Annotated in this window: 92 protein-coding genes, 2 tRNA genes and 1 other RNA gene; 43 read left to right on the top strand and 52 right to left on the bottom strand. The window is 61.5% G+C overall.

Going from position 1 to position 115136, the window contains the following annotated elements:
* Positions 1–177: 177 nt before the first annotated feature.
* From AC3EA7_RS01980 to efp, 7 genes are all read right to left on the bottom strand, one after another.
* Positions 178–789 carry a Uma2 family endonuclease gene (locus tag AC3EA7_RS01980; RefSeq protein WP_488612347.1) on the bottom strand — a complete coding sequence of 204 codons (612 nt, stop codon included), beginning with the start codon at positions 787–789 and terminating at the stop codon, positions 178–180.
* Positions 790–803: 14 nt separating this feature from the next.
* Positions 804–1742, bottom strand: coding sequence for an acetamidase/formamidase family protein (locus AC3EA7_RS01975; protein WP_488612346.1), 939 nt, complete (start codon positions 1740–1742; stop codon positions 804–806).
* A gap of 495 nt (positions 1743–2237) precedes the next feature.
* Positions 2238–2777: a hypothetical protein gene (locus AC3EA7_RS01970; protein ID WP_488612345.1), complete on the bottom strand. Its 540-nt coding sequence runs from the start codon at positions 2775–2777 to the stop codon at positions 2238–2240.
* 14 nt (positions 2778–2791) lie between these two features.
* Positions 2792–3217: an FmdB family zinc ribbon protein gene (locus AC3EA7_RS01965; protein WP_488612344.1), complete on the bottom strand. Its 426-nt coding sequence runs from the start codon at positions 3215–3217 to the stop codon at positions 2792–2794.
* 2 nt (positions 3218–3219) lie between these two features.
* Positions 3220–4026, bottom strand: coding sequence for a Uma2 family endonuclease (locus tag AC3EA7_RS01960; protein WP_488612343.1), 807 nt, complete (start codon positions 4024–4026; stop codon positions 3220–3222).
* Between the two features lie 14 nt (positions 4027–4040).
* Positions 4041–5729 carry an NAD(P)H-hydrate epimerase gene (locus AC3EA7_RS01955; RefSeq protein ID WP_488612342.1) on the bottom strand — a complete coding sequence of 563 codons (1689 nt, stop codon included), beginning with the start codon at positions 5727–5729 and terminating at the stop codon, positions 4041–4043.
* A 2-nt stretch (positions 5730–5731) separates the two neighbouring features.
* Positions 5732–6295 (bottom strand): elongation factor P, encoded by a 564-nt coding sequence (gene efp, locus AC3EA7_RS01950; protein WP_488612341.1) that lies wholly within the window; start codon positions 6293–6295, stop codon positions 5732–5734.
* Between the two features lie 426 nt (positions 6296–6721).
* On the opposite strand from efp, the gene AC3EA7_RS01945 reads away from it, so the two are divergent.
* The 4 genes from AC3EA7_RS01945 to AC3EA7_RS01930 all read left to right on the top strand — a co-directional run bounded on the left by AC3EA7_RS01945 (position 6722) and on the right by AC3EA7_RS01930 (position 8573).
* Positions 6722–6991 (top strand): DUF4160 domain-containing protein, encoded by a 270-nt coding sequence (locus tag AC3EA7_RS01945; RefSeq protein ID WP_488612340.1) that lies wholly within the window; start codon positions 6722–6724, stop codon positions 6989–6991.
* A gap of 20 nt (positions 6992–7011) precedes the next feature.
* Entirely contained in the window at positions 7012–7314 is a 303-nt protein-coding gene (locus tag AC3EA7_RS01940) for a DUF2442 domain-containing protein (RefSeq protein WP_488612339.1), read from the top strand.
* A 192-nt stretch (positions 7315–7506) separates the two neighbouring features.
* On the top strand, positions 7507–7791 hold the full coding sequence (gene lplB / locus AC3EA7_RS01935) for a lipoate-protein ligase small subunit (protein ID WP_488612338.1): 285 nt from the start codon (positions 7507–7509) through the stop codon (positions 7789–7791).
* The gene (locus tag AC3EA7_RS01930) at positions 7788–8573 is read left to right on the top strand and encodes a lipoate--protein ligase family protein (protein WP_488612337.1); all 786 of its coding nucleotides are present in this window, start codon (positions 7788–7790) and stop codon (positions 8571–8573) included. Before lplB ends, AC3EA7_RS01930 begins: the two co-directional genes overlap by 4 nt.
* A gap of 20 nt (positions 8574–8593) precedes the next feature.
* On the opposite strand, the gene AC3EA7_RS01925 is transcribed toward AC3EA7_RS01930, so the two are convergent.
* The 3 genes from AC3EA7_RS01925 to purF all read right to left on the bottom strand — a co-directional run bounded on the left by AC3EA7_RS01925 (position 8594) and on the right by purF (position 15089).
* Positions 8594–9586 (bottom strand): glycosyltransferase family 2 protein, encoded by a 993-nt coding sequence (locus AC3EA7_RS01925; protein ID WP_488612336.1) that lies wholly within the window; start codon positions 9584–9586, stop codon positions 8594–8596.
* Between the two features lie 409 nt (positions 9587–9995).
* On the bottom strand, positions 9996–12932 hold the full coding sequence (gene polA, locus AC3EA7_RS01920) for a DNA polymerase I (RefSeq protein WP_488612335.1): 2937 nt from the start codon (positions 12930–12932) through the stop codon (positions 9996–9998).
* Positions 12933–13688: 756 nt separating this feature from the next.
* The gene (gene purF / locus AC3EA7_RS01915; RefSeq protein ID WP_488612334.1) at positions 13689–15089 is read right to left on the bottom strand and encodes an amidophosphoribosyltransferase; all 1401 of its coding nucleotides are present in this window, start codon (positions 15087–15089) and stop codon (positions 13689–13691) included.
* Positions 15090–15702: 613 nt separating this feature from the next.
* On the opposite strand from purF, the gene AC3EA7_RS01910 reads away from it, so the two are divergent.
* Genes AC3EA7_RS01910 through AC3EA7_RS01900 form a run of 3 tightly spaced genes read left to right on the top strand, consistent with a single transcriptional unit; the run spans position 15703 to position 19031 of the window.
* A complete protein-coding gene (locus AC3EA7_RS01910) occupies positions 15703–16779 on the top strand; it encodes an ABC transporter ATP-binding protein (protein ID WP_488612333.1) in 1077 nt (358 codons plus the stop codon).
* Positions 16715–18286 carry an ABC transporter permease gene (locus tag AC3EA7_RS01905; protein ID WP_488612332.1) on the top strand — a complete coding sequence of 524 codons (1572 nt, stop codon included), beginning with the start codon at positions 16715–16717 and terminating at the stop codon, positions 18284–18286. The genes AC3EA7_RS01910 and AC3EA7_RS01905 overlap by 65 nt, the downstream gene beginning before the upstream one ends.
* 49 nt (positions 18287–18335) lie before the next feature.
* Positions 18336–19031, top strand: coding sequence for a zinc metallopeptidase (locus AC3EA7_RS01900; RefSeq protein ID WP_488612331.1), 696 nt, complete (start codon positions 18336–18338; stop codon positions 19029–19031).
* 186 nt (positions 19032–19217) lie between these two features.
* Here AC3EA7_RS01900 and AC3EA7_RS01895 read toward each other — a convergent pair whose 3' ends face one another.
* Entirely contained in the window at positions 19218–21620 is a 2403-nt protein-coding gene (locus AC3EA7_RS01895; protein ID WP_488612330.1) for a putative bifunctional diguanylate cyclase/phosphodiesterase, read from the bottom strand.
* A 207-nt stretch (positions 21621–21827) separates the two neighbouring features.
* Positions 21828–21903, bottom strand: a tRNA-Arg gene (locus tag AC3EA7_RS01890).
* 198 nt (positions 21904–22101) lie between these two features.
* On the opposite strand from AC3EA7_RS01890, the gene AC3EA7_RS01885 reads away from it, so the two are divergent.
* The 4 genes from AC3EA7_RS01885 (at position 22102) to AC3EA7_RS01870 (ending at position 25299) form a co-directional block, all read left to right on the top strand.
* Complete coding sequence (locus AC3EA7_RS01885) at positions 22102–22653, top strand: hypothetical protein (protein ID WP_488612329.1); 552 nt, start codon at positions 22102–22104, stop codon at positions 22651–22653.
* Between the two features lie 129 nt (positions 22654–22782).
* A complete protein-coding gene (locus AC3EA7_RS01880; RefSeq protein WP_488612328.1) occupies positions 22783–23478 on the top strand; it encodes a response regulator transcription factor in 696 nt (231 codons plus the stop codon).
* Positions 23475–24926 (top strand): sensor histidine kinase, encoded by a 1452-nt coding sequence (locus tag AC3EA7_RS01875; protein WP_488612327.1) that lies wholly within the window; start codon positions 23475–23477, stop codon positions 24924–24926. The genes AC3EA7_RS01880 and AC3EA7_RS01875 overlap by 4 nt, the downstream gene beginning before the upstream one ends.
* Before the next feature lie 31 nt (positions 24927–24957).
* On the top strand, positions 24958–25299 hold the full coding sequence (locus tag AC3EA7_RS01870) for a rhodanese-like domain-containing protein (protein ID WP_488612326.1): 342 nt from the start codon (positions 24958–24960) through the stop codon (positions 25297–25299).
* A gap of 104 nt (positions 25300–25403) precedes the next feature.
* On the opposite strand, the gene AC3EA7_RS01865 is transcribed toward AC3EA7_RS01870, so the two are convergent.
* From AC3EA7_RS01865 to AC3EA7_RS01850, 4 genes are read right to left on the bottom strand one after another with little or no spacing between them, the layout of a single operon-like run.
* Positions 25404–26978, bottom strand: coding sequence for a 1,4-alpha-glucan branching protein domain-containing protein (locus AC3EA7_RS01865; RefSeq protein WP_488612325.1), 1575 nt, complete (start codon positions 26976–26978; stop codon positions 25404–25406).
* Complete coding sequence (locus AC3EA7_RS01860) at positions 26975–27937, bottom strand: phosphotransferase (protein WP_488612324.1); 963 nt, start codon at positions 27935–27937, stop codon at positions 26975–26977. The genes AC3EA7_RS01865 and AC3EA7_RS01860 overlap by 4 nt, the downstream gene beginning before the upstream one ends.
* Before the next feature lie 24 nt (positions 27938–27961).
* Positions 27962–28828 carry an amidohydrolase family protein gene (locus AC3EA7_RS01855; RefSeq protein ID WP_488612323.1) on the bottom strand — a complete coding sequence of 289 codons (867 nt, stop codon included), beginning with the start codon at positions 28826–28828 and terminating at the stop codon, positions 27962–27964.
* A 9-nt stretch (positions 28829–28837) separates the two neighbouring features.
* On the bottom strand, positions 28838–29344 hold the full coding sequence (locus tag AC3EA7_RS01850) for a hypothetical protein (protein WP_488612322.1): 507 nt from the start codon (positions 29342–29344) through the stop codon (positions 28838–28840).
* Between the two features lie 150 nt (positions 29345–29494).
* Between AC3EA7_RS01850 and ggt (AC3EA7_RS01845) the strand changes: the two genes are divergently transcribed.
* The 5 genes from ggt (AC3EA7_RS01845) to AC3EA7_RS01825 all read left to right on the top strand — a co-directional run bounded on the left by ggt (AC3EA7_RS01845) (position 29495) and on the right by AC3EA7_RS01825 (position 34909).
* Complete coding sequence (gene ggt, locus AC3EA7_RS01845; RefSeq protein ID WP_488612321.1) at positions 29495–31123, top strand: gamma-glutamyltransferase; 1629 nt, start codon at positions 29495–29497, stop codon at positions 31121–31123.
* 454 nt (positions 31124–31577) lie between these two features.
* On the top strand, positions 31578–32063 hold the full coding sequence (locus AC3EA7_RS01840) for an NUDIX domain-containing protein (RefSeq protein WP_488612320.1): 486 nt from the start codon (positions 31578–31580) through the stop codon (positions 32061–32063).
* Positions 32064–32094: 31 nt separating this feature from the next.
* Positions 32095–32586, top strand: a complete 492-nt coding sequence (locus AC3EA7_RS01835; RefSeq protein WP_488612319.1) for an NUDIX hydrolase — start codon at positions 32095–32097, stop codon at positions 32584–32586.
* A gap of 12 nt (positions 32587–32598) precedes the next feature.
* A complete protein-coding gene (serS, locus tag AC3EA7_RS01830) occupies positions 32599–33873 on the top strand; it encodes a serine--tRNA ligase (protein ID WP_488612318.1) in 1275 nt (424 codons plus the stop codon).
* Positions 33874–33976: 103 nt separating this feature from the next.
* Positions 33977–34909 carry an SH3 domain-containing protein gene (locus tag AC3EA7_RS01825; RefSeq protein WP_488612317.1) on the top strand — a complete coding sequence of 311 codons (933 nt, stop codon included), beginning with the start codon at positions 33977–33979 and terminating at the stop codon, positions 34907–34909.
* Between the two features lie 11 nt (positions 34910–34920).
* On the opposite strand, the gene fabF is transcribed toward AC3EA7_RS01825, so the two are convergent.
* Positions 34921–36165, bottom strand: coding sequence for a beta-ketoacyl-ACP synthase II (gene fabF / locus AC3EA7_RS01820; protein ID WP_488612316.1), 1245 nt, complete (start codon positions 36163–36165; stop codon positions 34921–34923).
* Positions 36166–36672: 507 nt separating this feature from the next.
* On the bottom strand, positions 36673–37665 hold the full coding sequence (fabD, locus tag AC3EA7_RS01815; protein ID WP_488612315.1) for an ACP S-malonyltransferase: 993 nt from the start codon (positions 37663–37665) through the stop codon (positions 36673–36675).
* 236 nt (positions 37666–37901) lie between these two features.
* Between fabD and AC3EA7_RS01810 the strand changes: the two genes are divergently transcribed.
* From AC3EA7_RS01810 to AC3EA7_RS01795, 4 genes are all read left to right on the top strand, one after another.
* Complete coding sequence (locus AC3EA7_RS01810) at positions 37902–38144, top strand: cyclic-di-AMP receptor (RefSeq protein WP_488612314.1); 243 nt, start codon at positions 37902–37904, stop codon at positions 38142–38144.
* A complete protein-coding gene (locus AC3EA7_RS01805) occupies positions 38141–39325 on the top strand; it encodes a glycosyltransferase family 4 protein (RefSeq protein ID WP_488612313.1) in 1185 nt (394 codons plus the stop codon). Before AC3EA7_RS01810 ends, AC3EA7_RS01805 begins: the two co-directional genes overlap by 4 nt.
* A gap of 393 nt (positions 39326–39718) precedes the next feature.
* Entirely contained in the window at positions 39719–40987 is a 1269-nt protein-coding gene (locus AC3EA7_RS01800; RefSeq protein ID WP_488612312.1) for a glycosyltransferase family 4 protein, read from the top strand.
* Between the two features lie 415 nt (positions 40988–41402).
* Positions 41403–42659, top strand: a complete 1257-nt coding sequence (locus tag AC3EA7_RS01795) for an STAS domain-containing protein (protein ID WP_488612311.1) — start codon at positions 41403–41405, stop codon at positions 42657–42659.
* A gap of 75 nt (positions 42660–42734) precedes the next feature.
* Here AC3EA7_RS01795 and AC3EA7_RS01790 read toward each other — a convergent pair whose 3' ends face one another.
* Together AC3EA7_RS01790 and AC3EA7_RS01785 are read right to left on the bottom strand one after the other, a co-directional pair.
* Positions 42735–43136, bottom strand: coding sequence for a hypothetical protein (locus AC3EA7_RS01790; protein ID WP_488612310.1), 402 nt, complete (start codon positions 43134–43136; stop codon positions 42735–42737).
* A 1121-nt stretch (positions 43137–44257) separates the two neighbouring features.
* Positions 44258–45922, bottom strand: coding sequence for a phytoene desaturase family protein (locus AC3EA7_RS01785; protein WP_488612309.1), 1665 nt, complete (start codon positions 45920–45922; stop codon positions 44258–44260).
* A 329-nt stretch (positions 45923–46251) separates the two neighbouring features.
* Here AC3EA7_RS01785 and AC3EA7_RS01780 point away from each other — a divergent pair, with 329 nt between their 5' ends.
* The gene (locus AC3EA7_RS01780) at positions 46252–46524 is read left to right on the top strand and encodes a hypothetical protein (RefSeq protein WP_488612308.1); all 273 of its coding nucleotides are present in this window, start codon (positions 46252–46254) and stop codon (positions 46522–46524) included.
* 20 nt (positions 46525–46544) lie between these two features.
* Entirely contained in the window at positions 46545–47378 is an 834-nt protein-coding gene (locus AC3EA7_RS01775) for an STAS domain-containing protein (RefSeq protein ID WP_488612307.1), read from the top strand.
* 97 nt (positions 47379–47475) lie between these two features.
* Here the strand turns inward: AC3EA7_RS01775 and AC3EA7_RS01770 are convergent, their stop codons facing one another.
* The gene (locus tag AC3EA7_RS01770; protein ID WP_488612306.1) at positions 47476–48231 is read right to left on the bottom strand and encodes a type 1 glutamine amidotransferase; all 756 of its coding nucleotides are present in this window, start codon (positions 48229–48231) and stop codon (positions 47476–47478) included.
* A gap of 250 nt (positions 48232–48481) precedes the next feature.
* On the opposite strand from AC3EA7_RS01770, the gene AC3EA7_RS01765 reads away from it, so the two are divergent.
* A complete protein-coding gene (locus tag AC3EA7_RS01765) occupies positions 48482–49300 on the top strand; it encodes an alpha/beta fold hydrolase (RefSeq protein ID WP_488612305.1) in 819 nt (272 codons plus the stop codon).
* Positions 49301–49460: 160 nt separating this feature from the next.
* Here AC3EA7_RS01765 and AC3EA7_RS01760 read toward each other — a convergent pair whose 3' ends face one another.
* From AC3EA7_RS01760 to AC3EA7_RS01750, 3 genes are all read right to left on the bottom strand, one after another.
* Positions 49461–50075 (bottom strand): hypothetical protein, encoded by a 615-nt coding sequence (locus tag AC3EA7_RS01760; protein WP_488612304.1) that lies wholly within the window; start codon positions 50073–50075, stop codon positions 49461–49463.
* Between the two features lie 354 nt (positions 50076–50429).
* Positions 50430–51725 (bottom strand): 3-phosphoshikimate 1-carboxyvinyltransferase, encoded by a 1296-nt coding sequence (gene aroA, locus AC3EA7_RS01755; RefSeq protein ID WP_488612303.1) that lies wholly within the window; start codon positions 51723–51725, stop codon positions 50430–50432.
* Between the two features lie 74 nt (positions 51726–51799).
* Positions 51800–52465: a winged helix-turn-helix domain-containing protein gene (locus AC3EA7_RS01750; protein ID WP_488612302.1), complete on the bottom strand. Its 666-nt coding sequence runs from the start codon at positions 52463–52465 to the stop codon at positions 51800–51802.
* Between the two features lie 163 nt (positions 52466–52628).
* Here AC3EA7_RS01750 and AC3EA7_RS01745 point away from each other — a divergent pair, with 163 nt between their 5' ends.
* Positions 52629–54362, top strand: a complete 1734-nt coding sequence (locus tag AC3EA7_RS01745; protein WP_488612301.1) for a serine/threonine-protein kinase — start codon at positions 52629–52631, stop codon at positions 54360–54362.
* A 276-nt stretch (positions 54363–54638) separates the two neighbouring features.
* Here AC3EA7_RS01745 and mfd read toward each other — a convergent pair whose 3' ends face one another.
* Entirely contained in the window at positions 54639–58460 is a 3822-nt protein-coding gene (gene mfd, locus AC3EA7_RS01740; protein WP_488612300.1) for a transcription-repair coupling factor, read from the bottom strand.
* Between the two features lie 1157 nt (positions 58461–59617).
* Between mfd and tig the strand changes: the two genes are divergently transcribed.
* The 8 genes from tig to ssrA all read left to right on the top strand — a co-directional run bounded on the left by tig (position 59618) and on the right by ssrA (position 68721).
* On the top strand, positions 59618–61198 hold the full coding sequence (gene tig / locus AC3EA7_RS01735; protein WP_488612299.1) for a trigger factor: 1581 nt from the start codon (positions 59618–59620) through the stop codon (positions 61196–61198).
* Between the two features lie 5 nt (positions 61199–61203).
* Positions 61204–61863, top strand: coding sequence for an ATP-dependent Clp protease proteolytic subunit (locus AC3EA7_RS01730; protein WP_488612298.1), 660 nt, complete (start codon positions 61204–61206; stop codon positions 61861–61863).
* An 18-nt stretch (positions 61864–61881) separates the two neighbouring features.
* On the top strand, positions 61882–63192 hold the full coding sequence (gene clpX / locus AC3EA7_RS01725; RefSeq protein WP_488612297.1) for an ATP-dependent Clp protease ATP-binding subunit ClpX: 1311 nt from the start codon (positions 61882–61884) through the stop codon (positions 63190–63192).
* A 17-nt stretch (positions 63193–63209) separates the two neighbouring features.
* Entirely contained in the window at positions 63210–64106 is an 897-nt protein-coding gene (mtnP, locus tag AC3EA7_RS01720) for an S-methyl-5'-thioadenosine phosphorylase (protein WP_488612296.1), read from the top strand.
* 363 nt (positions 64107–64469) lie between these two features.
* Positions 64470–65255: a DUF1828 domain-containing protein gene (locus AC3EA7_RS01715; protein ID WP_488612295.1), complete on the top strand. Its 786-nt coding sequence runs from the start codon at positions 64470–64472 to the stop codon at positions 65253–65255.
* A gap of 857 nt (positions 65256–66112) precedes the next feature.
* Positions 66113–67717 carry an ABC transporter substrate-binding protein gene (locus AC3EA7_RS01710; protein ID WP_488612294.1) on the top strand — a complete coding sequence of 535 codons (1605 nt, stop codon included), beginning with the start codon at positions 66113–66115 and terminating at the stop codon, positions 67715–67717.
* A gap of 18 nt (positions 67718–67735) precedes the next feature.
* Positions 67736–68050 carry an ABC transporter substrate-binding protein gene (locus tag AC3EA7_RS01705; protein ID WP_488612293.1) on the top strand — a complete coding sequence of 105 codons (315 nt, stop codon included), beginning with the start codon at positions 67736–67738 and terminating at the stop codon, positions 68048–68050.
* A 303-nt stretch (positions 68051–68353) separates the two neighbouring features.
* Positions 68354–68721: a transfer-messenger RNA gene (gene ssrA / locus AC3EA7_RS01700) on the top strand.
* A 64-nt stretch (positions 68722–68785) separates the two neighbouring features.
* Here ssrA and AC3EA7_RS01695 read toward each other — a convergent pair.
* Positions 68786–69880 (bottom strand): HigA family addiction module antitoxin, encoded by a 1095-nt coding sequence (locus AC3EA7_RS01695; RefSeq protein WP_488612292.1) that lies wholly within the window; start codon positions 69878–69880, stop codon positions 68786–68788.
* A 23-nt stretch (positions 69881–69903) separates the two neighbouring features.
* Between AC3EA7_RS01695 and AC3EA7_RS01690 the strand changes: the two genes are divergently transcribed.
* The gene (locus AC3EA7_RS01690) at positions 69904–70050 is read left to right on the top strand and encodes a hypothetical protein (protein ID WP_488612291.1); all 147 of its coding nucleotides are present in this window, start codon (positions 69904–69906) and stop codon (positions 70048–70050) included.
* A 297-nt stretch (positions 70051–70347) separates the two neighbouring features.
* Positions 70348–72759 (top strand): penicillin acylase family protein, encoded by a 2412-nt coding sequence (locus AC3EA7_RS01685; RefSeq protein ID WP_488612290.1) that lies wholly within the window; start codon positions 70348–70350, stop codon positions 72757–72759.
* Positions 72760–73095: 336 nt separating this feature from the next.
* Here the strand turns inward: AC3EA7_RS01685 and AC3EA7_RS01680 are convergent, their stop codons facing one another.
* From AC3EA7_RS01680 to rocF, 7 genes are all read right to left on the bottom strand, one after another.
* Positions 73096–74340, bottom strand: a complete 1245-nt coding sequence (locus AC3EA7_RS01680) for a hypothetical protein (protein WP_488612289.1) — start codon at positions 74338–74340, stop codon at positions 73096–73098.
* 63 nt (positions 74341–74403) lie between these two features.
* Positions 74404–74985, bottom strand: coding sequence for a c-type cytochrome (locus AC3EA7_RS01675; protein WP_488612288.1), 582 nt, complete (start codon positions 74983–74985; stop codon positions 74404–74406).
* 10 nt (positions 74986–74995) lie between these two features.
* Positions 74996–75574 carry a DUF3341 domain-containing protein gene (locus tag AC3EA7_RS01670; protein ID WP_488612287.1) on the bottom strand — a complete coding sequence of 193 codons (579 nt, stop codon included), beginning with the start codon at positions 75572–75574 and terminating at the stop codon, positions 74996–74998.
* The gene (gene nrfD / locus AC3EA7_RS01665; protein WP_488612286.1) at positions 75574–77004 is read right to left on the bottom strand and encodes an NrfD/PsrC family molybdoenzyme membrane anchor subunit; all 1431 of its coding nucleotides are present in this window, start codon (positions 77002–77004) and stop codon (positions 75574–75576) included. The genes AC3EA7_RS01670 and nrfD overlap by 1 nt, the downstream gene beginning before the upstream one ends.
* Before the next feature lie 69 nt (positions 77005–77073).
* Positions 77074–80100: a TAT-variant-translocated molybdopterin oxidoreductase gene (locus AC3EA7_RS01660; protein WP_488612285.1), complete on the bottom strand. Its 3027-nt coding sequence runs from the start codon at positions 80098–80100 to the stop codon at positions 77074–77076.
* Positions 80101–80115: 15 nt separating this feature from the next.
* Entirely contained in the window at positions 80116–80778 is a 663-nt protein-coding gene (locus AC3EA7_RS01655) for a cytochrome c3 family protein (protein ID WP_488612284.1), read from the bottom strand.
* A gap of 581 nt (positions 80779–81359) precedes the next feature.
* Entirely contained in the window at positions 81360–82259 is a 900-nt protein-coding gene (rocF, locus tag AC3EA7_RS01650) for an arginase (RefSeq protein ID WP_488612283.1), read from the bottom strand.
* Between the two features lie 21 nt (positions 82260–82280).
* Between rocF and AC3EA7_RS01645 the strand changes: the two genes are divergently transcribed.
* Positions 82281–82715, top strand: a complete 435-nt coding sequence (locus AC3EA7_RS01645) for an ABA4-like family protein (RefSeq protein ID WP_488612282.1) — start codon at positions 82281–82283, stop codon at positions 82713–82715.
* Here the strand turns inward: AC3EA7_RS01645 and AC3EA7_RS01640 are convergent.
* Positions 82705–83667, bottom strand: a complete 963-nt coding sequence (locus AC3EA7_RS01640; protein WP_488612281.1) for a COX15/CtaA family protein — start codon at positions 83665–83667, stop codon at positions 82705–82707. The genes AC3EA7_RS01645 and AC3EA7_RS01640 overlap by 11 nt on opposite strands.
* Positions 83668–84149: 482 nt before the next feature.
* On the opposite strand from AC3EA7_RS01640, the gene AC3EA7_RS01635 reads away from it, so the two are divergent.
* Positions 84150–84530, top strand: coding sequence for a hypothetical protein (locus AC3EA7_RS01635; protein ID WP_488612280.1), 381 nt, complete (start codon positions 84150–84152; stop codon positions 84528–84530).
* Between the two features lie 79 nt (positions 84531–84609).
* Here the strand turns inward: AC3EA7_RS01635 and AC3EA7_RS01630 are convergent, their stop codons facing one another.
* The 6 genes from AC3EA7_RS01630 to AC3EA7_RS01605 form a co-directional block, all read right to left on the bottom strand.
* Entirely contained in the window at positions 84610–85371 is a 762-nt protein-coding gene (locus tag AC3EA7_RS01630; RefSeq protein WP_488612279.1) for an amino acid ABC transporter ATP-binding protein, read from the bottom strand.
* A gap of 7 nt (positions 85372–85378) precedes the next feature.
* Entirely contained in the window at positions 85379–86590 is a 1212-nt protein-coding gene (locus tag AC3EA7_RS01625) for an amino acid ABC transporter permease (RefSeq protein WP_488612278.1), read from the bottom strand.
* 2 nt (positions 86591–86592) lie between these two features.
* On the bottom strand, positions 86593–87783 hold the full coding sequence (locus AC3EA7_RS01620; protein ID WP_488612277.1) for an amino acid ABC transporter permease: 1191 nt from the start codon (positions 87781–87783) through the stop codon (positions 86593–86595).
* 71 nt (positions 87784–87854) lie between these two features.
* A complete protein-coding gene (locus tag AC3EA7_RS01615) occupies positions 87855–89027 on the bottom strand; it encodes an amino acid ABC transporter substrate-binding protein (RefSeq protein WP_488612276.1) in 1173 nt (390 codons plus the stop codon).
* A gap of 239 nt (positions 89028–89266) precedes the next feature.
* Positions 89267–90490 carry a vWA domain-containing protein gene (locus tag AC3EA7_RS01610; RefSeq protein WP_488612275.1) on the bottom strand — a complete coding sequence of 408 codons (1224 nt, stop codon included), beginning with the start codon at positions 90488–90490 and terminating at the stop codon, positions 89267–89269.
* 16 nt (positions 90491–90506) lie between these two features.
* The gene (locus AC3EA7_RS01605) at positions 90507–91397 is read right to left on the bottom strand and encodes an AAA family ATPase (RefSeq protein ID WP_488612274.1); all 891 of its coding nucleotides are present in this window, start codon (positions 91395–91397) and stop codon (positions 90507–90509) included.
* Positions 91398–91583: 186 nt separating this feature from the next.
* Between AC3EA7_RS01605 and AC3EA7_RS01600 the strand changes: the two genes are divergently transcribed.
* A complete protein-coding gene (locus AC3EA7_RS01600) occupies positions 91584–92513 on the top strand; it encodes a DUF4870 domain-containing protein (RefSeq protein WP_488612273.1) in 930 nt (309 codons plus the stop codon).
* Here the strand turns inward: AC3EA7_RS01600 and AC3EA7_RS01595 are convergent.
* The 3 genes from AC3EA7_RS01595 to ggt (AC3EA7_RS01585) all read right to left on the bottom strand — a co-directional run bounded on the left by AC3EA7_RS01595 (position 92492) and on the right by ggt (AC3EA7_RS01585) (position 95787).
* Positions 92492–93013, bottom strand: a complete 522-nt coding sequence (locus tag AC3EA7_RS01595; RefSeq protein ID WP_488612272.1) for a gamma carbonic anhydrase family protein — start codon at positions 93011–93013, stop codon at positions 92492–92494. The two genes, AC3EA7_RS01600 and AC3EA7_RS01595, sit on opposite strands and share 22 nt — an antisense overlap.
* Positions 93014–93296: 283 nt before the next feature.
* The gene (locus AC3EA7_RS01590) at positions 93297–93956 is read right to left on the bottom strand and encodes a hypothetical protein (RefSeq protein WP_488612271.1); all 660 of its coding nucleotides are present in this window, start codon (positions 93954–93956) and stop codon (positions 93297–93299) included.
* A 214-nt stretch (positions 93957–94170) separates the two neighbouring features.
* Positions 94171–95787, bottom strand: coding sequence for a gamma-glutamyltransferase (gene ggt, locus AC3EA7_RS01585; RefSeq protein ID WP_488612270.1), 1617 nt, complete (start codon positions 95785–95787; stop codon positions 94171–94173).
* Between the two features lie 444 nt (positions 95788–96231).
* Here ggt (AC3EA7_RS01585) and AC3EA7_RS01580 point away from each other — a divergent pair, with 444 nt between their 5' ends.
* A complete protein-coding gene (locus AC3EA7_RS01580; RefSeq protein WP_488612269.1) occupies positions 96232–97188 on the top strand; it encodes an alpha/beta hydrolase family protein in 957 nt (318 codons plus the stop codon).
* 167 nt (positions 97189–97355) lie between these two features.
* On the top strand, positions 97356–98276 hold the full coding sequence (locus tag AC3EA7_RS01575) for a CHAT domain-containing protein (protein WP_488612268.1): 921 nt from the start codon (positions 97356–97358) through the stop codon (positions 98274–98276).
* A 272-nt stretch (positions 98277–98548) separates the two neighbouring features.
* On the opposite strand, the gene AC3EA7_RS01570 is transcribed toward AC3EA7_RS01575, so the two are convergent.
* Positions 98549–98623 (bottom strand) — tRNA-Asn (locus AC3EA7_RS01570).
* Between the two features lie 133 nt (positions 98624–98756).
* On the opposite strand from AC3EA7_RS01570, the gene AC3EA7_RS01565 reads away from it, so the two are divergent.
* The 3 genes from AC3EA7_RS01565 to AC3EA7_RS01555 all read left to right on the top strand — a co-directional run bounded on the left by AC3EA7_RS01565 (position 98757) and on the right by AC3EA7_RS01555 (position 105156).
* On the top strand, positions 98757–100658 hold the full coding sequence (locus AC3EA7_RS01565; protein WP_488612267.1) for an N-acetylmuramoyl-L-alanine amidase: 1902 nt from the start codon (positions 98757–98759) through the stop codon (positions 100656–100658).
* Positions 100659–100850: 192 nt separating this feature from the next.
* Entirely contained in the window at positions 100851–103283 is a 2433-nt protein-coding gene (locus tag AC3EA7_RS01560) for a CHAT domain-containing protein (RefSeq protein WP_488612266.1), read from the top strand.
* Between the two features lie 301 nt (positions 103284–103584).
* Complete coding sequence (locus AC3EA7_RS01555) at positions 103585–105156, top strand: helix-turn-helix domain-containing protein (RefSeq protein ID WP_488612265.1); 1572 nt, start codon at positions 103585–103587, stop codon at positions 105154–105156.
* A gap of 3 nt (positions 105157–105159) precedes the next feature.
* Here the strand turns inward: AC3EA7_RS01555 and AC3EA7_RS01550 are convergent, their stop codons facing one another.
* The 8 genes from AC3EA7_RS01550 to infC all read right to left on the bottom strand — a co-directional run bounded on the left by AC3EA7_RS01550 (position 105160) and on the right by infC (position 114550).
* Positions 105160–106116 (bottom strand): Uma2 family endonuclease, encoded by a 957-nt coding sequence (locus tag AC3EA7_RS01550; protein ID WP_488612264.1) that lies wholly within the window; start codon positions 106114–106116, stop codon positions 105160–105162.
* Positions 106117–106878: 762 nt separating this feature from the next.
* On the bottom strand, positions 106879–109380 hold the full coding sequence (gene pheT / locus AC3EA7_RS01545) for a phenylalanine--tRNA ligase subunit beta (RefSeq protein ID WP_488612263.1): 2502 nt from the start codon (positions 109378–109380) through the stop codon (positions 106879–106881).
* A 9-nt stretch (positions 109381–109389) separates the two neighbouring features.
* The gene (locus tag AC3EA7_RS01540) at positions 109390–111216 is read right to left on the bottom strand and encodes a hypothetical protein (RefSeq protein ID WP_488612262.1); all 1827 of its coding nucleotides are present in this window, start codon (positions 111214–111216) and stop codon (positions 109390–109392) included.
* The gene (pheS, locus tag AC3EA7_RS01535; RefSeq protein WP_488612261.1) at positions 111216–112259 is read right to left on the bottom strand and encodes a phenylalanine--tRNA ligase subunit alpha; all 1044 of its coding nucleotides are present in this window, start codon (positions 112257–112259) and stop codon (positions 111216–111218) included. Before pheS ends, AC3EA7_RS01540 begins: the two co-directional genes overlap by 1 nt.
* Before the next feature lie 309 nt (positions 112260–112568).
* On the bottom strand, positions 112569–113357 hold the full coding sequence (locus AC3EA7_RS01530; RefSeq protein WP_488612260.1) for a TrmH family RNA methyltransferase: 789 nt from the start codon (positions 113355–113357) through the stop codon (positions 112569–112571).
* On the bottom strand, positions 113354–113707 hold the full coding sequence (rplT, locus tag AC3EA7_RS01525; RefSeq protein ID WP_488612259.1) for a 50S ribosomal protein L20: 354 nt from the start codon (positions 113705–113707) through the stop codon (positions 113354–113356). The genes AC3EA7_RS01530 and rplT overlap by 4 nt, the downstream gene beginning before the upstream one ends.
* Positions 113708–113742: 35 nt before the next feature.
* On the bottom strand, positions 113743–113955 hold the full coding sequence (locus AC3EA7_RS01520; protein ID WP_488612258.1) for a large ribosomal subunit protein bL35: 213 nt from the start codon (positions 113953–113955) through the stop codon (positions 113743–113745).
* Between the two features lie 4 nt (positions 113956–113959).
* Positions 113960–114550 (bottom strand): translation initiation factor IF-3, encoded by a 591-nt coding sequence (gene infC / locus AC3EA7_RS01515; protein WP_488612257.1) that lies wholly within the window; start codon positions 114548–114550, stop codon positions 113960–113962.
* 195 nt (positions 114551–114745) lie between these two features.
* On the opposite strand from infC, the gene AC3EA7_RS01510 reads away from it, so the two are divergent.
* Positions 114746–115136 (top strand): DUF4058 family protein (locus tag AC3EA7_RS01510; RefSeq protein WP_488612256.1); only part of this gene is annotated, 391 nt, incomplete at its 3' end.

Raw genomic sequence — 115136 nt, 5'->3', positions numbered from 1 at the left:
GTTCTCCGGGTAGACGAAGGCAAGTTCTCCGGGTAGACGAAGGCAAGTTCTCCGGGTAGACGAAGGCAAGTTCTCCGGGTAGACGAAGGCAAGTTCTCCGGGTAGACGAAGGCAAGTTCTCCGGGTAGACGAAGGCAATGCCTTCGTCTACCCAAGCGGCGATGCTTTGGATAGGCTCTACATCGTCGTATCCGGCGCACCAGCAAACAGATCGGCGACGCGGAAGGCGATGTCGGGCAGACAGGCGAACGTAACCTGCGCCGTCGCCTCCGCGACCTGCGGCGCGGCGTAGCGACCGGGGGCTTCGAGCAGGTAACGCCGCATCTGGCGTTCTTCCGGGTCCACAATCGCATACTCCGGGACGCCAGCCGCCGCATACGCCGCCAGTTTCACCCGTTCATCATAGGCGCGCGTCCCCGGCGACAGCACCTCGACAATCAGATCGGGGACGCCGTAGATCCGTCCATTGCGGAACAGATCGGCGCGCGATTGCAGCACCACCACATAGTCGGGCTGCACCGGGTCGCAACCCGGCATAATCACGCCGATCGGCGCCGGGAAACAGTATGCCAGCCCCGCATCTTCCGCCGGAATGCCGATGAAGCGCTCGAGACGACGGATAATCCACTGATGGAAACTGTGCGGCGCAGTGGTCATGTAGAGCACTCCATCGATGATCTCATAGCGGTTGCCGTCATTGGGGAGCGCCTCCCAATCCGCCAGCGTCCAGCGCCCCTGGAGCGGGCCAGCGACGACCGGCGAGTCGGTTTTTATCACGAGCGTGGTCATGGTTCCTCCCCGCCTCAGCGAAAGACGCTCAGCGCCATGTAAAACGACACGCACCAGTTGGGCGCGTCCACAATCTGGCTGATGCGCAGATCGCCCGCCAGACTGCACAGGATGTACGCGTCTTCGCGGCTCAACCCCTTCTCGCGCTCCAGCCATGCGATCATGTCGCGCACCGCATTCTGCGCATTCGTCATCAGGTCGGGTCCGATAGCGGTAGTGACAAAATATCCCTTCTCGTCATACGCGGGCTGGATCGGTCCTGGCGGCGTGAAGAACTGGTAGCTCCAGGGGCGCAGGCTCCGCCCTTTGAGCACGTTGAAGCGCAGGCTGAACTGCATCGGGCATTCGATGCCGGTGACGCACACCTCGCCGTCTCCCTGCGCCGCGTGGCAGTCGCCAGCCGAGAAGAGCGCCCCTGGCACGAAGACCGGCAGATACAGTTTTGCACCAACATTCAGATGGCGCGTGTCGATGTTGCCGCCGGCCTTGCCGCACGGCAGCACGTCGAACGCTCCCGGCTCATCGAGCGCCACTCCCATCGTGCCACAGAACGGCTGAATCGGAATGTGGATATCGTCGCGCAGCGGCGCAGCGACGCTATTGCTCAGGTCGAAGTGGCGAATGTACGGCGTGGTAAAATCGTTCGCCAGCAGCCCCAAGCCAGGAATGATCCCTGTCCATCCCCAATCGAGCGTCTGCATGCGCAGGACCTCGACTTCGAGAATATCGCCGGGTTCGGCGCCTTTCACAAAAATCGGTCCTGCCAGCGGGTAGAGCTGATCGAAATCGAGGTTCGTCAGCACTGACGCATCGCAACCGGGGGTCACCTGATTGTTCGTGACCTCGGCGGTCTCGCAGTGAACGATGTCGCCTGGCTCGATCTCGATGACCGGCGGCAGGCTGTTGTCCCATTTGTGGTGGACCTGATCGGGGCGGAGTGCGTGTTCTGCCATGGAAGCCTCCTCCTGCGCATTGATCTGGCGGATTGTGGGAGTTCCATTATACTATCACCTGCCGCATCCCGTTGGGTGGGCGAAGGCACTGCCTTCGCCCACCCAATCGACTTGTTCATACTAAATTGCAGTGGTTTGGACAATACTGCCGTTGCGCGCGGGACGCCGGGGCGCTGCAGGCGAAAGCCCTCGCTGAGCACGCGGTTCGACTGCGCTCACCGCAAGTGCAAGCCCCGCCGGGGCTGCTGATGCCAATGGGCGGTCAGGCGTCCATGACCGGGGCGTGTTGACCGTTGCGCCTTGCGAACCAGATGCTCGAACATCTTGTTTTGACTGACCGCAATGTGGCATCAGCCACCCTCTCGCCTCCCCCCTCTCGCCTCTCCCCTCTCATCTCTCCCCTCTCGCCTCTCCCCTCTCATCTCTCGCCTCTCATCTCTCCCCTCTCGCCTCTCCTCTCTCCCCTCTCACCTTTCCCCTCTCCCCTCTCCCCTCTCACCTCTTCCCTCTCGCCTCGCGCGCGCACTCTGCACACCAGAGCGCGCAGTTCTGCGCAGACCAGCGCCTGCCGCCACGACGCGGATCGACCAGGTAGTAGACTTCGAGCGGAACGCCGGCGATGCCGCACCGTTCGCACCTGCCCCGCGCCCGACGATACACGCGCCAGTTGTAGCGCGGCAGATGCAAATCGAGCGCCAGATGAACCGTCAATCCAACGGCAAGCGGGCGCAACGGGGACCAGAGGAGCGCCGCGAGCCAGACCAGCGGCAACGTGACCTGCGGCTCATGCGCGACGGAGCGGAGCGACCCGTAGCGCGGTCGTGTGTCGCCATACCGGGGTGAACGGTGACGCCGACGGTCGTAGCGCAGCGCGCCGACCGGGTTCCAATCGCCGCTGCGCAGTGCATACAGCAAAAAATGATCCGCATCCAGCGCCACGCCGCCGAGGGTGGTCAGCGCGGCGCGTAACGGCGAGCGCGGATAGAGCGCCAGACCGGTCGCCGCAGCCGCCAGAAAATGGACACGAAAATGCATGGCACGCTCGCCGCCTACGCCCACCCCAGATCATCCGGTCCTGCCGAACTCTTTTTCGATGAAGCGGACGATTCTTCCCCGTCCTCATCGGCGCCGTCTTCCTCGCCCTTTTCTTTGCGCTGCAATTCCTCTTCCAGCATTTCGTCCACCATCTCGTCCCAGTCGTCGCCGACTTCTTCGCCAAGTTCCCTTCCCAGTTTCTTCGCCCAACGCGCAATCGAGCGCGGGTCATTCTCATCGAGACCGGCGAGCATCGAAGGATCGGCAAGCGCCTCAACGCGTGATTCTTCGGACTTGAGCACCGCCACACGCGAAATCGCACGGCGCACGTCCGTGGCGCCGCAACGCGGGCAGGCCAGACCCTCGGGATCGCGGAATCCGTACACCAGTTTCTGGAAATGTCCATTGCAATGCGGGCAGAGATACTCGTAGATCGGCATGGCTACGCCTCCTCTGGCGCCTGTGGTTCGGTTGACGATTTCGTGCGCTTCGCCAGTGCAGCGCGCAAACGGGCAACTTCCGCCTCCAATTTTGCGGCGCGGGCTTCCAGTTTTGCGGCATGCGCCTCCGCCGCCAGACGCGCCGCCTCCGCCGCCAGGCGCGCCTGCGTTTCTGCGAGCAACTCGCGTTCGGCAGCCAGACGCGCCGCTTCCGCTGCACGCCGCGCCAGCACTTCTTCGTCCGATGTTGGCAACCGCTCACCGGTTTGCGAGTTATAGAGCCGCAGGATCGAGTCTTCCTGGCGCAGTTCCAGGTTCAGGGCGTCGCTCCTCAACGGAAACGTCTGCATACGTTCATACATCCCATTGACCAGCCGGAAACCCTGAAGCTGTGGATCGAGATAGTCGCCGTTGGGATCGAAGATAAAATACTCCGGCACTCCCAGCGCAGCGTAGATCGCCGGTTTGCGTTCACGATCATCCTTCTGCGTGCGTTTTGAGGTAATCTCGATGACCACATCCGGCACACGCCCGCCTTCCTTCCAGGTTTGGAAGATCCGACGACGGCGCTGCGGCACACCCATGATGACGAACACATCAGGCGCAACAACGGCGCGCGGGTTGCCTTCTTCGTAGTAAATGAACAGATTGCCCGCCACGTAGGCGATGGTCGAACTCAGGAACCACTTCAGAGCAAAGATGAGATCGGTCATCAAGTCGCGGTGCAGATCGGTCTCACCCATGGGTTTGCCGTCGCTCTCCGGATAGTGGACGCGCCGGGGGCGAGCGGGTCGTTCCAGCGTCGTCATGGCAGCGCCTTCCTTCACGATTGTTTCAGGGCGCGGATCGCCAATGGCAGACGCGGCAGCAGGTCACCGGCGAGCGCTCCTGTATCGCCAAGTTCATCACGCACCATACGGCCTGCGGCGCTGTGGAGGTAGACGCCGAGCGTGGCGGCGTCGAACGGCTTCAGCCCTTGCGCCAGCAGCCCCGCGATAGCGCCTGCCAGCACATCGCCGGTTCCGGCAGTCGCCAGCGCCGGGTTGCCGCCGTCGTTCACGCGCACTCGACCTTCCGGGTCGGCAATGACGGTGGTTGCGCCTTTGAACACCACGATCTGCTTCCAGCGCGCAGCGGCGTCCTTCGCCACATCAAGCGGAACGTCGGCAATCTGTTCGACGCCGAGCAGGCGGCGCATCTCGCCGGGGTGCGGCGTCAGCACGCACCTGCCATGAGGCAGGCGATTCCAGGCCGTGCTGGGAGCGACATCTGTCGTCTCAGGATGATGGATCAGGTCCGCCAGGATATTCAACCCATCGGCATCGATAACCGTGAATGGCAGTTCCGGTCGTTGTTTCACGGCGGCTTTCTCACTTCCTGCCGTTGCGATGCGAAACCCGATCTGCCCGCGATGGCGCGGCGATTGCAGCCCAAGCAACCGCTCGAAGAAAGCGCGCGTCGCCTTTTCGCGCCCCAGACCCGGACCGACCAGCAACACCTGATAATCGCCGAGGATGGTGAGCAGTTCGTCGGCTGCGGCATCGCCGAGCACTCCCCATTCGGCTTCGGGCAACGGGTGGAGCGTGACTTCGGGGATACGACCCGGACCGAACACCTGGCTGCGCCCGACCGCGAGGGTCACCAGCCCGGCGCCGACACGCGCCGCGCCAGCGCTCGCCAGCGATGCCGCACCGGGATAATTGACCGATCCGGCGACCACGAGCACTTTGCCGTATGTGCCCTTATGCGAGTCCGGCGGACGAGGCGGCAGGAGCGAACGCGCCAGTTTCCCGTCGATCAGTTCGGACATGATACCCTCCAGGTCGTCTGGCGAAAGTCCGATATCGACGCTGCGCAGTTCGCCAGCATACGCGCGCGCCGGGTAGAAGAGCAACCCGCGTTTGAGCAGACCGGTCGAAACGGTCAGATCGGCGCACACCGCATCGCCGAGCAACACGCCGCTATCGGCGTGAACGCCGGTAGGAACGTCCACCGCAAGCACAAAGGGCCGATTTGCCCGCTCCCGCTGCGCGGTCACTGCATTCAGCGTTGCAATAATCGTCGCCAGTTCGCCTTCGACCGGGCGGTTGGCGCCATACCCGAGGAGCGCATCGATCACCAGGTCACTTTCGGCAAGCGTGGCGCGCAGCGTCTCACCGTGCAGATCATCGGCGAAGCGCACCTCGAGAATGGCGCGTTTGCGGCATAATTGCCAGTTTTCGTCACCAGCAGCACTGCTCCGCCGCCAGAGGTAGAGTGTGACCTGCACGCCGGCATCGTGGAGCAGGCGCGCTGCTACAAGCCCATCGCCGCCATTGTTGCCGGGACCGACCAGCACCAGCGCGCGGCGACCCGTGGGGTTGCCGAGTACGTCAAGTGCAACCCGCGCCACCCCAGCGCCGGCGTGCTCCATCAAGCCCGACCACGTCGCGCCGCGGGCAACCGCCGCTTCTTCGATGGCGCGCATTTCTCCCGCAGTGACGATCTTGCCCATGGTCGTCAGACAGGACATGCCTACTTGATTCGTTCGATATACTCGCCGGTGCGTGTATCGATCCGCACATAATCACCCTGATTGACGAAGGCGGGAACCGAAACGACCGCGCCGGTCTCGAGCGTGACCTGTTTGTTGACGTTGGTCGCTGTATCGCCGCGCACCGCGACGCTTGCTTCCGTCACCTGCAACGTCACGAACAGCGGCGGTTCGACTCCCAGGATTTTATTGTCATCGTAGAACAGGATGTCGGCCATCTCGTTTTCTTTGAGGAACTTCGCCGGTGCGCCGATCATGTCTTCCGCCACTTCGATCTGCTCGAACGTTTCCGTATCCATGAAGTGGTAGACATCGCCCTCGCGGTAGAGGAACTGCATCGGGCGCTTTTCGACGCGCACAATCTCGATTTCGGAACCGGCGCGCACTCGCTCTTCAATCGTTTTGCCGGTCTCGATGTTCTTCAGTTTCATGATCACCATCGCGCGCCAGTTGCCGGGGGCGTGGTGGTAGAACTCCATCACGCGGTGCAGCTGGCCGTTGTAGCGGATGATCATATTCGTGCGCAGATCTGATGTTGTCGCCATACTCCTGATCTCCACAGAAAGCGCCGCTCGCCTGTGAGCGGCGCCGCATGAATCGGCTGGTACACGATATATGTCAATTATAGCACAGGACGTATGCGGGTGAGTCGGTCTGATCGACGTGTCCTTCGCTGGCGTGTGCGGGATACAGGGCGGCTGGCGTTGGCTGCGACAGGCTCAGCCAACGCCGTCGGATATAATGTTGCATTCACCGTTTGTCGCGCCTGTGCGCCTATGCTATAATACCCTCGCAGCACACAGCACGGAAAGGATCGTACTGAACCCTGATCGCTTTTACCATCCACAAAAATTAAGACCATGCCACAACAAACATCATCAGGAACATATAAATACGTGTAGCGAACGTAATCAAATCCCGGACGCGCTGATCGATCCTTTCTTTACAACCTGACATCTGGGGAGCATATCTTGCCTGAACTCGCACGCTTCTTTGGAGTTATTATCCGCATGTATGTAGAACCTGGCACACCACACCATCAGCCGCATTTTCACGTCTACTACCAGAACTATGCAGCGATTTATGGAATTGACCCTATCGAGTACATCAGCGGCGATTTACCGCAACGCCAGAAACGTCTCGTGGAGGCATGGGCGGAGTTACATCACCAAGAATTGCTTGAAAACTGGGCGCGACTACAGTCTGGACAACTTCCCCACAAGATAGCGCCACTCAAGTGATTGGAAAGGCAGGAAAAGGCATGAATCACGCAATTTGCCGCGTCATCGGATTAGAAATCGTCCGCCCCTATACTCTGCGCGTAAAATTCGATGATGGAACAGAACGCGAGATTAATTTTCAGCCTGTACTGGCAGGGGAAATATACGGCGCCTTACAGGACGAAACATTGTTCAATCAGGTAGCGATCGATCCTGAAGTCCACACGCTTGTGTGGCCCAATGGAGCGGATTTCGATCCTGAGACCCTCTACAATTGGAAGAAATATGAAGATGCGCTGAAAAGTATGGCGCGTCAGTGGGCAATAGATCAGGTCAAAGCCTAGAGCGAACACCTACTAGACACCTGCGCCTGACTCTGCTCTGTCACGCTGTGCAAAGCGGTTCGTCTCCATTGCTATCTGGCGCGCACGTTGACCCTACGTTGAGATGTTGAGCATGCTCGCCCGACGTATGATTGGTCTGGTCGTGAGAGACACTACAGCAGGCAATGGTCATACGGAAGAAAGGGAAGCGCCATGCATGGCGAATACAAAATCCCCGGCGGGAAATTGGTGGTCGTTGATCTGAATGTGGCTGATGGTGCGCTGCGTGATGTAGTGTTGAGCGGCGATTTCTTTCTCGAACCGGCGGAAGCGCTGGAATGGATGACAGCCGCGCTCGAAGGTCTCCCGGCGGATACGCCAGTTGAGACGATTGCCGCACGGGTGCACGACGCAGCCGCGCACGCCGAATTACTCGGCATTACGCCGGAAGGAGTTGCCGAAGCGGTACGCCGCGCTCTTCAGGGAGGTGCGCAATGAGCACACATCCATCATCTTCCTGGCGCATGTATGACTGGCAGTTGATCCAGGACGCGCCAACCTCCCCGGTGAAGCACATGGCGCTCGACGAAGCGCTACTCGAAGAAGTCGCCGCCGGACGTCGCCCGCCGACGCTGCGCATTTGGGAATGGGCTGCCGGCGCCATCGTGATCGGTCGCTTCCAGTCGCTGCGCAACGAAGTCGATCTAGACGGCGCGCAACGCCACGGGATACAGGTCGTCCGGCGGATCACCGGCGGCGGCGCGATGTTCATCGAACCGGGAAATACAATCACCTACTCCATCTACGCCCCGGTCGAACTGGTCGCGCGCATGAGCATGGTCGACTCCTACGCCTTTTTCGACCGCTGGGTGCTCGATGCGCTGGCATCGCTCGGCGTCGAGGCATGGTACCAGCCGATCAACGACATCACCTCGGCGGCGGGGAAGATCGGCGGGGCGGCGCAAACGCGGCGCAACGGCGCAGTGCTCCACCACGTCACCATGGCGTATGACATCGACAGCGCGAAGATGACGGAAGTGTTGCGGATCGGGCGCGAGAAACTCAGCGACAAAGGGATTGCCAGCGCCGCCAAACGGGTCGATCCGCTGCGCCGTCAGACCGGTCTGCCGCGTGAGGCGATCATCGCGCGGATGATCGACACCTTCCGCGCGCAGCATGGATTGACCGATTCTGCAATCAAACCAGAGGAGTGGCAGGCTGCCGAACGATTAGCCGAAACCAAATTCGGCACAGAAGAATGGCTGCGGGCTGTGCCATAATCTCAGGACGCCGAAGGGGATCACTCCTCGAACCCGATGGCATCGGCAACGATGTAGAGGGGGCGTTGCTTGACCTCATCGTAAATGCGGCCCAGGTACTCGCCGAGGATGCCGAGGAAAACCAGCTGCACGCCCCCCATGAACAGCACCGCCACCAGCGTCGTCGCCTGACCCAGCAGTTCATTGCCGAGCAGACGCAGAATAATCACCGCAATAATGCCGAGTAGACCGAGCGCCGCCACGCCGAACCCCACATAGGTCGCCAGTTGCAGCGGCAGGTATGAGAAGGCGGTAATGCCATCCATCGCAAACTTCAGCATCTTGCGCAGCGGATATTTGGTAACTCCCGCCTTGCGCGCATCGCGCTTGTAGGTGACGCCGGTCTGCTTGAAGCCGACCCACACCGACAACCCGCGCATGAAGCGGTGATGTTCGCGCATCGATTTGAGCGCATCGACCACCTTGCGATCCATCAGGCGGAAGTCGCCGGTGTCGGCAGGGATGTCGACACTGGTGATTTTGCGAATGAGGCGGTAGAAGAGGGACGCAGTGGCGAGTTTGAACGCCGTTTCGCCCTCGCGCTCAGAGCGCACGCCGTAGATGAGTTGATACCCCTCGCGCCAGCGGGCGATCATGTCCACAATCACCTCCGGCGGGTCCTGAAGATCGGAGTCGATCACGGCGACTGCCTTGCCGCGCGCGTAGTCGGTGCCAGCGGTAATGGCGATCTGGTGCCCGAAGTTGCGTGAAAAGTTGATCACTTTGACGCGCGGATCGCGTTCGTGCAGTTCCAGCATAATCTGGAGCGACCGGTCACGCGACCCATCATTCACCAGAACAATCTCGAACGGCTCTCCCTGCGGCTCGATGGCTGCCACAACACGACTGTAGAATTCCGGCAGCAGCACCTCTTCGTTATATACCGGCGCTACAATCGAAAACGTGGGGCGCTCTGCATCGGTCACGCGCTGGTCACGGGGATGCGCCTGCGTCACAGGTTCAACGAGGGTCATATGGGGATGATCTCCTGAAAAGATGTCCTTTCCGGTCAGCACGCCCATGCTCATCGTCGCGCCCTTTCATTGTAGCATATGCCTGTGCTGATTGTGGCACGCAAGCGTGACATGAGGATGATGCAGGGCAATGCACTGGATATGACGTTTGTCATTTTTGTAGCCCAGCGGTTGGTGAGGATTGAGAAGGGACGCCTCTACGATGCCCGCTGCCTGTTGCTTCCCTCCAAGACCCTTGAGGTCGGGACATGTGCAAGCGCAGAGCAAGGATCCTTTCGCTGGCAAGGTTCCACAGCAGACACCAATACATTGGAGAAGACCTCAAGGGTCGGGTACGTCTTTGACCTTCGGCAGGCGCGGCGCAACGCCCCTACTTTCCCACCTTCAACCTTCAACCTTCGCACCGGAATCACACCGGCGTCAATTCTTCCCAATTCGGTCCCTTTTCAATCTCGACGCGCAGCGGGACGGCAAACGGCGGGTGCATGTCGCTCAACACCCCTTCCATCCGGTCGCGCACCAGCGCCACCACCTCGTCCACTTCTGCTTCCGGCGCTTCGAAGATCAGTTCGTCGTGGACCTGGAGCAGCATACGGGTGCGCAACTCGCGGCGGTGCAGTTCAGCATCGACCGCGATCATCGCCAGTTTCATGATATCCGCTGCTGTGGACTGAATGGGATGGTTGATCGCCTCGCGCTCGGCGGCCTGACGCCGTGGACCGGAGGTGCGCAGGTCGAACATGGGTCGGCGGCGCCCGAAGAGCGACTGCACATACCCTTCGTTCCGTCCAGTTTCCAGCGTGCGGTCAATGTAGTCGCGGATGCGGGGGAACTCATTGAACAGGCTGTCGATCAAGGCGCGCGCCTGTTCACGCGAAATGCCGAGGCGCTGCGCCAGGCCGAACGGGCTGATGCCGTAGATAACGCCAAAAACGACGGTTTTGGCGATTCGCCGCTGATTCTTGTCCACGGCGCTGAAACCGACGCCGAACAGACGGGCGGCAGTGGCGGCATGGATGTCGCGCCCTTCGATGAAGGTCTGGATCAGGTTCGGATCGCCGGTGATGTGCGCCAGCACGCGCAACTCGATCTGCGAATAGTCGGCGGCGATCAACACGTGGCCCGGCGCCGCGATGAAACCGCGCCGCACCTCGCGCCCCTCGTCGGTGCGGGTCGGGATGTTTTGCAGGTTGGGCGAATTGCTGCTCAACCGCCCGGTCGCCGCGCCGAGCTGATTGTAGTCGGTGTGGACTCTGCCGGTCTCCGGGTTGACCAGCGCGGGCAACTCATCGACATAGGTCGATTTGAGTTTGCTCAGGCGACGGTGGTGCAGGATCAACTCGATGATGCCGGTGGTGTCGCTTGCCTGCAATTCCTCGAGCGCCTGCGCCGTCAGCGAGTAGCGCCCTGTCCGCGTGCGTTCGAGACCGGCGGTGGGCAGGTTGATCTTGGGACCGAACAACACCTCGCTCAACTGATCGCCGGAGTTGATGTTGAAAGGCTGCCCGGCGATGGCGAAGATCTGCCGCTCAATCTCTGCAAGTTCCCGCCCCATGCGCTCGCCAAGCGCCCGCATATACGGAACATCGAGCAGAATGCCCGCCTGTTCCATGCGCACCAGCACTGGGACGAGCGGCATTTCCAGGCGATAGAAGATATCGGCGACGCTGCCGGCGGCACGCAATTTCGCTTCGAGCGCCGGTTTGAGGCGCAGCGTCATATCGGCGTCGGCGGCGGCATACGGCGTGGCGCGCGCAATCGGCACCTCGGCGAAGGTGACCTGGTTCTTTCCCTTGCCGATCAGTTCGCCAATCGCATCGAGCGGCTCGGCGAGTTCCAGTTCGTAGAACGCCAGGTCTTTCAGGTTGCGGCGTTTGTCGAGCAACCCGGCTGCTAGCATCGTATCGAACGACAGACCGGCAACCGGGACTCCGGCGCGCTCCAGCACTTCGATGTCGAACTTGGCGTGGTGGGCGATTTTGGGGCGCGCCGGATCGGCAAAGAACGGACGCAGCGCCGCGATCACCCGCTCGCGCGGCAGTTGCGCCTCGCCAGTGGCATGCCCGACGGGAATGTACCACGCCCGACCGGGAACTGTCGCCAGCGACAGACCGACGAGGTCATCGCGCAACGGATTCATCCCGCACGTTTCGGTATCGAACGCAATCAGCGGCGCAACGGTCAGTTCGGCAAGTACCGCGTCCAGGTCCTCATCGCTACACGCAGCGCGGTATTCACCCGGCGCCGCGCGCAGCGGCGCTTCGATGTGCACTACAGGCGGCGGCGCTTCCACATCGCCGAACAGAGTCAACTGCTGCGGTTCGGCGGAAGGCTCGGATGTGGCAGGCGCTTCTGACGCGAACATATCAACCTGGCGCGGCTCTGGCGATTCCGCCAGCGGCACAGACGGCAACGGCTGCGGCGCTGGCGGCAACGGCTGAGCAGCGGTTGTGTTGCCGGAAGGAGGAAGGCGTTTGACGAGCGACGCGCCAAACTCGAGTTCCTGGAAGACTGCAATCACCCGGCTGCGGTCGTAGTCGGCGAGCGTCGCCGCCGCGAGATTAAGCGTCACCGGCGCATCACACACAATCGTCGCCAGTTTTTTGCTGAAGAGCGCAATGTCGCGCTGCCCTTCGAGATGTTTCTGATAGCGCTTCGGCGCTTCGTGCAGATGGTCGTACAGGTTCTCAATCGTATCGAACTGATTGAGGAGCGCAATCGCACCCGCCTCGCCGATGCCTTTGACGCCAGGGATGTTGTCGGACGGATCACCCTTCAAGCCACGCAGGTCAGCGAGTTGATCGGGGCGCAGCCCTTTGTAGCGTTCCGCCACCTCTGCGATACTGTAGCGCGTGGTATTTTTCGGTCCGCGAAGGTACGGATTATTGAGGAGCACGGTCACATGCTCATTGACTAACTGGAGCGTGTCGGTATCACCGGTGAGGATCAGCGTCTCGACGCCGCGTTCGGTCGCCTGGCGCGCCAGCGTGCCGATCACATCATCGGCTTCGTACCCTTCGGCGGTGTAGATCGGGATATCGAACGCCGCCAGCACCTGCTTGATACGTGCGAGTTGCTGCTCGAACTCCGCCGGGGTCTCGGCGCGGTTCGCCTTGTATTCGGCGTACAGATCGTCGCGGAAGGTTTTGCCGACATCGAACGCCACTGCGGCATACTCCGGGTGATACTCCTCGATAGCATTGAGCATGGCCGAGGTGAAGCCATAGACCGCATAGGTCGGCTCACCGGTCGATGAGCGCAGCCCGGCTTCCGCCAGCGCGTGGAAGGCGCGATACGCCAGCGCGTGACCATCGATCAACAACAGCAGCGGACGATTCGATCCCACAGAACGCTCACTTCGCCATCTGGCGCTTCAGCGAGTAACACGGATATTCTAACGCATTCTGCGGGGCGAGACAAACGATCCGACAAAAAACGCGCGCTACGGTGTGCGGTGCACGAGCGCACGATTCCATATGTGAGCGGTTTCCCGATGGCCTTCACGCTCGATACTGTTCGAAGCAACTCACACAAAGGCACGAAGACGCGAAGGTTTCGGAACGCACCTGAGCAGGAGGACGGCAACCGCATAGAGCCAGACCTCGTATGGGCGGGTCTCAGACCCGCTCATACGGGATTGCAGCGCCGCCTCGCTCCAACGCCCCCTTCTCCCTGCTTTGGCGCCGCGCTTCGGCATGCTCAGCGCATCGCTCAGCGCACTGCTTGTGGGAGAAGGGGATTGGGAGATGAGGGAAAAACAGGCATCGTGGTTGGCAGCGTCACCGGTCACAAGATGGAACCAGGCGCGCAACGTCGGGGATGAAATGTTCGCGTGTTCGTTGGGCAAAGCGCAACGGTCAACGCACACCGGCAGGCGTGTCGTGGACGCAGACTGCGCCCCGGCAGCAGCAGCCCCAGCGGGGCTTTCACGTGCGGTGAGCACGGTCGAACCGCGTGCAGTGAGCATGGTCGAACTGCGTCCTCAGCGAGGGCTTTCGCCCGCAGCGTCCCGGCAGTATGGTACGAATAACCGCACGTTCGTATTAGTCCTGGGCAGCGCAGCAGGTGAGCCGCCAGCCGTTGGGCTACGTTGCCGTCTTCCTCACCCCTCGAACGCCTCCTTTTCCAGCAGCTGCACATCCACCGGATACCTGCCGGTGAAACAGCCGTTGCAGAACCCCTTGCTCGCACTGCCGGTTGCGCGAATGAGACCCTCCAGGCTGAGGTATGCCAGGCTATCGACTCCCAGGTGATCGCGGATTTCCGGCAGCGTCAAGCGGTGCGCAATCAGCTCCGGGTAGGTGGCCATATCAACGCCGAGGAAGCAGGGGTGTTTGATTGGCGGCGACGAGACGCGCATATGCACCTCGACAGCCCCGGCATCACGCAACAGCCGCACGATTGGACCCGACGTATTCCCGCGCACGATGCTGTCGTCCACCAGCACGACGCGCTTGCCTGCCAGACTATCGCTGAGCGGGTTGAACTTCAACTGCACGCCCAGTTTGCGCAGGCGGTCGTCGGGTTGAATGAAGGTGCGCCCGATATACCGGTTTTTGATCAGCCCTTCCTGATAGGGAATACCCGACTGCTGCGCATAGCCGATGGCGGCAGGCACGGCGCTATCCGGCACCGGAATAACAATGTCGGCGTCTGCTGGCGCCTCGCACGCCAGTTCGCGTCCGGCGGCCACTCGCGCCGCGTGGAGGGTCTGCCCGTCCACGATGCTGTCGGGCCGGGCGAAGTAGATATACTCGAAGAGGCACATTGCGCGCTGCGGCGCGGGAGAGTGTGCAATAGTGCGTGGACCGCGCTCATCGAACGCCACGATCTCGCCCGGCGCCAGTTCACGCTCCAGCGTTGCGCCGATCGTCGCCAGCGCACAACTCTCTGATGCCACCACCCAGCCACCATTACCGAGATGCCCGTAGCAGAGCGGGTGCAACCCCCACGGATCGCGGAGAGCGTAGAGCGTATCGCGCGTCAGCACCGCCAGGCAATACGCACCTTCGGCGCGGATCATGAAGACGCGCAGTTTTTCCTCCCAGGTGCGTCCTTCGCCGCCCGCCAGCATCTGCGTGATCACTTCACTATCGCTCGACGACATTAATCCGACGCCGCGCATCAACAACTCGCGCCGCAGTTGCGGCGCGTTCGTCAGATTGCCATTATGACTGATCGCCAGCGGACCAAGGACGCTTTCGACCATAAAAGGCTGCGCGTTTTGCAGTTTCGAGGAGCCGGTGGTGGAGTAGCGCGTATGACCGATAGCAATGTAACCTTTGAGCGGGCGCAATTTTTCCTCATTAAACACCTGAGCGACCAACCCCATCTCTTTATGGAGATGAATGCGCCGCCCATCGGAGACTGCAATGCCTGCGCTTTCCTGTCCGCGATGTTGCAATGCATAGAGACCGAAAAACGTCAAGCGCGCCACGTCCTCGTGCGGCGCGTAGATGCCAAAAATGCCGCACTCATGCCCTGGCTTGTCGCCCCCTGCCATGTAATTGCTCCCTGATGAAGGAAAGGATGCCCCGGCAGCGTAGTCGAGCCATAAGGGCGCAGACGCAGGTGAGTCTCTTTACCGGGGCTATGTACTGCCACGATCTGCGCATGGGTATTATACCGCAATGTCCCCGATCAATGGCTTTGCATTGAAGCGATATCGCCGGACAACAGCCTGCCTCACGCTTCAGCTGCATCCTGTACAATGAAGATACGCCAAAGCGTGCAGGAGGGAACCTGATACCAGGCAGCGGTTCGCGCGCCCGGTTCGCAAGGCGCAACGATGCACACCATACGCCGGCAGCCGTACGCTCACCGCGCCTGGGACTCAGCAGCCCCAACGGGGCTTCCACGTGCGGTGAGCGTAGTCGAACCGCGTGCTCAGCGAGGGCTTTCGCCCGCAGCGGTCCGACGTTTCGCCGCGCGCCCTGGCAATTATGACTTCACTGCAAAAAGCTAACCACGAAGGTCACAAATGGACACAAAGGAAATGCGCTTCATGTTTATTCGCCTTCGTGTCGTGTCCTTTGTGGTTAAGTCTTTGTGCAGTGGATTCAATATTGTCCAAATGACCGCGTATTCGTATCAGTTCTTCGCGCAGGAGCGCACCCATGACATCGACGCGCGCCAACGCCATTGAGTCGCACAACGTCAGCCTGATATTCGGCGAAAACGCCGGCGTCTTTGATCAAACCTATACTGTGTCCGAAGGAACGATCCTCGGGCTGATCGGACCGAGCGGGTGCGGTAAAACCACCACCGTGCGCCTGGCGCTCGGTCTCTACCGCCCGCACAAAGGAACCATCCGCGTGCTTGGCGCCAATCCGGCGACATTTCGCGCCGAACAGCAGGCGCGCATCGGGTATATTCCGCAGCAGTTCGTGCTTTACCCGAACCTGAGCGTTGCGGAAAACGCCGAGTTTCTGGCATCACTCTATGGCATGCGTCGCCATCAGATCCGCCGGCGCCTCGACGAACTGCTCGAATTCGTCGATCTCGCCAGTGCGCGCAATCGGCTGGGGCGGCAACTCTCCGGCGGCATGCAGCGCCGTCTCATGCTGGTTGGCGCACTGATGCACGACCCGGATCTGATCTTCGCCGATGAGCCGACGGCGGGCATCGATCCGGTGCTGCGCGGACGATTCTGGGACTACTTTCGCACCCTGCGCGACCAGGGACGCACCCTGCTGATCACGACTCAGATCGTGAGTGAAGCAATGTACTGCGACTATGTCGCCGTGATGCGGCAGGGGCGCCTGCTGGCGATGGATACGCCGCAGAACCTGAAGCGTCGCGCCCTCGGTGGCGAGATTATCCACCTGACGCTGGCGAACCCGGCGAATCTGGCGAAAGCGGTCGGCGCGCTGCGCCGCTGCCCGCACGTCAAAGAGGTGCGCTACGTCCCCGAATCGGACCGTGAACTGTACGTCACCGTCGATGATGCCGGGGACTGGATTCCAGAAGTGCTCAACGTCCTGGAAGACCCGAATGGTCCGAACATCGTTGTTGAGAGCGCCGAAGAACTGGCGCTCACCTTCGATGATGTCTTCATCCGTATCATCCGGCAGTGGGAAGACCAGCCGATCGAACAAACCGCCGATGCGATGATGGGGAGAGAGTCCTATGGCCAGCACAGCGCCAACACGTCCCACACAGCGCACCCTGACAACCCCGCATCCCGCCGATGAAGCGGTGCGCTGGCTGATCCGCATCCGCGCCTACTTCCTCAAAGAAGTGCGCGAGATCCGTCGCCAACCGCTGCTCCTGATCAGTCTGGTCGCCGGTCCGCTCCTGGTACTCGTGCTTTTCGGCGCCGGGTTTGTGAACAGCAACCCGGTGCTGCGCACCGCGCTCATTCTGCCCGACGATCTGCCGGCTGAGATGCGCACACAGATCACGAGTCTGGTGGGTCTCAACTTCAGGTTGGTCAACCGCGCCTACACTCCTGCCGAAGCGCGCGCGGCGCTGGCAAACGGCGATCTCGACGTCATTCAGATCGTGCCGGACGATGTGTTCGGCAAACTGCAACGCGGCGAAAATGCGACAATTCTGATCTACTCGAACGCGATCAACCCGCTGGTCGAAGGATGGATCCAGTACCTGGCGTATGCTCAGGTCAATGAGATCAACAAGGCGTTGCTGACGGAACAAACTCGTCTGGCACAGCAGCAGGCGCGCACGGTTGGCGTGCGGATCACGGCCGGCGCCAATCGTCTGACCGAACTCGAACGCGAGGTGAGCCGCGCCGAGCAGGAAGCCATTCGCCAGGAACTGCGCACCCTGCGCGCGCTGATCGTGCAGTTCCGCGACGCCATTCCACCGGACAATCTGTTCGCCGGTCGCGGCGATGATGTCGAAAACTTGCGGGCGCGCGCCGATGACGCCATCCAATCTCTCGATGCGGTGGACGCTATCCTGGCTTCCGGCGACCTCGAGCGCGGGTTGGAAGAACTGCGCGACTCGAAGGAACTGCTGATGCTCCTCGATCAGCAGATCGCCATTTTTGTCAACATCGCGCCGGAAACGATCGTCTCGCCGGTACAGCAACGCTACCAGAACATCCGCACCGAATCAATCGGGCAGGCAAGCGGCGCTTATCCGGCAGTGGTATACTATGCACCAGGCGTTCTGGCATTGTTGGTGCAGCATACGGCAGTGTCGCTCGGCGCGCTGGCGCTGGTGCGTGAACGCATGATGGGCGCATTCGAATTGTTCCGGGTGTCGCCCGCCAATATGGTGCAACTGCTCATCGGCAAGTATCTCGGCTACACGATGATTATCGCGGTTGCATCGGCGGCGCTCACAGCGGCGATGCGTCTGTTTGGCGTGCCGCTTCAGAGTAGCTGGCTTCTCTTTGCGTTGTTGTTGCTGCTGCTGACGATTGCATCGCTGGGAGTGGGATTTCTCATCTCGACTGTTGCAGGATCGGACAGTCAGGCCATTCAATTTGCAATGATCAGTCTCTTGCTCTCGATCTTCTTTAGCGGCTTTTTTATCAGCCGTGACAGTTTCGCAGCCTGGATCGAGCCGATCATTGCACTCATCCCGATGAGTCATGGAGTTGCAGGGTTTCACGACCTGATGCTGCGCGGCGTCATACCCGATGCGGAGGTCTGGATCGACCTGGGGATCATAGCGATTATCACATTTGTGTTAGTAACCTTCCTGACACAGCGCCAGTTCCGTCGCGCATAGGGCATGGAGGCGCACCGTCAGGACACGAGGCGTTCAGAAGGAAACGACTATGTTCTTTAGCCCTCTCTATCTGATTGTGATGCTGCTTGGCGCAGGCATCACGCTATGGGCGCAGTGGAAGGTGCAATCCACCTACAAGAAGTACGCCCAGGTGCGGAATGCACGCAATATGACCGGTCTTGACGTGGCGCGCGTTCTGATGCGCAACGAAGGTCTCGATTATGTGCGTGTCGAGCAGATCAGCGGTGAGCTGACCGATCACTACGACCCACGGGCGAAAGCAATGCGCCTCTCCGCCGGTTCGATTGCCCATCCATCGGTGGCAGCCATGGCGATCGTGGCTCATGAGTTGGGGCATGCCTTGCAGGATCGGCAGGGATACGCCTGGCTGCGCCTGCGATCGGGGATCGTCGGCATTGTCAACGTTGGTTCACAACTCGGCGGTATTCTGTTGATGGTCGGGCTGGTGCTCGGCGCCTTTTCACGGGCGGGGCTGGCGCTTGCCTGGATCGGCGTCCTTCTGATGAGCGGCGGCGCCATTTTCAGCCTGGTAACGCTACCGGTCGAGTTCGACGCCAGCGCGCGCGCCCGCGCTATGCTCGAACGGTACGGTCTGGTGACGCGCCAGGAAGCCGAGGGGGTTAAGGCGGTGCTCGATGCCGCAGCGCTGACCTACGTCGCCGCTGCAGCGACTGCCATTCTCCAGATGTTGTACTATGTGTCGCTCCTGATGCGGCGACGGTAGCAGACCTTGCCGACCTGAGGCTCACGAACAGGAGTTGCGCGGTTGCTCACGGACAAGCCGCGTAACGACGTTTTGCCTTCAGCAGAGCCGTCCTTATCTTCTTTTGCAGTGCGGTGCGGCGGCAATACCGCCCACCGCACCACCCTCATCGAAAGTGCCATAGTGCCGCAGGCTCTGGCAGAACTCCTAAGCCGCAGTTCTTGGTTCTGGGTTCTCGGTGCTCAATCCCACGCGCTGCTCAATCAAGCTCGCCGAATCCGCATCAACCGCTCGCCCAAACAGCCACCCCTGAGCGCAGGTGCAGCCAAGGCGCAACAGCACCATGCGTTGCTCTTCCGTCTCGACGCCTTCCGCCACCACATGCAACCCCAACTCCCTGGCAAGTGTAATAATCGCGCGCACAATCGTGGTAGACAGCGGATCGTGCATCATCGACTGGATGAACGTCCGGTCGATCTTCACACCATCGACCGGCAGACGCGCAAGATACGTGAGTGATGAGTACCCCGTGCCAAAATCGTCCAGCACCACCTGCACACCCAATGCCTTGAGTTGTTGCAACTGCGACACGACCAGATCAAGGTCTGTCAGCGCCACTTTTTCGGTAATTTCGACGGTCAACGCGGAACCGGGCAGATTGAACTCATAGAGCGCCTGTTTCACCAAGCGCGGCAGATCCGCCTGTTCGAGCTGCCGGCTATGAATATTGATGCTAATGGAGAGGTCGGCGGCGGCGCCGAACTGATCGCGCCAGCGCCGCGCCTGACGGCAGACTTCACCAATGCTCCAGGCGCCCAGTGACGGAATCAAGCCCGCTTCCTCGGCCACCGGCAAAAAACTATCAGGGAGCATTAAGCCGTTGAGCGGACGATGCCAGCGCATCAACGCCTCAAAGCCATGGATTGCGCCACTGGAGAGATCGACGATTGGCTGATAGTGCATCACTAACATCTGATGCTGCAATGCCTGGCGCAACTCGATTTCGAGTTGCAGTTGCGTTGCCGCTGCCGTATGCATCGCCTCCTCGAACAGCACAATCCGCGATCGTCCGCGCACCTTCGCCTGATGGAGCGCCGTATCGGCATCGCGCAACAGCGCTGCCGCATCCCTCGTGCGCCCATCGTCCACCGCGATGCCAAGGCTGACGCCGACCGTCAATGAATGCTCCTGCACGGCGATGGGATGACTGAGCGACTGCTGGATGCGCAACGCAATCCGCCAGATATCCTCCAGTGAACCGACCGAATCGACAACGATAGCAAACTCATCGCCGCCGAGACGCGCCACCGTGTCACCAGGACGGGTGATATGCTTCAAACGACCGGCGACTGCCACCAATACCTCATCACCGACCGTATGCCCAAGGCTGTCATTGATCTGTTTGAAACGATCCAGATCGAGCAACAGCACACCGCACGGCGCTGATCCGCGCCGATTGCGCCGTTCCAGCGCGAGTTGCAACCGGTCGAGCATGAGTGTTCGATTTGCCAGACCGGTGAGCGGATCGTGCGATGAAAGGTACGCCAGGCGATCCTCGGTCAATTTGCGTTGCGTCACATCAGTATGCACCGCAACCAATGCGATGACCTGATCCGACGCATCCAGCACAGGGTCGATATGCAACAACACGCTGATTGCGTGACCCTGACGGTCGATCAGGCGCATTTCGCCGCGATAGGACTGCCCGCCGCGCACTGCGGCCAGCGCCGCGCGCGCCGTGCCGACATCGCGATACAGACGCAACAAACCGCCAGCCACCCGGAGATCATCGAGCGTCAAACCGGTCATTTTCTGAAACGCCGGGTTCTGGTAATGCGGAACGCCGTCGAGATCGGCAATCACAACACCATCGCTGGTGCTGGCAATGGCAGCCATCATCAGGCGGAGATCGACATCGAGGCGGTGATGGCGCGAGATGCTGCGCAGAATCGCCAGGTATGCGGTATCGGACTGATCGCTGAGCACGCGAAGCGAGAACAACTCTGCCGTGATCGGCTCACTATTGCGTCGCGGAATGTCAATCGTCGTCGCCAGGTTCGAGACGATAGGGGTGCCAAACGGTTCACCGATCAGTCGCTCGGTCAGCACGCCAAACAATGCGGCTGCGGCAGCGTTCGCCTGATTGACCCGCCCGTCACGACCAATCAGGAGCACCGCATCGTTGCTGCGCAGGATGAGATCCTTCAGTGCAGCCGGTTGGCCTTTCTTCTCAGCCAGACGATGCACCGCAGCGCTGCGCAACCGGGCCACGATCGCGCTTGCCGCCGCTTCGGAACTGACGAAATCGTGTGCGCCCGCCGCCAGCGCCGCCAGTGCGCGCGGGTCGGCATCGTTCACCACCAGCGCCAGGATGGGCACATGCGGCGCAACCGTCACAATCGAGGCGATCAATTCCAGCGGAACATCGGGGAATGGGCTGACATCAAGCAGCACCACATCCACATGAGTGACCGACAATGTGTACAGCACCTGATCAGGGGATACGTGATCGAGAGTAATCGCCAGATCGCCGAATGCTGCGCGGAGCCTGCCTGCAACTTCATCACTCCGGGCAACCAGTAACACGCTGAGGGGTGTCTCGTCATTCATAGCGCCTCGTACTCGCTGGTAATACACATGACTCGGACGACACTGTTTCTCTGGAAACCTGGAAGCAAGCCGTCTCCTGATCGAGCGGCGCGCGCTGTGGCAGGCGAAAGAACAGGCTACATTGTGCAAGAACGACTGATGCAACGTACTGATCTGATTGGTGAGCGCCCTGGATTATCAGTGATCAGGCAATGACAAGGGGGAAATTGGCGGTCCAGGAGGGACTCGAACCCCCAACACCCAGTTCCGAAGACTGGCGCTCTATCCATTGAGCTACTGGACCTCTAACCATTACTTAGTGTAGCACAGGAAGTTACATAATGCAACGCTTCATTAAGTGACACAGAATAGCGCAGGTCGCCACGACCAATGAGCACTTCCCCACAATCTGCGCGTCATCTCCATCAGTTCTCCATCTTCCCCTGCTACACTTCAGGCGCAATCACAAAGACCATCGCGCTGATACGAAAGGAGCCCATCAATGAAATCGCGTATACTGGCATGGGTTATTGGAGCGCTGACGGTCGCGGCGCTCGTCTTCACCGTCTCGAACGTCGCTGCACAAACCGCGCCAGGCGCCTGCCCGTTCGGCGGGGTCTGTCCCACAGGCACGCCCCAGGCGCTACGCGCAGGCGGCGGTGCGCAGATGCAGGGACGCGACGGCGGATTGATTGGCGTTGCTGCCGATACGCTGGGCATGACGCGCCAGGCGCTGCTGAACGAACTGTCCAACGGCAAAACGATTGCGGATGTGGCGCTAGCAAAGGGGGTTGATCCGCTGAAGATCGTCAATGCGTTCGTTACGCCGCAGTTCGCCCGCATCGACGCGCTGGTCAGCAACGGCGTGATCACGCCGGCACAGGCGGAAGACGCCAAACAGCGGATGCGCACGCACATCACCGTCCTGGTCAGTTCGCCGATGGACCGTTGGGTGCGGCAGGCGCACGATCCGCTGATCGGACAGCGCCCGGACAACGCCGGGCAGGGAGCGACCGCGCAACCCGGCGGGCGTGGTCCCCGGCGCAATCGCTGACAATGCCCGGCGCGCTGCGTCAGAGCAGGCGCGCAGGAGGTTCCGGTTTCGCGGAACAGAAGCAGGTCTCACAACGTCGTGAGGCCTGCTTCTGGTACAATGATGGAAGTTCGATGACGAGGATACGATATGCCTCAGCGCATTCTGGTCGTTGATGATGATCGACAGATCACACGGCTGGTCGGTGCGTACCTGGAACACAGCGGGTTTCAGACCTTGACTGCGCACGATGGCGCTACTGCCCTTCGCCTGGCGCGCAGTGAGCGCCCTGATCTGATGGTGCTCGATCTGATGCTGCCCGATGTCGATGGCGCCGATCTGACGCGCACGATTCGCGCCGATCCGCATCTCGCCTCCTTGCCGATTATTATGCTGACCGCGCGCGTCGAAGACACCGATAGGATTGTGGGACTCGAACTCGGCGCCGATGATTACATCACCAAACCGTTCAATCCGCGTGAGGTGGTTGCGCGCGTGCGCGCCGTTCTGCGGCGTACCGGCGGCGGCGCACCGCTGCCGACAGCCATGCTCGAAGCAGGACGGGTGCGGCTCGATCCCGACCGGCACGAGGTGTCCGTGGCGGGACAACCGCTCAATCTGACGCCCACCGAGTTTCATCTGCTGCGCACGTTTCTGAGTCTTCCCGGCCATGCCTTTACACGCCAGGAGTTGATCGAAGCAGGTCCTGGCTATGAGTACGAGGGAATGGAACGAACCATCGACAGCCATATCAAAAATCTGCGCCGCAAACTCGAAGCAGTCGATGCAGGCGTCAAGATCGAAACCGTGTATGGCGTGGGCTATCGCCTGAAGGTCGTCGTATGATCCGGCGATTGTGGGTTCAACTGGCACTGGCATTCGCCCTGGTGACAATGCTGAGCGTGGCGTCGGTCGCGTGGCTGGCGAACACCCGCGCCAGCGCCGATTTCCGCACGTTTCTGGCGCAGAGCCAGGTGCAGCAATTCGATCTCATCCCGCGCCTCGCCGCATACTACACCGCTCATCACGACTGGGAAAACGTCGAGACTGTCTTCGCCGACATTCGGGGGATGGGACCACGCGGCATGGGACCGGGAGGTCCCGGAATGATGCGTGGTCCGCTCGACCTGGCGCTTGCCGATGCCGCGGGAAGGGTTGTGTACCCCAGCGCCTCCGGGAATGCGCCGGCGTCCTACCTCAGCCGCGACGATATGCGCCAGGCGCTCCCGATAGTCGTCGATGGCGCTCCGGTCGGGTACCTGGTAGTGCGCGTGCAGCGCGATACCGCGCTTTCTACCGCAGCACAGCGCTTTCTGGATCAACTGAACCAGACATTGATCCAGGCAGGCTTCATCGCCGGTGCGCTTGGACTGATCCTGGGAGTCATTATTGCGCGTGGCCTGACCGCGCCGCTTGATCGGCTGGCGCATGCCGCTCATCGCCTTGCCGCCGGCGATCTGACGCAGCGCGCGCCCGTTGCCGGACCGGTCGAGGTCGCCGGCGCTGCTGAAGCCTTCAATACCATGGCCGCCAGTCTCGAAGAAGCGGAGCAGACACGCCGTCGGTTGCTCGCCGACATCGCTCACGAACTACGCACGCCGCTTACCGTCATTCAGGGCAATCTGCGCGCTCTGCTCGACGATGTGTTCCCGCTCGAAAAAGATGAGATTGCTACGATCTACGATGAAACGCTGCTGCTCAGTCGCCTGGTCGCCGATCTGCGCGAACTGACGCTCGCCGAAGCCGGTCAGTTGCGTCTGAACCGGGCAGCCGTCGATATGGCGGCTATCATTGCGCAGAGTGTGGCGCTGTTCAACGCACAGGCCATCGAGAAAGGAATAACGCTGCATACCGATTGTGAACCGCACCTGCCGCCGGTGCTGGCAGATGCCGATCGCGTCGCACAGGCGCTCAACAATCTGCTGTCGAATGCGTTACGCTACACGCCTGAAGGAAAGACAGTGCGCATTGTGGCTGCGCGAGCGCATCGGGCGCCCTGCGCCGCGCCAGACGCCGATATGGTCTGCATCCGCGTCATTGATACCGGTCCTGGCATCGCCCCCGCCGACCTGCCGCACGTTTTCGAACGCTTCTGGCGCGCTGACCGCGGGCGTGCGCGAGCGCAAGGCGGCACAGGTCTTGGGCTTGCCATTGCTCGCCAACTCGTGCTGGCGCACGGCGGCGCAATCGGCGTCGAAAGCGAACCGGGCAAAGGAGCATGCTTCTGGTTTACCCTTCCTGTGGCAGATATGCCTGTAACGTCTCAGCCGCTCGATGCATCATATTCCTGGTGACAACTGGAACAAAGAATCGTAGAGGAGCGCCATGTTCAGTTTTTTCCGCCCGCAACCCCGACACGACGAAATTACGCCAGTCGAGGTGCAGCAACGCCTTGCCCGCGGTGATCGATTGTACCTGCTCGATGTGCGCGAGCGCGAAGAATACGTCGAGGCGCACATTCCCGACAGCGTGCTCATCCCGCTCGGTCAGTTATCGCGCAAACTGAGCAGCATTCCGAAGGATGCCACGATCATCGCCATCTGTCGTTCGGGCAATCGCAGCGGCGTCGCTGCCGACATGCTCCGGCGCGCCGGATATGGCAATGTGCTCAACCTGCGCGGCGGCATCATCGCATGGGCGCGCGCCGGGCTGCCGATTGTCACGTAACTATCAACCACGGAGACACAGAGGACACAGAGAGCATTTTTGCTCTGGAGTCAGAACGCCTTCTACCACGCGCTGCTCCCTCCGCGCCTCTGTGGTTCCAGGCATCAATCCGTAGGCTCCGCCGCCAGAACGCGGTAGTTCAGATGAGGGAAGGGATTGTCGATCTCCTCGATGGAAGCAAGTATCGTCCGATCTGCTTCATCGAGCGAGGCGCGCTCCGCCAGCGCACACATCTGCTGGCAGCGCGCCAGGTGATCCCACGGACGATGCGACTCACTGGCATCGTTCCGGTTGAGCAGCAACAACCAATCGCTCGACTGTGCCAGCAACAATTCGCGCACGGCCTGATTGAGCGCGCGTTCCTGGTCGCCGTGGGCATTGGGGAAGCGTCGCGCCATCCCAACAACCCGATCTTCCGCTTCGCCAACCGCACGACGGAGCAGAGCGCCTGCCGGGGAGTTCCAGGCGGAATGATCACCCCCAGGACCCCATGATCCATCCTGCAGCGCCACGCTCTGGCGCGGTCGGAAGGTGCGCAGATACGGCGAAGGTGTCGTCAGGGCAAACGGTCGATGGTTCAGAACCGTTTCCAGGAGTGCGCGCAACCAGGCGACGCCTTCGAACCAGCGCCGCCCCAACACATCTGCGTCGAGCGGAATAACCGCAATCCCCGGACGATCATGGCGGTCGGCAAACGCGCGCAATTCGATCGCCGCCCATTCGGCAAAGTGGGCGGCATGCTCCTGAGCGCGTCGAAATGCGTGATACGGGTCGTAAGGTTCGACAACCGTATCGCTGTCACCGTTGCGCCAGATCGGCAGATGGGTGATACGATCCCGGCGGGGCGCCAGATAGAGCGGATCACCAACATAGCCGATGCCAGGCGAAACGATCTGAAGCGACGCATCAACCGCGCGCAGCAACGCGATTATCCGGCGCGGCGCCACCCACCGGGGGCGCAGGTGGGTGATATGGGCATCCGAGGCAACACTTGCCGGATCGATAATGAAATAGCGGGTGCCATTCAGGCGCAGCGCCTGATCCAACCCTGTGCGAAAACCGCACTCAGGCAGCCAGACACCGCGCGGACGGCGACCGAGCAGACGGGTGATCGTCAGGGTTCCGACATCGAGCTGTGCACGCACTGACTCCTGGCGCGATAGCAGCGGCAGATACGCATGCGTTGCAGCCCCTCCCAGCGGTTCGACCGTTCCATGTCCATGCGCACACAACTCGCGCAGCGCTGCGACCACATTACGCCCATAGCGCCCGATAAAACTGCGAAGAATGCCCTGCCCCCAGTCGAGGTAAAAACGCGCCAGATACGCCTGATGCCGTTGCCGTTGACGCTGCCAGCGCCGCAAAGCCGCCTCGCAGCGCGCCAGCCACCGTTCCATCCAGACGACAAAATGTTTCTGCACAACAATATCCGCCAGTTGTTCGAGCAACACCGGTGAATACGCCAGCGACACATAAGGACGCATGCCACGTTCGTGCAGATCATACAGGACGTTCAACGTGGGAATGATCGAGAAGGCAATCATCTCGTGCAACGGATCCTCGCCGTCGGGACGACGACCGGCAGCGCGCAGGTATGGCATATGGCCGGTGAGGATGAGCGCTAGCGCGCCAGGAAACAAACGATGTACGTTCTCGCCGGTCTGTCCATCGTTGCTCACAGGAGCGCCTCCAGACGAGCCATCACCGCCACCGGCAAACCCGCAAGCACGACCGGGTCGGCCAACTCGAACGCATGCACGACATCAATCAGCAACCGCAGACGATCCAGGCGCGCATGATGTTCGGCGGTCAACGCTCCTCCCATTTCGTACCCTTCTAACACACTCTGGCGAAAGACAGGCGACTGGCACGATGAGAGCGCATATGCCAGATCAAACAACGGATCACCCCCCACCGGCGCTTCAGGTCGCACCAGACCTTCGAGTTGCACCGATTCGCCAATGGTGACAATCGCGCGCGAAGGCTCAATCGCGCCGTGCAGCACACGTGGTTGGGCACAGGCAAGCGCCGGGTGATTGAGTGTCGCAGCATAGAGCGCCGCAGTCACATCTGAACCCAACACGGTTTCTGCACGCGCAGCAACGCCCTGTTCATCGAGCCAGCGCGCCAGCGCGTCACGCCACGTCCGCGCCGTCCAGCGACCAGCGGGCGTCGGCGCGCCAAACCCTGGCGCCTCGATCCGATGCACCCGTCGCAGGACACGCCCGATCCGCCTGCCGGCAACCCGCGCCAGCGCCGTATCATTGAGCGCAGCAAGCGTCAGGCTGCCCGGATATGTTTCGAGGGCATAGGTGAACGGAACCGTGGCGCAGCTCAGGTCATAGGTCATCAGGCGCGGCGCAGGCAGATCGCGCGTCGCCAGCATACGCAGGAAGAAAACCTCATGCGCCAGATTCCCATCCGGTGCGATCACCAGCAGCAGATGGTTTGTCGCCATCGTCATGCGCACCTCGATGCGCTGATTCGTTGCACATACGAGGGTGGCGCCGGTCGGACGCACCTTGACAGGCTCGACAATTGCCGCTACGTAGTCGCCAAGGCGCGCCAGAATGCGTCGCAGCGCCTCCGACGAGGCAGGATCGTTCGGGTGGAGATTTTGATTGAGATGCGCCCACACAGGCGCAAGATACCATGGAGTGCGCTATCGTGCAACTGTGGGGAGGCGATAGATACGGCGAGCATTCTCAGACCAGAGTTTCCGCTGCGCCTCTGGCGAGAAGTCCACCGTCAGCGTCGCAAGCGTCTCAACCCAGCGCCGATAACTGGTCGCCAGCAACGCCACAGGCCAGTCGCCGCCGAACATCACGCGATCCTCACCGAACACCGTGAGCGCATGCCGGATATAGGGCGCCAGATCATCGACGGTCCAGCGTGCATGATCGGCCTCAGTGGCCACGCCGCTGATTTTGCACGCCACATTCGGCAAACGCGCCAGAGCAGCGATGTGCTCGCGCCACGGTTCAAGCGCGCCGCTGCGAATATCCGGTTTGGCGATATGGTCGAGAATGAACGTGACGCCGGGACACTGACGCACCAGTTCAATGACCGCGGGCAACTGGTAATGATAGATGCAGATATCGAACGACAACCCGTAGTCCGCCAGCATCTCGACGCCGCGAACGAACGAGGGTTGCAGACAGTACGCCGGGTCTGGCTCCCCCTGGAGAATGCGTCGCACGCCTTTGACGAGCGGACCGGCGGCGACCAGCGCCTCGAGGAACGACCGCGCACACTCGCCATCTTCCAGCGGCGCCCACGCGACAATTCCTTGAAGGCGCGGTTCCTGCTCCGCCAAACGGACGATATGCTGCGCCTCAAGCAGGGCATAGGCAGGCGCTACTTCCACCTGCACATAGACCATGGCGGCAATATTCAACCCGCCAGTGTGCTCATAGAACGCCTGCATATCGTAGGCGCGGTTGAGCAGGTCATTGCCATCGAGCCATGGAATGCGAAAATGCGCCGGGTCCCACAGATGAAGATGTGTATCGACAATTTCGTGATCCATATTCAGTCATCACAAACGCAGCCGCTCCCACAACGGTTTCGGCGCTCCAATGCCAAAGGTTTTCCATGCAGTCAGCAGATACATCACCGTCAGCAACTCGAGGATCAGGATGATCCAAACCGACCACACAAACCCGGTCTCGACCCACTGATGCACAGCAACCGGAAGCCCCCGCACCAGCAGCCCAATGATCGAACTGCGCCAGACAAACGCCGCACCCAGCCCCGCTGCCGCCAGCGGTCCCCCGATCACGTGCGACCACCAGGCGCTCTGCATCACTTCCCACAAGCCCCAGAAGAACCAGACAATCGTAAACGGCACAATAATTGCGAGTGCAATATCGATTATCTGCATTGCCAGCGAAACCCCCAGCGCGGCTTTGTATGCGATCAGCGCCACAGCAAGCAACGCCAGGGCAATGCCTGCAGCAACCCCTATGCCTGCAAGAATTGCCAATCCCACCGGACGCTGCACACGCATCGATGAGCTGACGACGCGAATGCCGGTACGGCTCATTCCACATCCTCCCTTGATGCTGACGGGGCAGAACCGATGGAATGAAGCGAGAACACAACGTATTGTTGTTTTGGATTCTACGAGGTATTATAGCAGAGGTCAGGTTTTGGTTGTCAAGTTTCGGTTTTGTCATCCTTTGAGAGAACATCCATGTCACACACCGATTTCGCACCTGTGACCGGTGAGCGTTTTCGTTCACGACGCTCCGTTGTTATGACCAGGCGTGGCGTCGTTGCCACCAGTCAACCACTGGCGGCTCAGGCGGGTCTGCGTATGTTGCTGGACGGCGGGAGCGCCACTGATGCGGTTATTGCCGCTGCTGCTGCGCTCAATGTCGTCGAACCGATGAGCACCGGCATTGGCGGGGACGCCTTTGCCCTGGTGTATGACGCTCAATCGCGCACTGTTCGTGCGTTGAATGGGAGTGGACGCGCACCGGCCGCATTATCGCGTGAAACGTTCGCAGCGCGAGGATTGACCGGCATCCCGCTAACTGGAATGCTGCCTGTGACCGTTCCCGGCGCTGTGGATGCCTGGATCGAACTGCTGACGGCGTATGGTCGCCTGCCCCTTGCGCAGGTGCTTGCACCCGCCATCGAGTACGCCGAAAACGGCTTCCCGGTCAGTGAGATCATTGCACGCGGCTGGCAACTGGCGGAACCGAAACTCGCCGCCCACCCCGATACAGCCCGCACCTACCTGCCGCACGGTCGCGCCCCGCGCGCCGGCGAACTGTTTCGCCAGCCGGGCCTGGCGCGCTCACTGCGGCTGATCGCCGAAGGCGGGCGCGATGCGTTCTACCGCGGCGCGATCGCGGCGGCGATTGCTGAAACCAGCGCGCGCGACGGCGGCGTGCTGACCCTTGACGACCTGGCGGCGCACCGTTCGACATGGGAAACGCCGATCAGCGTCGCCTATCGCGGGTATACGGTCTATGAGTGTCCGCCGAACGGGCAAGGGATTACAGCGCTGATGGCGTTGAACATCCTCGAAGGATTCGACGTGGCGGCGCTGGCGCCTGCTTCACCAGAAGCGCTGCACCTTCAGATCGAAGCGTTGCGACTGGCATTCGCCGATGCAGCGGCATATGTCGCCGATCCGGCGCATGTGCGCGTTCCGACTGACTGGCTCCTCTCTGCTGCGCATGCCGACGAACGTCGCGCGCAGATCGATCCGCAGCGCGCAATGCCATCCGTCCACGCCAACCCGCTCCCTGGCGGGCACGATACTGTGTATGTCACGGCAGTCGATGCCGACGGCAATGCAGTCTCATTCATCAACAGCCTGTATATGGGATTCGGTTCAGGCGTGGTGGCGGGCGATACTGGCATCTGCCTGCAGAACCGCGGCGCCGGTTTTGTGCTCGATCCGGACCACCCGAACTGTGTGGCGCCTGGCAAACGTCCGTACCACACCATCATTCCGTGCATGGTCACGCGCGGCGACCGGCTGTGGGCCAGTTTTGGCGTCATGGGAGGGTTCATGCAGCCCCAGGGGCACGTGCAAATGCTGATCAATATGATCGACTTCGGCATGAACCCGCAGGAAGCGCTCGACGCGCCGCGCTTCGAGTTGATCGACCCCTACCTCAGCCAGGATGCGGTGGCGCTGGAACACGACTCAGACGTTGCGGCTGCACTCACGGCGCGCGGTCATCGCGTTGTGGATCGCCAGGGCATGTTCGGCTTCGGCGGCGGGCAAATTATTGTCGTCGATGACGCTGGCGTGCGCCACGCCGGTTCCGATCCGCGCAAGGACGGATGTGCTGTGGCGTATTAGCGCCTATCCTGAAAATCGCTGCGTGACGTGTGGCCGGCAGGTGAAGATGGGGCCTTCGCCTGAGAGAGCGATCAGCCGAAACCTGGACCATCAAGGACGGGGAGCGGCGGACGTTGGCTTCGACAGGCTCAGCCAACGTCCGCACTGCGCACCCAGGACATTGCACGCTGTTTACAAGGCTGATATAATACCGGCAACGACAGTGACGGAGACGACGTAGGCGCTCATCAGCACCCAGAGAACCGCCGGTTGGTGCGAGGCGGCTGCCGGATGACTGCCGAATCCCCTCCTGAGTCGCCTGGGAAAAGCGCGGCATCGTTCGCCCGCTCGAACCAACGCCGGGAGCGCCCGTTACCGCGCAGAGGAATGAGGTCGCGTCCGCCGGACGCGGCGAATGAAGGTGGCAACACGGGGGAGCAAACTCCTCGTCCTTCGCGGACGTGGAGGTTTTTTTATGAATCAGATCGTCAATGGCACACTGGCGCTGATCTACCGCCTGGCGGACACGGCGCGCGGCGCGCTCTGGCATATCGCCCGTCCAGCGCTCCTTGGCGTGCGCGCGCTGGTGGTGCGCGACGATCAGGTGCTGCTGGTGCGTCATCGCGGCGGCGCAACGCCGTGGGGGTTGCCCGGCGGCGCGGTCGATCCCCACGAACGGCTCGAAGAAGCCGCGCGCCGCGAGGTCTACGAAGAGTCCGGCGTCGTGGCGGAGGTTCAGCGCGTGCTCGGCGTCTATGATGCCTTTCATTTCAATTATGTCAATTACATTGTCGTCTTTGTGTTCACGACGCGGAGCGCGCCGGTTGCATCGCGTTCGATTGAAATTGCCGAAGCGCACTTCTTCCCGTTCAGCGACCTGCCCGATGGCATCGATCCCGGATCACGCCGCCGGATCGAAGAATATCTGGCGGGCGCTGCGGGAGTTTCAGCATGGTGGTAGCACCCTTTTCTTGAGAACAAATGGAGCATCTATGCCTGCATATACGCCGATCCTGGCAACGCTTGGATACGTCATGTCGCCTGATGGCGCCTCGGTGCTGATGGTGCATCGCAATGCACGCCCCGACGACGTGCACTACGGAAAATACAACGGGCTGGGGGGCAAACTCGACTCGCACGAAGATGTCGTCAGCGGTATGAAGCGCGAGATCCGCGAGGAAGCCGGCATCGAGGTGGAAGAGATGGTGTTGCGTGGCACGCTCAACTGGCCCGGCTTCGGCAAGAATGAAGAGGACTGGTTTGCCTTCGTCTTCCGCATCGATCGCTGGAGCGGCACGCCATTCACCAGCAACCTGGAAGGAGACCTGGAATGGGTGCCGTTGACGCGTCTGCACGACCTCAACCTGTGGGACAGCGACCGCCTCTGGATCGATATGGTCTTCGCGCGTGACCACCGGACCTTCTTCGGCGTTGCGCCGTACAAGAACGGGAAGATGGTTTCATGGCACTACGTGCTGCTCTGAAAGGAATCGCCCATGCTGGACATCCGATTGATCCGTGAGCAACCCGACATGGTCAAGGCAGCGCTTGGCCGGGCAGGCGTCGATCCGGCGCAGATCGACGCCGTGCTGGCATACGACGAGCGCCGCCGCGCTTTGCTGCGTGACGTGGAGCAACTGAAAGCGTTGCGCAACGCCGTCTCGAAAGAGATCGGCAAAATGAGCGATGCCGCCGGGCGTGACGCGAAGATCGCCGAGATGCGCGCCGTCGGTGATCGCATCGCTGCGCTCGACCGCGACCTCGCGGCGGTTGAGGAGCAGCAGCAGGCGGCGCTAATGGAACTGCGCAACCTGCCGCATCCTGCGGTTCCCGACGGGCCGGACGAAACGTACAATGTGGTCGTTGCGCAGGAAGGCGAACCGCGCACCTTCGATTTTACGCCAAAACCGCACTGGGACCTCGGCGAAGCGCTCGACATCATCGATTTCGAGCGCGGCGTCAAACTCTCCGGCTCGCGTTTCTACGTTCTCAAAGGGCAGGGAGCGCGCCTGCAACGCGCCCTCATTCAGTGGATGCTCGACCTCCACATTCAACAGGGATACTACGAGGTCTACACGCCGTTCGTGGTAAAAGAGCAGTGTATGTGGGGTGCGCGCCAGTTGCCCAAGTTCCGCGACAACCTCTACCGCGACGTGGAAGATGACCTGTGGCTGGTGCCAACTGCCGAGGTGCCGGTGACGAATCTGCACCGCGATGAGATTCTGGAGGCGGATCAGTTGCCGCTGCGCTATTGCGCCTACACCCCCTGCTTCCGCCGTGAAAAGATGAGCGCCGGGCGCGACGTGCGCGGCATCAAGCGCGGGCATCAGTTCGACAAAGTCGAAATGTATATGTTCGTCCGCCCGGAAACGAGCTACGACGAACTCGAAAAACTACGCGCCGACGCCGAGGAGACCTGCCGACGGTTGGGATTGACGTTCCGCACCAAAGAACTCTGCACCGGTGACCTGGGATTCGCTGCCACCCGCACCTACGACATCGAGGTGTGGGCGCCGGGGCAAGGTGAATGGCTCGAAGTCAGTTCGTGCTCGAATGTTGAAGCCTTTCAGGCGCGGGCAGCGAACATCCGCTACCGTCCAACGCCGGGAGCGCGTCCGGAGTACGTCCACACACTGAACGGATCGGGCTTGGGCTTGCCGCGCACGCTGATCGCCATCATGGAGAACTACCAGCAGGCTGACGGCAGCATTGTCGTCCCTGAAGCGCTGCGCCCCTACATGGGCGGCATCGATGTCATTCAACGGTCATGAAACTGCATTGATTGAAACGAACATCTGTGCTACGATTAAGATGACACAAGGCAGGAGGCGAGAGGCGAGAGGGGTGCAGGTTGAAGGTGGCAGGAGGATCGCAGTGACACGTATCGAAGAGAAAGTGCGACGCGGCTTTGACCTGGTGCAACGCGCTGGCGAGGACAGCGACCTGCTTGGTGCGGCGTTGCTGGCGTTCCACAGCGCGCTGTCGGACTATCTGGACGCCGAACTGCGCCGCAGTCCGTTGTTGAGCGATGCAGAACGCCAGGGGATCGACGAAGGAACGATGACCTGGCCCGTGCGCGCAACACTGGCGCAACGCATCGGATTGCTCACCGAAAAGCAGCGTGACCGTGTGCTCGAGATCAATCGGGTGCGCACCGGTTTCGCTCATGGTGAGGGCTTTGCCGGCAGTGCGCGCAGTGTTGCCGCCTACGGCGAATTCGTCGCCGAACTCTGCGGCCTGGCAGCATCCCCCTCCACGCGCGAGACTGCGCCACACCGCGCACCGACCGCCGCCCACCGCACTGCGGCTAGTTCGGCCACCACCACAGCCGCCTCTCCCTCGGCAGCCAGAGCCTCCGGGTTGCGCGCCCGCGCCGAAGAGCGGAAGGCGCGGCGGGCAGGGCTGATCCCGGAGAGCGGATCGTTGCGCGTGGCGCTGGCGGCAGTCGCCGTATTGTTTCTGATCGTTCTAGCGGTTATCGGCATGCAGCAACTGACGCCTGCGCCTCCTTCGATTGCCGGAGCGCCGCCAACAACGCTTTCTGCAGCGATTGCAGCGCCGCCAACCAATACCCCCACGCCCCAGAAAGCGCGGATTGTCAACCTGCCGCCCGGCGGGCCGGGGTGGCTGCGCACGACACCGAGTTTCCGCGCACCGACCCAACCGGTCCCGCTCAGCGAAGGGCTGGAAGTGACGCTTCTCGAGCGCGATCCCGTCGATGCCGAGGGGACGCGCTGGCGCTTTGTGAGCGTCGGCGGCTACGACGGCTGGTGCCCGGAACACAACCTGGCATTGGGGAATGGTTGAACGTTGCGGATTTACCCCTCGAAGCGACGCATCAACAGCGCGGAGTTGTGCCCGCCCAATCCAATCGAATTCGAGAGCGCCACACGCACATCGGCGGAGCGCGCCGTATTCGGCACATAATCCAGGTCGCAGTCGGGGTCAGGCTCTTCAAGATTGATCGTCGGCGGAATACGTCCATCGCGGATGGCAAGAGCGCAGATCAGCGCCTCAACCGCGCCGGCTGCGCCCATCATATGCCCGAGCATCGATTTGGTGGAACTGATCGCCAGGCGATAGGCATGATCGCCAAACACCGCCTTGATCGCGCGTGTTTCGGCAAGATCATTGAGCGGCGTGCCGGTGCCATGCGCATTGATATAATCCACCGCTTCCGGCGGCAGACCGGATTTGCGCAACGCCATCGCCATCGCGCGCGCCGCGCCGCGCCCCTGATCATCGGCGGCGATCATATCGCCCGCATCACAACTATTGCCATAGCCGACGATCTCCGCCACAATCGGCGCGCCGCGCGCCAGGGCATGATCGAGGCTTTCCAGCACCAGTGCGCCCGCGCCTTCCGAAAGAATGAACCCGTCGCGGCGGGCATCGAACGGCTTGCAGGCGCGTTCGGGATTGAGGTTATCCTCTGCCAGACCACGCATATTCGAGAATGACGCCACAATCGTTGGGTGGATCGGCGCTTCACTCCCGCCGGCAATCACCACGGTGGCATCGCCCCGACGGATCAGTTCATACGCCTCGCCGACATTGTGCCCGCCGGTCGAGCAAGCGGCGACGACAGCCATGTTCGGACCCTGCGCCCCCAACTGGATGGCAATGTAACCACTCGCCGAGTCGGGGATCATATTGGCGATCAGAGTTGGAGAAACGCGCCGGGGACCACGTTCGCGCAGCACATCGTGGTTATCGAAGATCAGATCAAGGCCGCCGGCGCCACTGCCAAAGACGACACCGACCTGTTCCGGGTTTTCGTGCGCCATATCGAGGCGCGCATCGCGCACCGCCTCGAGCACGGCATTGAGCGCGTATCGAACGTACAGCGGCATTCGACGCGCTTCACGCGCATCGACCGTCGGATCGAGCATAAAACCGCGCACCTCGCCGGCAATCCGGATCGTAAAATGGGAAGCGTCAAAACGGGTGATCGCACCAATCCCACTGCGTCCGGCCAGGAGCGCTTCCCACGTCAACCGAACTGTGTTGCCACACGGCGTCACAGCGCCCAGACCAGTAATGACGACTCGCTGCCCACTCATGGCAGAGCCTTTCCAGTCACGTAGCAGCAATCCGGCAGCCAGCGCGACACTTACTCGAGCCTCTGCTCTCCACCCACATCATCGCGTAATCAATGCAAACCTTATAGAGCGATCAACCGGATGTTACACAATAATTGCCTGTGTTAACAGGCGAACGTTGGCTGAGCCTGTCGAAGCCGACGTTCGCCGCTCCACGTCTTTGCAGGGTTTCGTTGATCGCTCTATTAGTCGGGTCAAGCCGGCAAGAACTTGCAAATTGAGCATCTATCCCGGTCGTGATGGCGCAGCGTTCAAGCAACGAAGCAATCTTCCACAAGGCGGAAAGATTGCTTCGCTGCACCTGGCGGCTATCCGAAAAATCGCCGCGTAACGCGCCGCCGGGCAGACGAAGGTATTGCCTGTACCTGCCCGGCGCGATTTTCCAGATAAGCCCTTTCTGCAACGCCCGCCTCTCACATATTCGGACAGGCGCTGACATCTTGATGTTTCAATGTCTGACTGATTATATCAGATGCCAGAGCCTTCCTCTTCGCTTTCCGCTTGCGTCACCAACCGAGCCACCTCGGCGTCGGTGAGCGGAACCGGTTTGGCATGGGGCGTAATGCGCTTGATCAGCCCCGAGAGCACCTGGCGCGGACCGACCTCGACAATCGTATCGACACCCTGGGACACTATCTCCTGCACCGAGCGCGTCCACTGCACCGGGCGCGTCAACTGCTGCGAGAGTTCATGCCGCAGTTCTTCGACGGTTGTCAGCGCGCGCCCGCTGATATTGGCGATCAGCGGCACTTCCGGCGGGCGCAACTGGAACCGATCCAGCAGTTCATCGAACCGCGCCGAGGCGCTCTGCATCAATGGCGAGTGCGCTGCGATGCTCACCTGCAGGCGCTGCACGAGTTTTGCGCCACGCGCCTTTGCCAGTTCCATCGCGCGCTGCAACGCCCGATGTTCGCCAGAGATCACCGTCTGCCCCGGAGAGTTCGCATTGGCGACCGAGACCACCCCTTCCGCCTGCGCCTCCTGCACAACCTCTTCCAGGGTCTTGTCATCGAGACCGACCACTGCCGCCATCCCACCGGGGCGCTGCTCACCGCTCTCCTTCATTAACCGCCCCCGTTCGCGCACCAGTTTGAGCGCGTCTTCGAAATCGAGCACCCCAGCCGCGACGAGCGCGGTAAATTCACCAAGGCTGTGACCGGCGACGAGGGAGGGTGCGCCCAGATATCCGAAGGGACCAAAACGCTCCTTGAGCGCCTCGAGACATGCAACGCTCACCGTCAGAATCGCAGGCTGCGCATTGATGGTATCATCGAGTTCTTCCTGCGGACCTTCGAAGCACAGTTTGGAGAGTTCGAAGCCCAGCACCTGATCCGCCTGCTCGAAGACCCGGCGCGCAGCCGGCGACGCCTCGCACAACTCCCTGCCCATGCCCACGTATTGCGAACCCTGCCCTGGAAACACCAGCGCGATTCGCTTTCTCATATCATCGAGGGTATTCAAGTGATCCTCCTGACGAAGGGGTTTGCTCAAGCGGCTGGCTGCCATGCGTCGTCTTTGACGTTACGGCAGACAATAACCAACGAGCGAGCTTCTTCGACGCTCGCTCAAAAACAACTCAGGAGTATAGCAACGAGCGCCATGATTGTCAAATATTTGTGCATTTTGCCACAATGATGCAGCGGCAGATCAATCTGGTATAATGCGCGTTACGCTGGTATTCAGCCCAAGGAGCGCCCATGAAGTTGCTGATCTTCGTAACCGATGATAGTGTCGCGGATGCGACAGTCGATGCGCTGGTCGAACAGAGGTTTCGTGTGACCCGGCTGGCATCGACCGGCGGCTTCCTCCGCAAAGGGAGAACGACGCTGCTGGTTGGCGTGGAAGACGCTGCTGTCGATCGCGCGCTCGATCTGGTGCGCAGTACAGCGCCTGGCACGCTCTCGATCACGCTGGACCTCGAACGCTACGAGCGCCTGTGAAGATCCTCTATGTCGCCAGCGGTATTCCTGTTCCGGGCACGCTTGGCGGCTCGATCCATACGCTGGAAGTCGCACGCGGGCTTGCACGGCGTGGTCATGGGGTCGATGTCATTGCTTGTTCCCGCTCCAGCACATTTGAAATCGCCTCGCTGGCGCGCCCGGTTTCATCCCGCTTCGGTGACGTGCGCCTGCACCACATTGATATTCCCAAAACCCTGAGTCTGCTCACGATTCCCCTGATCATGCGCCTGGCGCGCGCCTTGAGACCCGACATCATTATGGAGCGGTACTATAACTTCGCTGGCGCGGGCATCCTGGCCGCCCGACGGTTCGGCATCCCCTCAATCCTCGAAGTCAACGCGCTGATCATCGATCCGCCGGTGGTGCTAAAACGACGCCTCGACGATACGCTGGGTGCTCCGCTGCGCCGCTGGGCGACAGCGCAGTGCCGCATGGCAGATCGAATTGTAACGCCACTGCATACGACGGTCCCTTCCGACATTCCCCGCACACATATTGTTGAACTGCCATGGGGCGCCAATGTGGAACATTTTCGTGTTGATCGACCTGTCATCAGCCCCACACAGCCGATAGTCGTGTTCCTTGGTTCATTTCGCGCCTGGCATGGCGTGCTCGACGCAGTACGCGCCGGCGGCATTCTCGTCGAGCAGGGGCGCGTGTGCCGCTTCCTGTTTATCGGCGATGGTCCGCAACGCACTGCCGCAGAACGTCTGGCATCGCGCTGGCGTGAACAGTTCACCTTTACCGGCGCTGTTCCATACGATAATGTGCCTGCGCTGCTGGCACAGGCCTCGGTGGCGGTCGCGCCATTCGACACTGCGGCACATCCTGCGCTCCGCGCCGCCGGCTTCTTCTGGTCGCCGTTGAAAGTGTTCGAATACATGGCTGCGGCATTGCCCGTCGTGACAATCAACATTCCGCCGCTCAATCAGATTGTGCGCCATGGCATCGAAGGGTTGCTCTACCCCGAAGGCGACACCGATGCGCTGGCAGCAGCGATTGCCTATCTGCTCGACCACCCGGACGAGGCGCGCGCTATGGGGGAGCACGGTCGCGAGCGCGTTGCGACGCATTTCTCGTGGGCGCGACATTGCGAGGAACTGGAACGAGTCATGAGCGAGATTGCAGGGAGACGGTGCACGTTGAACGTCGCACGTTGAACGTTGCCCGAGGGAAGGATACAGGTGCGAAGGTGGCAGGTTGAAGGTTGCAGGTTGAAAGCGGGGACGTATCCGAACTCCTGGATATTGACAGGAACGTACCCGACCCTTGAGGTCTTTGCCGGGGATCGGGCGCTGCGATGGAACCTCTTGGCGAAATGATTTCTGTCTCCTGTTCAGACGTGCATTAACCTCAAGAGTCTTGAGGAGAACGCGGCATATTGAACACAGGAAGGCGGAAAGCGGAAGGTGACAAGGCGGGAAGAGCACGGGCAGGAGGGTTACAGGTTACAGGAGGGAAGGGTGAGGGTTACAAGACGGGAAGCCAGCAAGGAATTCCTAACCCCTAACCCCTAACCGGTTTCTCAGTTCTCGGTTCTCAGTTCTCACACCATGCACGTCTTGCTCCCAACCGATGTCTTTCCCCCTCGCTGCGGCGGCGCTGGCTGGAGCGCACATGCGCTGGCGCTGGCGTTGATCGCGCGCGGGCATCAGGTGACGGCCATTGTCCCCCGTGAAGGGCAACGCGGTTGCGCCGCCGGCGACACGCTCGGCGTGCCAACGGTGGCCTTCGGCTACCATGCGCCACGCATTCCTTTCGTGCGCAACTATGTCCGCAATGAGCGGTTATGGCCCCGCCTGGCGCAGGTGATTGTCGCGGCAGGTGCAACGCCTCCCTGTCATCCTCGGGACACGATCATCCATGCCCAACACGTTCAGGTTGCGCCAGCCGCTGTGATAGCCGGGCAACGCCTTGGCGCACCGGTGGTCATCAGCATGCGCGACCACTGGCCCTGGGATTATTTCGCCACCGGATTGCACGGCGACCGCATCCCCTACCCGCGTCAGACGTGGGCATCGCTGGCGACCGACCTGCCTGCCCGGCTGGGACCATTGCGCGGCGCAGCGGCGCTGCCTGCCATTCCGTACATCTTGGCGCACCTTGCGCGCCGTCGCGCCACATTGCGCCGGGCAGACGCCGTGATCGCCGGCAGTCGCTACATCGCCGGAAGACTGGCGGACCTGGTTGAGCCGCAACGCCTGCACATCATTCCGAACATCGTCGATCTTGCCGGAATCGACGCCCTGATCGCCACACCATCGCGCCTCATCCCGCCCGACGAGCGATTCGTCCTCTATGTTGGCAAGCTTGAACGGAACAAAGGCGCGCATCTCCTGGCTGACATTGTGCGACGGGCAGGCGCCACGCTCCATCGCTGCACGCTCGTGGTTGCGGGCAGTGGTCCGTTACGGGCGGAGCTGGAAGACGCGGCACGTGCCGCTCAGGTACGCGCCCGCTTCCTCGACTGGATCGACCACGACGACGTGTTGCGGTTGATGGCGCGCTGCGATCTGTTGCTCTTCCCATCGGCGTGGGGCGAACCATTGAGCCGCGTGTTGCTCGAAGCATGCGCCTGTGGCGCGCCCATCCTGGCAATGCCCACCGGTGGCACACCCGACATCATTATCGACGGTGAAAGCGGCGCCCTGGCGGCAACTGTCTCTGATTTCGCGCGTCGCCTGGCAGAACTGCTCGAACGACCCGACGAGCGCCGCGCGCTTGGCGTCGGAGCGCGCCGCCTGGCAGAGCGTCGCTTCGCGCCCAATGTTGTTGCCAGGCAGGTGGAGAGTCTCTATCAGTCGTTGATAGAACCGGCGTAGTAGTGCGTTTCGGCTGAAGCGATCATCTCAAGGAAACGCACACAAAGGCGCAAAGGCACAAGGATTTTGCATGCAACGTCCCCAATGTGCTGCACTCCCACAGGTACCACCCCTTAATGACCTTAATGTCTCATTTACCTTTTCCATTTCGTGTACTAGCATAGACCATGTGCTGCGCTCCACGATGAGTGCGTCTGCAACCACGTTGTACTATTGACCGGACATATGTGGCGGACTAATAGGGCGAAAAGAGACGCAAAGCCAATTCGCGTCTTCAGCGAGCCATCGCCGAATGACAGGTTCACGCGAACAATCGTCCTGAGGCGCTGAACTGTCAAGGAACCCGGAAAACGCTACGGTCCTCGCGCGATGGGCGCCATCCCCACATTGTTCCGGTCCTCCAGAGGAGAAGGAAATGATCCGTTCTTCACTGACCGGCAAGGTCATGCTTGCAGCGCTGATCATCGTAACCCTGATCATCGGTGCGGTCGCAGGAACCTCGCGCGTCATCAAGGACATCCACCAGTCTATCGAACATCTCACCAATCACACGATCAAACGAATCACCCACGCCGATGCAGCCAGCAGCTCCATCTCGCGAGCGCTCGCCGAAGCGCATGCCGCTGCGACATCCGGTTCTCGCGCCAAACTCGCTGTTGCGCGCGTCTATCTTGCCATGGCGCGCAATGAACTGGCGCTCATGACTGATGATGAGACGCACACTATAGCAGCCGAAACCCTCGCCGATCAGGAAATGTTGCAGCAACGCTACATGCGTCTGATCAACGAAGCGGAAATGGTGTTCCTCCCTCTCGAAACTGCCATCACCGAGAACGATCAGGAGGCGATCGCCAGTCATACGACGACCCTGATCACACTGGCGGGCTATAGCGGGCAACTATCGGAAACCATGTCCTCGGTTGCGCTGAAAGAATTCCGCGCAACCGAAACCGTGTTGCGCTCCGAAATCAGCATGGCAAATCTGGTGTTGGGAAGCGCCAATGTTGTCCTGATCCTTGCCGCTGTCATCGCGCTCTGGCTGCTGCGCCGGCATGTGGTGCAGCCGCTCGAAGCGCTGGCGGCGGCGGCGCAGGCAATGAGCGAACGGCGCAGCATGGCGCCGCTGCAAATCACCAGTCGTGACGAAATCGGGCGCCTGCAACGCGCGTTCAATGAGATGACCGAGGCGCTCGCGCAGCAAACCCGGCGCCTGGAAGAGCAGATCGTCGTGGCCGAGGCGGCGCGTGCTGAAGCCGAGATTGCCCGCATGCACCTTCAGGAGAAACTCGCCACCATTGAAGAGCAACGCGAAGTCATTCGCGCCATGAGCATTCCACTGCTGCCGCTCACTCGCACGTCGGCGGTCGTGCCGTTGATCGGCGCGATCGACAGCGCACGGCTCGCCATGCTTGCCGACCGCGTCCTGCGATCAGTCGCTGACAGACGTTTTCAGCGCGTGCTGTTCGACATCACCGGCGTACCGGTGGTGGACGAAGAGGTAGCGCGCGGATTGAACAAGGTTATCCACGCGCTCCGATTACTTGGCGCTAATGCAGTGCTGGTCGGCATTCGCCCCGAGGTTGCGCAGGCGCTCGCGCCACTCGGCGATGCGCTCGCCAGTGTAACCACCTACAGCACGCTCGAACAGGGGATTGAGAGCGTACTGCAATGACGCGCCTGATCCGCTCCAGCCCGCATACTGATACAACCATCGCAAAACGGACACAACCGGCGTTCCGACGTTTGCTTACGTGAGATACGTCGAAATGCCCGGCGCCTGCTTGAGGCGTTCGAAGTCCATCTCCCACAGGCTCACGAAGCGCGCAAAATCGACCTGCCGGTAGTCGCCGGAGTACCAGGCTTCCAGAAAGAAATTGTCGTTCGATCCAGCGTAGTAACGAGATACGGTTGCATTGCTGTTGGCTACATTGATGAACTCAAGAAAACCGGCGCGGTCGAGCGTTGCGGCTTCTCCGCAGCCGTAGATCGAGGTAAACAGGACCCCTTCGTTGAACGTCTGAATAATGATGTTCGGCTTGGTTGGGTGGCGCGCCAGAACTGTCTTCTCGTCTGCACTGACTTCGTACCCCAGAAATTGCAGATGATGACCGATCTGTGCCCGCGTCTGCTCGCGATCCGGTGCAGTCATTCGACACCTCACACATACACGCCTGAGTTTTGAGAATGAACGATCCCATAGCGTCCGATCGCGCGGCGATGAACGCTGATCGAACAGGCGCAGCGCAAATCGTATCGGATGGCGGGGCGCCGACAATCGAGGACAGGCTGCTACAAAAGACAGGCTGCCACAAAAGAAGAGTACGCCAATCAGAAACGAACCGGGCTGACGTCGTTCCATCAGAGTATACCGCCGGGCATCATGGAATGTCAATCGCTTGGAAGAAGCGAGAGTGCAGGCGTGATGTGACCGGAACCCCTGTAGCGCTACGGGCGGAAGCCCTTGCTCATACTCATGCGCAGTCATTTGTGCAATACTGCCAGTGCGCACAGGACGCCGTGTCGTTGCGGGCGAAAGCCCTCGCTGAGGCAAGTGCAAGCCCCACCGGGGTTACTAACGCTGATGCGCGGTCATGCCATTCCCGACCGCCGGTGCGCGTTGACTGTTGCGCCTTGCGAACCGAACCCTCGAACATCTTGTCTGACGGACTGCGACGTGCTATGACTTTTTCGGACACACTCTAAGTGGAACAGACAGGCAAACACCGCCTATTCTGCGAATCAACGGACATCGGTTGTTCTTCTCTGCAAACCAATCCACATTCACGCACGGATCGCTCGGAATCCGAGGAAAACCAACAGTATGTCAATACGTTGCGGGATAAACGGGACAAGCGGAGGTGAGATGTGTACGTGTTATACTAGCATAATAGCATGATAGCATGGCATGATGGGGTACACGAAACCCTCCCATGACGTTAGAAGCGGCATACACATATCCGTATGTATTGTTGATGGGAAGGTAAAGTCCTGTATGCACGGAACGACCGAACACGGATCCGTCAAGCGGATAGCGGCCCCGCTGACGCGGGGCTGATTCCGATCATCCTGATCCGCCAGGGTGAGGGCGCGTGCGCACCCTTCGCGTGATCAGCCCGACGCTCATGAACATGTGCAAAATAATCCGGCATTCGCGCTGCGCCCGGCGGTTAAAGCCGCGGGCTACGGTGGCGAAGCCCGCCTGCGCGGGCTATACCGGATTTGAATTCTCAATATGCATAAGCGTCGGGCGGAACAGCGGGTTGCCTGCGATCACGCCTGCGCCGATGAGCGCCGTCGGCGCGCCACCAGCCAGCCAATGCCCCCGGCAGCAAGCGCCGCACCAGCCCACACCATCCGTTCACGGCGCAGATCGCCGAGGACCACACGCGCGGTGTTGTATCCGCTTGCCGCAAAGACGCCGCCACCGGGGTGCGTGCTCGCGCCGGTAAGGTACAACCCGCGGATCGGCGTGCGATACCTGGCCAGTTCCGGCAACGGGCGAAAAAAGAACATCTGGTCGAATGACATCTCGACGTGCATCACATTCCCGCGCAACAGCCCCAAACGGCGCTCAATATCGAGCGGCGACTGAATGAAGCGGTCGATAATCTTGCCGCGCATGTTCGGCGCGTGACGATAGAGCACTTCGAGAATACTGTCCGCCGCCTCCTCGCGTATATCGTCCCAGTGACGACCATCGGCGAGTTCGTAGGGAAAGTATTGCGACCAGAGAAAGACCGTGTGCTTCCCCTCTGGCGCAACCGTCGGATCGATAGCGGAGAATGTCATGCTGATCACCGCCGGCTCACGCGATGGCAGCCCGCGTTGATAATCGGCGAAGGCGTTGCGCAGGTATTGTAGCGACGGGCAGAGCATCTGCAACCCGTGGTGGCTCCAGTGCGGTCTGCCGCCTGATGGCGCGCCGGGGTAGTCGGGCAACTCTTCGGCGGCGCAGCGCACCGTCATGCCAAAGCCGTTGCCAATGCGAATGTTCCGCACCCGTTCCGCCAGACCCGGCGGCAGATGGTCGGCGCCTACCAGATCGAGCATGGTGGTGACGACGTGGGCGTTCGATACCACCAGCGGCGCGCTGATGCGATCACCGCTCTGCAACTCGACCCCCTGCACCCGTCTGCCCTGCACCAGAATGCGTTTCACCGGCGCATCGAGACGCACCTCGCCGCCAGCCGCCGTCAGCGAGCGCGCCATCGCCTGCGTCAGCATCCCGCTGCCCCCCTTCGGATGCTTGGCGCCGCTCAGGTGCATCATCGCGTACCACCCAAAATGGTCGCCGGAACCGATCTCGTCTGGGGGCGGACCAGATTGTGCGCCAAGCCATGCCATAAATGCGCGCATTGGTTCGCTTTCAAATTGCTCAACAATCAGTTGCCCATACGAAGTGAGCAGACGACGCACCGTTTCGAGCGAACCGTCCCATTGACCGACTCTCAATTGCGCCTTGATCATACTGCCGAACAGACCGGTCACTGTCGGCGGGTTGAGGAATGTCTCGAACACCGCTTCATTGATCGGGCGCCAGAAAGCGATGAAGCGCCGGTACGCCTCGGCATCGCGCGGCGATACACGCGCAATCGACTCGCAGGTTTTGTCAATATCGCGGTAGAGCGCAATCGCGCCAGAACCATCGGGAACAGGATAGAACGCATATGGGTCCATGTCGCAGTATTCGAGACCGTAGCGTTCGAGTTCAAGATCGCGGATCACGGGGGTCAGGTGGATCATGATATGCGCCGACGAGCCAACATCAATCCGGTAGCCGGGGATCACCTCTTCGGTGCAGACGGCGCCGCCGACGATCGGGCGTCGTTCGAGCACGAGCGTGCGCAACCCGGCGCGCTGTAGATACCCGGCGCATGCCAGGCCATTGTGCCCGCCGCCGACGATGATGGCATCGTAATCGTACTTTTGAGGCATGGTTCGCTCCCTCTGGTGCTAGAACAGCAGCCGCATGGTAGCGCGCCGCAAGGGAAACGTCAAACGTGTGTCGAGCGACGAAAGTCTATCCGAAAACTCGCCGCGTGAAGTGCGGCTGAGCACGCGGGCACTACCTTCGATCACTCAACGAGCCTTTCGGGGTCGGCGCTCAGTGACAGGCGACAAGTAGTTATGGGTGAAGGATTAATTGCGATATTGCCCGTATTTTGATCGAGAAAATCATCACTTTGATTGATATACTCTTGATCACATCACGAATGATGCCAGGGTGGCATCGACCACAGATGGTCATTGCAAGGAGCACGCCAATGACTGCCGGTTTTCAGCAATGGCTTGATCGCCTTCCCTATACCTCGTCGCTCACCTTCCGTCAGGCGCGTCTGTTGCAAACGATGCTGTTCTTGATCATGGGCGGCGTTCTCATAGGAATCGCACTCAGCCCGATCGCCAACCCGACGACCGAAAGCCTGATCGTTGCTCTGACGGTGTACAGCATTGTTCTCCTTGGCACGCTGGCAGGACTGGCCTTGCTGCGACGGGGTTCCTTTCAGGCGGCAGGAGCACGATTGTCGCCGTCCTGATCATTGTCCTCATCCTGGCAATGGCCGCATATGGACGGCAACACACAGAGTACACCCTTCCGGGTCTGGTAGCGCCAATCGTGCTGGCAGGATTGGTCATCGGGCGTCGCGCGCTCTGGATTGCATGCGGCGCTGCCATTGTCGGCGTTGCGCTGACCACACTGGGAACGTTCTACCTGCCTCAATGGTTTGGCATCATCCGCATGCCCGATCCTGGACCCTTTGCCTTCATCACAGGCTATACCCTCGTCGTTGTTGTTATCAGCCTGTTCCTCGACCGATTCGGCGGCGCGTTGCGCGAGGCGCTCAATCAGGCGCACGAGCGAGAATGCGAACTGGAGACCCTGCGCGACTCGCTCGAGCAGATGGTTGCCGAACGCACTGCCTCGCTCCAGCAAATGATCGAGGAGTTGCGCACATCGCAAGAAACCGTGCGCGCCCTGAGCGCCCCTGCCTTGCCGGTGCTGCCCGGCGTGCTGGTGTTGCCGCTGATCGGCGCCTTCGACACTCGCCGTATGGAAGACCTGAACCGCGTTGTGCTCAATGCAGTCGAGCAGTACCGCGCAAAGACGGTCATCTTCGATGTGACCGGCGTTCCACTCCTCGACACCTCCACCACGCAGGCGCTCTTGCAGACTGCGGCAGCCGCGCGGTTGCTCGGCGCCGAGTCGTGGCTGGTCGGTCTGCGGGCTGAAGTGGCACAGACAATGGTGATGCTTGGCGCCGAACTGCGCCTGTTTCGCATTTCCGCAAGTCTGGCTGATGCTATCAGCATCCTTGCCGGGGGCAATCAGCGTTCCGTGCGTGCAATGCCTGGCGCGGGCGCTGCGCTGAATGGCAATGGGCAACCGTGACGCTCTGCCACACTGACAATCGTGACAGTACCGCGCAGACCTGGAGGAATACCGGCGCTGTCCCTCTTCTTCCACCTATCAGCAGGACGGCAACTCGTTACCGCCTCACACGCAGCATTCGCTCGACCATCACCTGTTGCGCCCTCAGTTCGAGCGTATCATCGAGCGGCGCAAAGTCCCCGACATCGCCGTATCGTCGCTGCAGCGCCATCCTGATCAGGTGATCGGCGAGTTGCGGGTTCTTCGGCAACAATGAACCGTGCAGATAACAGCCAATGGTGTTGTGGTAGACGGCGCCTTCGGTTCCGTCCTCGCCGTTGTTGCCGCGCCCAACGAGCACGCGCCCGAGCGGGCGAACGCCTGCACCCAGATACGTGCGTCCGGAATGATTCTCGAACCCGACAAGCCGGAACGCTTCACCGAATACAGCAGCATCCGTTTCAACCACAATGTTGCCGATCAATCGTTCCTTCCCGCCGACTGTGTACACATCGAGCGCGCCGATCCCCGGCAGTCGTTGCCCGGTATGCGTCAGGAAGTAATGCCCCAGCAATTGATACCCGCCGCAGATCGCCAGCATCACCAGACCGTCGTCGATCGCCGCGCGCAGCGCCGGTCCCTGGCGCTCCAGGAAATCTTCGGCGATTAATGCCTGCCCACTGTCCTGCCCGCCGCCAAAGAAGGCGATATCCATGGCGGACCAGTCAACTCTCGCACCAGGACCGACTGAAACGACCTCGCAGGCAATCCCGCGCCAGCGACATCGCTGCTGGAGCGCGATCATATTGCCGCGGTCGCCATAGATGTTCATGTGGTCGGGGTAGAGATGCGCAAGGCGCAGCTGCCACGTCATGCGATTGCTCTCGAATTTACACACGCTATCCCAAATATATCCCACATTATCCCACATTATCCCACGCGTTTTTCCCACACCAGCGCACAAACCCATGCACGCAGCGTCAGGTGAAGCGTCAAGGCTTTCGCGCTGTGGATGGCAAATATTTTCAGTACATATGTTCGCATATGCTTCAACCAGGCGCTTATGGTATCATTGAACGCATGCGGCGATGTCGCCGCATGCAACTCAACGGAGAAACAGACCAATGAAACCCTGGCACACCGGCGATGTTCGAGTCAACGGGCTGATGATCCACTACACACGCACCGGGGGTGCGAAACCGCCGCTCGTCCTGGCGCACGGCTTTTCCGACGATGGTTTGTGCTGGACGCCAGTAGCGCGAGCGCTGGAAGCGCGGTTTGATGTCATTATGGTCGATGCGCGCGGGCACGGTCGCTCCGATGCGCCGGAGAACGGGTACGGACCCCTCGAGCACGCCAGCGATCTCGCGGACGTGATCACCGCGCTTGGTCTGGACCGTCCCCCCATTCTGGGGCATTCGATGGGTGCAATAACGGCGCTGACGCTGGCAGGAACGCATCCCGATCTGGCAGGCGCACTTCTGCTGGAAGACCCGCCGCCGTGGTGGGATAGCGCCGCTCTGAGCGCCGCTGCTGCCGACGAGGATCGTTGGGCGGGGATGCGCGCCTGGGTCTTTCAGTTGAAGCGCCAGACGCGCGACGAATTGATCGCCGCACAACGCACAGCAACACCCACGTGGTCCGACGATGAACTCGGTCCATGGGCGGATGCCAAGCATCGCCTGAGCCTCAATGTCATCAACCGCAGCGCACCGACCGAGGTCGACTGGCAGACCATCCTGCGACGTATAACCTGCCCGACGCTCCTGATCACCGGCGATCCGGCATGCGGCGCGATAGTGACACCCGAAAACGTGAAGACGCTGCAGCAACTCATTCCGCACCTCCGGGTCGCGCACATCCCTGGCGCCGGGCATAGCATTCGCCGTGAGCAGTTTGAGCGATATCTGGCGGTTGTACGAGATTTTCTGGCGGTATGTTGAACGTATTGTTTCAGCAGGTTGGCGCACCTACTGAGCGGTGCAACGCGCCCGGCATACTGATGGGTGCGCTAACCTGGTGAAGCGCAACCTCTAACCTCTAACCTCTAACCTCTAACCTCTAACCTCTAACCTCTAACCTCCAACCTCCAACCTCTAACCCCTAACCTCTAACCCCTAACCCCTCCTCTGGCGCAGATGCGGGTTCCGTGGGTTCAGGGAGAGTGGACGGCACGGATGCCGGCGGTTCTACAACCTGTGCTACCTGTGCTACCTGGTAGAGCGCAACGATTCTGGAGTGCGCTAACGCAGCAAAGTCACGCACGATCGGCGCGCCGCCGGCGATCGGGAAGATCTGAACGCTGCGGAGCGGCAGGAAATCTTCGGTGTTTCGCTCGAGCGCCTCGACCAGGGTCAAGCCCGGACGCACGTAATACGTACCGCGGACGACAAAAGCCGTGGTGAAGAACATAGCCATGAGCGGCACAACCTCGCGGCGCTGCTCTTCGAGTGGATAGTCGGGCGGCGGCGCGGCTTCAGACAGTGTTGCGACGAGAACAGCCTCTGATCGGTCGCAGAGCAAATTCGGCAGGCGTTGCGTCGAATGGCTATGCCCCAGCGGCGCAATTGTAGCGGCGCGCAGTGTTATATAGCGGCGCTGCTCGCCATTAATCGCATCGCTCACACGCCGGTAGATGACGAGATCATAGGCGCCGGCAATAACCAGGCTCGTGGTGTAGATCTCGATATGGTGGGTGTAAACAGGCGTCAGACGCAACCTCTCATCTGCTTGATCCGCGAAGGACACAAAGGTCCACGAAGAATGCCGTCACCCTTTGGACCGGCGACGTTGCGATACAATCTCTGCCTGCAACTTTCGACCCTGATCGATTCACCACAGAGACACAGAGGACAGAGAGAAGAACCTTCTCCCACTCCAACCTGCAGCTTTCCCGCCTTCAACCTGCAACCTTCAACTTGTAACCTTACTCACGTTCAACGTTCAACATTCAACGTGCAACGACCACCTGCAACCTTCAACCCCTCTTCCCTCCCGCCGACAGCCGTTGCGGTGCAACGGCTCTACCTGCAATCCCTCTCGCCTCTTGCCTCTTGCCTCTCGCCGCTTCCCTCACTCACATATCCGCCCCAACACGCTCCAGAACTCCGGGTATGATACATCCACCGCCTCTGCGCCGTGCACCACGGTTTCACCCGCTGCCACGAGACCGGCGATCGCCCACGTCATCGCCAGACGATGGTCGCCATGGCTGTCGAGCGTAGCGCCGCGCAGGTTGCCGCCGCCTGCGATGATCATGCCGTCGTCCGCCGGCTCCACGGCAGCGCCGAGGGCTGTCAGCCCGGAGGCAACCGTTGCGATACGGTCGGTTTCTTTGACGCGCAATTCGTGCGCGTCGCGGATGGTCGTTTCACCCTCAGCGCAGGCGGCTGCAAGCGCCAGAACCGGCAGTTCATCGATCAGGCGCGGAATGAGCGCGCCTTCAATCACGATGCCATGCAATTGTGACGAGCGCACCGCCACATCACCCACCGGTTCGCCGCCTTCAACGCGCTGATTCGTCACCGCAATCTGCGCACCCATATCGCGGAGCGCATCAAGTGCGCCGGTGCGCGTCGGATTCAGGCAGACCCCCGTCGTAGTGATTTCGGCGTCGGGGTGGATCGCGGCTGCCACCCACCAGAATGCTGCCGACGACGGATCGCCCGGAACCTGCAAGGACAACGGCTGCAACGCATCAGGACGATCCGGCGGCGTCAGATGGATGGCCGGTCCATCAACCATGATCGTCGCTCCCATTGCCGCCAGCATGCGCTCAGTATGGTCACGCCCGTCGGTGCGCCCGGTCAGCGTAAGCGTTCCATCGCCGAACAGCGCCGCCAGAAGCAGAGCGCTCTTGACCTGCGCCGAAGCGATCGGCAACTCGTAGACGCCGCCGTGGAGGTGCGCCCCACGGACTGCCAGCGGCGCGTGATTCCCCTGATCCCGCCCGTCGAGGCTGGCGCCGAGCGCGCGCAGCGGGGCAACAATCCGTTGCTGCGGTCGCGAGCGGAGCGAGGCATCACCGGTCAACACCGAAAACATCCCCTCCTGACCGGCAAGCATACCTGCCAGCAGGCGCAGCGTCGTGCCAGAGTTGCCGCAGTTCAGCACATCGACCGGCTCGCGCAGGCCATGCAACCCTGCACCATACACACGGACCGCATCTTCGTGACGTTCGACGCGCACACCAAGCGCCTGAACGCACGCAATCGTCGACAAACAATCGGCGCCGGCGAGGAAGTTCGTTATTTCAGCAGTACCGGTTGCTACGGCATTCAACAGCACCGCGCGATGCGAGATCGATTTATCGCCGGGGAGAGAGATGTCGCCGCGTAACCGGCGTGGTGGAGCAATGGTGTGGATCATGCGCGTCTTCTTGTGCGGATGCATAGCGCGTGCTACGGCCCGTAAACCGCACCACGCCGCTATCCACCCCCCCTTCATCCGTGTTCCGGTTGCGTCACCAGTTTATACCCAAATCCCCGCACAGTCACAACAAAGCGCGGGTTGCCCGGATCCGCTTCGATCCGCTGGCGCAGGCGGTAGACGAGGGCGTCGATAGCGTTGTAATCATACACCTCGTAATCCCACACATTCCTGGCAATCTCGTCTTTACTCAACACCTGCCCCTTGTGGGTGTACAACAACTCGAGCAGTTGAAACTCTTTCACGGTCAGCGGCGGATCAAGCAGTTTCCCGGAGATGTAGACTTCTTTGGCGCGACTATCGACGCGCAACACCTCCTCGTGAGCGCGCACGCGCTTGAGAATCTCGAGTGGCAATGGTCCTTTCTGAGTGGCCTCAGGGTCGTTGAACACAATCTCGGCATCAGCCACCCAGATGCGATCCTGATTGTGCAACGCATGCACCCCCTCGATCCGCTCCCCATTAACGTAGGTTCCATTGGTGCTCTCGAGGTCACGAATCGCATACCCGTTCTCGTCGCGTTCGAAGCGTGCATGGCGGCGTGATGCGAGCGGGTGTTCGATCACAATATCATTCGCGGGGTCGCGACCCACGGTCAGGATCGGACGATCCCACTCGACCTGAATTGCTTCGGCGTCCTGACGCCGAACAATCAGGATTGGTACGGGGCCCGACTGCATGGAACTCCTCCAAATTTCCTTCGCCCTGGCGCTATCGGCATCGCTGACGCGATGTGGTACAATCGTTGGGTACTGCAGGCGATTATACCATCTGCGGCTATCTGATGACAAGACGAGTGAACAGCAGGTCGCAACGCAGCGCTGGCGCGATGCAGGAGCAGGAATGACCCGCCTCATTGGTCAGCGCCTTGGGCGTTATCTGGTACAGGAAGAGATCGGGCGCGGCGGGATGGCGCGGGTGTACCGCGCATTCGACACCTCGCTCAAGCGCACCGTCGCACTCAAGGTTATGGCGCCGCACCTGGCGCTCGATCCGGAGTTCGAACGACGCTTCGAACGTGAAGCGGTGACCGTCGCCAACCTCCGCCACCCCAATATTGTCCCGGTGTACGACATTGGCGAAGCCAACGGCCTGCGCTACATCGCCATGGAATATGTTCGCGGGCGGACGCTGCACGCTATCATTCGCGAACGCGGCGCGCTCGGCCTGGCGATAGCGATCAGCATTGTCGCACCCATCGCAGACGCGCTCGACCACGCCCATGCGCAGGGCGCCGTTCACCGCGATGTCAAGCCGCATAACATTCTGATCGATATCGAAGGGCGCGTTCTGCTGACCGACTTCGGCATTGCGCAGGCGCCGGACGGTGAGCGCCTCACCCGTACCGGCATTTTCATGGGAACGCCGGAGTACATTTCGCCAGAACAGGCATCGGCGCAGCGCGTTGATGGACGCAGCGACCTCTATTCGCTGGCGATTGTCACCTACGAAATCATCACCGGCGTTGTGCCCTTTTCCGGCGCAACGCCGCAGTTGATCATGGCGCATGTGCAGTCGCCGCCGCCGCCGCCATCGTCGCTGGCGCCACGTGAGCCGCCGGAACTCGACCTGGTGCTGGCGCGCGCGCTTGCCAAACGCCCCGAACAGCGCTTCGGCAGCGGCGCCGCTTTTGTCGAAGCATTGCGCATCGTCGCGCGGCGCAACGATATACTCCCTGCCTCGCAGCAAGATGTTGCCGACCTCGCGCTGCCACGCCTTGCGTCGCCGCAGACGACCGTCCCGCACGCAGCCAGCGCGGCCCCTCCTGCCCCGTCGCCCGGCAACAACGTGGTGCGCACCGCGCCGCCAACGCCGGTCGGCGCCCCGCCGATCCGTGCGAAGGAGTCATCCCCATCGGAAGCCATTTCGTCGCCAGCCGCAACGCCCCGGCGCACTTCCACATCGCGCGGCGTGCGCTGGGCAATCGTTGGTCCTGTCGGCGCCGGTATTCTGATTGTAGCGCTGATCGCGGCGCTCTTCGGAGCAGGAGTATTCGGCGCATCCGGGCAGGTGCAGCCGACGCGCCCGCAGGCGACGGTGCTGCTGACGGAAACGCCGCCCCTCCCGCCGACCTGGACGCCGGTGCCGTCACCGACGTTTACGGCAACGCCGCGCCCAACCGAGACGCCGACTCCCGAACCGCCCACGCCGCTCCCGACGACGCAGGCGCCGGTGTTTATCCCACCGCCCCCACCGCCCCCAACGACGCCGCCAACAGAGACGCCGACCGAAGCGCCGACCGAGATGCCGACCGAAACACCAACGCTTCTGCCGACTGAGACGCCGACGGCAACACCTGCGCCGCCTTCGCCCTCCGTCACTGCCACGCCGGTCGTGTCACCGACGGTCGTGACGGGCACTGCAACGATTACTCCCTCAGTCGTGACGGCGACTCCTGGAACAGCGACTCCCGGAACAGTCACTCCTGAAACAACGCCAACCGCCACCACCGGTTCGGCGGATGCCGGAACGCCATCGCCAACGGCCACGCCCTCCTCCGCCACCTCCGAACCCACACTCACGGCGTCTCCGACGCCATCCGCCACACCCAATGCCTCGCCGACTCCCACGCCCTGAAGGTGACGGTCACGTGGGATGCGCCGGATGCACGAGCGCCGCCAGCAGACCTGCAACACTCAACGTTCTCAACGGTGCACTGACATGCACCGGGGCGCGCCGCTGGCGCGCCCCTACCTGCCGCCTTCCCACGTTCAACGTCCCCCAAGACCCTTGAGGTCAGAATGGGCGCAAACAGAGGGCGCAGACCGTTCCGCTGGCGTCGTTCTCGTGCAGAGCCAGGTTATTGGCAAAGACCTCAAGGGTCGGGCACGTTCCACTTTCAACCTGGAACCTTCAACCTGGAACCCCCAACACCCCCAACACCTCGCACAACGCCTCGATCCATGCCGGGTCGCCGCCGGCATTATGCACCCGCCGATCGATGCGCACGAACTGCGGACCAATGCGAATACCTCTGGAACGGGCAAAACGGCGCTCCAGACGCGCTCGCTGTCCGTCGGCGCCTTCTGGCAGTCGCACAATAAACTCCTCGTCGGTCGTGACTACCGAGGTGACGCCTGCGGCCAGCGCAAGCGCCTTAATCCGCAGCCAGATGAGCAACTGTTCCGCCGGTTCCGGGAGTTCGCCGAACCGATCGCGCAACTCCTGACGCAGGTCGTTCACCGCTTCCAGCGTCTGCACCGCCGCCATGTGCTGATACACCGCTAGCCGCACCTGATCGTCGCCAACATAATCGATGGGCAGGTAGGCGTCGAGCGGCAGATCGAGCGTGACCAGCGGCGAGATGAGCACTTTTTCGTCAACTTTGACCGGTGGTTGCCTGGGCGCCGACGATGGTCGATGTGGTCGAGCGATTGACTCTGCCGCACCGGTCGGCGCGGGTGTTCGCCGGGCATCGGCGCCGGTGAGCAGGTTCGTCGCAATCAACCGTTGTTTCAGGGTGCGCACAGCCTGTTCAAGCAGACGCGAGTAGAGGTCGAACCCCACTGCGGCAATGTGCCCACTCTGCTCAGCGCCGAGCAGGTTTCCCGCGCCTCGGATTTCGAGGTCGCGCATGGCAATGCGAAATCCGGCGCCGAGTTCGGTCGCCTCCTGAATCGCCTGGAGTCGCTCCTGCGCTTCCGGCGTCGAAGGACGTTCCGACCGGTAGAACAGATACGCATAAGCGCGCTGCGTACTGCGCCCTACCCGCCCGCGCAACTGGTACAACTGCGCCAGCCCAAAATGCGTCGCATCGTCGATAATGATCGTGTTGGCATTCGGCACGTCCAGCCCGCTCTCGATAATCGTCGTGCAGACCAACACATCATCCTTGCCGGTGAAGAAATCGAGCATCACCCGCTCGAGTTGACGCTCATCGAGCTGCCCGTGCCCGACGGCGATCCTGGCTTCCGGCACAAGCTGACGCAGCCGGTCGGCGATGTAGTAGATGCTCTGCACCCGATTGTGGACGAAGTAGACCTGCCCGCCACGGTCGAGTTCGCGCAGAATGGCTTCACGAATCATGTGCTCGTCATACGGGAGCACGTAGGTCTTGATCGGAATACGATCCTCAGGCGGCGTGTCGATCACGCTCAGGTCGCGGATGCCAGCCAGCGCCATATGGAGCGTGCGCGGAATCGGGGTTGCCGTCAGGGTAATGACATCCACATTAGTGCGCAACTGCTTGATGCGCTCCTTGTGGCGCACGCCAAACCGCTGCTCTTCATCGACCACCAGCAACCCGAGGTCCTTGAAGATCACATCCTTCGAGAGCAGGCGATGAGTGCCGATGATAACGTCGATCTCGCCGCGCGCCAGGCGCTGCACGATATCGCTCTGTTCCTTCGCCGAGCGAAAGCGCGAAATCATCTCGACCTGCACCGGGAACGCCGCCATACGCCGGCTGAAGGTGTCGTAGTGCTGCTGCGCGAGCACTGTGGTTGGCGCCAGCACCGCCACCTGTTTGCCATCCTGCACGGCTTTGAACGCCGCCCGCAGCGCCACTTCCGTCTTGCCGAACCCGACATCGCCGCAGATCAGGCGATCCATCGGCTGCGGCTGTTCCATATCGCGCTTGACATCAATGATCGCTTTGAGCTGGTCAGGGGTTTCGACATACGGGAAACTGGTTTCGAGTTCGCGTTGCCAGTCGGTATCAGGGCTGAATGCGTGCCCCTCCGCCAGCTGGCGCTGCGCATAGAGACCGATCAGATCGTCCGCCAGGTCCTGCACAGCGGCGCGCGCTTTGCGCTTGGCGCGCTCCCAATCCTGCGTACCGAGGCGGGTGAGATGCGGTTCGGCATCGCCTGCGCCGATGTAGCGTGAGACGCGGTCGATCTGATCGACCGGAACGTAGAGCCGGTCGCCTTCGGCATACCGCAGGTTCAGGTAATCGCGCTCGATGCCGCCGACGCTCCGCCGCACCAATCCTTCATAGACCGCAATGCCGTGCTCGATATGCACCACATAATCGCCAGGTTTCAGCCCGCGCAGAAACGCTGCGCGATCCTCGGCGCTGCGTTCACGGCGCCGGCGGCGCTCGGTCGTGATCCGGCGCTGCCGCCAGCCGAAGATTTCGCTATCGCTGTAGAGTGTCAGGCGCAATGCGGGCAAACGGAACCCTGCGTCGAGCGAGCCATGGATGGCGGTAAACAATGACGAATCGACTGCTGAGTCATCGGACGCTTCGCGCTGCACGCCTTCTGCAACCAGCTCCTGCAAGCGCGCCGCCTGCGGCGTCACCACGACAACCCGCTCACCTTTGTGCAACCGTTCAACACTATCCTCGATCAGACGCCGGATCTGCCCGCCAAACAGTTCGGCAGGCACAACCAGATGCTCCGGCAAAAGATACACACGGAAACGTTCGTCAGGCGGATCGGCGCTCGTTGATGTATGCGTCTCAGAAGGATCGGCGCCATTGCCCGACAGGGGCGCGACGGGCGATGCGGAGTCGGGCAGTAACACATCCCACACCGGTCGCTCGTTATTGCTGAAATCCGCCAGGGTCAGCGTCTCCGCCTGCGCCATCAGTTCGCGCCAGCGCAGATAGGGGCGCGGAAATGCCGCCGGAAGTTCACCGGCGTCGACCTGCTGGCGGCGGCGCGTTTCCGCCTGATAATCGAGTTCTGCGGCATGCTGCGCCAGCAGTAACGCATCATTGAATGCAACGATTGCGCCCGGCGGCAGATGGCGCAGCAGCGTGGCCGGATCGCCCGCCTCATCGCGGAAGAACGGCGCGAACAATGCGCGCCCCTCGAACCGCTCGCCGCCACGGATGTGCTCGAACGCCTGCAGCCATTCATCGAGCGCCTCGCGCCGCAGCGCCGACGTATCAATATCGCGCATACGCGCCAGTGCTGCGTCGCGTCGCCACAACGGAACCTCATGCGGCGGACCGACGATCGCTGCGCCGATCTGCGCCTCACTACGCTGCGTCAGCGGGTCGAAGCGCCGTAGGCTGTCGATTTCATCGCCAAAAAACTCGATCCGCAGCGGCAGATCGTCTCCCGGCGGAAACACGTCGATAATGCCGCCGCGCCGGTTGACCTCGCCTGGCTCTTCAACCGTCGGCGCATAGCGATACCCCCGATCGATCAACCGTTCCATCAGAACGTCCAGCACGCATGGTGCGCCACGCTCCAGAGGAATACTGCCGGCGCGCAGTTCAGCCGGCGTCAGCGTTGGCTGCATCAACGCCCTGACCGGCGCCACCACAACCGGCGGCGGCGCGCCATCGCCGGCGTCGTGCGCCGCCAGGCGATGCAGAACGCGCATGCGCGCAGCGAGGATGTCGCCACCGGTAGACATATGCTCATACGGCAGCGCGTCGCTTGCCGGAAAGATCAACACGCGATCATCGCCGAGCCATTGGCGCAGATCGTCACAGGCACGCAGCGCCGCATCGGTTGTACTCACCACATACAATACCGGCGCAGCCATTGCGCCAGCCATCGCAGCAACCAGCGGCGCGCGCGCCGCTCCCGGCGCGGGCGCAACATGCAGGCGCGCACCAGCGCAGGTGCGCAGCGTTGCGATCAACTCCTGAACCGGCGCCAGCGCCGTTATTTCATCGAGGAGAGTCGTCAGCGAAAGAATCGTCGTTGTCACATCGGTCACCAACACCGAAAGGGAGCCTGGTCGCCCGACCGGCTCCTTATTCAACCTCGTCATTCCCATTGCTATCAGAGTACCATGAAGCGCAGCCCTGCGCAAAGATCGCATGCGGGTCCAGGCATGAATGGTCAGGCGGCAACCCGCCGCACCGCCCGACGCGGCGCCCTGAGCGTGTCGAAGGGTCGAAGGGCTGAACCGTCGAGCTGCGCGCACGAAGGGCGCTGCCGCGCACTCGCTCCGGCGCATGCGCCCGCACCGCGCTAGCCGCGCGTCAGCGGGGCTTCGTCCACGCAGCACGGGCGTTTACGTCCGCGCGAGCGCCGTCTGCCAGAACCGCAGTGGTTCCTGTCCCATCATGCCTGCACCCATGCAGGTCCGCGCATGCGTGGTCAGGCGGCAACCCGCCGCACCGCCCGCCGCGGCGTCCTGAGCCCTGAGATTGTCGAAAGGTTGAAGGGTCGAAGGGTCGAAGGGCTCAACTGTCGGGCTGCGCACACGAAGGGCGCGGTCGCGCCCGTGCTCCGGCGCATGCGCCTGCACCGCTCCAGCCCCGCTGACGCGGTGCGGGCGCGGTGCGGGCGTTATTAGTCAGTACACGAAGTTTTCTTACTTTTTTAGCTCTGAGCGCAACGAAGGGTATCCTGCATCAGGACACGGCGGATTCTTCGCCACACGCAACCGATGAATCATCGGAAGGGCGCCGGCATAATGGGTCAGGACACGACGCTCCGGCGGCCAGCGATTGACATCGCCCCTGACAGGCCTGCGGCCGCCCGTCCGCCTGCGCGGACGAGACCGGCGGCGTCCACGCAGGTGGACGCCCGGCGGAACGCCTGCCCGGCGCGACTTCAGTCGCCAGCCCAAGCGTAGCGCCACAGAGACGCGCTTGCTTGCCGCCTGACCATGCATGCCTGGACCATCACCGGAAAACGTGCTTTACAGACCAGTTATGGTTTTTGAGCAATTAATCCGGTATCGCCACGTCCAGCCCGCGCAGGCGGGCTACAAGGCGGATAGCGGGATAATTATTCAAAGTCCATCAGCCGCCGGGCGATCAGGCGCATAGCGGGATCGCGCGGGTGCAGTCTGCAAGAAACGAGGCGATTCCTGTCATGCTATGACCCTGCCCCGTCCCGCGCCGTTGCGCCCACGTTTCTTCGTGCTATAATACTCAAGAATTGCTTTACTTTTTCTAGCCCTCTGGAGTGGTGTCGGTGAAGGTTACAACCGAAAAGAAGCCTCGCAGTATTCTCGAACTGACCGTCGAACTCGATAAAGAACAGATCGAGAAGGCGCTGGATCGCGCGGCGCGCCGGATGTCGCAGAAGTACAACATCCCTGGATTTCGCAAAGGAAAAGTGCCTCGTTTCATTGTCGAAAACTATTTCGGGCGCGAAGCCCTGCTCGAAGAAGCGTCCGACGACCTGATCAACAAGGCGTTCCAGGATGCCATCAAGCAGGAAAACATCGAGCCGTATGCGCAGTCGCACATCATTGCCGTCAATCTCGACACGCCGCCGTTCACGTTTACGGTCGAAGTTCCGGTGGCGCCGACCGTTGAGTTGCCCGACTATCGCGCCTTCCATGTGCCGTTCGAGCCGGACGAGGTGACGGACGAAACGCTCAACCGCGCGATGGAAGCGCGACGGGACCGGCACGTTGTGTTGCGTGCGCTCGAAGAGCCGCGCCCGGCGCAACACGGCGATCAACTGACAGTGCAGCTCGAAACGTATGTCGATGGCGAACCGCTCGACCCACGCCCTGAGGATGAGGAGATCCCCCAATCCACGCTGGTGCTCGACCCTGAGCGGATCGTGGCCGGATTGTACGAGGCGCTGCTTGGTGTGATGCCCAACACGATGGTCGATGTGACGGTTCGCATGGCGGACGATCACGAGAATGAGCAGGTGCGCGGCAAGGACGTGCGCTTCGTCGTCAACGTTCTGGAGATCCAGGAGCGTCTTCTGCCGGAATGGGACGAACTGCCGGCGCTGGAGAACTTCGAGGGGACGCTCGACGAACTACGCGAGCAGACGCGCCAGGAACTCATCGAAGCGGCGCGCAGGAACGCTGAGGACGAAGTCTTCGGCGAGTATGTGCGCCAGGTCGTCGCGGGCACGACCTTCGACCTGCCTGATGCGCTGATCGAACGGGAAGCGGACAGCATGCTGCGCGAGCGCGAGGCGGAGTATGAGCGCTATGGCATTCGCCCTGAACAGATTTATGAGATTCAGGGCAAGAAGCGCGAAGACTGGATCGAGGAGTTGAAACCGGCGGCGGAAGAGCGCGCCAAACGCGGTCTCGTGCTGCGTGAAATTGCGAAAGCCGAAGGGCTGGCGCCGAACAAGGCGGAGATCACGCAGGAGATCGAAGACATTGTGGCGGGTATGGAGGAGGAGCGGCGCGACAGCGCTCGCATGATCCTGGGTTCCGAGTTGCTTCCGCTCGTCGCTGCCGGGGTTGTGGATCGCAAACTGCGCCGCCGTATCCTCACGATTGCGACCGGCGACCCGTCGTTTGAACAGCGCGCTGCGCCTGACGCTGCCGATGAGTCGCAGGAAGCCGCCGCAGACGAAGCGCTGTCTGCTGAACAGAGCGCCACACCTGTTGTTGTCGATGAACCGCACGAAGCCGCCGATAAAGCACCGTCTGCCGAGGCTGGCGAGTTGCCTGCGGACGAAGCCGATTCCATCCCCGATGCAACGCCTGCCGTATCAGAGGAAAATGAGCGTGTTGCGTCTGCAGAAGATGGCGCTGCCGTCGAGGCGGCAGCCCACCAAACAAGAACGGAGTAAAAAGTATGGGTATCTGGCAATCAAACTATCGCGTGGACTGGACTGCGCCGCGCATTGAGTCGCTCATCCCGATGGTGGTCGAGAGCACCAATCGTGGCGAGCGCGCCTACGATATCTATTCGCGCTTGCTGAAAGAGCGCGTCATTCTGCTGGGAACGCCGATCGAGGATCAGATCGCCAACCTGATCGTCGCTCAGTTGCTGTTCCTCGAACATGAAGACCCGGACCGCGACATCTGGCTCTATATCAACAGCCCTGGCGGTTCGATCACGGCGGGGCTGGCGATCTATGACACCATGCAGGTCATTCGTCCCGACGTGGCGACGGTCTGCGTCGGTATGGCGGGGAGCATGGCGACGCCGATCCTGGCTGGCGGCGCGAAAGGCAAGCGCTACAGCCTGCCACACTCGACTATTCACATGCACCCGGCTGGCGGCGGCGCACGCGGCTATGCGCCCGACGTCGAGATCATGGCGCGTGAATTGCTGCGCGAACAGCAACTGATCCGTGAACTGCTGGCGAAGGATACCGGCCAGCCGCTCGAGCGCATTGCGCGCGACTTCGACCGCGACCTGTTCATGGATCCGCAGCAGGCGAAAGAGTATGGCATCATCGACGAAATCCTGACTCGTGAAGATCTGCAAGCGGCTGGCGAACGCCGCTGAGTGGCTACAGGAGCGCCTATGTCTCGCACACGCGGCGGCAACCCCAATTCGCCGAATAGTCGCGGCGCATACTTCTGTTCCTTCTGTGGACGCGGACAGGAAGAGGTGCAGCGCCTGATCGCCGGTCCCGGCACGGTTTTCATCTGTGATGAGTGTGTGGCGCTGTGCAGCGCCATCATTGCCGAAGAAACCGGATCGCGTCCATCACCCCGACGTTCATCGGCTCACCTGCCGGCTCGCCTGCCGACGCCGCGCCGGTTGCGCGAATGGCTCGATCAGTATGTCATCGGGCAGGATCGCGCGAAAGTGGTATTGTCGGTTGCGGTCTACAATCACTACAAACGGCTGCGTGCCGGGCAGAACGCCGATGACATCGAGATCGGCAAGAGCAACATTCTGCTGATCGGTCCGACCGGCAGCGGCAAAACCTTGCTGGCGCAAACGCTGGCGCGTGTGCTCGACGTGCCTTTCGCGATTGCCGATGCTACCGCATTGACCGAAGCCGGGTACGTCGGCGAGGATGTCGAGAATATTCTGCTGCGGTTGATCCAGGCGGCGGACGGCGACATCGAGCGCGCGCAGACCGGCATCATCTACATTGACGAGATTGACAAGATCGCGCGCAAGAGCGATAACCCATCGATCACGCGCGATGTGTCCGGCGAGGGCGTGCAACAGGCGTTGCTGAAGATCCTCGAGGGGTGCGTGGCGCACGTTCCGCCCGTCCCCGGTCGCAAACATCCGCAGCAGGAGTACATTTCGTTCGATACCACGCACGTGCTGTTCATCTGCGGCGGCGCCTTCGAGGGTCTCGACAAAATCATCAGCCAGCGCATTGGCGGCAAGCGCAGCATTGGCTTTCACGCAGGCGAACCATCCGACGCTCCTGCATCGCTGCTGTCGCAGGTCACGCCGGACGACCTGCTGCGTTATGGCTTCATTCCCGAATTCATCGGGCGGCTGCCGGTCGTCGCCGCGCTCGACCCGCTCGACAAGCAGGCAATGATCCGAATATTGACCGAACCGCGCAACGCGATTATCAAACAGTATCAGAAAATGCTGGCCCTCGACCACGTTGAACTCGAAGTCACTCCCGATGCGCTCGAAGCGATTGCCGAACGGGCGCTTCAGTCGAAGACCGGTGCGCGCGCGCTGCGCACGATTGTTGAAGAAATCCTGCTCGATGTGATGTACGAGATACCGTCGCAGGAACACATCGGGCGGTGTATCATCAACGCCGAAGTGGTCGAAGGGCGCGGGCACCCTATCCTGGTGCCGCGCTCCGCCGAACGGCAGGAGTACCGCCGCCGTATGGACGAGGCGGTGTAACTTTCCCGGAGCAACGTATGACCGCAGCGCAACAGACGGAACAGCGCGCCACAATTGGCGTCATTGGCGGGAGCGGTCTGTACGCAATGGACGATCTCACAGACGTTGAGCGCGTGACGTTGCAGACCCCCTTCGGCGCGCCGAGCGACGCCTATGTGATTGGCACGATTGAAGGGTATCGTGTCGCCTTTCTGCCGCGCCACGGCGTCGGTCACCGTCTTTCACCGAGCGAAGTGCCGGGTCGCGCCAATATCTACGGCTTCCGCATGCTCGGCGTGCGCTCCCTGATCGCGGTGAGCGCCGTCGGCAGCCTGCGTGAAGAGTACGCCCCTGGGCACATCGTCATTCCCGATCAGTTGTACGACCGCACCAAAGGGCATCGTCCCGACACCTTCTTCGGCGGCGGGTTGGTCGTGCATGTGCAGTTCGACCGCCCCTTCGACGCCGGGCTTTCCGACCGCCTGGAGCAGGCGGCGCGCGCCGCCGGCGCCACCGTCCATCGCGGCGGCACGCTGGTGGTGATGGAAGGTCCACAGTTCAGCACGCTTGCCGAAAGCGAAGAAAATCGGCGGCGCGGGCACCACCTGATCGGCATGACCGCGCTTCCCGAAGCCAAACTGGCGCGCGAAGCGGAGATCGCCTACGCCATGCTGGCAATGGTGACCGACTACGACTGCTGGCATCCGGGGCACGACGCGGTCACGGTCGAAATGGTCGTGCAGGTGCTCCAGGCAAACGCGCGGCTTGCCCAGGATGTCGTGCGGCGCGCCATTCCCCTGATCGGCGACGGCTTCGACAGCCCGGCGCATCGCGCCCTGGCGACCGCCATTATCACCGACCCCGCCGTCATCCCGCCCGAAAAACGCGCGCAGGTTGATCTGCTCGTGGGAAAGTACCTGCGCAAAGAAGCATAGCGACGTTTGGGAGCGTGTCTGCAAACCCGCATCATAAAATGCAATGTTGGGTGGGCGAAGACCTTCGCCCGCTCAATTCGCCTTTTCAGACACGCTCTTATAGGGCGATCAATCGGAAGCTGCACAATGATTGCCCGTGTTGACCATCTTGCGGCTGACGTTGGCTTCGACAGGCTCAGCCAATGTCAGCCGCGCTACGTCCGTGATTGTCCAGGTTGCGTTTTTTACACTACGGCGCGCGCTCAGCCAACGTCAGCCGTGCTACGTCCATGATTGTCCAGGTTTTGGGAAATCACTCTATTAGATTCTGATCCGCAATGGCGGATTAATGAACCCTCCGCCTGTGCAGAAAAGATTGCTCCTATGAGTCGTGAGCGTATTTGCCGACAACTGATCGAGAGCCTCCCGCTCCTTTTCACATGTGAGGAAAAAGGAGAGTATGTCCGCATCAGGACCCCCTACCTCTACCCTGATGGTGATAGTATCGATCTGTTTTGTAAGGAAGAGGATAGCGTCATCGTTGTCTCGGATTTGGGCGAAACGGGCCGCTGGTTGCAGATGCAGAGCGTCTCTTCAAAGCGCACGCCAAAGCAACAAGCGTTCATCGACGATATTTGCCTGAACCATGGGGTAGAGTTCTACAGAGGTATGTTGCTGGCGCGCTGCCATCCCGGAGACGATCTATCCCGTGTTGTCACACGTGTATCCCAGGCAGCGCTGCGGATGTCGGATCTCTGGTTCATGCTGCGCACACAAGCGGTCGTATCGTTTGCAGATGAAGTATCAGACTTTCTTGTGGAACGGGCATTTCGCTTCGACCGGGATGTGCCGCATAGGGGAAAATCAGGGCGCATCTGGAAGGTCGATTTCCACGTGCGCGCAGAAGAACGAAGTTCGCTGGTGTATGTTTTGAGCACCGGCAGTCGATCGGCAGCTTCACGGGCGGTCAATAGCGTTCACACCGCTTTTTTTGATTTGATGTATCTGAATGCAGGTCTAGAGTCGCTCCAGTTCGTTTCACTATTCAATGATAGTGTCGATATCTGGACTGAAGAGGATTTCCGGTTGGCGGAGCAGGTGTCCATCCCTGCGCGCTGGTCGCAGCCGGAAGAGTTTGCGTCTCTTCTACGAGGAGCGTCGTGGCGCTGAAACTCTAACAATGTTCTAACACACATTCCTTTACACTCCTCTTCCAATCTGCTACAGTACCGAATACTTGGGGATGACTGGTCTCGACAGGGAAGGATGTCTCAGGTTGCACGCCGAGCCGCCCAGTCTCGTTAATTATACAAATGACTGCGCATTAGTATTAGATGCAGCACAATACGCTCCAGAGAACACGTTCTTCGCCACACCCACATTCCAGGACATGTTCGTGCCGCCCTCGCCAGAGAGATGATGTTCGTCGGGCATAGCGCGGGCGATGACAGACGGCAATCGTCAGTTCCTGTTCGGCTGTCTACGTAGACCTCCATCCGCTAACGCCAATGTGCGGTCATTCGTACCATCTGCCGATACACATTACCCGGTTCACCCCGCAGACTGAGCGCCCGAACATCTTGTATGACTGACCGCCAATTGGTATAAGAACCCTGCCGTCAGCTCTACATTTTCCAGTTGCATGATGGCTACTGATATGCAACGGGGTCTTATTAGGGCAATAGCGGTCAACACGAGCAATGCACTGCCAGGATCGCCTGCCCCGATCCCACAAGCGCCAGCCTGCCCCGCTTGTTCAGTTCCGTGCGACTCGCGTCTGGTTTGCAGGCAGTATGCCATTCACTACGAACCTTGCAGTAATACCCGCGATTGTGGCGGAAGAGCAGATTATCGAGAAAAGCACAGATGCTCGAGATGTTGCTGGCCCAATACCTGCTCGTGCGCGGGCTGGAGTCAGACATCGCTTGGATGCGTCTATGATCTGGGTTGTGAATTGCGCGATAGCTGCCAGAGTTGCAGCGGCCATGGCGGTTGCCCGGCTGCGGTAAGTGGCGATGAGTGACGGTATGGCCAATCAGAGTCGAAGCCCGTTCAGGAACAAATCTCGTCAGCAAAGAACAGTCAGACTGACGGGTTCGCTTCTCATCGGTCTGATAGTCGTTGCAACAATCGTCCTGTTGAGCAGATCATCGCTATCGCCAACAGAGAGTCTGCCTGTACCGCACCCTTCTTCCGCCTTAGCTGTGCCTCATCCCATTACAGGCGACCTGCGCGTCCGGCAAGGGATCGCTCACTGCCTCAATCGAGCAGAGTTGATCCATGCGGTGTATCCCTGGCTCGAAGACACAAGTCCCTTTGCGATGACGTCGTTTGTTCCTGTGGGGCACTGGGCCTATCCCCACGATGCCTCAGGTCTGACAAGTCACACCTTCGACCCGGTAAGGGGCAGGGCTTTGTTCGAAGAGGCTGGTTGGAGGCTCATTGCGGGCGCTGTCTATCGCACCAATGCGAAGGGCCAGACGATGCGCCTCACCCTGACTGCCAGTGAAGCCGATTTTCGCACAGCCTGGATCGCCATCTTCAAGGAGCAAATGAAGAACTGCGGGCTGCTCATAGAGCACCGGCGCATTCCAGGCGACTGGCGCTCCGAGGAGGCTCTCAAGCGCCGTGATTTCGAGTTGGTTGCGCATACCTGGCTCAGCCCAACCGATTCCAACAGGCTCACATTCTTCGAGTGCGACCAGATCCCTTCGCCAGAAAATAACTGGCAGGGCGACAACTTCACGGGTTGGTGCAACCCGCGGGCCAATGAGGCCATCCGCCTTGTCACCGGCGTCCGCAGCAGACGGGAAACCCGGCGAACCGCCTATCGCATCATGCAGAAAGAATACACCCGCGATCTCCCAAGCCTGCCGCTTTTCAGCCATGTCCTTGTGTATGCCAGTAACACTGCGCTGCAGAACCTTAATCCATCTCCAAATGAGATGTTGTATACATGGAACATAGCCCAATGGGTCATTCCTGGAAAGGATACTATCGTGATCGCCCAGCGGTCGGAGCCGACTTCCCTTTCCGTATTGACAGACGACTCGTATATCACCCGGCTGATTGGCGCGCTGGTGTTCGGGGTCGATACCACCAGCCTGGGCTACGATACCCAGCCAATCACGCTCAAACAGATCCCCTCCATTGAGAATGGCATGATCCAGATCAATGTGGTACGAGTCGGCGAGGGGGAACACATTGTGGACGCGAACGGCAATGCGGTTGAACTCCAGGCGGGTGTTCGCATCATTGATGCTCAGGGAAATGAGATCACATATCGTGGCGGTATCGTGGATATGAGCCAACTGATTGTAAGGTATGAATTTGTGGAAGGGCTGAGGTGGTCGGATGGCGCCCCAGTGTCTCGATCTGACTATGCACTCTCCTATCGAATCCAGTGCAGTCTGGACACTGTTGCTGAGACTTTGCGGCTGCCCTGCGAGAAGATGCACGACGTGGACTTTGCGAGCGATACCGCGTATGTGGTAACCTGGAAACCGGGCTATCTTGGGCAAACAAAACCTGACTCTACGGAACATCCGTATTTCCTCCCACCGATTGGGCGTCAGCCATCCCATCAGACTCTCAGCAATGGACAACGACTGGCTGATGTGCCGCTTCCGTAGTGGAACTGGCTTCCGGAAGTGCATCAGCAACCCCTCGGCATTGGTCCATATGTCGTCAGTTCTTGGGAGCCTGGCAGGGAGATCGTGTTTACTGCTAATCCATACTATTTCAAGGGATTTCCTGCGACCCCCAGGATCATTGTGCGATTTCTCGCCCCGAAGCAGGCGGTTGAAGCCTTGCGTAGAGGCGAGGTTGATGTGGTCGATGAGGACACACTACCACCGGACGAGATTGGTGATCTGGTGAAAGCCCAGGCAGATCTGCAGGTGCGTTTCCATTTCGTCCCATCACCCTCCGCTGAACTTCTTGCTTTTGTGCTCAACGCACAGTAGCTGGCTTGATGGTGATGCCTTCGGGGTCCAGGCATGAATTGTCAGACGGCAAGCAAGCGCGTCTCTGCTGCGCTGCGCCTCGGCTGGCGACTGAAGTCGCGCCGGGCGGGCGTTCCGCCGGACGTCCACCTGCGTGGACGCCGCCGGTCCCGTCCGCGCAGGCGGACGGTCGGCCGCAGGTCCATCAGGGGCGATTTCAATCGCTGGCAGCCGGAGCGTCGTTTCCTGACACATCATGCCTGCACCCATGCCTTCCAGCCCCTTTACACTCCTCTCCCCATTTGTTATAATATGGACGCGCTTGGGGATGACTGGTCTCGACAGGGAAGGATGTCTCAGGTTGCAAGCCGAGCCGCCCAGTCTCGTTAAAGGGGCAACGGCATAACTGCCAACAACAACAAAGTCGTCGCCTTCAAGCCGGCGATGGCTCTGGCTGCCTAACAAAACAGCAGCCCGCTCCCTTGCTCTCACCCCGATGGAGTAAGTTCGAGCGTCAGCAAGTCGGGGCGCTCCCGGCGAACGCCTGCGGCGCCGGGCTAAGATAAGCGGGATGGCTCAAAAGTCGCTCTGTTCGTCGTGCGACTGCGAGCGACAGCAAACGACGGACTAAGCTTGTAGACGCCTGAGTCTAACTTTTCTGGACGGGGGTTCGACTCCCCCCATCTCCACCACTACGAAAGCCCGTCCTGTCCGCCGCCGCCAACGTCAGGACGGGCTTCGTGTTTCCTTCGCAGGTCAACGACCGCTCGAATCGGTCCATTTCCGCAGATATGGGCTGACCTTACGCAGTAAGGTGCGCAGATGCTTGTAACTCACAGTCCCGTCAAACATCAACTGCCCAAGAAGGATGCCCGGATGGATCTGTTGGTCAGCAGCGAAGCGCTCGATCGCCCTGCGTGAGAAGTAGGGCCTGGTGCGGGCAACCCAGGACTCGAACGCATTCTGGTCGATCAACCATGCTCGCGCCTGCCGGTTCGCTTCCTGCTCTTGCTCATCGCGGCGCTGTTCCTCATCCTCAAAGTTATCGAGATGCAGCGCGCAATGCCCCATCACCAGATGAGCCAGCTCGTGCATCAGGGTAAACCAGAACGAGTCAATCCGGTCATAGCGCAGGGTCAACCCGATGATCGGCGTACTGTCGGCGTCGCAGAGCACGCCATCGATGTAAGTCTTTGGCAGCGGCGGCACAATGATGAAGCGCACGCCAAGCGACTGGAGCAGCGGCGGAACCTCCTCCACCTGCTCTGGTGTTGTCGCAAGCTGGCGGATCTCCGGAATCGCCTTGATCAGGTCTGCGCGACTGAAAGGTGGAACCTTCTGTTCAAGTGCGAGCTGGCGCACCCGGCATACCCAGGCGACCTGAGCGCCGCGCTCAGGACCACGTGCAACGCTATGACGCAGGCTGACCGCCTCCATCATCGCTTCCGGGTTGCCACCCAGCAGGCGGCAAACATCGCGCTCCAGATCCTCAGCGACACCGGTCGCGCACAGCCAGCCCCGGCGGATCATGTCAGCGATCGGGAGCATGCTGTAGAGCCTGCTGCGCGTTGCAATCTCGGAACCGCCATTTCCACCACGCTGGCGGGCGAGATCAAGGCGGTAGCTCGCTTCCAAGTTCGTCCAGATCTCGGCTGAGGCGCCGAATGCCTGCGCCGGTTCCAGCGCCGTTTCCGGGGTAATCTGTTTAACACCGCGGATAATCTCGCTGATCGCCTGAGGCGGACGACCCATGATCTCGGCGAGGTCGCGCTGCGACCAAACCCGCTCCTCAAGCTCCATTTTGATGATCTCGCCTGGCGCTACTGCACAGGCTGGCTGTACGTTATCCATGCAGCGCCTCTTCTCGTGTTCTAATGGTAATCTACTATCTCGACGATGACAACTTCTGGATCTTCGTTACTGTGCTCGATCCGAACGATCAGGCGCCATTGCCTGTTGAGCCGAAACGAATGCTGACCAGCGCGATCGCCACTCAGTTTTTCGTAGTGCAGCGACTTTAAGCTGTAAAAATCGCGTGTATCGGGTGCATTCCGGATAACAGCCATGACGCGAAAGAAGCCTTTAACCACGCTCTGCTCGTACTGCTCAGCACCCCGTCCTATCAGTGGAGAGCGCCTGGATCTTTCTGTCGGCGAAACGGAAGCGCATAGAGCAGCCCTGAGCGGCGTGCAGATCGGCACTTGAGTATAGCAAACGGAATAATCATTTATGGGGTGATAAGGTGAAATCTTAATAAATGCAGTACATCTGTGGTATAATGACCCCTACGTCGATGTTGAACTGTTTGCGAGGCAACAATGCGGTTGCTGAAACGCATTCTCCTCTGGGCGGCGTTGGTCCTGGTCATTGTGCTGGCGCTCGGCGCCGGCGGCGGCTACCTCTGGCTGCGTCGCTCGCTGCCGCAGACAAGCGGCGAAATCCGGGTGAGCGGGATTAGCGGTCCGGTAACAATTGTGCGCGATAGCGATGGCGTGGCGCATATCACCGGCGCAACCGAAACGGACGTCGCCTTCGGGCTGGGGTTCGTCCACGCGCAGGAACGGCTCTGGCAGATGGAAGTACAGCGTCGCATCGGCCATGGCCGACTCTCCGAGATCTTCGGCGCAACCACGCTCAATACCGACCGCTTCCTGCGCACACTCGGCGTGACCCGCGCCGCGCGCAGCGCCTATGAGCGACTCGACGCGGATACTGTCGCCATGCTCGAAGCCTATGCAGCGGGTGTGAATGCCTTTCTTGCCACCAACCCGGTCCTGCCGCCGGAGTTCCTCATCCTTGGCGTGCAGCCCGAACCATGGCAGCCAATCGACTCACTCGTCTGGGCGAAGATGATGGCGTGGGACCTCGGCGGCAACTGGAACGACGAGATGATGCGTTCGCTGCTGATTGCCCGGATTGGCGCGGAAGACGCCGATTTTCTCATGCCAGCCTATACCGCCGACGGTCCGCTGATCCTGCCCGAAGGCGCGCTGAGCCAGCCTGCGACGTCGGCAGCCAGGCCAAACGTTATGATCCAATCCACCACGGCGCACGCGATGCTCGAACTCTGGGAGACGGCGCATCTGACGACCGGATTGGGCAACCGGCTGGCCGGCTCGAACAATTGGGTGATCGGCGGGGCGCGCACCGCGAGCGGCAAGCCGTTGCTGGTCAACGATCCACACCTCGGCAACCGCATTCCCTCAATCTGGTATCTGGCACATATACAGGGCGGTGCGATCAATTCCATTGGCGCCACCTTTCCGGGCCTGCCGGCGGTCGTCATCGGCCATAATGAGCGCATCGCCTGGGGCGTGACCAATACCGGTCCTGATGTGCAGGACCTCTATATCGAACGGATCGACGCCCAGAATTATGTCGAGTATAACGACAGGCGCGAACCGGTCACACTGATCAGCGAGACGATCAACGTCAAGGATGCCGAGCCGGTGACGTTGACGGTGCGCATCACCCGCCATGGTCCGATCATCAGCGATGTGACATCTGGCACTGGCGAGACGCTGGCATTCCGCTGGACGGCGCTCGATGAGGAGGACGCAACGATCCGCGCTTTTCTCAACATCAACCAGGCGCGCAATTGGGAGGAGTTTACCGCAGCGCTGCGCGATTACAAGGCGCCGATGCAGAACTTCGTCTACGCCGATGTCGAGGGCAATATCGGCTACTACGCACCAGGCGCGCTCCCGATCCGTCGCAACGGCGACGGGACGCTGCCTGTGCCGGGGTGGACCGACGAGTATGAATGGGTCGGGTATGTGCCGTTCGAAGACCTGCCTCATAGCTACAACCCTCCGCAGGGGTATATCGCCACCGCGAATAACCGGGTAGTCGGTGATGAGTACCCCTACCTGCTGGGAACATCATGGGCAGCGCCGTACCGGGCGCAGCGCATTGTCGAGATGATCGAGCAGGGAAACCGGCTGACCGTTGCTGACATGCGCGCGATGCTGGGAGATGTAGTCTCGGTGCAGGCGCGCGAACTTTTGCCCGCGCTGCTCGACGTTCAACCCGCCGGACCGCGCGAAACCGCCGCTCTCGAGTTGTTGCGCGGCTGGGACGGCGCCATGCGTGGCGACAGCGCCGCCGCAGCGGTTTATCAGGCATACTATTATGCTGTCATCGAGACGATTTTCGCCGATGAATTGCGCGACCTCTTCGCGGGTCAGTACCAGGGCGAGCGCGATTTTCCAGCGATGGCGCTGCGCACGGTGTTGCTCGACGGGCGGAGTGAGTGGTGCGATGATGTCACAACGCCGACGGTCATGGAAGATTGTGGAACCATACTGGCAAAGGCGCTGACCCGCGGGCTGGAGGCGATGGCGGATGCGCAGGGGGAAAGCAATCCGGCACGCTGGCGCTGGGATCGCGTCCATCAGGCGGTCTTTCCGCACACTCCGTTCAGCCAGGTTGGGGCGCTGCGCGGCGTCTTCGAGCGGCGCATTCCCAACGGCGGCGACAATTTTACGGTCAACGTCGCGCCGGTGCGCATCACCGAACCATACCTTCAGTACAATGCGCCGTCATATCGCCAGATTATCGACCTTGGCGACCTGAATGCATCGCGGTTCATGCACACCACCGGGCAATCGGGCAATGTGCTGAGCAGCCGCTACAGCGACTATCTTGAGCGTTGGCAACGGGTGGAAGACGCACCCATGCGGTCGAGCGGCGCAATCGAGGGTGAGCGGCTGGTGCTGGTGGGGGAGTAAGAGGGCAAAAACGAGCGTCGCAATGCGAAGCGCATCTCGCACAATCTCCACCGGTGCATTCCAGTCGTGCCCACAGGCCGGTCATGGCGTCAGTCACCAGGGCAAATAGCGCGATTGTGGATTAATTCTTGTCATCTCACCACACCGCCGCACAATCCTGAGCACGTAGCAGCCCCACCAGGGCGTGACCGACCTGAGCAAGGGCTTCAGCCCGCAGTGCCAGGATGCCGTCTGACCATATTCATCAGTCGGGTTGGGCACGCAACGGGGTGGGTAAGATAAGGGGCGCCCTCATCAGGACGCCCCTCTATCAGAATATTGAACATGCCACGCGGATCAATGATGTTCTGCGGTCGCCTTGCCATGATGCCCATGCCCATGGCCGCCGGCCTCCTGGCGGCGCAGCAACGGCAGGCGATAATCGTTCGGCGCAAGCAACGGCGCGCGCTGCAGGTTCCAGGCGAACACCCCCAGCCACAACCCGCCGATGGCGATCAGCGTCACCAGATCGAGCCAGTGAATGTGGAACCCATCTGGATGGAACGCCGGCATAATCTTCCAGAAGTACCAGACGATCTCGATAATGTACAGATAGATCGCAATCGCCGTCAGATTTGCCAGCCGGCGCTTGGCGAAGCGGCTCAGCAACAGCATGAACGGCAGGAGGAAATGCCCGAAGATCATCACAATCCCGAGAATCTCCCAGCCGCCCGCCGAGCGATGCCCGTGCCACGGCGTCAATTCCGGCACATTCCCCGACCAGATGATCAGGTACTCGGAGAAATTGACATATGCCCAGACCGCCACGAATGCGAACAGGAACTTGCCCAGGTCGTGCAGCCGGTCGACGGGAATGCCAAACGGCAGCAGATTGCGCGACTTGAGCGCCGCCAGCGCGATGATGCCGCCGCCGAAGGTCAGGATCAGCATACTGGCGATGTAGGTCACCGGATACATCGAGGAGAACCACTCCGGCTCCAGTGACATGCCCCAGTCGGTGGCGGCGAACGTCCACGCCATCACCAGCACAACAATGCCAGGACCGCTCAGGCGCTGGAAGCGACCGCGCAGACTGTCACTGAACCCCTTTGCATCTTCTTCGAGCGACCACTGCCGCAGCAGGTAGGCCATGCCAATGAACAGCGCAAAATAGATCACTGCGCGCACCAGGAAGAAGGGCACATTCAGGTAAGGCGTCTTCAGCGCCACCACCTCATCGTTCGCCACCACTTCCGGGTTCGTCCAGGGAAAGAGGTAGTGCGTTCCCATCATTGTTTCTGCCGCAATCGGCAAAAACAGGATCGCCATCAGCGGCAGGGTAAGCGCCGCCGCCTCCAGCAGGCGCCGCAGCATCAATCCCCACACCCCCTGCGTGATGTGATTAATCATCAGCACCAGCAGTCCGCCGAGCGACAGAGCGATCCAGAAGAAGTAGGCGAAGATGTAGGAATGAAAGAACTGCGCCGCTCCCAAAAACGCCCCGGCAACTGCCAGCAGCATCGCGACGCCGCCAACGATCAGTGCCACTTGCTGAAGGCGCCCCAGCGCCGGACGAAGCGCAGCAGGCTCTTGTGCAATCATAGTCATCCCTTTCGGACGAGAGAACATTCCCGACAGCGGGCCAGGGTCCAATCTCCCAACCCCTCAGTTCTGCGGCGGCGGGTTCTTCTGCAACTCACGGATATGCGCCACAATCGCCCAGCGGTCGCTGATATTCTGGATGCGATAGCCATAGGCATACATCGTACCCTTGCCGTACACGATGGTTTCGTAGTGCTGCCCGTCGGGCATATCGAGCAGGCGCTGGTCGTAGAACGACGGCGGGCGCGGATTGAGCAGCAGACCAACCTGACCGCGACCGTTGCCATTGGCGCCGTGACATACCGCACAATAGATGCGGTAGCGTTGTGCGCCGCGCTCCAGCAACTCCGGCGAGATCTGGATCGGGATCGTCGTGACATAGGCGCCATTCGGATCGCCATCGACGCGCCCGACACTGACGGCATCAATCCGCAACCGACCGCGCGCCACGGTGTTCTCCACCAGCGGGCGCGCCGATGCGCCATCGGCGAAGATCTCACTCGCCTGCTGCGGCTTGTAGTTCGCCTGATCGTACATCTCCAGGTGGCACGCAGTCATCAGCAGTGCGACGGCAATCAGCCACCCTGCCCGAAGAACCCGTCCACGCAGCGATCCTGGACGGCGGCGTTGTCGCAGGTTCAGCATTGTCGCTCCCCTAGTTATCTACGGTAGAAACCGCCAGCGGCTCCAGGCTCTCCAGGAACTGGCGCGTCCGCTTCAGTTCGAACTTGGGATCGGCGGCTTCGATGCATAGGAAGAAGCGGTCGACCGACGCGCGCTCAAAGTTGGGCGCATTGAACACCGGATGGTACGGTCGCGGCAGACCGCACGCGGCGATCATCCCGAAGACCGCGGCAAACGCCGACAACAGCACCATGCCCTCGAATGTCGCCGGGATGAACGCGGGCCAGCTGAAGAGCGGACGGCCGCCGATATTCATCGGGTACTCCACCAGATTAATCCATGTTTGCAGAGCAAACATGCCCGATGCGCCAAGCAAACCCGCGCCAAAAATGGCCCACGGCAGGCGCGTGCCGCGATACCCGACGGCTTCATCCAGACCGTGGATCGGCATTGGCGTATACGCCTCGAACTTCTGGTACCCGGCGTCGCGCGTCTTCTCCGCCGCTGCCAGCAGCGCATCGGCATCATCGAACTCCGCCATCAACCCATACAGGGTTGGTTCGGTCGAAACCTTCGGCACTTTCGCCCGTGTTGCATTTCGCTTCAACATTACGACGCCTCCCCAGCATGAGCGGCGCTGCCGCCATGAGCCAGCGCTTTTTCGGTTTCCGTCTTATGCACCAGGTCACGCACCTCAAAGATCGAGATCGCCGGCAACAACCGGATGAACAGGAAGAACAGGAAGAAGAACCAGCCGAAGGACCCGGCGTACAGCGAGATATCCCAGACGCTCGGCGTGTAGTATCCCCACGACGACGGCAGAAATTCGCGGTGCAGGCTGAGCACGATGATCACCCAGCGCTCAAACCACATGCCGATGTTGATGCAGATCGAGATGAAGAAGAGCCACGGCAGACTGACGCGGAAGCGCTTGAACCATAACAGTTGCGGAATGGCGACATTGAGCACAATCAGCGCCCAGTAGCTCCAGGCATACGGTCCCACCGTGCGGTTGGTGATCAGGTAGTACTCATAGATGTTCGCACTGTACCAGGCGTAGAATATCTCGGCGAAATAGCCGTATGCCACAACGAGGCCCGATGCCAGCATCACCTTGCCCATCAGGTCGAAGTGCTTGATCGTAATCAGATCGTGCAGTTTGTACCAGCGGCGCATCGGCACCAGCAGCAGGATCACCATTGCAAAGCCGCAATACACGGCGCCCGCCACGAAGTAGGGCGGGAAGACCGTCACGTGCCAGCCGGGCAACTGCGAAATGGCGAAGTCAAGACTGATGATGCTGTGCACCGAGAGCACTAGCGGCGTCGAAAGCCCGGCAAGGATGAGCGACGCCACCTCATAGCGGTTCCAGTCGCGCGCGCCGCCGCGCCAGCCAAGCGCCAGAAAACCGTAGAAAAGCTTCACCCACTTATTCGTTGCCCGGTCGCGCAGCGATGCCAGGTCGGGGATCAGGCCGAGGTACCAGAACAGGATCGAAACGGTCGCGTAGGTCGAGATGGCGAACACGTCCCATTCGAGCGCGCTGCGGAACTGTGGCCACATCCCCAGTGTGCCGGGGTAGGGGAGCATCCAGTAGTCGAGCCAGGGGCGACCAGTATGCACCAGCGGATAGATGCCGGCGCACGCCACCGCAAAGATCGTCATCGCCTCGGCGGCGCGGTTGATCGATGTGCGCCAGTCCTGCCGGAAGAGGAGCAGAATGGCGGAAATAAGCGTTCCGGCATGCCCGATGCCGATCCACCACACAAAGTTGATAATGTCGAACCCCCAGGCGACCGGGATGTTGATGCCCCACACGCCGACGCCGACGGTAAAGAGCACCGCCAGCGAGAAGAGGTACATAAACAATCCCAGAGCCGCCACGACGAAACCAACGGGCCAGCCCCAGGGAGTCTTCCTGATCGGCGTCAGCACGATGTCGCCGATGGTCCGGGTCACCGACTCATACGTCTGCTTCGGACCCAGGAGTTCTTCGAGCATCTTGCCATACGACGATTTTTGCGCGGGTTGTGAAGCCATGTGCTACTCCGTGTATCCAGGACGAGAGAACAGATGCTTCTGTTTCCCGCCGTTGGCTGTTCGCCGTGATTACGCCTTTTTCGCTTCCGCCAGGTCAGGATTCAGGTTCTTGATCTTCGCCAGATAGCTCACCCGTGGTTTGGTGTTCAACTTGTCGAGCGAAGTATACTTCAGCGGCTGCTCTTTCAGCGCCACCACCCGCGCCTGCGGATCGTTCAGATCGCCGAACACGATCGCCTGCGTCGGGCAGGCCTGCTGGCATGCCATCACAATCTCGCCGTCAGCAATGCGCCGGTTCTCCGTGCGCGCCTGGATGCGCGCCTCGTTGATGCGCTGGACGCAGAACGAGCACTTCTCCATCACGCCGCGCGCGCGCACCGTCACATCCGGGTTGCGCATCATCTTCAGCACAGGAATGCTGTCGTTCTCGGTCGAGGCGTCGATCGGCGAGCGGTACGGCACGTCCTGGTACTGCAGGAAGTTGAAACGACGCACCTTGTACGGGCAGTTGTTCGAGCAGTACTTCGTCCCGACGCAGCGGTTGTACACCATGTTGTTCAACCCTTCGGCGTCGTGAACCGTGGCAGCCACCGGGCAGACGATCTCGCACGGCGCGTGTTCGCACTGCTGGCAGAGCATCACCATGTTGTAGACGTTCGGGGTGTGCTCATCGCCGACATAGTACTGGTCGATGCGGATCCAGTGCATTTCGCGCCCGAGCCAGACTTCGTCCTTGCCGACTACCGGGATGTTGTTTTCCGCCTGGCAGGCGACCACGCACGCGTTGCACGAGTTGCACACATTCAGGTCGATCGACATGCCCCATTTGTAGCCGTTGTACTCATACTCACCGATCAGCGAGATCGGCTCCTTCTTGTCGACCTGGAGGAACTCCTCATTCTCTTCGTATTCCTTGAACGTGCCGTAGCGCACCAGGTCCTTTTTGCGCCCTTCCATCAGGAAGTGCCCCTGGGTGCTCGCCAGTTTATAGTTCTCGCCAACCTTCGCCACTTCCAGCCCGGCGCCGAACCATGGCGTCGCGCTGCTGCGCAAGCGATAGGCGTTGAACCCGACATTGTTGCCGACCCTCCCGGCAGCCGTGCGCCCAAAGCCGAGATGCACCGTCACCGAGTCATCGGCGTGCCCTGGCTGCACCCAGACCGGCGCATCCACCGAGCGCCCCTGGTAGGTCAGCCGTACCACATCACCATTCTTTAACCCCAGCGCATTAGCGGTACGGACACTCATAAGGGCGACGTTATCCCACGTTAGTTTGGTGAATGGTTTGGGAGTCTCCTGCAACCAGGCGTTATTGGCAAACGACCCATCCCACAGCGACGGATCGGGGCGGAACACGATTTCCAGCCCCTGCGCCGGCGCCGGCGGCGCAGCGCTGGCAAACCCCTGCTGGAGCGTCACTTCGCGGCTGCGCGCCTGTGTGGCGGCAATCACGCCATCGTGCAGCGCCGTATTCCAGAAGACGCGGAAGTTGCCGCTCGCGTCCTGCGTCTGCCAGTAGGCGGTCAGCGTCTGATAGCCAGTCTCCTGCGGCTTGCCGAGGAGCACATTGAGGATTTCGATCGCTGACTTGCCGTTGTACAGCGGCGCGATCAGCGGCTGCACAATCGTTGTCGTACCGTCGAAAGCGCGTACATCGCCCCAGGCTTCCAGGAAATGCGCGCCATTGACGTGCCAGATGCTCTGCTGCGCGGTTTCGTCGCGGTAGAGACCAACGTGGATGCTGAGCGGCACCTTTGCCAGCGCCTCGGCGAACGGAATATCGGCGGGCGCATTGTACACCGGGTTGCTGTCGAGCATCAGCAGCATCTCGACCGTTCCGGCGTTCATTTCCTGGGTCAGCGCGCTGAGCGCCGCAATGCCGCCGTTCGGATCACTCTCGACCGGTTCGGTGTACGTCACCGTACTGCCAACATTGCCGAGCTGCGCGTTGATGGCATGACCGAGCGCGTGGACGACCGGCGGCTGGCTTTCACCGACGAGCACGACGCATTCCCCACGGTGCGCCTGCAGATCCTTCGCTGCGGTCTCGACCCATTTCTTCTCGGCATCGCTGAGGGGAGCGCCGGGCGCCACATTCGGCACGCCGACCAGAGTCGCCAGCGCGCGCACCAGATGCTCGATCTGCGACGAGCGCACTGGCAAGCGATGATCGGCGAGCAGACCGGTGATCGACGGCGTGCTTTCGGCGAGGTACAACCGATTGACCTCTTTCGTCCCCTTGCGGATGCGGCGGCCATCGGCAAGTTCGCGCGCCATGCGCACCCCGGCAGGCGACGGAGCGGTAAAGTCGGCATCGAACCCAACAATCACCTTTGCCGTATCGAGGCGGTAGATCGTATGCACATCCTCGCCGAACGCCAGCCGTGCACCGGCGTTGGTATTCTCCCGTCCGACCGGCTCGTACTGATACCATTTCGCCTGCGGGAACTGCGCGAGCAATTGATTCTTCTGGGCAATCAGCGTCGGCGATGTGATCGCGCCGGAGAGAATGCGCAACCCGGCGCCCTGTTTGGCAGCCTGCGCCTGTACCGCCGCCGTCGCCGCAGCGACGAACGCCTCCCACGTCGATTCCTGACCCGTGTTAGTCGGCGCCTGCGAGCGATCCGGGTCGTACATCGTCAGGATCATCGCCTGGGTGAGCAGATCGGTCGAACCGAGCGATGCCGGATGATCCGGGTTCCCCTCGATTTTCGTCGGGCGGCCCTCGTGGCTTTCGACGAGCAGACCTGTGCCGAAGCCGGCGAACGTTACGGCTGTGGCGAAAAAGAGCGGCCGACCGTGGATAATCTCCTCCGGCTGGCGTACATAGGGAACGATTTTCTCCTGCGGTTGCTTAAGCGCGAACTGACAACCCGACAGACCGGCAAGCGCTAGCGACGCGCCCATGAGTTTCAGGAAATTGCGCCGGCTCACTGGGTCGCGCCACTCAGCGGCGCCGCGCGGAAATTCGCGCTTCAGCAGTTCGTTGAACTCCGGCGTGTCAGCCAGTTCATCGAGGCTACGCCAGAATTCGCGCCCTTCGGCATTTGCAAGACGCGCACGCAGCGCGTTCAAATCCTGGGAAGTGGTGCTCATAGTCACGCTCAATTCCTAGCGGTGGCAGATGGCGCAATTCGTCAATTCCCACGACGAGCGAATTTCGTATTCCTGAACCAGACGTCGCCCGACCTCGAGCTGGTTAGGGGGCGGCGTCCACGCCATGTTGAAGACTTCTTCGCGCGGACGGACATACTTCTCCGGGTTGCGGTGGCAATCCAGACACCACGACATAAACAACGGCTGCGTCTTGTACACGACGCGCATCTGATCGATGCGCCCGTGGCACGTCGAGCAGCCGACGCCCTTGGCGACGTGGATGCTATGGTTGAAATAGACGAATTTGGGGAGATCGTGGACTTTATTCCACTGGATCGAGGTTCCGGTTTCCCAGCTCTGCCAGACGAAGGCGACTTTTTCGCTGCGACTGATAATCTGCGAATGACATCCCATACACGTCTCGGTCGGCGGGATGTTGGCGTGGGCTGAAACCTCGACTGCCGTATGGCAGTAGCGACAGTCCATCCCAAGCGCGACGTGCAGTTGATGGTTGAACCCGCCGCCGGGTTGCTCAATCGGAACACCCACGTCACGGTGCCAGTCTGACCAGCCGAACAGCCACCAGACTCCGCCGAGGATCGCCAGCACCAGTGGGATACCAGCAAAAATACTCACCCTGGCGATCGTATTGGCTCTTCGATCAAATACTTGAGCCATGTGGCGCCTTTCTAGCATCTAGCAGGTCGTTAACGAATGGAAGCGCATGGTGCGTATCAGCGGAACCTTACCGGCACGAATTGCTCCAGACGCCGTGCATCTCCTGTCCATCACGCGACCATCTCACCACACTCCGGTCACTGTGAGACGCGGGCATGTCGAAGATTCCGTGCACAACACACGGCATACGGTCGCCACGGACCTGTGTTGAAGAGACGACCGGATGGTGTGAACCAACCAGAGCATGCCGCCATAAGCGACGGCATACATGACACGGGTTTCCGGGAGGAGCGAGATCGTCTGGTTGCACCCTCTCTAGTTCTCGCAGTGCGATTCCGGAGCCGTGAGATGCGGCAGCGCGACGGCTTCCATTGGTGCGTCGGACACGTTGTCGGTAAATCTGAACGGCATCTTGCAACCTTGGTTAATAATATCACAGATGGTTACAGCCACAATCAAAAATGCTCCGTGAAAACGGTGAAGAAATCTTAACTGACGCAAAGATTCTCTACATTCAATACACAAAAGTTGTACAAACGATCAAAGTGTATTTATTTGCACGAAAATGTCATCAACACTGCTCAGTAAATCTGTTTTCCCAGCGCTGAAAGCGCAAATTCGACCGCCAGGAGCGCGGTTGTATTCCGTTCATCGAAAATGGGATTGACTTCCACCAGATCAAGCCCGATCAGCCGCCCCGACGCCGCCACCAGTTCCATCGCCAGGTGCGCCTCACGATACGTGATGCCCCCCAACACCGGCGTTCCGACCCCTGGCGCTTCGTTCGGGTCGAGGACATCGAGATCGAAACTCAGGTGAAACCCGGCGGTGTTGACGCTGACGTGCAGGATCGCCTCTTCCATCACCGACGCCATCCCGCGCCGGTCGATGTCGTGCATGGTGAAGACATGCACCCCGGACGCGCGCAACAACTCGCGCTCGCCGTCATCGAGGCTGCGCACGCCAACCAGCGCGACATCCCCCGGACGCACCACCGGCGTCTGACCGAGGACGCCGGTCAACAGCGGATGGCCGCGCCCGGTGAGCGCCGCCAGACCCATGCCGTGAATATTCCCCGATGGGGTCGTCTCTGGTGTATTATAGTCGCCGTGCGCGTCGAGCCAGATGATGCCAATCCGTCGATTGTGCGCCACGCCCGCCACCGACCCGATCGACAGGCTGTGGTCGCCGCCAAGCACAAGCGGCAGCGCGCCGGATGCGACGACGTCGCACACGCGCTGCGCCAGATCGCGGACGGCGACTGCAATCGGCTGGAGGTAGCGCAGCGGTTCATCCGGCGCTGGCGGTTCGATCTGCTCTGCCAGCGGCACGCTGATATTGCCGAGGTCGCGCACCTGGCAGCCCAGTTCTGCAATCCGCTCGCGCAACCCGGCATACCGGATCGCGCTCGGGCCCATATCGACGCCGCGCCGCCCGGCGCCGAGATCGAGCGGCGCTCCGATGATGACCACATTGCGCATTATGTTCGAGGAGGAGAGCACATGGACCGCTTCTTTCAGTATCTGAACGTCTTCCCGATGCCGCTCTGGCTGGCGATGATGTTCGCGCCCGGGCATCCGCTCACCGAGCGAGTGAGCCGTCCGGGACCGCTGTTTATCATTGCTGGTCTGAACTATGTGATCGCACTGGCGCTGGCAGTGCGGCGCGGTCAGCGTGATGGCGCGGCAATAGATTTTACCTCACTGGAAGGAATCCGCAAGGGGCTGAGTTCGTCAGAAGGCGCCGCTGCCGCGTGGGCGCACATGCTCGCGCTCGATCTGTTCAGCGGCGCGTGGATCTATCGCGAGTGCCGCCGCCTGAACGCTCCCTGGCAGGTGCGCATCCCGGCGCTCTTCGCCACGTTGATGGCGGGTCCCGCCGGGTTGATGGGGTTTCTGCTCTGGCGTTTGTGGAAGAACGAAAACCCTAACCCCTGACCTGCGCCACCGACGCCGTGGGGCGCGTTTCGGCGGCAATCGCGCTTACCCGCAGCGCTGACGCCGCCAGCAGGATCAGCGCAATCCAGACGGCGTCCGCCAGGAACAGGTGCACCAGTTGCATCCACACCGGCACTTGAAGCGCGACGTTGACGTACCCGGCAACGAGTTGCACAGCATACAGCGCAGTCAGCGCAATCGCCAGCCAGCGTGTTGTGGCGCCTGGTCGCACCGTGCTGGTGTACCATGCCGCTACAACCACGAATGCGCCAAAGCCTATAGCTATGGCAGGGTGCATCATGCGGATCGAGACGATCGCCGACACGAGCGGCGCCAGGTCCTCCTCGCTCCCGCCCGCGCGGGTATGGGCAAAGAAGAGGGTATCGCCAAGCGCAATCACCGCGCCGGTCATCCCCACCAGGATCATCCCGACCATGCCGGTAATCAGCCAGGAGGCGACAGCGCCCTGACCGCGCAGCCGGATCGGCTCGCCGCCCGACGCCCACCATCCGGTCAGGGTGATGCAGGCAAGCAGAATGAAGGTGTTCAGCAGATGCACCGCCATCGAAAAGGCGCGGGTCAGCGATGCGTTGTGCGCAACTAACTCGAACAGCACCAACCCGGCGCCCAGCAGCGCCTCGGTGATGATGAACACCATCGAGAGCATCGCGCCGCGCCGCACAATGTGACCGCGGGGATACGCGCGATACGCCCACACCAGCATTCCCGCAACCATCAGCAGCGCTACGCCGCTCGTCAGGCGGTGCGTGAACTCGACCATGGTTTCGACAGCAGGGGCGCGCGGAATGACTTCACCATTGCAGAGCGGCCAATGACTGCCACACCCTGCGCCTGAACCGGTCGCCCGGACGAAGGCGCCCCACAGGATGACCAGCAGGTTGTAGACCAGCACTCCCCACGTATACACCGCGAAGCGATTGCGCGTCAGCATCGGTACTTCCTTCCCAGGCGCTCTGGAGGCGCATCATGTCGTGCCATGCATTGTATACCTGAGTCTGGCAAATGGTCAAGCATCGTATGCGCCTCTCACTTTTTGCCACTGTGTCACGCTCCTCCTGGGAGCGCGGGCGTTGCGCCCGCGAGCGCTCCGTCGGCAGTGCGACGTGGTTGTGGCTTGCCGAAACTATCCCGTTACTGGTTTTGGCGGGGAGGCGAAGGCAATGCCTTCGCCTCCCCGCCGAGCTTTTCCAGTGCATCGAGGGGGAGGGGAAACAATGATCAACGCCAACGCGAGCCGGCAACATTGTACGAATACGCGACTATCTTTACTGTTTGTTGACTTTGCCGACTCATGGTATACTGAAGCGAGCGTTTTTCCCTTACACATCAGTATATAATCGTCGCTGTGCGCGCATTGCTCGTTCAGAGTCAGCATTTGCCCCTGGCGTGGTGCTATTGAGAGGAGGACCGCCTGTGGTCAAGCGCTCCGAGGTTCCTGATTTCGAGCGGATGGCGCGTGAGGCTGGCTATCGTATCATTGGCATCGAGCAGCTGCGCAGCAATCGCTGGCTGTTAACATTGAGCGACAGCGATCAACACACAGTTCTCGTGCTGGCGCAGGCGCGGTCGCTGATCGGCTCCGCCGATGTTCAGGACCTGTGGGAACTGGTGCGGCTGCGCAATCCGGCAACCGGCATCCTTCTGGCGCTCGACGGCAGTTTCACCCCTGCCGCACATCACACATGCACCGAACTGCGCGATCGGCGGTTGCACCTCTGCACATCGTTGCCGCCGGCTGCACCCTCAACCGTTGAGGAGTCGTCAGCGTGCAATGTGCTGGCATCGTCTCGTTAGATCGGCGCTGGCTTCGACAGGCTCAGCCACCGCTCAGGGCGGGCATAGTGCAGAATCGTTCGCCCTCCAGGACGTTTGGTCAGTGCGATAGAATCTGGGAGAGGAACAGTTTCGTGCGCGCTTCACGCGGATCGCTAAACATCTGATCGGGTGTGCCGCTCTCCACAATCCGCCCCTGATCGAAGAAGTACATCGTATCGGCAACAGCGCGGGCAAACCCCATTTCGTGCGTCACGACGATCATGGTCATGCCGCTCTCCGCCAGTTCGACCATGACATCAAGCACTTCTTTGATCATTTCCGGGTCGAGCGCCGATGTTGGCTCATCGAAGAGCATAATCTTCGGTTGCATTGCCAGGGCGCGCGCAATCGCAACCCGCTGCTGCTGACCGCCGCTCAACTGCCCCGGATATTTGCGCGCCTGTTCGGGAATGCCGACCCGCTTCAGCAGTTGCATGGCGATCTCTTCCGCCTGTGCTTTAGTCCATCGCCGCACCCAGATCGGCGCCAGCGTGATATTGTCGATCACGGTCAGGTGGGGAAAGAGATTGAACTGCTGGAAGACCATGCCGGTTTCCATGCGGATGCGCTCGATATTGCGCACGTCGTGGGTCAGTTCGATGCCATCCACGATGATCTGGCCGCGCTGATGCTCTTCCAGGCGGTTAATCGTGCGGATGAAGGTCGATTTGCCGGAGCCGGACGGACCAAAGACCACCACGACTTCGCCGCGACGCACTTCCATAGTGATGCCGCGCAGCGCGTGGTAATTGCCGTACCACTTATGCACGTCACGGCAGATAATGATCGGATCGGTGGTTGACGGTATATTGGCGCTCATACCCGAATTAACGTCCTATATGCAGGTGCGCTTCCAATCGCTGGCTGAATGCCGACATCAGATAGCAAAAGACGCCGTAGACAAATGCGACGAAGATATAGACCTCCGCCTGCAACCCCAGAAAGTCCGGCTGCGCGAGAACGGTTCTGGCGATGCCCATGAGGTCGAGCAGGCCGACGATCACCACAAGCGAAGTATCTTTGAACAAGGCGATGAACTGCCCGACCAGAATCGGAATCACGGCTCTGAGCGCCTGCGGCAGGATGATGAGCAGCGTCGTCTGCCAGGGACTCAGACCGAGGGCGCGTGCTGCTTCGTGCTGACCACGCGGGATCGACTGCAACCCGCCGCGCACATTTTCGGCGAGGTAGGCGGCGCTGAAAATAATCACCCCTGCCATCGCGCGCACCACCCGATCAATGGTGATGCCCGGCAGGAACAGCGGCAGCATCAGTTGCGCCATAAACAGCACACTGATGAACGGCACGCCGCGGATCAGCTCAATGTAGATCACACAGAGCCAGTTGATCACCGGCAATTTCGACTGCCGCCCCAGCGCCAGCAAGACGCCGAGCGGGAAGGAAAACACGATGCCCACCACCGTCAAAAGCAGCGTGAGCAGCAACCCGCCCCACAGGTTGGTCGGCACAGGCGGCAGCACGCTATCAGCGGCGTCCAACCCGCTGACCAGCACAAACAGGATTGGGAAGTAGAGAATCCAGCCAATGATGCTGACCCGTTGCACCACCGCGCCCCAGCGCCAGCTCAACGCATACCCGACAATGCCGGCGATGCCGGTGATCACCAGCGCAACACGCGATGGTTCGTCGGATGTGATGATCGCCAGGATGAAGGGAAGCGCGCCGAACGCCACTGCTCCGCCGCGTTGCATCCTGCCCCAGATGCCCCACGACATACCGATCAGGAACGCCAGGAGCGCCACGCATGCCCAGATGCGCCAGAGCGCCGTCACCGGGTACTGCCCAACCATAAACAGGCGCAGGTTGGCGCTGATGACCTCCCAGCGCGCCTGTGTGAGCGCCCATTCCAGCACGCCGCGCACCAGCAGCGCCGCCAGCGCCAGCATGACAACCGTGAGGAGCGCGTTGTACCAGGTGCTGAACAGGTTCTTATGGAGCCAGCGCACCACGCTATACCGTTCGGTCGGCGGCGGCAGCGGCTCTGCGGTTTTGGAGACGGTCGGCGTATTGGCGCTCATCGTCAGCGCTCCACCAGACGGACGCGGCGGTTGTACCAGTTCATGATCAACGACGTAAGCAGGCTCAAGATCAGGTACACCCCCATCACCACAGTAATCATCTCAACCGCGCGCCCGGTCTGATTGATAATCGTCCCGGAGATGGCGAACAGGTCGGGATACCCGATGGCGACGGCGAGCGTCGAGTTTTTGGTCAGGTTCAGATACTGATTGGTCATTGGCGGAATAATCAGGCGCAGCGCCTGCGGAAAGACGACCAGCCGCAGCGTGCGCAACGGTGTCAGCCCCAGGGCGCGCGCCGCTTCGACCTGCCCTTTGGGAACGGCCTGAATACCGGCGCGCACCACTTCGCCAATGAACCCGGCGGTGTAGATGACGAGTCCAATCAGCAGCGCCATGAATTCCGGCGACAATACCTTCCCGCCCTGAAAGTTAAACCCGGCGATTTCGGGATACGAGATGGTCAACGGCGGTTGCGGCAGCACGACCCATCCGGCTATCGCAATGACTGCCATGGTCAGCAGCGGGGGCCAGACCAGCGGGCGCGGACGGCCGCTACGCTCCTGCCACCAGCGCATGGCGAACCCCGCCAGCACACCCGCGATCAGCGCACCGGCGAGGACGGAGAGGTAGAGCGACCAGGTATCGGTCGGTTCGCCCCAGGGCATCGCCACGCCGCGATTGCTCAGATAGACCGGACCAATGCTCACCGCCTGCCGCGCGCGCGGCAGTTTCAGAAAGAAGGCGGTGTAGATGAAGACGAGTAGCACCAGCAGCGGCACATTGCGCATAATCTCCACGAACACCCACGCCATGCGATTGACGAGCCAGTTGCTGGAGAGACGCGCAACGCCGACCACCATGCCGAGGATTGTGGAGAGCACAATGCCCAGGAGGCTGACCAGAATCGTATTGAGCAACCCGACCTGCAACGCGCGCGCAAACGTGTTACTGCTGCTATACGCGATCAGCGCGTCGCTAATATCGAACCCGGCGCCGCTATTGAGGAAATCGAACCCCAGCGCCAGCCCCTGCTGCTGGAGCGACGTAAACATGTTGCGCAGCGCCACCGAACCAACCCAGAGAACCAGCGCCAGGAAGAGAACCTGAACGGCAATTTGGATGACTCGTTCGTCGCGCCAGAAGGCGCGGCTCAGTCGTATTGGCGATGAGGGGCGCGGTGGCGCTTCCATGGCTAGCACGTATCCACATCTATGAAACCTCGCAGACTCTTCCGGTCTGCGAGGTTTCACTCCCGACCGGCTTACCGGAATGGCGGCGCGTAGAGCAAACCGCCCTGGGTGTAGAGGTTGTTGATACCGCGCGGGATGGCGGTCTTCGTGTTCGGACCGAGGTTACGGTCGTAGATTTCGCCGTAATTGCCGACCGCCTTGATGACATTGGCGGCCCACTCCTTGCTCAAGCCCAGCTTGGCGCCGAGGTCCACATTCGGATCTGCGCCGAGCAGGCGGCGCACTTCGGGGCGGGTGTCACGCTCTTTGACCTGATCCACATTCTGCGAGGTGATGCCGAACTCCTCGGCGGCGAAGGTGACGAACACCGTCCACTGCACAATGTCGAACCACTGGTCGTCGCCCTGGCGCACCATCGGACCGAGCGGCTCCTTCGACAGCGTTATGTCGAGAATGACGTGATCGTCGGGGTTGGGCAGCACCGAACGGCGCGACACCAGACCGGATTTGTCGGTGGTCACTGCATCGCAGCGCTCTTCGGCGTAGGCGGCGAAGGTGCTGTTGGCGTCCTCGAACACAGCGGGGGTGTAGGGCAGATTGCGCGCCGCCATCTGATCCGCCAGGTTCAACTCAGTCGTCGTGCCCTTCTGCACGCAGATCGTGGCGCCATTCAGGTCTTCGAGCTTCGCGATATTCGCGGCTTTCGGAACCATGATGCCCTGACCGTCATAGAAGGTGGTGGCGACGAAGTTGCCGCCGTTGTCGGTGTCGCGGGTGAGCGTCCAGGTGGTGTTGCGGATGAGCACATCGATCTCACCGCTCTGCAGTGCAGCGAAGCGCTGCTCGGCGGTCAACGGGCGATATTCGATCTTGCTGACGTCGTTGAAAATGGCTGCCGCCAGCGCCTTACAGTAGTCAACGTCGAAACCGCTGAACGCGCCTGCCGGGTCAACGAACCCGAAGCCAGGCACCTGGCTGTTGACGCCGCAGATCAGTTTACCACGCGCCTGGATCGCCTTCAGCGTCTCACCGAAACCGGCAGGAGCAGCGGGCGCCGGCGCTGGCGCGGGGGTCGCTGCCGGTTGAGCCGGCGCAGAACCGTCGGCAGGCGTCGCCTCAACGATGCGGGTCACCTCGACAATGCGAGTCACTTCCACCGGTTGCCCTGTCTGAGCGGCCTGCTGACCGCCGCATGCCGCCAGAAGAAGCGGAATAGCGATCAGCCATCCGAGCGCACGTTTCATAGCGCACTTCCTTTCCTATGGGGAGTCTGTACGATGATTTGCGTATTATATACCAACTTTTGCGTGCAAGAACTGAGAGCCGAGAACTGAGAACCTTCCCATCTTCATCTCTCACTCTTCCCTCTCACATGTGGCGTTTTTCAGGGCGGGGGGATGTTGAGGCGAGGCGCTGTGCAGTGAAGGTCCTGGCGTCTTCATGCCCGAAAGCGGGCAATATAATCGAAGGGCTTGCCTGAAAGCTACACTTGTGCGATCACTCTCCCACCGGCGTTTTGGCGGCGCTCTGGCCGACGCGCGCCGAGCATCGCCAGTTTTGCGCCGAGTTGTTCGAGGCTGACCAGGTTGTGCACCGGCAGGAAATCGTCGATGAACGGGAGCGCCGCCTGCATTCCCTGGGTAAGCGGCTGGTAGCGCGGGTTGCCGAGCAATGGGTTCAACCAGATCAGGCGGTGGCACGAGCGTTGCAGACGCGCCATTTCGCGCGCGAGCACCTGCGGGTCGCCGCGGTCCCAGCCGTCGCTGATCAGCAGCACCACCGGTCCGCGCCCCAACACCCGCCGCGACCACACATAGTTGAAGTGGCGCACCGCATCGCCGATGCGCGTCCCGCCCGACCAGTCAACCACCTGCTTACTGACAGCGGCGATAGCTTCGTCGATGTCGCGTTCGCGCAGCAGGCGCGTGATGCGGGTCAGGCGCGTACCGAACACGAACGCCTCGACATCGCGCAGGCCGTTCGAGATGGTGTGGACGAACTGAAGCAGAATGCGGCTATAGCGATCCATCGAGCCGCTGATGTCGCACAGCACCACCAGCGGGCGCTGCCGATAGCGCGGCTCACGGAAGGTCAGTTCAATCGGATCGCCGCCATGACGCAGGTTTCGACGCAGGAGACGGCGCATATCGATCACACCGGGGCGATTCGCCGGACGGCGTCGGCGTGTGCGGCGCGGCTCGATGCGCCATTCCAGCGTGCGCAGCAAGTCTTTGCACGCCTGCACTTCTTCATAAGTGAAACTGCCGAAATCTTTGGTTCGGAGCGTTTCAGAAGCGGTAAATGTGAGGGTGAAGCCGACCTTCTCTTCCTGCTGTTCTTCGTGACGCTCCGGCTCGTTGCGCCCATCGCCCTGACTCTGCGGACGGCGCGGCAGGCGCAGCGGTTTTGGCGGCGTCTTGACCACCGGGATCGCCAGCATGAGCGGATCGAACCCCGACTGCGTGCGCCAGTAGAAATCGAAAGCGGCATCAAACACCGGCAGGTCCTCACGCCGACAGACCAGCGTGCACCTGGCGGCGGCGCGAAAATCGTTGCGCGACACCATCGGAACATGTTCCAGCGCCCGCACCAGGTCAATCGTCTGCTCGACGCTGACCTTCGTGCCGGTGCTGCGCAGCAGGTGGACGAACGCCACCACGTGCGTCATCAGGTTGCCATGAGGGATAAGCAGTTCGGATTCGTCCATAGCAACGGTATTGGCTCTACACGCCCACTTTCTCCAGCAGCGAGCGCACACCCTGCCCGCGCACCTGTGTGATGTCGTCCTGGTATTTCAGAATAGCGCCGAGCGTATCCTCGACGAGATCGGCAGTAAGTTCGCGCGCATCAAGCGCGATGAGCGCCGTCGTCCAATCGAGCGTTTCGGCGACGCCGGGGAGTTTGAAGAGATCGAGTTTGCGCAGTTCGTGAACAAACGCCACCACCTGACGCGACAGGCGCTCAGAGGCGCCGGGCACTCTGGCATTGACGATCTGCAATTCTTTGTCGAGCGACGGATAATCGATCCAGTAAAAGAGGCAGCGCCGCTTCAACGCATCATGAATCTCGCGGGTGCGGTTGCTGGTGATGATGACCGTTGGCGGTTGACTGGCGCGGATGGTGCCGATTTCCGGAATGCTGATCTGCCAGTCGGAGAGAAGTTCGAGCAGGAACGCCTCAAACTCTTCGTCGGCGCGGTCGATCTCGTCGATCAGCAGCACCGGCGGGCGATCCCAACTCTCTTCGATAGCCTGGAGCAACGGGCGCTTGATCAGAAACTCAGGGCTGAAGATTTCATTGAGCGCCGTGTGCGTATCGGCGGCGCCAAGCGCCTCGATCAGGCGGATCTGCACCATCTGCCGCGTGTAGTTCCATTCATAGATCGTTGTGTTGACGTCGAGACCTTCGTAGCACTGGAGACGGATCAGGTGGTGGTCCTGCATCCGTGCCAGCGTCTTGGCGATCTCGGTCTTGCCGACACCCGCTTCTCCTTCCAGCAGCAGCGGTTTCTGCAATTTCAGCGCCAGAAAAATCGCAGTCGCCAGCGGTCGGTCGGCAATGTAATTGTGCGCTGCGAGCGCCTGCTGTAACTCGTCGATTGTTGCGAAATTCATTGGCGGTTGATTCCTGTCGTCAGCGTGATAGTGCATCGGAATAATGCAGCAGGGTGCGCAACGGGAGGACCCGCACAACTTTTCTCCTGCTCCTTGCCGTTGCGTGAGAGAAACGGATAGAATAATTGTAACATGGAAGGTCTGTGCTATAATCGCCGGTGCGATGCATTTGCATGAGTAACCACTATGGCTCAAACCGACGAAGATGAGCGCCTGACGGCTGCAATGGCGCACGCCAGCATGGTAGCGAATACCGCAGGTTTGACCGGCCTGGTGCTGACGGTCATTCTCTGGGCGACGCAGCGCCGAAGGTCGCGCTTTGTGCGCGCGCACATCGTGCAGGCGCTGGTCTACCAGGCAGGCACGCTGCTGGGTGTGGTGCTGCTGATGCTCCTGTGGTCTGGATGCGTGCTGCTCTCGCTCTTGCCTGCCGCGCTGCGACCGGATCTCTACCGTGACGGCACACTGCCGGATACCTTCTGGGTGGCGTTGTTCGGTCTGATTCTGCCGATCGGGTATGGGATTGCTGCAACGCTGTACGCTCTCTACGGCGCCTACCAGGTCTACCGTGGCAACCGATTCACTTACCCACTCGCCGGGCGCCTGGTAGCGCGCGATCTGGAGGAGGCGCCATCTGGCGCTGCCGCCGCAGCCGAGCCTCTGCCCGATGAGCAGTCCAACCACGCCCCGGCGCGCTTGCCGAAAACCACGCCTGCGCCATCGTCGCCTTCACCCATGGTTGCTGCGCAACAACTCGCGTCGGTTGAGCGTTCGACGCCTCCCCCTGCGCCTCCGGTTGCGCCACAGGCTCGCGCAGCAGGAGAAGAGAGCACATCTACGCCATCAGCGCCGTCGCCGGGTGCAGCGTCGGTTGCTGTACCGCCTTCCCTTCCAGAAACGCCGCTTGCGGTGAGCGAAGCCGAACCGCCAGCAGCCGCGAGCGACGAGAGCGCACCACCTCTCGCAGGCGGTACGCCGCCCATTCCTTCTGCAAGTGATGTGGCAGAGGTTGTGCCGGTGCAGGACGCGCTCGACCAGGGTTCCCGGTCCATCGACAGAGGCGTGGTGTTGCCTGCCGATGCCGCATCAACCGATCAGCCGCCGGAGGAACGGTAACGCTCTTTCAGCGCCACATAGCGCTGCGCCGTGCGGCGGATCCGTTCGAGCCGCCCTTCGCCGAGCGGGCGAATGACGCCGGGAATGCCCATCACCAGCGACCCTGGCGGAACGACCATCCCTTCGGTCACCAGCGCGCGCACCGCAATCAGGCTGCCGGCGCCGATCTGCGCATGGTTCAGCACCACCGCACCAATGCCGATCAGCACATCATCTTCGACTGTGCAGCCGTGAACGACCGCTGCATGCCCGATGCTCACCCCGTCGCCAATTGTCAGCCAGGCGTCCGGGTCGGCGTGGAGCACGCTGCCATCCTGAATGTTGCAGCGCGCGCCAATCCGGATGAACCCATTGTCGCCACGGATGACGACCATGGGCCACACCGACGAATCGGCACCAATGCTGACCGTGCCGTGCACATACGCATATGGTGAAATATATGCGGTTGGATGGATGTCGAGCCGGTCGGTAATGTCGGGAAAGGTGAACGGTTCGGTCATGAGATTCTGTCCTGGGATGGATGATGATTGCATTCGGATGCTGTAGAGGCGGATCTCGCGTTGCAGCCACCTTCCTCAGAGAGCGGGACTGATAGAGTGTGCAGACGCCTCCAACACAGCCTTGCGCTATCCGAAATTCAGGCGATCGGCGACGGCGTGGATGTCTCTGCACTATGAATAATGCCAACAAATGCGCCTTCGATCAGGACCTGTCGATGTCGCACTGCGATATATGAGTTTGCCCCACAAGTCGCTGAGACATTAGAGGGTTACACCACTCAAGTTAAACCGAAAGAGATCGCCCGAAGCCGCCAGCGACGAAAGATACCAGAGCGGGGCATAGACGAATGCGAAGACCAGCATGCCTATCAGAACAACGCCAATCAGACTTTGAGTCCACTGCAAAAAGGCTGAACCACCAAGGACCCGAAGCGCACGAAGGGAAAGAACCATGAAGCGCATGTCCTTCGTGTCCCTTGGTGACCTTCGTGGTTACGGCGCCGATGTCGCTTGCACACAGGCTGAACCGCCAAGGATCCGAAGCGCACGAAGGGGCAGAACCATGAAGCGCATGTCCTTCGTGTCCCTTGGTGACCTTCGTGGTTACGGCGCCGATGTCGCTTGCACACAGGCTGAACCACCAAGGACCCGAAGCGCACGAAGGGGAAGAACCATGAAGCGCATGTCCTTCGTGTCCCCTGGTGACCTTCGTGGATACCTTCGTGGTTACCGCTTTTTGCAGTGAAGTCAGACTTTTGAGCGCATTCCGACCACTCAGAAGATCGCTCAGCACGATCACGATACCGGTCATAATTGCGCCGCCGATCAGGATCATCCCGATCGCGCTTGAGAGTAAGCTAGGCAGCAGAGCGGCCAGCATTGCCAGGCTGCCAATGCACCCAATAAAGGCGCTGAACAAATCACGTGCGCTGCGTTTTGCCATGGATTGTTCCTCCTCACGATGCTTGATTGATTGCTGTGGAGCAGGCAAGGCTGCAATGAAACCGGATATGCCCGTCGTGAGATCGAGGACGGTAGTATGTACCGGACATTGTACGCTCATATGCCTGGATCGGTCAATCTTGGTTTCTGGATGCTGATTTCGTGTCCTCCCGACAACCCACTGCGGGCAACCCGCCGGGTTGTCCCTACGACGTTCAACCGATGTGCAATGCCATCCCCGCGCCGCCGGGGTCGGATGCGCCGCGCAACCCGCCGCGCACCGGGTCGATGCTGATGACCTGCACGAGACCGAATGCGCCGTAACTCTGCGGCGCGCGCACCACCGGGTGACGTTTGCGCACTTCGGCGCAGATGTATTCGGGAATGCGGTTCTGCACAACAATCCGCTCACCCTGGCAGTCGAACCGTGGCGCCTGTACCGCTTCCGCCGGACTCATTCCGAAGTCGATGATGTTTAGCAGCGCCTGAAGCACGCCGGTGATGATCCGGTTCGCCCCCGGCGCGCCGATGACCAGCACCGGACGGTTATCGGCATACACGATAGTCGGCGCCATGCCGGTGGTGCGCCCTTTGCGCGGTGCAATCGAGTTACGGTGACCGGGAATCGGGTTGAAGTTGATCATTGAGTTGTTGTACATAAAACCGAGACCCGGCGTGATGACCCCCGACGACATGCCGAGCGAGTGGGTCAGTGCAACGCAGTTGCCCGCCGCATCAACCACGCTGACGTGGGTGGTGTCGGGTGGACCGCCGGGCAGCGCCGCGACATCAATCGGTTGTCCGGCGTCGATCTGCGCGCGCCATTGTGCGGCACGCTCTTTGCTCGTGAGCCAGTTGATGGGGACGGCATCGAACGCCGGATCGCCAATATGACGATTACGATCCGCAAACGCAGCTTTCATCGCCATTGCCACGGTGAAGATGTAGTCAGCGCTGTTGTGCCCCAGTTCGCGCAGATCGCACCCTTCGAGAATGTTCAGCGCCTCGATCAGGGTGGGACCGCCGTGTGGCGCCTGTGAGGAGACGATGGTGTACCCGCGATATGTGCCGATTGTCGGCATCTCTTCACGCAGCGTATACTCCGCCAGGTCATCGGCAGTGACGAAGCCGTCGTTGGCGGCAATGTCTTCGGCGATGCGCTGCGCCAGTTCACCGTGGTAGAAATCGTTGGGACCGGCGTCGGCGAGACGGCGCAGGGTACGGGCGTAATCGGGGTTGCGCAGGATCATCCCCTCGTCGTAAGGGCGTCCATCAGGGGTCAGGTAGATGCGGCGCGCCTCGTCGTTTGCCAGAATATAGTCGAGGAGCGAACTTGCCTCCGGGTAGATCGCGCGGGTTTTCCAGCGGTTCGCCAGAACAGTATCGACCATGAACCCTTCTTCGGCGACGCGGATCGCCGGCTCGAGCGCCTGCGCCCAACCGATGCTCCCCCAGCGCTCCAGCATGGTTGCCAGTCCTTTCACCACACCCGGCGTGCAGATCGCGTGGTAGCCGACATCGTTGACTTTGCCGGTCAGAAAGTACCCCCAGCCGTCCGGGTTCATGCCAATAAAGCGATCCACCCACATATCGGGGCGCACCCGCGAACCGGCGAGCGCGGGTGCGTCGAGCAGGATCGTGCGCACCGCCGGTTCGCCCGCCAGCCGCACTACTGCCAGCGCATATCCGCCCAATCCACACATCTGCGGGTTGACAATCATCTGGACAAAGGCGCAGGTCACAGCGGCATCAACGGCGTTGCCGCCCTCCATGAGCACCTGCGCGCCGGCCTCGACGGCCATCGGTTCTGGCGCTACAATCATTCCTGACATCGGAGTCTCTTTCGTTGTCAGCGGAGTAGAGTAGAATAGCAAAGCACAGTATACTACAGCAGTTCTCGAAAAGGTTGACGCGCAGACGCAAAGGTGAAAGTCGCGCAGCAAAGGTGTTTTTTTGCCTTCGCGCTTTGGGGTCGGCTTTTCTGACACTCATGCGCGGTCATTCATACACTACTACCAGGGCGCTGCGGGCGAACGCCCTCGCTGCACGCGGTTCGACTGCGCTCACCGCACGGGGTTCGACTGTGCTCACCGCACGCGGTTCGACTGCGCTCACTGCACGTGCAAGCCCCCTTGGGGCTGCTGATGCCAGGGCGCAGTCATGCGTCCACGACTGCCAACGCACGCTATGGCTCGTTACGCCGTGCGAACCGGGCGCTCTCTTGTCTGAGTGACCGCAAGTTAGTATGAGAAGTCCTTACGATCAGGAGACTGAACATGTCACGTTTCTGGCGGCTTGCGCCGTTCCTTGTCGGGTTGGGGGCTGGGGTGGCGGTCGGTCCGACGGCGTATCGCGCCACGGAGGCGCTGCGCCTGATGATCTTCAGTGCGCGCCAGCCGTTGTGGCGTTACCCTGCCGATCTGAACCTGCATGCCGGGGATGTTTCCTTTCCATCGCAGGACGGCGTGACGCTGCGGGGATGGTTCATCCACCGGGCAAATGACGACGGTTCGCCTGCGCCTGCGATCGTGTTCGTTCACGGCTGGCCATGGAACCGCTGCGGCAACCGCGCCGGCGTGACGATACTCCCTGATCGCACGGTCGATTTTCTCGCACCGGCAGCCGCCTTTAGCCGCGCCGGGTTTCACGTGCTGCTCTTCGATCTGCGCAACCATGGTCTTAGCGACGCCAGCATACCGGTGACGTTCGGCGTCAACGAAGCGCGCGACGTGATCGGCGCGGTGGCGATGCTGCGCGCGCGGCAGGACGTGGACGGCGAGCGGATTGGGTTGATCGGGTATTCGATGGGAGCGAACGCTGCGTTGCGCGCCGCTCCTGATTGCGCCCCCATCCGCAGCATTGTGGCCGTACAACCGACAAGCGCGCAGGTGTTTGCGCCGAACACCGCGCGCGACGTGCTCGGTCCCGCCGGTCCGGCGCTGATCCAGATGGGAGGGTTGCTCCACCAGGCATTTGGTGCGCCGCCGTTTCGCGCGATCGCACCGGCGGCGTGGGTGCACCGCCTGCGCGACACTGACGTGCTCTACATCCAGGGCAAAGGCGACCGTTGGGGGTCGCTGGCGGATGTTGAGGCAATGGCGGCAAACACCCCGCGCGCGCGCCCGGTCGTTGCGGCGCCGTCGAACGAACGGTATGGCGGGTACCTGTATGTCACCGACCATGTGGACGAGATCATCGCGTTTTTCAGGGAGACGATGGGGATTGAACGTTGAACGTTGCGCGGTATCGCCACGGTGGGGGCAGGTCTGAGACCTGCCCCTACGGTGGCAACGACGACGATGATATGGCGACGGATTCGATGGGTTGCAAATCATTCCTTGCCACATTCCCGCCCCACGCCCTATAATGCGCACAGGACCATTCGACCACCGCACCGCCTATGACCGATGACATCTCCCGCCTCGAACAGGAAATCACCAGGTTGCGACAGGCGCTGGAACAGGGCGCCAGCACGCCAGCGGCGAAAGCGGCGCTGCGCGCGCACATTGAAGAGATGCAACGCCAGCTCGCGGCGCTCAAAGGCGTCAGCCACGCGCCCAGGGTCAGCGGTCCGACCGTCGGGAAGATTACGGCGCGCGCGGCGCATATTGCCACGGAGCAGACGATCCTCCACGGCGCGCCGGCTGCTGGCGCTCCCGCAGCAGCGGGCAGCGCCCCCGGCGCAGGCGCTGCGTCCAAGATCACCGGACCAAAGGTGGAGGAGATCGAGGCGGATGAGGCAAACATTGCCACAAGACAAACGATCGTTCGCGCCGCGCCTGCCGCGCCACTCGTGGTGCTGGCGGCATACGCCGCGCCGCGCGGCGCACCTACGCTCGCCTGGGATGTCGAGGAGCGGGTGCTGCGCGACTGCCTGGCGCCCTACCCGGATCGCTTCCGCTTCGAGCCACGCGCCGCGCCGGATGACCTCCACCAGGCGCTGCTGCGCCTCCAGCCATCCTACCTCCACATCCTCAGCCACGGCGACAATGGTACGCTCTTGTTTCAGGACTCGTCCGGCGATGCGCATCCGGTACCGCTTGCCGCGCTGCTCCAGACCTTCGCCAGTGTTCCGGCGCTGCGCTGCGTCATCCTAAGCGCCTGTGAGTCGGCGGCGGGCCTGACCGCGCCGGGACTCGGCATGCCGCCGTTGATCGCCATGCGCGCAGCGATCAGCAGTGAGGCAGCGCGCGCATTCGCGCAGGGATTCTACGACGCCGTCGCTGCCGGGCGCGACCCGCGCGCCGCCTGGGTCGCCGGGTGCGACCGGATGCGACTGACCGGCGCCAGGGACGCCAATGTGCCGGTATTTCTGGAGTAATATGGGCTTCTCACAAAGCCTGGTCCTGAAGAGTTGCCGGAGATGCGGTGGGCGTTGGCTTCGACAGGCTCAGCCAACGCAGCGCCTGCGCTGGCGGCGCGGTCAGTTTGCGGCGGGCTTGGCTTCGACAGGCTCAGCCAACGCAGCGCCTGCGTTGGCGGCGCGGTCAGTTTGCGGCGGGCTTAGCTTCGACAGGCTCAGCCAACGTTCACTGCCAGGGTCGAGTGTCGTGAGAAAAAGAAACACACCCAATATTTTTACCGGGTGTGTACTGGCTCCCCGACCAGGATTCGAACCTGGAACCTACTGATTAACAGTCAGCCGCTCTACCGTTGAGCTATCGGGGATTGTCAATTCCCAATACGAGATTATACACTTCCGGAGACGGTCTGTCAAACTTGACTCGCGGGTTTGCTCTGTGCTACGATGCAATCTGTTCCGAATCCGGTTATCGTTCTCGCTCTGCCGGAGAGGTGTCCGTTGACCACACAAGACGTTACCACTGGCGTGCCGCCCATGATTGGGCGCTGTCTGACCATTCCACAATGGCTCGAGTATGTCGCCCGCTACCGGTTCGGGCAGCTGACCCCGTCAAGAGTGGTGTTGCACCACACCTTGCGCCCAACAGTGCAGCAATGGCGCGGCCTGGCTTCGATGCAGGGCATGCAACGGTACTACGCCAGTAAAGGATGGTCGTCCGCCCCCCACATTTATGTCGCTCCCGACGGCATCTGGCTGTTTACGCCACTGAAAGATATCGGTATCCATGCCGGACCGGGCAACGGTAGCCTGAAGGCCGGCTGGTACTCGATAGGGGTCGAGATGGTTGGCGACTACGACCGCGAACGACCGTCGGGCGCGGTGTGGGAGGGGACGAAAGCGGTGCTCGGCGGCTTATCGCGGCGGTTAAACATTCCACCTGCAACTCTGCTCGCCTTCCACCGTGACTACAGCAAGAAAAGCTGCCCGGGATGGGCTGTCACCAAAGAATGGGTGCTCGGCGAGGTCAATGCCTGGCTCAACAACGTCGCGCCGCCGCCACCGCCGCCGCCTGGTCCCATCGGCGCCATCCCGCCGGAGATCGAAGAACTTGCCGAAGCGCTGCTCGACCAGAGTTACGCCCGCCGCGCCGAGGGGTACAACAGCAGCTGGGCGTTCCACCAGTTCGCTGTCGAGAACAATCTGGGCTTTCCGACAGCGAAGAGCCAGCGGTTGCAACACGGCGGGAAGACCTACAACTACCAGCCGTTTGCCCGTGACACGCTCTTTTGCGAGGCGCCGAACTGGGGCGACGTGCAACGCCTGTCGCAGTTGCTCGCTGGTTCCATCCCGCCGGCGGGGACGCTTGGACGCGCCCTGCTCGACGCTACCTACGCCACCGGCGGATCGCCGTTTCGCCCCGACTGGGCATTTCACCAGTACGCTATCGCCGGTCAGACCCTCGGACCGCCGCTGGAACCGAGCAAAAAACTGGTGGTAGACGGCGTTTCCTACAGTTACCAGGTCTTCGCCACCGACACGATTTTCAACCGCGGCACAGAATGGCAGAACATCCAGCGCCTCAGCGCCCTTGCCAACACCACCAACCCGGCGCAGGCAAAGGTGCGCGACGAGCTGCTCAAGGCCACCTATGCCGCCGCTGGGCAGCAGTACCGCCCCGACTGGGCATTCCACCAACTTGCCCGGCAGTGGAACCTCGGCGCGCCGCTGGGGAAAACCGACCCTATCACCGTTGGCGGCAAACAGTACAACTTCCAGGTCTACGCCACCGACACAATCTACAACATTGTGCCGAACTGGAGCGACGTGAAGCGCCTGAGCGCGATCTTCGGTCCGCAACAGGCGCTGCTCGCCGCTCCCGCGCCGGTCGCCAGGCTCCTGTCGCCAGGCGCCGTGCTTGCACCGGAATGGGAGGCCTTCCACATCCAGCGCTTCACCGTCGCCGGGCGCGCACCAAGTGCGTATGGCAATCGCAGCGGCTCGAAGATCCGCCTGATCGTTCTGCATGGCGACGAAGGACCTGCACGCCAGTCGCTCGAAAGCATGGCAATGCCCGGCGCGCCGCGCATGCCGCACTACTACGTCGCTGCTGATGGCGCCATCTACCAGTTGATCGACGACGAATTCGCCGCCTTCCACAGCGGCATGGCATACTGGGATGGCGCGCAGCGCAACATCAACCGCAGCAGCATTGGCATTATGCTGGAACGCCCGCGTACCGGATACACCACTGCATCACGTCGCGCCCTTTCCTGGCTGCTTGCCCGACTGCGCACCCGCCACGGCATCCCGGCATCCGGCGTCGTCCGCTGGGGCGAACTCTCCCCCGACGCCGCCGGCGATCTCGCCGATCTGCCGGGGAACTGGTACCGGGAGGGGTGAGGCGAGAGGCGAGAGGCGGGAGAGGCGAGAGGCGGGGAGCAGCGTTGCAGGTACGAAGGTTGAAATGGGACGGTTGAAGCATTTCCGCAGGCGACCAGCGCGTGGGCGTCGCTGAGTTGTAGGTGCAAAGGTTGCCCTGCGCCCTCTGTGTCTCTGTGGTTAGATTTTACTGGCGGGAAGGATTGATGCTGTATGCCCATTGATTTGAACAAACTCACCCTGATGCCGATCAGCGATTGCCTGGTTGCTGAAGAGACGGCGCCGCTGTGGCAGATCCACGCCATGCTGCCGCCGGATCACAACGATCGCCTGTACCGCTTCGTCGTTGCGCCGCTCGCCGATTGGACCTTCATCGTCGCGCGCTGGATCGAGGTCGAGGAGATTGTCCATCGCCTGATGCGCTACCAGGACATTCGCGGCTGGACGCTCCCCGAACTTGCCGCGATGTCCCTGCCGCCGGATTATGTGGAACCAGAAGAACACGTCGCCGCCAAACTGGCGGAGGTTCCGCTGGCGACCCTGATCCAGCGCCTGACCCCCGTGCAGGGGCTGGATCGCCAGGCGACCACCACCTACGAGGCGCGCACCATCCGCGACAGTCACCCCGGCAGGCGCGTCGTTGTGCTCGAACACGACGCCATCTACGGCGTCGTGTTCGAGGAAATGCTCGCGGCTGGAGAGGTCGCCTTCGATCCGTTCCGCCACGGAATGGCGTCAGCGATGCCGGAGATGGCTGGCGATGGCGGCGACATGCACGACATTGAGCCTGATCTCCCGCGTTCCGCTACAGCGTTGCCCGAAGAGATCACGGATGTCGAACGCGGTGGAGGTCTTACGCCTGAACCGTCCCCTGCCGAGCGGTCACCGGCCCCGGCGCTGCTCAACGAAGTCGCTGCTGCGCAGGACGACCGGGTCTTCAATCTCTGGATCGAGCAGCGGTTGCAGCGAGAGGCGGAGATCGCCGGCGGCGGCAGGACCCTGACGCGCATTGCGCCGCCGGAAGAAGCGCTGGCAATCGGCGGGATGTACGCCGTCAATGTGAATGTTGCAGCGCCGCTCGCCAGCGCTCGCGTGCGGGCTGGAGGCGTCGAGCAGGCGGAACAGATGACTACTGCTGCGCAGATCGAGGTGGATGTGCGTCTGGTCGCCGACAGCGCCTTCTTCAAGATGTACGGCATTCCCCAGCAAAAGATCATCTTCCCGCGCGGCGGGGTTTCGAAGAATATCGCCAGTTTCATCATCGAGCCAATCAAGCAAGGGATTGGCGAAATCACGGCGATTCTCTCGCTCAACCAGAAGCCGTTCCAGAAGATCGTCGCGCAGGTGGCGATTGGCGATGCGGCGCTGGCGGACCTGCCAGCCGAACCGGTGCGCGCCAGCGGGTTGACCCTTGCCGCTGCCGCTGCGACGATGAGCAGCCCGCTCGCGTATCCCGCCGAAACCGACGCCAGCCTGATCATTGTGCGCGAAACGACCGGCTATACCTTCATTCTCTCGCTGGGGAGCGGGTATACCGTCGCGCGCCTGAACCTGGCGGAGAAAGAGATCGTTGACGCCATCCGCCAGGCGCGCGCCGCGTTCCTGGAGAAAATCGTCAAGAAGCTCGACACACCGCGCAATGTCTATGCCTACCAACTGAAGGATACAACGATCCCGGAGGCGATCCACCAGGAAGCGCTGCGCGATCTGCGGCAGATCGGCGATCTGCTCTTCCGCTCGTTGTTCTTCACTCCCGGCAGCGGCGACCAGGGGAAAGAAATGGGTCATCTGCTGCGCGCGACAACCGCCGAACGCGAATTGCGCATTAACGTGATTGCGGAACGCTTCGCCTTCCCCTGGTCGCTGGTCTACGCCCTGCCCTTCAAACCATCCGACCCGGTCGATCCGCTGGGATTCTGGGGCTACCGCCATATCATCGAATACACGCCGCAGTTCAGCGCGCGTCAGCCTTCCGCCTTCGCGCCCGAAATCAATGCCGCGGATCGGCTGCGCGTGGGGTTTGTGTTCGACCAGACGATTGATACACAATTCAACGCGCCGATCATCGCTGAGCAGCGCCAGGTGTTGCCCGGCATCGACAGGGTGACAGTCACCGAGTACGACAACCGCAACAAGTTCCTCGATCTGCTCAGCCGTTCCCAGGATATTCCCCAGATCATCTATTTCTATGGGCACGCGGTCAGCCGCTCGCCGGGCGAAAAGGATGCGGCAACCGGCATCGAATATGGGTTGGGCGACTCCTACCTGAGCATCAACGGCGAAGCGATCACACTCGACGAAATGAACCTGTACGCCGGTCTGGACCTGGAGCGGTTCGACAGTGCGCCGCTGGTGGTGCTCAACGCCTGCGAGAGCGCCGAATTGTCGCCGGAACTGTACAACGGGCTGGTTCCTTACCTGATCGGGCGCGGCGCGCGCGGCGTCATCGGAACGGAAGTGTTGATGCCCGTCTTTTTCGCCGCCGAGTTTGCGCCGGCGCTCCTGCGCCGATTCGCTGCCGGCAACACGCGCCTCGGCGACCTGCTGCGCGACATGCGGCGCGAGTATCTGCGCGACAAACGCAATGTGCTGCCATTGATCTATGCGCTCTACAGCAACGCCGAGATGATCGTCAAGCACAGCTAGGGGCAGCGCCTTTCAAATAAGCTCACACAAAGGCACAAAGGCACAAAGAATCAATTCAGACTCTGTTGATGGTGGATCGTTGTCATTTGCGCCTTCGCGCCTGTGGGTGCGCTTATTGACGCAAAGACGCAAAGAGCGGAGGATCTATCACTTAAGAACCTTTGCGCCTTCGCGCCTTTGTGTGAGCCATAAGGAGCAGCAATCGTTGCGATAAACGCTCTGGCGGGTAGGCGAGCGACAAGCGACAGTCGCATTAAGCAGAGCCTTCGCACCTTTGTGAGATCAAAGACGGAGTCGTTGCGTGAAAGGGACAACACCCGAACTCGAACTCCCCCGCCTGACCAGTGCAGACCTGGCGGAGCGATTCGGCAACGACGAGGCGGCGCTGCGACGGTACCGCATGCTGGTTGCCCTGCTGCGCGAAGGGCGCTCGCCGGGGGAAGTGGCGCGCACATTTGGAGTCAGCCGCGAGAGTCTCCGGCGGCTGCGCGAAGCCTTTCGGCGCGGCGGTCTGGCAGCGCTCAAAAGTCGCAAGCGCGGCGGAGGGCACTTTGCGCGCAACAGCCCCCTGGCACGTATTCTTCGTCAAGAACTTGCCGCTGAACCGGGTTTGTCCGCACATGTACTCTGGCGCAGGGTGCAGGCGCGATTGCGGAACGAAGGGGTTCTCGATGTGCCGCGCAGCACCTTCTACCGCTTGCTCGCACGACTGCGCGACGAGGAGAGCAGTGCAGGATCCCACAACGCCACGGTGCGTCTGTTGCGCGAGGCGCTTGGCGCACTTCCTGAAGATCCGCCGCTCACGCTGGGGCGCAGCGATCTGGCAAAACTGCTCCTGACCGATGAAACTGATGTTCAACAGCGCGGACGTCGCCTGCAAATGGCGCTGCGCACCGCCATTGAACAACTGCGTCCGTCGGACGATGCTGGTCCGGTGTTGAACGACCCGCGCTGGCGGCACTACCTGATCATCGCGGGCGAATACGAGGCGGGCGAGGCGCGCACCGATCTCCAGGAAGCGCTGGCGCTCAGCGCGAGCACCTACAGCCGCGCCAAACGCGAGGCATTGGAGCGCCTTGCATCTCTGTTGCCTGCCGCTATCGAAGCCTTGCCGCCGCCGGCGCCGCCGGCGCAGCTGTATGCGCCGCCATCTGCATCAACCACCGGCTACGAAGCCGAACTCGACCTGTACGTGTCATCGCTACGGCGCGATGGTCTGGCGCTCATTTGGGGCGACCCCGAAGCATCGTTCACGCTGGCCGCCGCGCTTGCCGCGCACCTCCACACCCACGGACAGAAGGTCATCTGGCATGCCGCCGCACCGCCCGACATCGAACCGCGACCGGGTCTGCGTCTGCTGCAAACACTCGCTGCTGCGCTCGCCGCCGAAGGCGACGATGAACTATGGCGCCACCTGGCGTCGCCTGATGCCGTTCCACTGGTCTGGCACCTCGACCTGCTGGCGAACACGATTGGCGGGAGACGCTGGGCGGTGGTAGCGGCGAACACCCACTGGCTGACCGACAGCGACGCGGTGCAGGCGCTCGATGTGTTGACGACGGCATACGAGCAGCGCGAGATCCGCCTGGCGCTCGCCGGGCGCGACCTGCCACTCTGGGCGGATGCCGACCGCTGGCCCACGCTGCCGGGAGATCAGTCAACAGTACAGGAATTCCTCCAGCGCCTGGCGCGGCGTACCGTATCCCCACAGACCCCACTCTCTGCCGATATTGTGCGCGAACGCGCGATCCAGTTGATCGAAGCGCTTCCAACCAGTCAGATGGCATTTCTTCCGCTCGACGAGCGCGACCGCCTGATTGCAGCGCTGGCGCCTGTCGAGCAACTGCTAGCGGCGCTGCGTGAGCGCAGGTAGCGGTCATCTGCCGCGCAGACGGCGCAGTTCCTCTTCGAGGGCGCGCAGCCGCTCTTCGGCCGCGGCGCGCGCCCGCGCTTCGGCTTCGCGCGCTTCCGCTTCGCGTTGCGCCCGTTCTGCCTTGCGCTGCGCCCGTTCCGCCTCGCGCTGCGCCCGTTCTTCGGCTTTGAGGCGCGCGCGTGCTTCGGCTTCACGCGCTTCCGCTTCGCGCTGCGCCCGCTCCGCTTCGCGCTGCGCCCGCTCCGCTTCCTGCGCCGCCTGCCACACGACAGTCGCGTAGTTACCGAACGGTACGCCGTGTTCGTCGTAGCAGACAACGTGATCCCGCTCGATGCCCAGCCACAGGTTGGCGATTGCCAGATGCACCCGCCCCGCAGCATCTGGCGGATGCAACCGGTATGCCCCTCCCTCCAGCCGGTAGTCGAGCAGGCGCAAGCGTCGCTCCCGACGACCGCGACTCAGATCGTCCACAATCACGTACTGCGCCACCCCCGCGCGCGCGTAATGCTCCACCCTGCGCTCCAGGTCATTCACGCGCGTCTCCAGCGAAGTAATTTCGATGATCAGCGCCGGACGCGCTCCCTCCACCGCCACCTCGAACGTGCTCCAGTTCTGGCGTTCCTGCACGCCGGGAATGACCGTCACATCCGGTCTGTGCGGACGCAGGTCGGGAATATCCCACGCAATGCGCACATCGGTCAACACAATCGCTGCGCCGGATTGCTCCAGGCGGGCGCGCAGCACTTCGGTGAGGTACATCCGGTCGGTCTCGTGGCGGTCGCTGTGCACGATGAAATCTCCCGCTTCCGGGTGCAGGACATCCTCCAGCGTCAGCGGAACCTGTTCGAAGTGATGGGGATCGTCGGGGGTCGGACGTGGCACGTAGCGCCAGCCGTAGCGGAAGGAGTCGTCGGCTGGCGCAGCGTCCGGCGGCGCTGCGGGGATAGTCGTTTGTGTCATATACAGGTCCTCCCTGGTACGTGCGGTTGCCAGGCGCGGCGCGGCGGTTGTGCGACTCTGCCTAGCGTTATTGTACCATATCCGCACACTTGTGCGAGGCGCAAAGTGAGAGGGTTGCGGGGCGATGACAGGGCCGGGCGATCACGAAGGGCGCGCCGACGATGGCAATGCCCTGCAATCGTGGAGTAATCACAGGTAGGGGCGACCCGCCGCGTCGCCCCGATGACGGCGCGGGTCGCCCCTACGGGCAGGACAACGACGGGATGCAATGATGGGACACAGTTGGGCGCCCCTACCGCCACCACATCCGCATTCGTCGGGGCAGGCCCCCGTGCCTGCCCACGACGGGCGCCCCCAAGGGGCGCCCCTACCGCCACAACCGCCGCATTGGTAGGGGCAGGCCCCCGTGCCTGCCCACGACGGGCGCCCCTACCGCCACCACACCCGCATTCGTCGAGGCAGGTCCCCCGTGCCTGCCCCGCCACGCGCCGCCGGCGGGCAGGGACGGATGGGGCAACCACAGGGGGTTGCCCCTACGTTGGCGATCCTGCGTGTCGCCGGGTCGCCCCGACGGTGGCGCGGTTCTCCGGGTGCGGGACAACCACTGGTACCGGCGACCGCTGCGTCGTCCTATAACGGCGTCAACATTCCTATGTTCAAATGCAACGATTCGGCGACGGTGCGGTGCACTGTCTCTCCTGCCTCCTCACCCTTAACCCTCGCACCTTCCCACCTGCAACCTTCCTCACCTTCAACCTTCTCCTACCCCCGGATTGTTGCGCCGATGTCGTACTCCAGCCCGCGCACGATCTTCTGGCGGATTTTGGCGATCTCGGCATCGTTAAGGGTGCGGTCCGGCGCACGGAACACCAGGCGGTAGGTGAGGCTGCGTTTGTTGGCGCCAACCTGCTCGCCTTCGTACACATCGAAAAGGGTGAGCGACTCGAGCAGCGCGCCAGCGTATTTGCGAATAGTCGCTGCAACCCGTTCCGCCGGAACCTCGACCGCCGCCACCAGCGACAGGTCCTGCGTGGTTGCCGGATAGCGCGAGATGGCGCGGTAGCGTGCCGACTCAACCAGCGCACCGATCAGTTCGAGATCGAGTTCGGCAGCCATCGCGCGCGGCGCGGCAATTGCCAGGCGCTCGCAGACATCGGGATGCAGTTCGCCGATGACGCCGAGCACGCTTCCATCCCGTTCGAGCCGCGCCGCGCGCCCGGGATGGAAACGCGGGTCGTCGGTGAGTGGGACATATTGCACACCAGCGATGTTCAGGCGTGTCAGCAACACCTCCACAATCCCTTTCAGATCGAAGAAATCCATCACCGTCTCGTCCGGCATATGCCACGAGCGCTCATAACGCCGTCCTGCCAGCGCCAGCGCCAGCCGCCGCGGCTCTGCGGGACGTGGATCGTCGCTACCGAGGGCGCGTTTCAGGTAGACACGACCGATCTCGAACAGCAGCACCCGCTCGCGTTCGCGCAGGTTCTGCGCCAGCGCATCCAGGAGTGTCGGCAGCAGCGACCGGCGCAGGTACTCGCGCTCCGGGGTCAGCGGGTTTGCCAGCCGCAGGTAGAGCGAAGCGTCGGCATCCGCCGGATTGACCGCTGCAACTGCTGCCATGCTGGTCAGCGAGTAGGTGATTGCTTCGTCCAATCCCGCGCCTGCCAACAGATCGCGCACCCGTAGTTCCAGTTCCAGCGATGGGTTGTTGCGCGGTTCGGGCAGCGCGTCCGCCATCAATGACAGAGGAATGCGGTCATACCCGTATATGCGCGCCACTTCTTCGCACAGATCGGCAAGCATCGTTATATCGCGCCGCACACTCGGCGCCGTGACCCGCACCGCTGCACCGTTGTCGATCAGATCGCAGGCGAACCCCAGCGGACGCAGCAGATCGGCGATCTCGGCGGCGCTGAGCGAAATGCCGACGATCCGGCGCACCTCGCGCGGCGTCAGATCAAGGGTCACCGGTTGCCACGGGCGCGGGTAGTTGTCCACCATCCCCTGCGCCACCCTGCCGCCCGCGATCTGTTGCAGCAGCGACAGCGCGCGGCGCTGCACCAGCGGCGGCAGTTCGTAATCCACGCCGCGCTCGAAGCGCTTCGACGCCTCCGAACGCGCCCGCAGCGCAGTTCCCATCCGCCGGATGATCGTCGGGTCCCACACCGCGACTTCCAGCAGAACGCGAGTCGTCGCGGCGCTGACTTCGCTCGATGCGCCGCCCATCACCCCCGCCAGGCTGAGCGGTCCGTGCGGATCGCACACCAGCAGCGGCAGCATCCCGCCGCCAAGCGAAGCATCCAGATTGTGCTCTTTGTTGTCAAGCGTCACCAGACGCTCGCCGGGGCGCGCCAGGCGAATGATCAGGTGCTGATCCGTCACCTGGTCGGCATCGAACATGTGGTTGGGTCCGCCAAGCTCAAGCATCACATAGTTGCTGATGTCCACGATGTTGTTAATCGGGCGCATGCCCGCCATCGCCAGGCGGCGCTGCATCCAGAGCGGCGACGGTCCGATTGTGACCCCTTCGATCAAGGTGGCCGTGAAACGCGGGCAGAGGTCCGGTTCCTCGATTGTCACCCGGACGCGCCCTTCGACCGGCGGACCATCCTCAACGACGGTCATCTCCGGCATGCGCAGCGGTGAGCCGGTCAGCGCCGCGATTTCGCGCGCCACACCGAGGATCGACAGGCAGCGCGCCATATTCGGCAATACATCGAACTTCAGCACCACATCGCCAAGGTAGTCGCGCAACGGCGCCCCGACCGGTGCATCATCCGGCAGGATCAGAATGCCTTCATGGTCCTCAGACAGACCAAGTTCCTTTTCCGAGCAGAGCATGGCGTCGGACATGATGCCGCGCACCGGTCGCCCCTTCAGCCGCATTTTCACCCAACCCTCGGCGTGACCGTCGTACAATTCTGCGCCTTCGCGCGCAAAGACCCCCTTGAGCGGCTGCGGCAGTCGCCCTTTGTCTTTGTAGGGGAAGAGATTGGGCGCGCCGGTGACGACCGTGTGCGGCGCGCCGGCGCCGTAGTCCACGTCCGCGAGCACCAGACGGTCGGCATTCGGATGCTGCCGCACTTCCAGGATGCTGCCGATCACGATCTTCTCCGGATCCCACGGCAGATCGGCGCCTTCGACGCCAATCCGCTCGATCCCCTCACACTCCAGCCCTGCGCGGGTCAGTCGCTCGGCAAGTTCTTCGACCGACAGGGTGATGTCAACGAACTCTTTCAGCCAGGATAGAGGAACGCGCATATGAACTCCTTATCGTCCGGTTATCATCAGGGTGGTCAGCACGACATGATCGCTCTCAGGATCAGACACATCGTCATCATCGAAGAACGCCGCGCGCCGTCCAGTCGCCGGGTCCCACAGCCCCACCCACAGCGCATATTCGCCAGGCGGAAGATTGGCAGGAATGGCGAGCGTATAACGCACCTCGACCCAATCTCCTGCGACCCACTGCGACATGGGATACGCGCCATCGCGCGGCTCACGGTTGTCCTCCGTCACAATCCGGCGGTCGGCATCGACCAGGTGCACGAACGTCCACCAGTCGTGGTCCTGGCGCGACAATGCGTGCCAGAGCAGCGTGAGTTCAATTGTTGCGCCAGGACGCGGCGTTCCCTCGAGTCGCCAGCGACGGATCACCGCGCCGGGTTCGGTAGAACGCGCGAAACGCGCATACGTCTCATTCCCCTCCCAGGCGTGCGCCGCCGATGCAGCGAGGGTCTGAGGCGGATACGCCGGCTGAATGACGCTAACCGGCAGCCAGGCTGCAATGCCTGCCATCCCAACGATGAAGAGCCTCACCAACACACGCCGGCGGAGCCAGACGCTCAACCCGCACGCCAGGAGCGCCGCAATCGCCGCGATTGACGGGAACAGGAGACGCCCCTGCCAGGCGACCAATCCGGCGGTAAAGGCGAAACTTATGACCCATGCCAGCGCCAGAAGGGGCGGCGCCGCCAGTTGCCAGGTCCACCGACACGCCACTGCATTCGAGCGAACCAGGGTCCACACCCATCCGACGACCGCTGCCGCCAGCAACGCAGCGTACACCACCATCGTCCATGGCGGCGCCGGAAGATTCATCCAGCCAAAGCGCGCCCAAAACGATTCGTACAGGGTCGTCAATGCGCCCATCCAGGCTGCCGGGTTTGTCCATTCAAACGCCTGCGTGGTAAATTCCGCCTGAAACGCCTGCAAACCGAGCGGATCGCCATATAATTGCCAATTCCGCAGGTACCACCAGCCACCGACGAGCGCCGCGCCAAACACCAGAACCGCGATCATCACCTGCGGGCGACCCGCCGGGTCGCCCCGACCTGCGGTTGCCCCGCGATCCGTCGCCGCGCCCACCCCCCCCGTCACACCCCATGTGAACACGAACGGCACAAAAATCAACGCGCTCTGTTTGGTGATCAACGCCAGCCCCAGCACCACTCCGATCAGCATGGCGCGCAGCAGCGACCGCGGACTGCTGACGACCAGCCAGAGCAGCGCTGCCCCGAGCGCCGCCAGCAGCGCGTCGTTGCTGATCAGCGACGAGATGAAAATGAACTGCGGGTTGAACGCGACCAGCGCCGCCGCCAGTAGCGCTGTTGCGTCGCGGTTCGCCGCGCTATCGGTGTGACGGTGCAACACGCGCACCGTCAGGTATGTCAAGATGACCGTTGCCGCACCCGCCAGGCTCGACGCGCCACGCGCTAGGCGCCATGCCCACACCTGCGCGTCCCAGGGCCACTGCTCACGACTCCCGTGCGCAGCAGCATTCACCTGATCGCCGCCTGCCCAGGTGAAACGCGAGTTGCCGGGCAGGTCGAACGTGCGCAACGACTGCGGCAGCCAGAGCACTGCCGGAGTCGCCAGCAGATAGGCGAGCGGCGGATGATGCCCCGATCCCGGCACGTCACTAACACATAGCGGCAGACACTGCACCGGCAGTCTTCCTTCGCGCGCCAAGAAGAACACATATGCCGCGTGCCCCGGTTCGTCCGGTCCCTCACCAGGCGGCGTCGCCAGATTGTACAGGACGCAGAGCGCCAGAAAGAGCGCAACCAGCACGATGAGCAGTGAGTGCGTTTTCATCAGAACTGTTGCAGGAAGCGCTCATCGCCGCTAAAGAACCAGCGAATGTCATCGATCCCGTAGCGCAGCATTGCCATCCGCTCCGGACCCATCCCAAACGCAAACCCGCTGACCTTCTCCGGGTCGTACCCGCCATTGCGCAGCACCGTCGGATGGATCATGCCCGCGCCCAGGATTTCGAGCCATCCCGAATGCTTGCACACCCGACATCCCGTACCGCCGCAGAGGAAGCATTCGATATCAAACTCGACGCTTGGCTCGGTGAAGGGGAAGTAACTGGGACGGAAACGGGTCTTGACCCCTTTGCCGTACAACCGTTCGGCGAACGCCACCAGCGTCCCTTTCAGATCGGCAAACGAAATCTGCTCCCCGACCGCAATCCCTTCAACCTGATAGAACTGCATCTCGTGACGGGCAGTGACCTGTTCGTAGCGATAGCACTTGCCGGGGAGAATGGCGCGCACCGGTTTGGGTGCATTGGCGCGCATCGCATAGATCTGCCCCGGCGACGTATGGGTGCGCAACAGAAGCGTCGCGTCGCCAGGCGTTGTCTCGACGTAGAACGTATCCCACATATCGCGCGCCGGATGGTCTGGCGGCATGTTGAGCAACTGGAAGTTGAACTCGTCAGTTTCGACTTCCGGGCTTTCCCAGACCTGAAACCCCATCTCTCCCAATATGGCATAAATCTGGCGCAGCATTTGAGTCGTGGGGTGCAACCGTCCGACGGCAGGCGCGCGTCCGGGGAGGGTGACATCGACCTGGTCGGCTTCAAAGGCGTGTTGCTGCGCCATGCGTTTCAACTGCGCTTCGGCGCGTTCAAGCGCCTGTTCGAGTGTGGCGCGCGCAGTGTTGAAGCGCGCCCCGGCAGCCGGACGTGCGTCTGCGGGCAGGGCGCCAAGCCCCCGACTCAGACGCGAAAGCGCCCCTTGCTTACCCAGGTAGGCGTTCTTCCACTCGGTGAGCGCCGTCAGATCGGTGATCTGCGCCAGCGCCGCCAGCGCCTCGTGCTCGAGTTGATTCAACTGATCGATCAGCGACATGCTCTTCTGCCTCCATTCAACAACAAAACCACGCACTCGCCAGGGACGAGGCGTGGCCCGTGGTACCACCCTGTTTCGGCGGAATCGCCTATGGCGACCCCGCCCTCATAGCCCCGATAGCGGAGGGCGACCGGCGACGACTACTCGGTGCCTGCGCAGACGACGATTGCGGTCTGCGCTTCCTTTCCCCGTCGCGGCTCGGAAGGGAACTTCAGCGGGGCGTCACGGCGACGGCTCACACCCTTCGACCATCGCTCTCTGTTCGTCGTCTCCCGCCTACTCGCTTCGTCACAGCCTGTTGAAAGAAATCTAACTGCGTCCCAGCGTGCGTTGCCGCAGCGCCTCGAAGAGGATCACGCTCGCCGCCACTGCAACATTGAGCGACTCGGCTTTGCCGCGCATGGGAATGGTAATCTGTTTGGTGGCAAGCCGGCGTGCAGCATCGCTCAACCCGTGCGCTTCGTTCCCGACCAACAGCGCCGACGGCTGGCGCCAATCGGCGGCGTAGTACGGCATGCGAGCGTCTGGTTCGGCGGCGTAGACATGATCGACCTGCGCCAGGCGCTCGCCGATCTCGTCCCAGCGCACATCCTGCTCGATTGACAGGCGGAAGTGCGCTCCCATCGCGCTGCGCACCACCTTGGGCGCATACACATCGACCGTACCGGCGCTGCAGAGCGTCTGCGCCACTCCCACCGCCTCGGCGCTGCGCAAGAGCGTCCCCAGGTTGCCGGGGTCCTGCACGGCATCGATCACCAGCACCAGCCCTGGTTTTTCCGGCGGAATATGTGGCCATCGCGCAAGCGCCACCACCCCTTGCGGATGGACGGTGTCGGCAGCAGCCGCAATCACCTGTGGCGTCGCCTCATAACTGGCAGGCAGGCGTTGGAGCCGTTGCAGCAGATCCGATCCGGCTGATGTCTGCTGCAACTGTTCCGGCGCATACAGCACGAGCGTCAGTGTTGCGCCGCTCTCCAGCGCATCGGCGATCAGGCGAACCCCCTCAAGCACGAACATCCGCTCGCGGCGACGTTCCTGACGGTCGGCAGCCAGCGAGCGGATCCGTTTAACATGCTGATTCGCCGGGCTGGTAATCACATCGCCTGCTGCGCCTGTTCGACGACGCGCCCGAAAGCCGCCGGGTCGCGCACGGCCATATCGGCGAGCACCTTGCGATCCAGTGCGATACCGGCGCGCTTGAGGCCGTTCATCAGGCGACTGTACGACATGCCGTGCATGCGAGCAGCGGCATTGATACGTACAATCCAAAGACGGCGAAAATCGCGTTTGCGGTTGCGCCGGTCGCGGTAAGCATACCAGAGCGCCTTCATCACCGTTTCGCGCGCCACTTTGATACGACGGCTGCGGCTGCCGCGATACCCTTTCGCCTGCTCGAGCAATTTCTTATGGCGCTTACGCACCATCACGCCACGTTTAACGCGGGCCATAACAAACACCTGATTCTTAATCTACAAACGCACTTCTAACGGCTATGCTTTGCGATATACGGCAATGCACGGCGCAGGCGGCGCTGAACCGTCTTATGCACTTCAAACGTCCGATCGAGATGCTGCAAAATACGCAGCGCCATCCGGCGGCGGAAGTGTCCGCGACGACCGGGGGAGCGCACCATTTTCCCGGTCCCCGTCAGGGTGAACCGTTTTGCCGCTCCTTTATGCGTCTTCATCTTGGGCATGCGTTTATTCCTCTTCGTCAGCCTGATCGGTAGGCGCTGCATCGGACGCGGGCACACTGACCTTTGGCGCCGGTTGGGTTGCGGGGCGAGGAGCCTGCTGTTGCCGTTCACGCTGCGCCTGCGTTCTGGCTTTCTGGTTCGGCGCCAGCAACAACGTCAAAACCCGCCCTTCCATCGTCGGCCGTTGCTCGACAACCGATATGTCGCGCAGTTCCTCTGCCATGCGTTCCAGCATTTCCAGCCCGATTTCCTGATGGAAGATCTCACGACCGCGGAACCGCAGATTGAACTTGACCTTGTCGCCGTCCAGCAAAAAGCGCCGCGCCTGCTTGGCTTTGACATCCAGATCGTGTTCGTCGGTTTTCGGTTCCAGCCGGATCTGCTTGATATCCACCTGCTTCTGGTTCTTCCGCGCCTCGCGCTCTTTCTTCGACTGCTCGTAGCGGAACTTGCCGTAGTCCAGAATGCGACAGACGGGCGGGACGGCGTTCGGCGCGACTTCAACCAGATCAAGCCCGCGCTCTTCCGCCATCAGCAAGGCTTCGCGGATCGGGACAATGCCGACCTGTGCGCCATTCTCGTCAATCAAGCGCACTTCGCGGGCGCGAATGCGATTGTTGATACGAAGCCGGTCTCTAATTGCAGCGCTCCTTTCGATACACGACGGTACAGAACAACAAACCGCGCCGGAATGACGCGATGCAAACGTAAGTATAGCATTGCTGCGCCATTTCGTCAATGAAGTGAATTGCCGCATTCTATGCTATCATGCCTGTGTCAGGAGGCGCCTATGGAACCGCCATTTCCCGGCATGGACCCCTATCTGGAGCGCTCGACCCTCTGGCCCGATGTGCACACCGGGCTGATTACGGCGATGCGCGACTACTTGCAGGCGCAGATTGCGCCGGGGTACATCGCGCAGATTGCGCCCTACGTCGCGCTGGAGCAGATCGAGATTGCGGCGCCGCGCCGCGCGCTGGTTCCCGACATCGGGGTGTATGAGCGGCAACCCGCCACTGCCGCCACCGCCGCGACGCTGGTCGATGCGCCGACCCTCACCGGCGTCGCGCCGGCGGAAATCCCTACCCGCTATGCGCGCATCGAAATCCGTTCCGTGCTCGATGAGACGCTGGTGACCGCCATCGAACTCCTCTCGCCGGTCAACAAGCGTCCCGGTCCCG

Source organism: Roseiflexus sp. (assembly GCF_057785375.1).
The sequence above is the reverse complement of the archived record's forward strand: the minus strand, read 5'-3'. Positions and strand labels throughout refer to the sequence as shown.

What these genes read in the sequence shown, in the direction of transcription:
- AC3EA7_RS01980 (WP_488612347.1), bottom strand. Translation starts at nt 789, where the DNA reads ATGACCACGCTCGTGATAAAAACCGACTCGCCGGTCGTCGCTGGCCCG.
- AC3EA7_RS01975 (WP_488612346.1), bottom strand. Translation starts at nt 1,742, where the DNA reads ATGGCAGAACACGCACTCCGCCCCGATCAGGTCCACCACAAATGGGAC.
- AC3EA7_RS01970 (WP_488612345.1), bottom strand. Translation starts at nt 2,777, where the DNA reads ATGCATTTTCGTGTCCATTTTCTGGCGGCTGCGGCGACCGGTCTGGCG.
- AC3EA7_RS01965 (WP_488612344.1), bottom strand. Translation starts at nt 3,217, where the DNA reads ATGCCGATCTACGAGTATCTCTGCCCGCATTGCAATGGACATTTCCAG.
- AC3EA7_RS01960 (WP_488612343.1), bottom strand. Translation starts at nt 4,026, where the DNA reads ATGACGACGCTGGAACGACCCGCTCGCCCCCGGCGCGTCCACTATCCG.
- AC3EA7_RS01955 (WP_488612342.1), bottom strand. Translation starts at nt 5,729, where the DNA reads ATGTCCTGTCTGACGACCATGGGCAAGATCGTCACTGCGGGAGAAATG.
- efp (WP_488612341.1), bottom strand. Translation starts at nt 6,295, where the DNA reads ATGGCGACAACATCAGATCTGCGCACGAATATGATCATCCGCTACAAC.
- AC3EA7_RS01940 (WP_488612339.1), top strand. Translation starts at nt 7,012, where the DNA reads ATGAATCACGCAATTTGCCGCGTCATCGGATTAGAAATCGTCCGCCCC.
- lplB (WP_488612338.1), top strand. Translation starts at nt 7,507, where the DNA reads ATGCATGGCGAATACAAAATCCCCGGCGGGAAATTGGTGGTCGTTGAT.
- AC3EA7_RS01930 (WP_488612337.1), top strand. Translation starts at nt 7,788, where the DNA reads ATGAGCACACATCCATCATCTTCCTGGCGCATGTATGACTGGCAGTTG.
- AC3EA7_RS01925 (WP_488612336.1), bottom strand. Translation starts at nt 9,586, where the DNA reads ATGACCCTCGTTGAACCTGTGACGCAGGCGCATCCCCGTGACCAGCGC.
- purF (WP_488612334.1), bottom strand. Translation starts at nt 15,089, where the DNA reads ATGGCAGGGGGCGACAAGCCAGGGCATGAGTGCGGCATTTTTGGCATC.
- AC3EA7_RS01910 (WP_488612333.1), top strand. Translation starts at nt 15,703, where the DNA reads ATGACATCGACGCGCGCCAACGCCATTGAGTCGCACAACGTCAGCCTG.
- AC3EA7_RS01905 (WP_488612332.1), top strand. Translation starts at nt 16,715, where the DNA reads ATGGCCAGCACAGCGCCAACACGTCCCACACAGCGCACCCTGACAACC.
- AC3EA7_RS01900 (WP_488612331.1), top strand. Translation starts at nt 18,336, where the DNA reads ATGTTCTTTAGCCCTCTCTATCTGATTGTGATGCTGCTTGGCGCAGGC.
- AC3EA7_RS01895 (WP_488612330.1), bottom strand. Translation starts at nt 21,620, where the DNA reads ATGAATGACGAGACACCCCTCAGCGTGTTACTGGTTGCCCGGAGTGAT.
- AC3EA7_RS01885 (WP_488612329.1), top strand. Translation starts at nt 22,102, where the DNA reads ATGAAATCGCGTATACTGGCATGGGTTATTGGAGCGCTGACGGTCGCG.
- AC3EA7_RS01880 (WP_488612328.1), top strand. Translation starts at nt 22,783, where the DNA reads ATGCCTCAGCGCATTCTGGTCGTTGATGATGATCGACAGATCACACGG.
- AC3EA7_RS01875 (WP_488612327.1), top strand. Translation starts at nt 23,475, where the DNA reads ATGATCCGGCGATTGTGGGTTCAACTGGCACTGGCATTCGCCCTGGTG.
- AC3EA7_RS01870 (WP_488612326.1), top strand. Translation starts at nt 24,958, where the DNA reads ATGTTCAGTTTTTTCCGCCCGCAACCCCGACACGACGAAATTACGCCA.
- AC3EA7_RS01855 (WP_488612323.1), bottom strand. Translation starts at nt 28,828, where the DNA reads ATGGATCACGAAATTGTCGATACACATCTTCATCTGTGGGACCCGGCG.
- AC3EA7_RS01850 (WP_488612322.1), bottom strand. Translation starts at nt 29,344, where the DNA reads ATGAGCCGTACCGGCATTCGCGTCGTCAGCTCATCGATGCGTGTGCAG.
- ggt (WP_488612321.1), top strand. Translation starts at nt 29,495, where the DNA reads ATGTCACACACCGATTTCGCACCTGTGACCGGTGAGCGTTTTCGTTCA.
- AC3EA7_RS01840 (WP_488612320.1), top strand. Translation starts at nt 31,578, where the DNA reads ATGAATCAGATCGTCAATGGCACACTGGCGCTGATCTACCGCCTGGCG.
- AC3EA7_RS01835 (WP_488612319.1), top strand. Translation starts at nt 32,095, where the DNA reads ATGCCTGCATATACGCCGATCCTGGCAACGCTTGGATACGTCATGTCG.
- serS (WP_488612318.1), top strand. Translation starts at nt 32,599, where the DNA reads ATGCTGGACATCCGATTGATCCGTGAGCAACCCGACATGGTCAAGGCA.
- fabF (WP_488612316.1), bottom strand. Translation starts at nt 36,165, where the DNA reads ATGAGTGGGCAGCGAGTCGTCATTACTGGTCTGGGCGCTGTGACGCCG.
- AC3EA7_RS01810 (WP_488612314.1), top strand. Translation starts at nt 37,902, where the DNA reads ATGAAGTTGCTGATCTTCGTAACCGATGATAGTGTCGCGGATGCGACA.
- AC3EA7_RS01800 (WP_488612312.1), top strand. Translation starts at nt 39,719, where the DNA reads ATGCACGTCTTGCTCCCAACCGATGTCTTTCCCCCTCGCTGCGGCGGC.
- AC3EA7_RS01795 (WP_488612311.1), top strand. Translation starts at nt 41,403, where the DNA reads ATGATCCGTTCTTCACTGACCGGCAAGGTCATGCTTGCAGCGCTGATC.
- AC3EA7_RS01790 (WP_488612310.1), bottom strand. Translation starts at nt 43,136, where the DNA reads ATGACTGCACCGGATCGCGAGCAGACGCGGGCACAGATCGGTCATCAT.
- AC3EA7_RS01785 (WP_488612309.1), bottom strand. Translation starts at nt 45,922, where the DNA reads ATGCCTCAAAAGTACGATTACGATGCCATCATCGTCGGCGGCGGGCAC.
- AC3EA7_RS01780 (WP_488612308.1), top strand. Translation starts at nt 46,252, where the DNA reads ATGACTGCCGGTTTTCAGCAATGGCTTGATCGCCTTCCCTATACCTCG.
- AC3EA7_RS01775 (WP_488612307.1), top strand. Translation starts at nt 46,545, where the DNA reads ATGGCCGCATATGGACGGCAACACACAGAGTACACCCTTCCGGGTCTG.
- AC3EA7_RS01770 (WP_488612306.1), bottom strand. Translation starts at nt 48,231, where the DNA reads ATGACGTGGCAGCTGCGCCTTGCGCATCTCTACCCCGACCACATGAAC.
- AC3EA7_RS01765 (WP_488612305.1), top strand. Translation starts at nt 48,482, where the DNA reads ATGAAACCCTGGCACACCGGCGATGTTCGAGTCAACGGGCTGATGATC.
- aroA (WP_488612303.1), bottom strand. Translation starts at nt 51,725, where the DNA reads ATGATCCACACCATTGCTCCACCACGCCGGTTACGCGGCGACATCTCT.
- AC3EA7_RS01750 (WP_488612302.1), bottom strand. Translation starts at nt 52,465, where the DNA reads ATGCAGTCGGGCCCCGTACCAATCCTGATTGTTCGGCGTCAGGACGCC.
- AC3EA7_RS01745 (WP_488612301.1), top strand. Translation starts at nt 52,629, where the DNA reads ATGACCCGCCTCATTGGTCAGCGCCTTGGGCGTTATCTGGTACAGGAA.
- mfd (WP_488612300.1), bottom strand. Translation starts at nt 58,460, where the DNA reads ATGACGAGGTTGAATAAGGAGCCGGTCGGGCGACCAGGCTCCCTTTCG.
- AC3EA7_RS01730 (WP_488612298.1), top strand. Translation starts at nt 61,204, where the DNA reads ATGGGTATCTGGCAATCAAACTATCGCGTGGACTGGACTGCGCCGCGC.
- clpX (WP_488612297.1), top strand. Translation starts at nt 61,882, where the DNA reads ATGTCTCGCACACGCGGCGGCAACCCCAATTCGCCGAATAGTCGCGGC.
- mtnP (WP_488612296.1), top strand. Translation starts at nt 63,210, where the DNA reads ATGACCGCAGCGCAACAGACGGAACAGCGCGCCACAATTGGCGTCATT.
- AC3EA7_RS01715 (WP_488612295.1), top strand. Translation starts at nt 64,470, where the DNA reads ATGAGTCGTGAGCGTATTTGCCGACAACTGATCGAGAGCCTCCCGCTC.
- AC3EA7_RS01710 (WP_488612294.1), top strand. Translation starts at nt 66,113, where the DNA reads ATGGCCAATCAGAGTCGAAGCCCGTTCAGGAACAAATCTCGTCAGCAA.
- AC3EA7_RS01695 (WP_488612292.1), bottom strand. Translation starts at nt 69,880, where the DNA reads ATGGATAACGTACAGCCAGCCTGTGCAGTAGCGCCAGGCGAGATCATC.
- AC3EA7_RS01690 (WP_488612291.1), top strand. Translation starts at nt 69,904, where the DNA reads ATGGTAATCTACTATCTCGACGATGACAACTTCTGGATCTTCGTTACT.
- AC3EA7_RS01685 (WP_488612290.1), top strand. Translation starts at nt 70,348, where the DNA reads ATGCGGTTGCTGAAACGCATTCTCCTCTGGGCGGCGTTGGTCCTGGTC.
- AC3EA7_RS01680 (WP_488612289.1), bottom strand. Translation starts at nt 74,340, where the DNA reads ATGATTGCACAAGAGCCTGCTGCGCTTCGTCCGGCGCTGGGGCGCCTT.
- AC3EA7_RS01675 (WP_488612288.1), bottom strand. Translation starts at nt 74,985, where the DNA reads ATGCTGAACCTGCGACAACGCCGCCGTCCAGGATCGCTGCGTGGACGG.
- AC3EA7_RS01670 (WP_488612287.1), bottom strand. Translation starts at nt 75,574, where the DNA reads ATGTTGAAGCGAAATGCAACACGGGCGAAAGTGCCGAAGGTTTCGACC.
- nrfD (WP_488612286.1), bottom strand. Translation starts at nt 77,004, where the DNA reads ATGGCTTCACAACCCGCGCAAAAATCGTCGTATGGCAAGATGCTCGAA.
- AC3EA7_RS01660 (WP_488612285.1), bottom strand. Translation starts at nt 80,100, where the DNA reads ATGAGCACCACTTCCCAGGATTTGAACGCGCTGCGTGCGCGTCTTGCA.
- AC3EA7_RS01655 (WP_488612284.1), bottom strand. Translation starts at nt 80,778, where the DNA reads ATGGCTCAAGTATTTGATCGAAGAGCCAATACGATCGCCAGGGTGAGT.
- rocF (WP_488612283.1), bottom strand. Translation starts at nt 82,259, where the DNA reads ATGCGCAATGTGGTCATCATCGGAGCGCCGCTCGATCTCGGCGCCGGG.
- AC3EA7_RS01645 (WP_488612282.1), top strand. Translation starts at nt 82,281, where the DNA reads ATGGACCGCTTCTTTCAGTATCTGAACGTCTTCCCGATGCCGCTCTGG.
- AC3EA7_RS01640 (WP_488612281.1), bottom strand. Translation starts at nt 83,667, where the DNA reads ATGCTGACGCGCAATCGCTTCGCGGTGTATACGTGGGGAGTGCTGGTC.
- AC3EA7_RS01630 (WP_488612279.1), bottom strand. Translation starts at nt 85,371, where the DNA reads ATGAGCGCCAATATACCGTCAACCACCGATCCGATCATTATCTGCCGT.
- AC3EA7_RS01625 (WP_488612278.1), bottom strand. Translation starts at nt 86,590, where the DNA reads ATGAGCGCCAATACGCCGACCGTCTCCAAAACCGCAGAGCCGCTGCCG.
- AC3EA7_RS01620 (WP_488612277.1), bottom strand. Translation starts at nt 87,783, where the DNA reads ATGGAAGCGCCACCGCGCCCCTCATCGCCAATACGACTGAGCCGCGCC.
- AC3EA7_RS01615 (WP_488612276.1), bottom strand. Translation starts at nt 89,027, where the DNA reads ATGAAACGTGCGCTCGGATGGCTGATCGCTATTCCGCTTCTTCTGGCG.
- AC3EA7_RS01610 (WP_488612275.1), bottom strand. Translation starts at nt 90,490, where the DNA reads ATGGACGAATCCGAACTGCTTATCCCTCATGGCAACCTGATGACGCAC.
- AC3EA7_RS01605 (WP_488612274.1), bottom strand. Translation starts at nt 91,397, where the DNA reads ATGAATTTCGCAACAATCGACGAGTTACAGCAGGCGCTCGCAGCGCAC.
- AC3EA7_RS01600 (WP_488612273.1), top strand. Translation starts at nt 91,584, where the DNA reads ATGGCTCAAACCGACGAAGATGAGCGCCTGACGGCTGCAATGGCGCAC.
- AC3EA7_RS01595 (WP_488612272.1), bottom strand. Translation starts at nt 93,013, where the DNA reads ATGACCGAACCGTTCACCTTTCCCGACATTACCGACCGGCTCGACATC.
- AC3EA7_RS01590 (WP_488612271.1), bottom strand. Translation starts at nt 93,956, where the DNA reads ATGGCAAAACGCAGCGCACGTGATTTGTTCAGCGCCTTTATTGGGTGC.
- ggt (WP_488612270.1), bottom strand. Translation starts at nt 95,787, where the DNA reads ATGTCAGGAATGATTGTAGCGCCAGAACCGATGGCCGTCGAGGCCGGC.
- AC3EA7_RS01580 (WP_488612269.1), top strand. Translation starts at nt 96,232, where the DNA reads ATGTCACGTTTCTGGCGGCTTGCGCCGTTCCTTGTCGGGTTGGGGGCT.
- AC3EA7_RS01575 (WP_488612268.1), top strand. Translation starts at nt 97,356, where the DNA reads ATGACCGATGACATCTCCCGCCTCGAACAGGAAATCACCAGGTTGCGA.
- AC3EA7_RS01560 (WP_488612266.1), top strand. Translation starts at nt 100,851, where the DNA reads ATGCCCATTGATTTGAACAAACTCACCCTGATGCCGATCAGCGATTGC.
- AC3EA7_RS01550 (WP_488612264.1), bottom strand. Translation starts at nt 106,116, where the DNA reads ATGACACAAACGACTATCCCCGCAGCGCCGCCGGACGCTGCGCCAGCC.
- pheT (WP_488612263.1), bottom strand. Translation starts at nt 109,380, where the DNA reads ATGCGCGTTCCTCTATCCTGGCTGAAAGAGTTCGTTGACATCACCCTG.
- AC3EA7_RS01540 (WP_488612262.1), bottom strand. Translation starts at nt 111,216, where the DNA reads ATGAAAACGCACTCACTGCTCATCGTGCTGGTTGCGCTCTTTCTGGCG.
- pheS (WP_488612261.1), bottom strand. Translation starts at nt 112,259, where the DNA reads ATGTCGCTGATCGATCAGTTGAATCAACTCGAGCACGAGGCGCTGGCG.
- rplT (WP_488612259.1), bottom strand. Translation starts at nt 113,707, where the DNA reads ATGGCCCGCGTTAAACGTGGCGTGATGGTGCGTAAGCGCCATAAGAAA.
- AC3EA7_RS01520 (WP_488612258.1), bottom strand. Translation starts at nt 113,955, where the DNA reads ATGCCCAAGATGAAGACGCATAAAGGAGCGGCAAAACGGTTCACCCTG.